This is a genomic window from Flexivirga meconopsidis (genome assembly GCF_026162425.1).
Lineage (GTDB): Bacteria > Actinomycetota > Actinomycetes > Actinomycetales > Dermatophilaceae > Flexivirga > Flexivirga meconopsidis.
This window is the reverse complement of record NZ_JAOBQJ010000002.1, coordinates 850,203-940,030: the sequence shown is the minus strand read 5'-3', so window position 1 is coordinate 940,030 and position 89,828 is coordinate 850,203. Positions and strand designations below refer to the sequence as shown.

The window sequence follows — 89,828 nt, the reverse complement described above, 5'->3', positions numbered from 1 at the left end:
TGCCCAACCACCTCTCATGCTCGAACTGATACGCCGCAAGCTATGTCATATTTCATGGCCTGACCATCCCCGCGGTGCTATCCCCGGGGGTAGCCCTGAGACTGTGCAAACTCTGCCGTATAACCGGGTGGGTGCTCATCACGATCATGACGGCGGGGCTGGTGACCGCGCTCTGGGCGACCGCACAAGGCACCCTCACCAGCCTTTTCAACACCGCCGTGCACAGCGTGACCGGCGGCGGAAACTGACCCGATGCGATCTGGCGGCCGGCTGCCGTCCGACGCCGAACGTGGCTCTGCCGTGGCTGAATTCGCGATGGTCGGGGCGTTGGTGGTCGTCTTCTTCCTGGCTGCCTTCCAGGTCGGCTTCTCGCTCTATGTGCGCAACACCCTGATCGAGAACGCCGCCGAGGGTGCGCGCTACGGGGCTCGGGCGGATGCGACGCCGGCCGCGGGTGCCCAGCGCACCCGCGATCTCATCGGCGCGACGCTCTCCGGCCGCTACGCCGACCATGTCTCGGCGACGGTCGAGACCGAGGGCGGAGCGCGGGTGGTGCGGGTGACCGTGCGCGCACCACTTCCGGTCGTCGGCCCGTTCGGACCGTCCCAGTCGCTGACCGTGTCCGGCCGGGCGTTTCAGGAGTCCCAGTGATACGCAACGCGATTCGGCATACCTGTGACACGATCCGCCGCCGCACCGGTGACGCCGAACGCGGCAGTGCCCTCATCGAGTTCATCGTGATCGGGATACTGCTGACGCTGCCGGTCTTCTACCTGGTCATCACGCTGGCCAGATTGCAGGCGGGCACGTATGCCGTGGCAGCCGCGGCGCGTGAGTCATCACGGATGTTCGTCACCGCCCCGTCGGATGCGGCCGGCGCGACCCGCTCCCGAGCGGCGGCCGCGATGGCCTTCGCCGACCAGGGTTTCGGCGGGCGCGGGGGCGTGCGGATCTCGTGCAGCCGCACCCCCTGCCTCAGCCCGGACGGCACGATCAACTCTGTCGCCGACCTCGACGTCGACCTGCCGCTGATCCCGGACTTCCTGCGTGGCGCGGTGCCGTCGTCGGTGCATCTGCACTCCACTCACGTGGAGTCGGTCGATCGGTATCGCGCGCCATGAGTGGTCGGCTGCACGCGATGGCGAGCAGGCTCCCGCGCCGCGAGGACGACCACGGCCGGGTGGTGCTGCTCATTGCCGGGTTGTTCGCGGTGCTCGGCATGCTCATCGTCGGCGGCATCAACGTCACCGCACTGCAGCTGGCTCGCGTGCACGTGCTCGACGCGGCGGACGCAGCGGCTGCCGATGCCGCCGACACGATCGACGAGGGTGCCGTCTACCGCGGCGGACTCGGCGGCGCACTGGAACTGTCCGATGCCGGCGTGCAGCGCACCGCGGCCGGCAGTCTTGCCCGGCAGCAGTTGCCCGACCACGTGCTCGGCTGGCAGGTGGCCGGCGGCACCGGTGCGGCCGACAGTCGCACCGCGGCAGTGCGGGTGACCGCCGTCGTACGACCGCCGATCCTCGGTGGGCTGCTGTCCGGTGTGTTCGGCGACGTGCACGTGAGCGTGCAGTCCCGGGCGCGCGCCGACGTGGGCTGAGGCGGCGCCGTTCGGCATCCCGGACCCGACGCCGTACCCTGTGAGGTTGTGGCTACCGACTTCCCCGCAGAGATCAAGGCGTTGCGCACGACGATGGACTCCGTCCGCGACGTGACCGACCTGGACTCGCTGCGCACCCAGATCGCCGACCTCGAGCAGCAATCGGCTGCACCGGGCCTCTGGGACGACCCGGAGTCGGCTCAGCAGATCACCAGCCAGCTGTCGCGCGCGAATGCCGAGCTGGAGCGGGTGGAGACGATGGACAGCCGCATCGACGACCTTGAGGTGCTGGTCGAGATGGGCCAGGAGGAGAACGACGCCGACACGCTCGCCGAGGCCGAGAAGGAGCTCGCGGCGGTGCAGCAGGCGGTCGGCGAGCTCGAGGTGCGCACGCTGCTGTCCGGGGAGTACGACCAGCGGGAGGCGGTCATCACGATCCGCGCCGGCGCCGGTGGCGTCGACGCCGCCGACTTCGCCGAGATGCTGCTGCGGATGTACCTGCGCTGGGCCGAGCGGCACGGTTACCCGACCAAGGTCATGGACACCTCGTATGCCGAGGAGGCCGGCCTGAAGTCGGCCACCTTCGAGGTCAACGTGCCCTACGCCTACGGCAACCTGTCGGTCGAGGCCGGCACCCACCGCCTCGTGCGGATCAGCCCGTTCGACAACCAGGGCCGCCGGCAGACCAGCTTCGCCGCGGTCGAGGTGATCCCGCTGATCGAGCAGACTGACTCGATCGAGATCCCGGAGAACGAGCTGAAGATCGACGTCTTCCGCAGCTCCGGCCCCGGTGGGCAGTCGGTCAACACCACCGACTCGGCAGTGCGTATGACGCACATCCCGACCGGCACCGTGGTGTCGATGCAGAACGAGAAGAGCCAGATCCAGAACCGCGCCGCCGCCCTCCGGGTCATGCAGTCCCGGCTGCTCCTGCTCAAGCGCGAGGAAGAGGCCAAGCAGCGCAAGGAGCTGGCGGGCGACTCGACCGCCAGCTGGGGCGACCAGATGCGCTCCTACGTGCTGCACCCCTACCAAATGGTCAAGGACCTGCGCACCGAGCACGAGGTCGGCAACACCTCCGGTGTCTTCGACGGGGACATCGACGCGTTCATCGAGGCCGGCATTCGCTGGAAGCGCAACCAGGAACGCGCCGCCTGATCAGTGCGGTAGCTCAGGCTCCGGGGCAGCTGGGCGCCTTCTTCAGGTCCGCCGCGGCGGCCTCGTAATTCTTCAACGGCTGCTTGGCCGCGCTGACCCGGTTGAACCACTCGCCGTAGTAGGCGTTCGGGTCGTGCTTCTTCTGTGTGGTGTGCGTCATCTGAGTCTGGTGCGCCCTCCACTGGGAGTTGAGCACGGACCCGGTCGAGGCGACCTTGGCGAGCGCGGTCGCGCGTTCGCTGCACTGTTGCATCGCGGTGCGTTCCGCCGCCGGGATCGATGCGGTCCCGTCGCAGCCGCCGGCCTTGTCGTAGGCGGCCTTGTCCGCGTCGAAGGTCTTGATGTGACCGGGCCCAGCGGCCTTGGTGTCGGCCCAGATCTTCTTCGCCTTCGGCTCCGGGACCTTGCCGGCGTCGTAGTCGATCTGGGTGTAAACGTGACCTGACCAGTCCTGGTAGACCGCTTCGGCAGCCGTGGACAGAGCGCTGCCGGCTTTGACCTTGGCGCGGCATCCCTCCAGGGCGGCGGACGTCGCCGGGTTGCTACCGCTCGGGCTCGCTGCGCCCTGAGGGCTCGTCGAGGCGCTCGCGCCGTCCGTCCCCGGCCCGGCCGTGCGCGTTGCGGGGCGGTCGGACGCGGCCCGCGACGAGCCGTCGCGGTTGACCGCGAACGCCCAACCACCGATGCCGGCCGCCAGCAGCAGGGCGATGATCGCCGCGACCACCCAGCCGCCCTTGGCGCTCCCGCCCGAGCTCTCTGGCGCTCGGTGCCGACCTCTAGTCCTGTCCGTCACTGGGTTCCTCCCTCAATCTTTTGCCGGACCCACATTAGTCATGTGTCCAATTCCGTGCATCGAAATGGGGGCCGTCGGTTGCCTGCTCGGCGCGCCTGCAGGCCGGCGGAGATCCTGCGGCATACGGTGTTGGCGGCCACTCCCTGACCCGAAAAGGCTTCGCCGCGCACATGATTCGTCTCGAACACGTCACCAAGAGGTATGACGGGGGCGGCGCACCCGCGCTGGACGACGTGACCTGTGAGATCACCCGCGGCGAGTTCGTCTTCGTCGTCGGCGCCTCCGGCTCGGGCAAATCCACCTTGATGCGGTTGATCACTCGCGAGATCTCGCCGTCGCAGGGGTCGGTGCTGGTGGCCGGTCGCGACCTGGTGGCGTTGCCGGACCGGCAGGTCCCGGCGCTGCGCCGGGAGATCGGCGTGGTGTTCCAGGACTTCCGCCTGCTGGAGGGCAAGACGGTCTACCAGAACGTCGCCTTCGTGCTGCGCGTGCTCGGCACCAAACGGCACCGGATCAAGCAGTTGGTCCCAGAGACCCTCGACCTGGTCGGTCTGGACGGCAAGGCGGGCCGGCTGCCGCACGAGTTGTCCGGCGGCGAGCAGCAGCGCGTCGCCATCGCTCGTGCTGTGGTCAAGAAGCCGCCCATCCTGCTCGCCGACGAGCCGACCGGAAACCTCGACCCGGAAACCAGCGCGGAGATCGTCACGGTGCTCGACCGCATCAACAAGACCGGCACGACCGTCGCGATGGCGACCCACGATCAGGGCATCGTGGACGACTTCCGCAAGCGGGTGCTCGAACTCGCCGACGGGGTGCTCGTGCGGGACGAGGCGAGCGGCGGCTACCTGCGCGACGCGGACCGCTACGACGACCTGGAGGACGAAGCCTGATGCGGGTGACATTCCTGCTCGGCGAGGTCGCCAACGGCATCCGCCGCAACGCCTCGATGATCATCTCGGTCGTCCTGGTCTCGATGGTCTCGCTGTTCTTCCTCGGCGCCGGCCTGCTCGCCCAGCGTGAGGTCAGCGTCGCAAAAGGCTTCTGGTACGACAAGATTCAGGTGTCCATCTACTTCTGCACGAGCCAGTCGACCGGCACGCCGTCATGCACTGGCGGTGAGGCGACCAAGGCGCAGCAGGACCAGGTCAAGAGCCAACTCGAAGGCATGAAGCCGCTCGTCGAGCGCATCTACTTCGAGTCCTCCGGCCAGGCTTACGACCGTTTCAAGCAGCAGTTCAGGAACAGCCCCTACCTGTCCGACGTGTCGGCCGATTCGCTGCCTGCGTCATACCGGGTGAAGCTGTCGGACCCGGACAAATACTCCGACGTGGTGGATGCCTTCCGCGGGCAACCAGGGGTCGAAGCGGTCAGCGACCAAAGCCGGGTGCTCGGCACGTTCTTCAAACTGCTCAATGTCGTCAGCGTGGGCGCGGTCGGGCTCGCAGTCGTCATGGTGATCTGCGCAATTCTGTTGATCACCACCACTATTCGACAGGTTGCGTTCTCCCGACGTCGGCAGGTGAGCATCATGCGACTGGTCGGTGCCTCGTCGACGGTGATCTATCTGCCGTTCGTGATCGAGATCCTCATTGCGACGCTGCTCGGCGCTGTGCTCGCCATCGCGTTGCTCTGGGCACTGGTGCACTACGGCGTCGAGGGGCTGTTCAACACCCGCGGAGCCGGTGGCGATCTGGTCAGCATGATCGGCACGCAGGACGTGTGGGACTTCGCTCCCTGGTTGGTCGTCGGTGCGGTCCTGATCGCCCTGGTGACGGCGTGGTTCACCCTTCGACGGTTCCTTCGGGTGTAGGAGATTCGTATGTCGTTCGCACGAGCCAAGATCCGGCGCCGCGCCGTCAGCGTGGCAGCGGGTGCCACGATGGCCGCCGTCCTCGCGACGACCGTGCAGGGGGCGGAGGCGAGCCCGGACGATCAGAAGCGCGACGTCGACAAGAAGATCACCAAGACCCAGCAGAACCTCGACGACACCTCAGCCAAGCTGGTCAAGGCCAACAACGCGCTGAACGCCACGAACGCGAAGGTGAAGACCGCACAGACCACGTTGACCAACGCGAACACCCGAGTGACGAACGCGCAGAACCATCTGGCCGACATGCGCTCGCAGTTGGCGATCGCCAAGGCCGACGAGACCAAGAACCAGAAGACGCTCACCGCCAACGCCAAACAGCAGGCGGACTCCAAGGTGCTGGTCGGCGGAATCGCCCGGCAGAGTTACATGTCCGGCGGGCTCGGCAACTGGCAGCTCACGCTGAACATCCTGTCCAACCGGGGCGACGCGACGTCGCAACTGTCGATCGCGGACGTGGTCATGCGGCAGCAGAGCGGCGTGCTGACCAAGCTGTCCAGCGAGGAAGCCGCCGGCACGGCGGCGGACGACCGGCTCAGCGCAACCCGGCGGCGCATCTCCGACCTGACCGTGAAGGCGACCAACGCCGAGACCGCCGCCAAGACCGCGCAGACCAATGCGACCAACGCGCGAAACGCCCTGCTCGCTCTCCAGAAGACCCAGAAGACGCAGCGCGACGACCTGAGTAAGCAGAAGACCACCGAACTTGCCGACCTGAAGTCGCAGAAGGCGGAGTCGACTCGGCTGGCCGGCATCATTCGGGCCCGCAACATCGCGGCGGCGAAGGCCGCCAAGCGACCTGCGAAAACTGCGACGCAACCGGCGAAACCGCCTGTGCAGGCTGCCAAGCCGGCCAACGACGCACCCAAGGCAGTGGCGGCCGCTCCCAAGGATCCCGGCACGTCGGCAGGAGGGGGCGTGCTCGCCGCGCCCATGTCGCTCGGTTCGGCCGCCTCCGGCTTCGGGTGGCGGGTGAACCCGGTGCTCGGCGTGCGGCTGTTGCACGAGGGTGACGACTTCCCCTACGCCTGCGGCACCCCGGTGCGCGCGGCGGGCGCGGGCACCGTCGTACGGGCCACCTACGACAGCGTCGGCGGCAACAACGTGTTGATCGACCACGGCTTCCAGAACGGCACCAACCTGGCCAGCTACTACGCCCACTTCCAGTCACCGGCGGTGGTCAGCGCCGGGCAGAAGGTGACGCGCGGACAGCTCATCGGCTACTCGGGTACGACGGGACGATCGACCGGCTGTCACCTGCACTTCGGGGTGATGGCCAACGGAGTCTTCGTCAACCCGGGTCCCTGGATCAGCTGAGTTCGCCTGGCCCGCGCGGCAATCCGGTCTAAGCGCCGTTCCGGGGCGACTCGCGCAACGGCGCGACAGGGGAGTGCGCTCCGACCGGGCTGACGTGGATTGTCGCGGCGGTTAGTCGAGCGATCGTTGCGGTCAGACGTTGTTCGACGCGGTGGGCGATGGTGTGTGCGGTGGCGAGGGTGACGGCGTCGTCGATCGTCGCGTCGGCTTCGGCGTACAGGCTGTGGCCGATCCAGCGCAATCGAACCGAGCCAACGCCCACCACGCCTTCGGTGTCAGCGATAACTCGCCGCGCTGATCCGACCAGGCCGGGGTCGACCGCATCCATGAGCCGGGAGCCGACCTGCTTGACCGCAGACCGCAGCACTCCGAGGATCGCGACGGCGATCAGCAGCCCGATGACCGGATCCGTCCACGACCAGCCGACTGCGACCCCGGCTGCCCCCACGACTACTGCGAGGGAGGTGAATCCGTCCGTGCGCGCGTGCAAACCGTCGGCGACCAGCGCAGCAGACCCGATCTGGCGTCCGACGCCGATGCGGTAGCGAGCCACCAACTCATTGCCGGCGAAACCGATCAGCCCCGCGGCTGCGACCGCCCAGAGGTGCGACACCGTCTGCGGATGAAGTAGCCGCTGGATGGCTTCCCAACCGGCCAGCAGGCTCGACAGGGAGATCATCGCGACGACGAAGAGGCCGGCCAGGTCCTCGGCACGGCCGTACCCGTAGGTGTAGCGATCGTTCGCGGGCCGTTTGGCCAACCAGAACGCGATCAGCAGCGGTATGGCAGTAGCCGCGTCGGCGGCGTTGTGCATGGTGTCGCCCAACAGCGCGACCGAGCCGGTGAAGAAGACCACGACCGCTTGCAGCGCCGCGGTGATCACCAACGCGGCGAGGCTGATCCACAGGGCGCGGCGGCCGCGGGCGTCGGCTTCCAGTGCTTCATCCACCTGCTCCGCGGCGTCGTGCGAGTGGCCGCCGAACACGTCGGATACCGCGTGTCGAAGCCGACCCCACAGCCCATGGCCGTGACTGTGCGAATGCTCGTGATCTCGCCCGTGGTCGTCGTGCGGATGGTCGTGCCGGCTCATGACACGCCGGTGAGGCGGTGGTGCGCAGGAACGTCATCCAGTAGGTGCTCCACATGGCCGACGGTGTCGATCACCAACTGGCGCACGTGGCCGTTCTCCACTCGGTACAACACCGACGTGCCCTGCTTGCGGGTGGTGACCAGCCTGGCCATCCGCATCTTGGCGAGGTGCTGTGAGACCGCGGGCGCCGGCTTGCTCAGTGTCGACGCCAGCTGCGAGACCGACTTCTCCTCATCCAGCAGAAGTCCGGCCAGCTGCAGTCGCGTCGGATCGGCGAGGACGCGCAACACCTCGACCGCCAACGTGACCACATCGTCGCCCCACACCGGAGGATGCGTATTTGCGTGCATGCGCAGATAGTAGCGCTGTAATCCGGTTGTCCCGCGTCCGTAGACTGGTGGGATGGCCAAGAACGCGAAGAAGTCGGCGAAGAATGAGCCGGCCAAGAAGGTCGTCGCGACCAACCGCAAGGCGCGTCACGACTACCTGATCGAGGACACCGTCGAGGCGGGCCTGGTGCTGACCGGCACCGAGGTCAAGAGCCTGCGGATGGGTCGAGCGTCCCTGGTCGACGGGTTCGCCTCCGACCGGGGCGGCGAACTCTGGCTGGAGAATGTCCACATCCCGGAGTACCTCAACGGCACCTGGACCAACCACTCCGCCCGGCGACGCCGCAAGTTGCTGATGCACCGGCACGAGATCGAAAAGCTGCTCGGCAAGTCCCGCGAGTCCGGGCACACCTTGATCCCGCTGTCGATGTACTTCAGCGACGGCGGGCGGGTGAAGGTCGAGATCGCGTTGGCCAAAGGTAAGCGGCAGTACGACAAGAGGCAGGCGCTGCGGGAGCGCCAGGATCAGCGCGAGGCCGAGCGCTCGATGTCGTTGCGTCGAGCCCACTGAGCTGTCGGGTTCGTCACAGCTTGGCGGTTTATGCTCGGGTCATGAGCGGACTTCTCACCCGCCGTCCCGCACTGCGTTGGGTCGCTCCCGGCGCGGCGCTCGCAGTCGTGGCCACCGGTTCCCAGATCGCGGCCCACTGGCCGGCGGACGCTGCCACCAATCTCCCGCCGCGCACCGCCCAGCAACTTCTCGTCGACCTGCAGCGGGCGCAACCGAGCGCGCTGTCCGGCACGGTCAAAGCCACGTCGTCGCTCGGCCTGCCCCAATTGCCCGAGTCGGTGACGAGCGGCACCGGAAACTCATCGCCGCTGGCCCTGCTCGCCGGCAGTCACACCGCCAAGGTTTGGTATGACGGCAAGACCTCCGCGCGCGTGGCATTGCTCGGCGACGGCTCGGAGACCGATCTGGTGAGCAACGGCGGCGGCCTGTGGTTGTGGCAGAGCGCCGACAAGTCGGTGCTGCACGTGCCGGCTCCGTCCGGCGGCACTCAGCGTTCGACCGATCACGACAAGGATCCGCAACTGCCCGCCGAGCTGAGCACACCCGAGGGCGTGGCATCGTGGGCGCTGCGCATGCTCGACCCCTCGACTGCGGTCACCACGAGCAGCAACGAGCGCATCGCCGGACGCGCCGCCTACCAACTCGTGCTCACCCCGAAGACCGCGGGCACCAAGATCGGTTCGGTGCGGATCTCGATCGACGCCGCGAACCAAACTCCGCTGCGGGCGCAGGTTTTCGCCAAAGGTGCGAGCAACCCGGCCATCAACGTCGGCTTCACCTCCATCGACTACGGCAAGCAGCCGGCCAGCAGGTTCGACTTCACCCCGCCCCCCGGTGCCAAGGTCACGCAGGCCACGCCGCACCCGGGGAAGCCGAAGTCCGGTGATGCCTCCGCGGCCACGACCAACGGCTCGGCAACGCCGCCGAAGGTCGTCGGCAAGGACTGGGCCAGCGTGGTCGTCGGCAAGCTGCCCCCGAAACAGACTGTCGCCAAGGACGACTCGTCGTTGCAGCAGGCGCTACGGCTGCTGCCGGAGGCGTCCGGCAGCTGGGGTCGTGGGCATCTGCTCAACACCGCACTCTTCACCGCGGTGATCACCGACGACGGCCGATACGCGGTCGGTGCCGTGCCTGCGTCGTCGTTGTATGCCGCCCTCGGTCGCAGCTGATCCCGCCTCCGCAGTCGCGGACGGGGGATCGGGCGGCGCGCCATACGCTGTCGAGACGCGAGGACTGACAAAGGTTTTCGGCAAGCAGCGCGCGGTGGACGGCATCGACCTGCGGGTGCCCAGCGGCAGCGTCTACGGCTTCCTCGGACCGAACGGCTCCGGCAAGACGACGACGATCCGGATGCTCATGGGTCTGGTCGCACCGACGAGCGGCGACCACGACATCCTCGGACGACCGATGCCCGCGGAGCTCACCAGCGCTCTGCACCGGGTGGGTTCGCTGATCGAAGGCCCGGCGTTCCACCCTTACCTGACCGGGCTCGCCAACCTGCGGCGGCTGGATGCTGCGGACGCCCGGTCCGAGGCGCGCAGCAGTGCCGCACGCATCAACGCCGCCCTGGAACGGGTCGGTCTGGAACCTGCTGCGAACAAACGCTTTCGGGCGTATTCGCTCGGCATGAAGCAACGCCTGGCGATCGCGGCCGCACTGCTCGCGCCGCGTGACCTTCTCGTGCTCGACGAGCCGACCAACGGACTGGACCCGCAGGGCACCCGTGAGGTGCGACATCTGGTGGCTGGGCTCGCCGCGGACGGCATCACCGTGCTGATCTCCAGCCACCTGCTCGCCGAGATCCAGCAGATCTGCACCCACGTCGGGGTGATGAGCGCCGGCAAGTTGGTGGCGCAGGGTGGCATCGACGACTTGCGGGCGAGTCAGACCGCGCAACTGACCGTGCACACCCCGGACCCGACCGATGCCTTACAGGTGCTGCGGCGAGCAGGGGTTGCACGGTTGGCCGCGGACGGCGAGGTCGTCACCGGCGAGCCGGGCCGGCTCGCGCCGGAGCGGTTGGTGGCCGACCTCGTGACGGCCGGTGTGCGGGTGCAGCGCTTCGGCATTGACCGGCCCAGCCTCGAGGACCTCTACGTCTCGCTCACCGGCGAAGGTTTCGAGGTCAGGCAGTAATGCGCGGGCGGCGGTCATGAGGTTCCTGCTGTCGGAGCTGCGGCTGATTGCCGGGCGGCGGCGCAATCAGGCGGGTCTGCTCGTCCTGATCGCCATGCCGGTGCTGTTGGCGGTCGCCGTACGCCTCACCGAGGACAACCCACGTGGTGGCGGACCACCCGGCTTCATCGATCAGATCGTCGGCAACGGCGTCTTCGTCGCGTTCGCGGCGCTGACCTTCGAGATCACCATCTTCTTCCCGCTTGCGATTTCGATGATCAGCGGCGACGCGATCGCGGGGGAGGCGCACTCCGGAACACTGCGCTATCTACTCACGGTCCCTGCCGGCAGAGTGCGCGTGCTGATCGTGAAATACCTTGGCATTGTTGCTGGTTCGGTCGTCGCGGCCCTATCGGTTGCGATCGTCGGCGCTGCGGTCGGCGCGGCGATCTTCGGCACCGGCCCATTGCTGACGTTGTCCGGCACCCAGATCCCGCTCGGCACCGGCCTCGGTCGACTCGCTCTGTCGGCCCTGTATGTCGCACTCGGGCTGTGCGCCCTCGGTGCTGTCGGTCTCTTCCTGTCCACGCTCACCGAGCAGCCCATCGCGGCGACCGTCGCGCTGATGGTCGTGACCTCCGCCATGTGGGTGCTCGACGCCATACCGCAATTGTCGGCTCTGCACCCATGGCTCTTGGTCGACAGGTGGCCGGCGTTCGCCGACCTCATGCGAGACCCTGCGGACTACGCGGCAGTCACCGAGGGCATCCTGGTCGACCTCGGCTACATCGTGGTGTTCCTGCTGGCGGCCTGGGCCCGCTTCGCCGGCAAGGACATCACGAGCTAGCCGACCTCGCGATTGGGTTGTGGAGCGTGCCGACCAGTTGCAGCGCCCCGGCCGGGTCGGCGAGATCGACCATCTGCTGGTTGTTGCGCAGCTGCAGCCGGTTGAGGCAGGACAGCGCGAACTCCTCGGCGAACAGGTCGAACCGGTCGAAGCGTTCCTGCAGGTCGGGCTCGGATCGCTGGTCGTCCCTTGCCACCTCGGCGACCGTCGTCCAGAACTCGTCGGCAGGAAGGGTGCCCTCGGCGTGCAGGATCGCGCTCAGTTGCCGCAGGAAGCAGTCGAAGACATCGGTGAAGATCGACAACAACTGCAAGTCGTCCGGCACGTCGACCCGCACGCGTTCGACCTCCTCGGGCAGAGGCGTGCTGGTCGACATGACTGCGATCTCTTCGGCCAGGTCCTTCATGATCACGCGTTCGACTGCGCCGTCGTTGAGGACGAGGATGACGTTCTCCCCGTGCGGCATGAAAACCAGACCGTAACGGTAGAAGCAGTGCAGTAGCGGCACGAGGTAGGCGTCCAGGTAGCCGCGCAGCCACTGGGCGGGGGCCAGGGCGGATTGCTCGATCAGCGCGCCCGCGATCGAGTCGCCGTTGCGGTCGACGTGCAGCAGGGCCGCCATCGTCGACAACTGCTGTCCGGGCTCCAACTGAGGCACCGGGCTCTCCCGCCAGAGTGCCGCCAGCATCTTGCGGTAGGGCGAGTATCGGTCGGTGGCATCCTCGAACTGCGTTGCGCGGTAACCGATTGCGGCCCGTTCGCGGATGATGCTGACGCCGGTGCGTTTCAGCGAGTCGTCCGCCGCAATCACGTCTGCGAGCCAGTCGTTGATCGCCGGTGTCGCCTTCATGTAGGCCGCTGACAGGCCTCGCATGAACCCCATGTTGATCACCGAGAGCGCGGTCTTCACATAGTGTTTCGACGGGTCGCTGACGTTGAAGAAGGTGCGCACGGACTGCTGCGCGCGATAGGCGTCGTCTCCTTCGCCGAGTAGCACGAGGCGCTGCTGGGCGACTTCCGCAGCGAACGTGACCGACAGCTTGTTCCACCACTGCCATGGGTGCACCGGGATCAGTCGGTAGTCGTTCGGGTCGAGGTCACGCCGGCGCAGCTGATCGTCGAACTGCGTGGTTTGGTCGCCGAGCTCGGCGTGGATGAACTCGTCGTAGGACGTATCACGACTGCAGGTGAAGGTGGCGAGGTCACGCCGGGCGGCGAGCCAGAACAGTTGCACTTGCTGCGCGGACTCCGGTGCGAATGCTCGGTATTCGTGAGAGCCCCAGCCGACGCGGCCGCTGTTGGCGATGAAGCACGGGTGCCCGCTGAGCATGCCCGCCTCGATGTCCTGGAACCCCGCTGCGACGAGCTGCCGGCTGGTCATGGGCGGGACGGACAGCTTGAATGCCACCGCGGACAATGTCGACGCGATCTCCTCCAGGTAGACCGGGAGGATCTGGTCGGTCAGTCCGAGCGCGGTGCGGAAGTCGAGCACGAACTGCATGAGATCGAGTGGACAGCCGGTGTCAGCCGAGTTGCAGATCACCGAGTCGGCGTCGATCTGCCAGTGGTCCAGGGGGAGCCGCTGCGCCGCGAAGGAATAGGTGGTCGCGCCGTCGTCGGCGGTGACCGCCCAACGGCCGTCGTCCAGCTCGACCGGCCGCAGGAGTCGCTCGTGGCTGAACTCGGACAGCGCCTTGGCCAGCAGGAAGCGATTGGCGGCCGCCCAGTCGTGCGGGTTGAGGTGGCCGACTGCGTCGTGGGGCGGGGTGCGGTATGGCGTTGTCATCTCTAGAGATTCGCTGGTTTTGAAGTCTTCTCGGGTGCACACGCTGAGCAGTGCCGTCTTGGCCGGCAGGGTGATCTCGCGCAGCGGCACGAAGCCGACGGCCGCGTTGAGACGGTGCACGGCGGTGTTGGCGATGTCCGGCTCGACGACCACGCGGCGCACGGCATCGTCGGCGAAGATCATCGACAGCACGGCGGTGATCACCGACCGGGTGAAGCCGTGCTTGGGGGTGTCGGTGGGGGCGACCAGGAAGTGCATTCCGACGTCACCGGGTGCTGCGTCATACGCACCGACGAGCTCGACGTGCGCGGGGTCGTAACGTTCCATCAGGAACGCCGGTTGGCCGTCGACCATGCCGAGGAACGCCTCGTGGTGCGGATCGTCGTCGATGCGCCGATATTCGGCGGCGACGTCCGCGATCGAGGCGTCGGACATCATCCAGAACGACGCCTTGGGGTGGGTGACCCAGGCGTGCAGCAGTGCCGCATCGACGTCGGGTTCGACTCGGCGGAGGGTGAATTCGCCGTTGCGGTCGCGGTAGACGGTCGGCGACTGCAAAGTCATGAGGCCACCCCCGCGGGCGCGCCGAACTCCTGGAAGGCGATGGACTTCTCCACCGGGTACACCTCGCGGCCGGTGAGCTCGCGCACGATGCACGAGTTGCGATAGGCGCCCATGCCGAGGTCCGGTGAGGAGACGCTGTGCACGTGCTCCCCGGCGCTCTGCACGAACACCTGGCGACCGTGTTTGTCCACCGTGTAGTCGCGCGCGATGTCGAAGCGGCCGCGACTGTCGAGGCGCAGGCGGTCGTGGATCGGGGCGAGAAAGCTCGGCATCGGGTAGTGGTAGCCGGTGGCGAAGATCAGGCCTTCGGTCTGCAACGGGAAGCGCCGATCCTGCTCGTGGTGATGCAATCCCAAGGTGTACGAGCCAGATTCGGCGTCGTACGAAGCGCTCTCCAGCGTGGTGTTGGTGAGTAGCCGGGTAGGTGGACTCGAGTGCAGACTCTGTGCGTAGAGCTCGTCGAAGATGTCGTTGATCAGGTCGGCGTTGATCCCCTTGGACAGTGCCTTCTGCTCCTTGGTGAGGCGATAGCGGTCGTCTTCGGGCAGCCCGCTGAAGTAGTCGATGTAGTCGGGTGAGGTCATCTCGAGCGTCAGCTTGGTGTATTCAAGCGGGAAGAATCTGGGTGATCGGGTGACCCAATTCAGTTGGTAACCATGAGCTTCCCGGTCGCCGAGCAAGTCCGCGTAGACCTCCGCGGCGCTCTGTCCGCTGCCGATCACGGTGATGCTCCGCTTGGCCTGAAGCGCCTGCTTGTGCGTCAGGTAGTCCGAGTTGTGCAGTGCGTCCCCGGCCAAGTCGGTGGCCGCGCGCGGCAGACGGGGAGTGCTGCCGGTCCCGAGCACCAGCCTGGGTGCGCGGTGCTCCACCAGGTCCCCGGATCCCGACCGGCGAGAAAGGACGCGGTAGGTGGCGTCGCTTTCGTCATACGTCACCGTCTGCACGTCGTGACCGAACCGGATGCTGGTCAAACCGTCGGCGGCCCAGCGGCAGTACTCGTTGTATTCGCGGCGGAGCGGGAAGAACGACTCGCGGATGTAGAAGGGGTAGATCCGCCCGCGCTGTTTCAGGAAGTTGAGGAAGCTGAACGGCGAGGTCGGGTCAGCGAGGGTCACCAGATCGGCGAGGAACGGCACCTGCAGTGTCACCCCAGGCAGCATCATGCCGGGGTGCCAGTCGAATGCCGAGCCGCGCTCGAGGAAGACCCCGTCGAGCTCGTCGAGCGGCTCGGTGAGACAGGCCAGGCCGAGGTTGAAGGGGCCGAGGCCTATGCCGATGAAATCGTGTGTGGTCATTGCGTTCTCGACCCTTCAGGAGGCGAACGACGATTGGGCGGGCAGGTGGGCGGACGCGTAGCCGGCGATGAGTTCGACGACCTCGGCGACGTCGGAGATGGTGGTCCGTGGGTTGAGCAGGGTGAACTTCAAGAAGGTGCGGCCGTCCACGGTCGTGCTTGCGATCATCGCTTCGGCGTTCGCTGAGAGTTGTTCGCGGGCAACGAGGTTCGCGGCGTCCGAGCCGGCGTATCGGAAGACGACGGTGCTGAGATCGGATGGCGCGAGCACCTCGAACCGCGGGTCCGCCGCGATCAGCTGGTAGGCGTCGTCGGCCAGCTCGATCACCCGGTCGAACAGCTCGCCGATCGCTTCGGCGCCCATGACCCGCAGCGTCAACCACAGCTTGAGGGCATCGAAGCGGCGCGTCGTCTGCAGCGACTTGTCCACCTGATTCGGAATGCCGGCGCGCGCCATACGAACCGGGTTGAGGTAGTCCGCGTGGTGCCGGCCAGCGTCCATCCATTCGGCGCGACGGACCAGGATCGCGCTTGCGCTGACCGGTTGGAAGAAGGACTTGTGGAAGTCGACGGTTGCCGAGTGCGCGTGCTCGATGCCGCGCAGCAGGTGACGACGCGTCGGGGAGGCCAGCAGGCCGCCGCCGTATGCCGCATCCACGTGCAACCACACCGGTTCCGGCTGCTCCTGCACGATCTCGGCGATCGAGCGCACCGGGTCGATCACCCCGAAGTCGGTGGTGCCTGCGGTGGCGACGACGGCCATCGGAATCGCGCCCGACGTGCGTGCGGCGGTGATCGCCGCGCGCAGCCCGTCCGCGCGCATCCGGCGGTGCTGGTCGGTCGCGACGGTGACCACGGCATCCGGGTGCAGACCGAGCAGGCGCGCGGCGGTCCGCACGCTGAAGTGGCTGTCGGCAGAAGCGAAGACCCGCAGCCGCGCAAGGGCCTCGACGCGGTCGGCAGACTGCGCGGCGATGGCGTGCTCGCGGGCGAGGTAGAGCGCGTGGAGGTTGGACTGGGTGCCTCCGCTGGTGAAGACTCCGTCGGCGAGCTGCGGATCGAAGCCCAGGCGTTCGCAGGTCCAGCCGATCAGCCGCTGCTCGATCAGCGTCCCGCCGCCGCTTTGGTCCCAGGTGTCGAGCGACGAATTGACAGCGCTGGCAATGGCATCCGCGACAACCGCAGGGGTCACCACCGGACAGTTGAGGTGCGCGAGGTAGCGCGGGTGGTGGAAGTAGACCGCATCGCGCAGGTAGAGGTCGTCGAGTTCGCGCAAGGCGGCCGCGGTGTCGCCGAGCGGCCGCTCGAGATCGACGGCGTCGACATCGCGGCGCAGCGCGCCGTGGTCGGCTCCCGAGAAGGCTGCGGTGCAGTTGCCGAACCGTGCGGACACCATGCCAACGGCACTGATCGCGTCACGTTCGTAGTGGGCCGGGCCCCGTCCATCGAGCAGATGGTCGGCCGGATCCGGGAGCAGGGACATCGCGTCCTCTCGTCGCTGGCAAAGGCAAGGCTAACCTAACAACAAAACGCCTGTCTGATGCAAGATGCCACGCGTCACACCCTCGCGTCGGGCGGTGGAGAACCGCGAAAGGCCCTGGGAACGTTGCGTTCCCAGGGCCTTTCGGGTCGGTCGTCAGTCGGTGGACTTGCGGGTCAACCGCCAGAGAGTGATCGCCGAGTAGATCGCGGCGAGCACGAGCAGCATCACGATCGACAGCGTCCACACGCCGGCGGAGTGCTTCCACAGCGGGTCGTCCTGGGAGACCAGGATCGACCGCACATCCGTGGTCGCCGCCGACGCGGCATACCCCCATCGGGCCGGCGTCAGCCAGGAGAACTGCTCGAGGCCGAGGCGACCGTTGACCGGGAAGAGGCCGCCGCAGAGTGCGAGTTGGGCCATGATCGAGATGACGAGCGCGGGCATAGCCTGCTCCGACGTACGCACCACACTCGACAGCAGCAATCCGAGCGACGCCGCCGCGAACGCGGTCAGCCAGCAGGCGACGATGATCTCCAGAGTCGGTGACCCGAGCAGGATCGCGCTGTCGGGCATCGGCTTTCGCAGACTCACCAGCAACACCATGAGGGCCGACTGCAGGAGCGTGAGCACCCCGAAGATCGTCAGCTTGCCCCACAGGTAGGCCTGGGGTGAGAGCCCAACGGCCTTCTCCCGGTTGTAGATTGCGCGTTCTCCCACGAGTTCGCGGATCGTCGCAGCGGTGCCCATGAAGACTGCGCCGATGATCAGGAAGACCAGCAGTTGCAGCGGCTCGGTGGTGTGGAAGCGCACCTGGCCCGGTCCGACGCCCATCGGCGGTTGCTGCTTCAAGCCGTAGCTGCCGGGGACCAGCATCGCCACGAGCGCGAGCGCGATCGGCAGCACCAGCATGAAGATCGAGTAGCCACGGTCGGCGAGTATGACGCGCACGTGCCGCCGCGCCAGCGTCGACAGCTGGGACGGGATGCTCTGCTGCCGGGGCGGCTTCTCGAGCGGGGGAGCCTCTCGGCGGGGGGCGCTGAGCGGGCCCTCGACCTGCTCGTCCTCCATCGGTGACTCGCGGAAACGCTGCTGCGCGCCGTCGGGGTCGGCCGTGACTGCGTTGAACACGTCTGCGTAGTCCTGCGCGCCGAAGAACCCGAGCAGCTCGCCGGGCGGGCCGAAATAGGCGACCTTGCCGCCGGGTGCGAGCAGCAGCACCTTGTCGCACACATCCAGGTTGGCGACGCTGTGGGTGATGACGCCGACCGTGCGTCCACCGTCGGCGAGCCCGCGCAGGGTCTGCATGACCTGCTTGTCAAGGCCCGGGTCGAGGCCCGAGGTCGGCTCGTCGAGGAAGAGCAGCGACGGCTGGGTCAGCAGCTCCAGGGCCACCGACGTGCGCTTGCGCTGGCCGCCCGAGAGCTTGTCCACCCGGGTGTCGGCGTGCTCGGTCAGCCCGAGCTCGGCCATCACCTCGTCGACCCGCTTGTTGCGCAGCTCGTCGGGCAGGTCGTCGGGGAAGCGCAGCTCCGCGGCGAAGCGGAGCGCCTGCTGCACGGTCAGCTGCCGGTGCACCACGTCGTCCTGCGGGACCACGCCGATGCGGTGCCGCAGGTCCTGGAAGTTGCGGTAGAGGTCTCGGCCGTCGTAGTAGACCTCGCCCTCGGTCGCCGGTTGCGAGCCGATGAGCGCCTTCAGCATGGTCGACTTCCCGGCACCCGACGGGCCGATGATCGCCAGCAGGCTGGAGCCCTCCAGCGCGAAGGACACGTCGTCGAGCAATTTCTTGCCGCTGTCGAGCGTGAAGGTCAGGTGGTTGGCGACGAAGTTGACGTCGCCTTCGTCCACGCTGGCGACCAGCTGCCCTTGCCGAACAGTGAAGCGGGAGTGGCCGATCGCCAGCAGGTCGCCTTCGCCGAGCCGGCCGGTCGCGACTCGCTGACCGTTGATGTACGTGCCGTTCCGGCTGCCGAGATCCTGCACCTCGAAGCCGCCGCCGGACGGCACCAGGCGCGCGTGCTGACGAGAGGCCAGTAGGTCGTCCAGGACGATCTCGTTCTCGAGTCCACGCCCGATGGTGATCGCGCGTCCCGCCCCGGCACCACCGGGTGCCGGCTCCACCGGCATGACTTGCGGGACCGAGCCGGTGACGGTCGCACGACCGCCCGCGGCGACCGGGGTGCGCTGCTGGATCGGACCGCTCGGCAACGAGTAGCGGTCGAACACCACACCGGTGTTGCTCGGTGACTTCGGCAGCGGAGCAACCCCCTGCTTCTTGCGCGGCAGCGGCTGGCTCATCGAGGACTGCGGTGCGGACGTCGGCGCCGGCTGCGTGCGGTGCACGTGCTGGGTCGGTGCCGGGGCAGCTGGTGCCGGCGTCGAAACCCCCGGCATACGTGCGGCGACGCCGGCCGGTGCGGAGCGCGCACTCACCTGCGGGCCTGCCGCACCGCCGAGCCGCAGCTGACTGCCGGGGCCGAGGGCGACCGGGACGGTGATGCGTTCGCCGTCGACGAAGGTGCCGTTGGAGCTGCCGAGGTCGGTGACGGTCAGCGTCGCTCCGTCCAGGCGCAACTCCGCGTGCCGACGGGACGCGAGGGCGTCGGTGATGACGAGGTCGCAGTCCAGGTCGCGGCCGATGACCGCATTGCTCCCGGACGCGAGTGAGATCGTCCGCCCCTCGCAGGTGATCTCGACGGTGGTCGTTGTGGCCACGGTGACGCGTCCCCCATGTAAGTGTCGACTCGGGCGCGTATGGCGGCGCGTCCCTTCCCGGCTGCACACCTTAGTGCGGACGGAGCCAGGTCGCCTCGTCGTCTCTGAGGGGGCCAACCCCTACTCAGATGTTGAGCAGCCAGCCGTCTCGCACTTCGAAGGTCGCCGCGCCGATGCCGATGCGGTCACCCTCGGACAGATGCGTGCGTTCGACGCGGCGTCCGTTGACATAGGTTCCGTTGCGACTGCCGAGGTCTTCCAGCACCAGGCCCTCGGCGTCCGCGGTGATGCGGACGTGCTGCCGCGATACCAGCATGTCGTCGAGCACGATCGAGTTGTCGCGTCCGCGGCCGATGGTGAGTGCGTCGTCGCCGGGTTCGTCCTGCGGCGTCGGCTCCGGCACCGCGGGCGTGGTCACCGTCGGGGCATACGCGATGTCGGCGTCCTGCCGTGGTGCCGGCTCTGCCTCCCGAACAGGCTCGTATGACGGGGCTCGCTCCTCCGACGGCTGCTGCTGCTGCGGGGAGGGGGGCGCCTGCCTCGCCTCCGGCGACTGCTCTGCCGGCTGCGGCCGGTAGGGCTCCGGCGGGGCCGGCTGCTCGGCCGGAGCAGCGGGGGCGGCGCCGTGCGATGCCTGCCAGTCGCCGACGACCTCCTGGGCGGTCGGCGCTGCGCCGGCCGAGACCCACGGCTGCTGCGGTGCGGCCGGTTCGGGTGCGGCAGCGGGGGCGGGCCGCTCGGGTGCGTCCTGCGCCGGGGCGTCCTGCTTGGCTGCCTCCGGAGCCGGAGCCGGAGCCGGAGCCGGAGCCGGAGCCGGAGCCGGAGCCGGAGCCGGAGCCGGAGCGGTCGCGGCCGGCGCCGACGCGAACGCCGCCGGACCGTCCCACGCGGGCGCTCCCGATGCCGGTTGCGGCGGACCCCACTGGATCTGGGCCGGTGCGGCCGGAGCCGAGTAGCCGTAGTGCGGGGTCTGGCCAGAACCCTGTTGGCCATAACCCTGTTGGCCGTACGCCTGCTGGTCGTAACCCTGTTGCCCGTTGTCCTGCGGCGGCTGCTGGGCCCACGGCTGGTCGGCCGGTGGACGGCCGTATTCGCCGCCCTGGCTGCCGTATTGCGGTTCGCCGAAGCCCGGGGCGGGGGCGCTTCCGTCATACCCACCGGGCTGCGAGGGGTGGGGCTGTTGTCCCCACTGCTGCTGCGAGGGGTCGTGCGGGTTGCTCATCGATGCCTCCGGGACGAGTCTGCGTGGGCTCCGGCAAGGGTAGCTCTCAAGTGAAAACGAGCACATCTTGCACGAAATCGGAAGTCGAGCCCGGACTCAGATGTTGAACCAGAGGTAAACCGGCCCATGCGGGCACTAGCGTGGGAGGGCCGGTTTCGGACGACCTAGGGGTCGTCACCCGACGGAGGTAGGTGCAGATGTCTGAATTCAAGCAAACACAAGGCAACTCGGCGGCGATGCCGGCTCACGGTCACGTGCCGACCGGTCGGCACCGGGTGGTCATCATCGGCTCCGGCTTCGGTGGGTTGTTCTCCGCCCGGGCCTTCGAGCACGCCGACGTCGACGTGACCTTGATCTCGTCGACCACCTACCACCTGTTCCAGCCGCTGCTCTACCAGGTGGCGACCGGCATCCTCTCCGAAGGACTGATCGCGCCCTCCACCCGGGAGGTGCTGGCCAAGCAGAAGAATGTCGAGGTCGCCTACGGCAAGGTTGTCGACATCGACCTGCAGAGTCAGACGGTCACGGCGAGCGCGCTCGGCACCGACACCATTTACGACTACGACTCGCTGATCGTGGCCGCCGGATCGGGCCAGTCCTACTTCGGCCACCCGGAGTTCGCGGTCTACGCACCCGGCATGAAGAGCATCGACGACGCGCTGGAGCTGCGCGGCCGGATCTTCGGCGCGTTCGAACTTGCAGAGATCGCAGCGGCTTCCGGGCGCCACCAGGACCTCGAGCGGCTGATGACCTTCGTCGTGGTCGGTGCCGGCGCGACCGGTGTCGAGATGGCCGGGCAGATCGCGGAGTTGTCCAAGCGCACGCTGCCGCACGACTTCCGCAACATCGCCTCCGAGGACGCGCGCATCATCCTGATCGACGCCGCCGACGCAGTGCTGCCCGCGTTCGGTGACCACCTCGGAGCCAAGGCGCGCAAGAAGCTGGAGTCGATGGGTGTCGAGGTGTGGCTCGACACCAAGGTGACCAACGTCGACGCCGACGGCATCGAGGTCGAGACCGCGGCCGGCAAACAGGAGCGCATTCCGGCGCTCACCAAGGTTTGGGCGGCGGGTGTGCAGGCGAGCGAGCTCGGCAAGACGCTCGGCGAGCAGTCGGGCGCGGAGCTCGACCGCGCCGGCCGCATCAAGGTGCAGCCCGACCTGAGCCTGCCCGGCTACCCCAACGTGTATGTCGTGGGCGACATGATCTCGCTGGACAACCTGCCGGGTGTCGCGCAGGTCGCTATCCAGGGCGGCAAGTTCGCTGCCAAGCAGATCCTGCACCGGCTGAAGGGTGAGGCCACCGACGCCCGGTTCAAGTACTTCGACAAGGGCTCGATGGCCACCATCTCGCGGTTCAGCGCGGTGGCGAGCGTGGGCAAGCTGCGTTTCTCCGGCTTCATCGCCTGGTTCATGTGGCTGGCCGTGCACCTGTTCTACATCATCGGCTTCAAGAGCCAGCTCGGCACGTTCTTCCACTGGGCGGTGTCGTTCCTCGGCCGGGCGCGCGGCGAGCGCACCTCGACAGAGCAGCAGATCTTTGCTCGAAACGCGTTGGACGAGAGCGGTTTCCAGGCCAAGGTCCCGCTCGGTAGTGGCCGAGCTCTCCCGGAGCGCACCCCGGACCCCAAGCGCGACGCCGGCTGATCGCGCGCCGGTCGCCATACCTCCCGACGGGGAGCATCAACGAGGTATGACGACCGGCACGCGGCGGGTCAGCCCTCGTGGCCCTCGAGCGCGACCAGGACGCCGGCGGTCGCGAAGTACTTGTTGGAGCCGAGGTCACGCACGGTCTTGATGCCGAGCAGATCCTTCAATGCCTCCGTGTGACGCGGGGTCAGTCCGGCGAGGGCGTCGACCGGCGCGTCGAGGATGTCCTTCAGCTCCTTGTCTTCGTAGGCCTTGTCGAGCTTCTTGGCGAGGTTCACCGAAACTGCCATGAGCATGCCTCCTGATGGGGAGTGGAAAGCGCGGCCGGGCGGTCCGGCGGTGCCAGGTCGATCGTGCTCCAGGGGGTTGCCGCGAACAAGGGCCCCGGGTGAACTCCCAGGAGTTGTTCAGCCGGCATGCCGCGTAGGGTGCGGGCATGCGGCCTGACTACCCGATCGCCACGCACCGGCTGGACAACGGCCTGCGAGTCGTCGTCTCACCGGATCACTCCGTGCCCACGGTGGCGGTCAACCTCTGGGTCGGTGTGGGGTCGCGGCACGAGCAGTCCGGACGCACCGGGTTCGCGCACCTGTTCGAGCACCTGATGTTCCAAGGCTCGCAGAACGTCGCCGAGGGCGAGCACTTCGCGGCGCTCATGGCGCAGGGGGCGCAACTCAACGCCACGACCTGGGTCGACCGGACCAACTACTTCGAGCAGGTGCCCACCGGCGCGCTCGAGCTCGCGCTCTGGTTGGAGGCCGATCGCCACGGCCGACTGCTGCCCGCGGTGACCCAGGCCAACCTCGACAACCAGCGGGACGTGGTCAAGGAGGAGAAGCGGCAGCGCTACGACAACATGCCCTACGGCAACGCGTTCACCGAGCTGACCGAGCTGGTCTTCCCCGACGGCCACCCCTACCACCACTCGACGATCGGTTCGATGGACGACCTCGACGCGGCGACTCTCGACGACGTGCATGCGTTCTACCGGCAGCACTACCGACCGGACAACACCGTGCTGACCCTGGTCGGCGACATCCAGCCGGACGACGGATTCGCCCTGGCCGCAAAGTATTTCGGCGAGCTGACCAACCCGGACCATGCGCCGGCGCCGCCGCTCGACCCGCCGCTGCCGCCGCTGGAGAGCCCCGGCCGATTGGAGCGGGTCGCCGACGTACCGGCAAACCGGGTGTATCTCGGTTTCCGGTTGCCGGCAGGCAACACCGACGAGTTCATCGCCGCCGAGGTGACCTTCGACGTCCTGGCGGGCTTGGCGACCTCCCGTCTCTACCGCCGCATGGTGCGCGGTGAGCAGGTCGTCACGCACGTGTCGCGCAATGCCGGCGGCCGGGTCGACGGCACCTCGATGGGTGCGCTGGTCTTCGACGTGGCCGACGGGGTGCCGGTCGAGCAGGCCGAGAAGATCGCCGCCGAGGAGCTCTCCCGGCTGGCCGCCGAGCCGCCGACCGACGCCGAACTCGAGGCGGCCCGCGCCGACGTCGAGCGCTGGTGGCTGCAGAGCCTTGCCCAGCAAGACGAGCGTGCCGACGTGATCAGCGCCGGGATGCTGCTGTATGACGACCCGAATCAGCTCAACACCTACCTGGACCGGGTTGCGGAGGTCTCGGCCGAGGATGTGCGACGCATCGCCGGCGCCTACGTCCGGCCCGAGACCGCCGCGACGGTCGTCTATCGCAAGGAGCAGAACTGATGGTGCAGCCCCGCCCGGTCGTCGCCGCAGCGGAACCATGGACCTTCCCGACCGGGACCCAGCACACGCTCGACAACGGGATGCGCGTGCTGCTCTACAACCGTCCCGGGCAGCACATCACCTCCACTCGTCTGGTCCTGCCGGTGCCGCTCGCGGTCGAACCCCGGCAGCTGGAAGGAGTCGCCACCCTCGTTTCGCGCACGATGGACGAGGGCACCGCGAGCCATTCGGCAGACGAACTCGCCGAACTCTTCGAACGTGACGGCATCGCCCTCGCTGCCGGCTATGGCGCGAGGGGTATGACGGTCGAACTCGAAGCAATGGCAAGCCGATCCGCGCGCGGCTGGGAGCTGCTGACCGAGTGCCTGCGCGAGCCGGTCTTTCCGCAGGAAGAGGTCGAGCGCCACCTGAAGCAGCGGCTCGCGGAGTACGAACAGGAGCAGGCTTCGCCAGGAGCCCGGGCGGCGCTGGAGTGGGCGGAGGCCTTCTACTCGCCCGACTCGCGCGCCTCGCGGTCCGCCGCGGGCACACCGGAGACGGTGCGGGCCATCAGCCGTGACGACGTTGCCGGTTTCCATGCCGACTGGGTGCGGCCGAACGGCGCGACCATCGTCGTCGCGGGAGAGCTGGACGAGGCCGCAACCGTCGCCGCACTGAACGCGACGCTCGGCTCCTGGCAGGTGAACGGCGAAGCGCCTCAGTCTGATTCGCCCGCCGCGATCGTCGCCGGCGGTGGCCCGCGCATTCGCTTCGTCGATCGACCGGGCGCGGTGCAGACCGAGGTCTACGTCGGTTCGTTCGGGCCCGACCGGCGCGACAAGCACGGCTGGGCGCCCTATCCGGCACTCGGTTTCGCCGTGGGCGGCTCGCCGGGGGCGCGGCTGGACGCGGTGCTGCGCGAGGAGAAGGGCTACACCTACGGGTTTCGCGCAGGCTTCCGCCCGCGTGCGGTCGGTGGGGTCTTCGTGGCCTCCGGCTCGGTGCGCAGCGACGTCACCGTCGAGGCGACCGAGCTGACCTTGTCGATCCTGGACGAGGTGTCGGGCAAGCCGCTCACCGCGGAGGAGACGCGGTCGGCGGTCGACTACATCGGCAAGACCGCCCCGGCGCGTTACGCCACCGCGGACGCCGTGGCGGACGAGGCGGCCGCGCTCGAACTCGACGGGCTGTCAACGGAGTTCGTCTCGTCATACCTTGCTCAGCTGGCGACTCTGACCCCCGACGACCTGAACGCCGCGTGGGGCGCCTACGCAGGTGAGCCGCGCACGGTCGTCCTCGTCGGGGACGCCGAAGCCCACGCGGAGGGCGTGCGCGGACTGGGCCGCGGCGAGGTCACCGTCGTCGGGTGACTCACCCGGCACGGTGACGGCGCGACCGTGACGACCGGGCGGTCAGCGGACCGACCAGTCGTGGGCCGGACAGCCGCTGCTCGAAGCGCCGCGCCTCCCGGCTGAGCGGCTGGGCGAAGTATTCACCGAGGATCACGCCGGCGCCGAGCGCGATGGCGATGACTGCCGCATTGACCAGCTCGATGAGGCCGCGCGCGGAATTCTCCGACAGGATCGCCAGGCCCCGGTAGATCGCCAGACCGGGCAGCAGCGGCACCACCCCGGAGACCACGATCGCGAGGGTCGGCACCCGCACCCGGCCGGCAATGGCATAGCTGATCAGACCGACGAGGACCGCGGCCAGTGCGGACGGCCAGGCCACGCCGAGGCCGCCGAGGAAGCCGAGCGCGAAGGTGGTGCTCGCGAGGCCGCCGACCAGGGCGATCGGCAACAGCGACCGCAACGGCGCGTAGGAGGCGAACGCGAAGGCGGCGGCCGTCACCGCCCCACCGATCGTCATCATCGGGGTCGCCGAGTAGATCGAGCTGCCCGGCGTCACGCGCGGCATCTCCAGCCCGACCGCATTCGCCAGGGTGAGGCCGCCGCTGACGCCGGCAATGGCGCCCGCCGTGGCAAGCGTCGCCTCGAGCAACCGCGCCATCGAGGTCAGCGGGAAACCGGTGAGGGCGTCCTGGACGGCGCCCATGAAGCTGACCCCGGCGAGCAGCAGGATGATGCCGGCGCTGATGATCCGACTCGGTTCGTCGCTGAGGTCGGTGGACGAGACCAGCACCGCCAGCACGGTGGCGAGCAGACCGCCGGCGACCTGCTGGTAGAAGACCGGCAAGCGGCGACGGGCGAGCGCGCGGGTGCTGACGTCGATGAGGATCGCACCGACGAACGCGGTGAGGACGACGATCGGGGTGGCGCCGAGCATGAGGCCGACGCCGCCTCCCATGACTCCCCAGCCGAGCGTGGCCGCCCGCCGGGATCGGGTGTGCCCCGAGGAGACGATGCGGGCCAACTCGGCGCGCGCGCCGTCCCGGTCGATCCGCCCGGCCACCAGATCGCGGACCAGTTGGTCGACGAGAGTGAGGTCCTCGTAGTCGATCTCCCGCTGCACGACGTTGCGCATCTGGAGGATCGGCGGCTGCTCGGGCGACTCCTGGTGAGTCAGTTGCAGTTCGGTGAACGTCACGCTCGAACTCACGCCGCGTAAGCCGCACGCCAGCGCGACGTTCTGCATCTGGATGCTGACATCGGCCGCACCGGCGCCGGAGGAGAGCAGTAGTTCGCCGACGCGTAGGCCGAGATCCAGCGTCAGATAGGTGTCCTCATTGGTCATCGCAGGCAAGTGTGACCGGTTCCATGCCGCGAGCAAAAATCGCCCGGTATGACGCGGGTTCCGGACCGCTTCGACGGCCTATGGAGGTGTCGCGCGGGCCGTCTCGGTTTGACGCTGGAGGTCGTACTTGAAAACGTCGTGTGGCCCATTTTCGACGTACTAGCGCCAAGGAGCACCCCCGGAGTGCAGACTCTCGAACCACTCGAGGAACCTCAGGACTACGCCGTCAGCGACGTCGTCGTGACCGAACCCGGCGTCATCCGACGGGCGATCGGTGCGGCTGCCGTCGGCAACGTCACCGAGTGGTACGACTTCGGCGTCTACGCCTACTTCGAGCCGACGATCAAGGAGGTCTTCTTCGACGGCCTCAGCGACGCGGCGGGCACGATCGCGACCTTCGGTCTCTTCGCGGTGGCGTTCCTGGTGCGTCCCTTCGGCGGCATGTTCTTCGGGCCGCTGGCCGACCGGATCGGCCGCAACAAGGTGCTGGCGATCACGATGGTGCTGATGGCGCTCGGCACGTTCGCGATCGGATGCATCCCGAGCGAGAGCTCGATCGGGATCTTCGCGCCGTTGCTGTTGTTGGTCGCGCGGCTCGTGCAGGGCTTCTCCACCGGTGGTGAGTACGGCAACGCGATGACGTTCATCGCCGAGTACGCGCCCGACCGCAAGCGCGGCTTCTGGGGCAGCTGGCTGGAGTTCGGCACGTTCACCGGCTACCTGTTCGGCGCGATCATGGTGACGGTCGCGGACGCCGTCCTCACCCACGACCAGCTGGTGTCGTGGGGCTGGCGGATCCCGTTCTTCATCGGCCTGCCGTTGGGGCTGGTCGGCGTCTACCTGCGCACCAAGCTCGCGGACACCCCGGCATACCTCGCGCTGGAGAAGGAGTCCGAGCAGCGGGAGAAGGAGAACAAGACCGGCGGAGAGCTGCGCAAGATCCTGCAGCTGTGGCCGTTCATGCTGGTCTGCATGGGCCTGGTGCTGGTCTGGAACGTCACCAACTACATGCTCACGTCATACATGCCGACCTACGTGACCGACACCTTGCCGGATGACGGCGCGGTCTCCTCGTCGACGTCGCAGGTGATCCAGATCGTGGTGATGGCGTTGGCATTGCTCACGATTCCGTTCCTCGGCATGCTCTCGGACAAGGTCGGCCGCAAGCCGGTCTGCTGGGTTGGCGCGATCGGACTGGTCGTGCTCGGCCTGCCGATGATCGCGCTGGTGCGCTCGCAGACGACCGTCGGTGTCTTCGCCGGACTGCTGATCATGGCGCTGCTGCTGATCTGCTTCTCCTCGACCATGCCGTCGACACTGCCCACGCTCTTCCCGACGCAGGTGCGCGGTGGCGCCCTGTCGATCGCCTTCAACGTGTCGATCTCACTGTTCGCCGGTACGACGTCGGTCGTCGTCGGTGCACTCGTCAGCGCGACGGGAGATCTCAACTGGCCGGGCTACTACCTGGTCGCCGCCGGTCTGATCGGCATCGTCTCGGTGGCCTTCCTCGCCGAGCCCAACGGTCGCAAGATGTGGGGCTCGCCGCCCGCGGCCGCGACCAAGGAAGAGGCCAAGGAGATCGTCCGCGCCCTGCGCAAGCGGTTGCCGAAGCGGCCCGGCAAGGGTCCAAAGGACGGCCCCGCCACGGCGTAGGGCGTACGCGTCCACCGGTAGGACTGCGAAGAAATGTTTGCAAACACCTCTTTGCAGTCCTAACCTGCGGGTATGACGAACCGCTCGCCCGATGCGAACCCGCCGACCCGGAGCGCCCGTGTCGAGCCTGATCTCGGGCAGCTCAAGGCGCTCGCCCACCCGGTGCGGTTGCGCATGCTCGGCATGCTGCGCATCGACGGGCCGGCGACCGCGTCGCAGCTCGCGCAGCGCCTCGGCGTCAACTCCGGTGCGACCAGCTACCACCTGCGGCAACTCGCCGAGGCCGGCCTGATCACCGACGACGACTCGCGGGGCAGCAAGCGCGACCGTTGGTGGAAGGCGGCACACCGGACCACCAACACCGAACCGTCGGCGGTGGACGATCCGGAGGAGCGGGCGGTGCTGGGCAGCTACCACGCGCTCGTCGCACGGTCTGCCTCCCAGGACATCGAGCGGGCCGCAGCCGAGGTCGAGGAGTTGCCGCGCCAGTGGCAGGACCTGGTCGAGGCGAGTGACTGGAACGCGCGGCTCACGCCGGATCAGGTCCGCCGGATCAAGGACGCGGTGCACCAGGTCCTCGCCGAAGGCACCGCGCAGGATGCTGAGACCGACGACGCAGCGCTGGTGACCTTCCAGTTTCACGCCTTCCCGCGGCCGGGCACCTTGGTGCACCCTGACGACGACGAATCATGAGCAGCCGCAAGCCGTTCGTCGGACTGGCAGTCGCCGAGACCTTCTCGGTCTCGGGCACCCGGCTCGCGCAGATCGCGGTGCCGTGGCTCGTGCTGACCACGACCGGCTCAGTGGCTTGGACCGGCATCGTCGGCTTCGCGGAGATGCTGCCGTATGTCGCGGCCAAGGCGCTCGGTGGTCCGGTCGTCGATCGCGTCGGCGCCAAACGCGTTGCGGTCACTGCAGACTCGTGCAGCGTGCCGATCGTGGCGCTGGTGCCGGTGCTGCACTGGCTGGGCTGGCTGCACCTGGCGGTTCTGGTGCCGATCGCCGTGCTCATGGGTCTGGTGCGCGGGCCGTCGGACGGTGCCAAACAGGCGCTGGTGCCCGCGGTCGCGAACGCGGCCGGGTTGCCGTTGGAGCGAGTGACCGGGATCTCCGGAGCGATCGAGCGGCTCGGCGGCACCGTCGGTGCGGCAGCCGCGGGAGCGGTCGTGGCGTTCGTCGGTGCACCACAGGCGTTGCTCATCAACGCGTTCACCTTCGCCGTCGCCGCGACCTGCATCGGCCTGCTTGTGCCGCAATCGGACCCGTCCGCTGACGGTCGGGACGCCCGGTCGTCATACCTCGTCGACCTGCGCGCTGGGTGGCAGTTTCTGCGCGGTGATTCGGTGCTCGTCGGCATCACCATCATGGTGTCGCTGACCAACCTGCTGGACCAGGCGTGGAGCGCTCTCCTGCTGCCGGTCTGGGCCCACGACACCGGGCGCGGTGCTGGAGTCGTCGGCCTGGTGCTCGCCGCGCTCTCCGGACCTTCGATCCTCGGCTCGCTGACGGCAGCGGCGCTGGGGGAACGGCTGCCGCGGCTGCCGGTCTACCTCGCCGGATTTCTCGTGGTGGGTCTGCCGCGCTTCGCGCTGTTCGCGTTCGACCTGCCCGTGTGGGTGATGACCGTCGTCCTGACGGTCGGCGGATTCCTTTCCGGCTTCTGCAATCCCGTGCTCGGTGCGGTGATCTTCGAGCGGATCCCGGCGCCTCTCGTGGGTCGGGTGAGCGCGCTCAGCACCTCGTTGTGCTGGTCGCTGATCCCTTTCGGCGGATTGCTCGGCGGGGTGCTGGTGAGTGCCGTCGGGCTCCGGGCGGCGGTGCTCACGACCGGCGTCGCCTACTTCGCGGTGTCGCTGATGCCGTTGTGGCGCAGGAGCTTTCGCGAGTTCGGTCGCCAGAGCCAGCACGCTCGCCCGGTGCCGCGGGTAAAGGTCAGCCGAGCTCGGCGAATGCGTCGCCCAGCACCTGCAGCCCCTCGACCAGCAGCTCGTCGCTGATCACCAGCGGCGGCAGGAGGCGGATGACGTTGCCGAACGTGCCGCAGGTCAGGATGATCACGCCCTGCTCGTGGCAGCGCTTGGCGACGGCTGCCGTCAGCTCGGCGTCCGGATCCTTGGTGCCCGGCTGCACGATCTCGATCGCCAGCATGCCGCCGCGGCCCCGAATGTCACCGATGGCAGGGGTTTTCGCCTGCAGCTCGCGCAGCTTGGCGGTCGCGACCCGCTCGATCTCGGCAGCGCGGCCAAGCAGACCGTCCTGCTCCATCGTGTCGATCGCACCGAGCGCTGCGGCGCAGGCGACCGGGTTGCCGCCATACGTGCCACCGAGTCCGCCCGGGTGCACGGCGTCCATCAGCTCGGCGCGACCGGTCACCGCGGCGAGCGGCAGGCCACCGGCGATGCCCTTGGCGGTGGTGACCAGGTCGGGCACCACGCCCTCGTGATCGACCGCGAACCACTCGCCGGTGCGTGCGAAGCCACTCTGCACCTCGTCGGCGATGAAGACGATGCCATTGGCCTTGCACCAATCGGCAATAGCGGCAAGGAAACCCGGCGCCGGCACGATGAAGCCGCCCTCGCCCTGGATCGGCTCCATGATGAACGCCGCGATCTGGTCGGCACCGACGGCCTTCTCCGCCATGGTGATGGCACGCTGCGCGGCCTGCTCGCCCGTCATGCCCTCCGGGTCACGGAACGGGTATGACGTGGGCACCCGGTAGATGTCGGACGCGAACGGCCCGAAGCCCTTCTTGTAGGGCATCGCCTTCGCGGTCAGCGCCATCGTGAGGTTGGTGCGGCCGTGGTAGGCGTGGTCGACCGCGACGACCGCCTGCCGGCCGGTGGCGTAGCGCGCGATCTTGACGGCGTTCTCGACCGCCTCGGCACCGGAGTTGAACAACGCCGACTTCTTGGCGTGGTCGCCCGGCGTCAGTTCGGCGAGCTTCTCGGCGACCGCGACGTACTCCTCGTAGGGGCTGATCATGAAGCAGGTGTGGGTGAAGTCGGCGACCTGGTCGCTCACCTGGTCGACCACGCGCGGTGCGGAGTTGCCGACCGTCGTCACCGCGATGCCGGAGCCGAGGTCGATCAGCGTGTTGCCGTCGACGTCCTCGACCACACCGCCACCGGCGCGGGCGACATAGACCGGCAGCGTGGAGGAGACGCCACCGGCGACCACCGACGAGCGGCGCGCGGCGAGCTCCTGCGACTTCGGGCCCGGCAGCGCCGTCTTCAGCTCACGGCGCTGGGGGATCTCGGTGGACGTGACCGTCATGGCTGGCTCCTTCGAAACATGCGGTGGGACGCCGCGGCGGGGCGCTTCCGACCCCGCGCTGGGACGCTCCGGCCAGTGTGCCACGCAGGTGTTTCGAAATCGAAGTCGTCCCGGGAATGGGGTGCGGGGAGGGTTTCGGGGGATCGCGTGCATAACTCGAAACGGTTGCGGGTTGCGTCGGGTTGGTGTGCATAAGTCGAAACGGTTGCGGTTTGTGCGCGGGGTGCGGCGGGTTGGTGTGCATAAGTCGAAACGGTTGCGGTTTGTGCGCGGGGTGCGGCGGGTTGGTGTGCATAAGTCGAAACGGTTGCGGTTTGTGCGCGGGGTGCGGCGGGTTGGCGTGCATAAGTCGAAACGGTTGCGGTTTGTGCGCGGGTTGCGGCGGGTTGGTGTGCATAACTCGAAACGGTTGCGCCTTGTGCACGCCGCCGCGCCGCCGCCGCGCCGCCGCCCCCCCGGCCGCCCGGGCCTGCGCGCGCCTCAGCCACCCAGCCGCGCGAGCACTTGGTCGTGCAGCAGTCCGTTGCTGGACAGCGCGTTGCCGCTCCAGGGGCCGTCCGCCCCGTCCAGGCCGGTGAACCGGCCGCCGGCTTCGGTGACGATCGGCGCGAGCGCGGCCATGTCGTAGAGCTCGAGCTCCGGCTCCGGCGCGAAGTCGACCGCCCCCTCGGCGACCAGCATGTGCCCCCAGAAGTCGCCGTAGCCGCGCACTCGCCAGCACTCGTCGAGCAACTCCACGAGTGCCGCCCGGCGGCCGAGCTCGCCCCACGTCGACCACCCCGCGATCGAGGCCGAGGCATCCGACAGCTTCGAAACCCCAGAGACCGCAATACGTTTGGCACCCGACAACGACCGGCCGCTCCACGCGCCGGTGCCGATTCCGGCCCACCAACGACGTCCCAAGGCTGGCGCGGCGACCAGACCGACGACCGGCACACCGTCGTCGACCAGGGCGATCAGCGTCGCCCACACCGGCACTCCGCGCACGAAGTTCTTGGTGCCGTCGATCGGGTCGACTACCCACTGGCGCGGGCCGCTGCCCTGCAGGCCCTGTTCCTCGCCGAGCATCGCGTCCCGCGGGCGGCTACGCCGCAGTTGCGATCGAATCGTCTCTTCGACGGCAACGTCGGCATCGGTCACCGGCGTGAGGTCGGGCTTGGCGCTGACCTGCAGGTCTTCGGCCCGGAACCGGTCCATCGTGATCGGCTCCACGGCATCGGCCAGCACGTGGGCGAGGCGCAGGTCATCGTCATACGTCGGCATAACCCAAGAACCTACGGCCCCGAGGCACTAAACCAGCGGCCAGCCCTTCTTGGCGAGTCGGGCGCGCACCCGGTCCAGATCGTCCTCGCTCGGCGCGACTCCGGCCACCTGCTGGATCAGCGCCTGCGCGTCTTCCTCTGAGATCGGCGTCTTGTCGGCACCGTCGACGCCGGCGCCACCGGCCTTCTCCCCGGCGATGAGTTCGCGGGCGACCTGCTTGACCTCGTCCTTGGTCAGCCGGCGTTGCAGCAGCGCAAGGATCGGCGGGAAGTCGGTCGGTGGGACGCCGTCCGGGTAACCCGCACGCAACCATCCGAGGATGCGCTGGAAGACCGGTGGCCAGCCGGAGCCGCTCGGGTCGTCCTCTTGCTCGTCCGGGATCGACAGGGGCCAGCCGACCGCGGCCAGCCGCGACGCGATCTCGTTGATCTCCTCGTCGCTCGGCGGTGCGTCCTTGATCTGCTGCACCGCACTCGCGACGTGCTCCCGGGCGATCGCGCCGTCCGGGTTATCGGCGATGACCTGCGCGCAGACCGCCTGCACCTCTTCCGGGCTCAGCGACCGCTGCAGCAGCGCCAGCAACGGCGGAAAGTCTTTGGGCGGAATGCCTTCCGGGTAGCCCTTGCGCAGCCAGTCGACGACCGAGATGAGTGGGTTGACCGTCATCAGAAGAGCTGGATGCCGAGGTAGTGGTCGATGCTCTTCTGGGTGATGTAGAGCACGCCGATCACGATCGCCGCGGCCACGACCGCGAAGACCGCGTACGCGGCGTACAGCGCGGCGGGCTTGCCCGCGGTCACCGTGCCGTCGGCGTGCTCACCGCCGGAGCCGATGTCCCACAGGCGGATGCCGAGCGAGAAGAGCAACGGCAGTCCGGCGCCGAAGAGCAGGCCGGCCACGATCACCTTGCCGGTGCCGTCGGCGATGGTCGCCCAGTCGATGTCCATGCTTCCTCTTTCCGTATGACGGGGCGCCCTTTCAGGCGACCGGCACCTTCGGCTTGGTGGACTTGTCCGCCGGCACCACGCTGTTGGAGTCCTCGTCCCACTCGGCGTTGACGTTGTCGGCGTTGACCTTCTGCTGCTGGGCGCGGTGGTAGATGTAGCCGGCGAGCGCCACCAGCAGCAGGAAGATGACCACCGCGCCGGCGGCGCCGCCGACGAGGTGGCCGATGAAGTAGGTGACCGCGCCGCCGATGGCCGCGCACGGCAGCGTGATGACCCAGCCCGCCGCCATTCGCCCGGCGACCGCCCAACGGACCTTCGCACCCGGCTTGCCGACGCCGCTGCCCATGATCGAGCCGGTGGCCACGTGGGTGGTCGACAGCGCCATACCGAGGTTGCTGGAGGTGAGGATGATCGCCGCCGACGAGGCTTCGGCCGCCATACCCTGCGGCGCCTCGATCTCGACCAGGCCCTTGCCGAGGGTGCGGATGACGCGCCAGCCGCCGATGTAGGTGCCGAGTGCAATCGCGCCGGCGCACAGCACGATGATCCAGACCGGCAGGCCGTTCTGCTCGATCTCGGCGTCGCTCAGCGTGCCGTGGGCGATCAGCGCGAGGGCGATCACGCCCATCGTCTTCTGGGCGTCACCGGTGCCGTGCGCGAGCGATACGAGCGACGCAGTCGCGACCTGGCCCCAGCGAAAACCGTGGTCCTTCTTCTTCTTTCGGACGTTCTTGGTGACCGCGTAGACCAGGAACGTGCCGACCGCCGCGACGCCGCCGGCGATGATCGGGGAGAGCAGTGCGGGGATGATCACCTTGACCACGAGGCCGTCCCAGTTGATGCCGCTCGATCCGATCGCGGCCAGTCCGGCGCCGATGAGGCCGCCGAAGAGTGCGTGCGAGGAGCTGCTCGGCAGGCCGAACAACCAGGTCAGCAGGTTCCACAGGATGCCGCCGATGAGCCCGGCAAAGATGATGAACATCGCCTTCTCGGCGTCGAGTCCGTCGATCAGGCTGCCGGACTTGTTCTGAATCTTCAGCACCGACGTGGTGACGGTAACCGCGACTTCGACCGAGAGAAAGCCGCCGATCAGGTTGAGCACGGCCGACAGGGCCACCGCGACCTTGGGCTTCAGGGCCCCGGTCGCGATCGAGGTCGCCATCGCGTTGCCGGTGTCATGGAAGCCGTTGGTGAAGTCGAACCCCACCGCCGTGACGATCAGCAGGATGAGGATGAAGAGTTCAGCACTCACAACTATTGAGTATGACGGGGGTCCCTCGGCGTGGTGCAAGTTGGGAACATATGACTCCGTGGTAGTTCACCGATTGTTCAGGTGCGGCGAGACCTGCGTCACCCGCGGGTGGCGACCTCGCGGATCCTGCGCAGTCCGAGCGCGATCGTGTGAGCGTCCACCGGGGTCGTGCCGATCGGCGGCAGCCCGGCGATGAGACGGGCGAGCAGCCCCGCCATCCGGTCGGCGTCGATGGCCGCAGGCGGGTCCTTGGTCCAGCACGCGGCGAGCACCACGTAACTCAGCTCGTTGAGAGCGGTCTCCAGCTCGCCCCAGTCGACCAGCTGGTCCGGCAGGTCGGTCTGCGCGATCTGCAGGATGCGCGAGCTCTGGAGCTGCTCGAAGGCGAGGTCCCGGCGCGCCTCGTAACCGGCAGGCGAGGAGGACGCACCGTCCGCGATGGCGAGGAGCAGGCGCTCCAGCGAGCGCAGGGTCCGCCGAAACTGCCGTCGTACCAATGCAATCGGAGCGCGATGCCCGGTGACCCAGATGACGGCCACCGAGACACCCGCGCCGACCAGCGTCTCCAGCATGCGCTCGCCGACGACGTCGCCGATCGGCTTGTAGGGATTGGCGGCGGTGCTGATCATCAGCGCCATCGGTGTCACGAAGATCACCGCGAGCGCGTAGTTGCGCACCGCGAGGAGCTGGATGCAGAAGACCAGCACCAACGCGATCACCACGATCGCCGCGCCGCGCGGGTGCAGCGCGTGGATGAGGAAGAACGCGCCGATCCCGACGACCGTGCCGGCCAGCCGGTGCAGGGCCCGGTGGGTGAGCGACAGCCGATCGGCGGTCACCGACATGACCAGCGCCGTCGTCATCACCGCCCAGTACGGATGGCCGATGTGCAACCCGTAGGAGATCGCGCAGGTGATCAGCACCGCGGCGCCGATGCGACGGGACGCCAGCCACGGCAGCGACGACCGCGACATGCCCCACCGCAACAGGTAGGTCAGGTCGGGCCGGCCCAGGTAGCGACGCTGCTCGACGCCGCTGACCACGACCTCGCTGCCGGGCAGATGCACCTTGGCCACCTGCTGGATGATCGCCAGGTGCAGCTGACGCAGGTGGGCGTTCATCCGACGCCACTTCGCCAACCGAGGCTGCCGCCCGACGGCGTCCTCGAGGATCATCGATGCGACGAAAACCGCTGCGAACGCTTGGTCCCGCAGCCGCGCCAGGTCCTTGCGCGGGGTGACCCGCCGGTCCGCGTCGACGTATGCCGCAGCCGCCTCCTCGGCTGCATCCAGCGCCTCCTGCTCGGCCTGCCGGGGCCGGGCCAGCTGCAACAGCAGCGAGGCGATCGACGCGCTCACGCAACCGATCGCCGCGACCGCGATGATCTTGCCGGCGCCCAGCCCCGCGGTCGGCAGGTAGGACGCGATCGCAGGCCCGATGATCAAGAACATCGCACCGGGCGGCTCGGCCACGAGCGTGTTGTAGACCAGCACCGTGGTGGTCGCGATCGCGGTCAGCACCAGAGTGAGCAGCAGTGGGTCGCTGCCGACTGCGGCCCCGAGCGCGACGCAGACGACATACGTCGCGTCCATGCAGGCGAGGATCGCGAGGCGGGAGCGGATCGGGCGGGCCGGGGCGACGATGCCGAGGAACGCGCCGGTGAGGCCGACCAGCCCCAGGCTGGGGCCGAGCAGGAAGCTGATCAGCACCACCGCGACCGCGGTGATCGCGGTCGCGTGCAGGGCGAATTTCCACCGGCCCGGTGCGGGTTTGACCTCGGCGAAGGCGAGCAGCTGACGACCGACCGCGTCTGTGACACCGGACGCCATCGGGTCAGCTGTCCTCGGTCTCGTCGGCCGTGTCCGTCGCGCCGGACTTGGAGCGCAGCAGCCGGCGCAGCGACGCCAGGCGGGTGGCGCCGGAGGGCCCGGCGTGCCCGTCCTCGACCCACTGGTCGAGCGCGCAGTCGGGCTCGAGGTGGGTGCAGCCGCGCGGGCAGTTCTGCGTGCCGGCCGCAAGATCGGGGAAGTTGGCGACGATCCGGGCGAGGTCCACGTGCGCAAGGCCGAACGACCGGACCCCGGGGGTGTCGATCACCCAGCCGCCGTCGGGCAGCGGCAGCGCGATCGCCGAGGAGGAGGTATGCCGCCCACGCCCGGTCACCGCGTTGACGTGGCCGGTGGCGCGGTCGACGCCCGGCACCAGCGCGTTGACCAGCGTCGACTTGCCGACGCCGGAGTGCCCGACGAGCACGGTCATCCGGTCATCGAGCCGGTCGCGCAACTCGGCGAGACCGGTCACGTCGTCGGTCGATGCCGAGGTGATTACGTGCGGCACGTCCAATCCCGAGTAATTGGAAAGGAATTCGTCAGCCGGTGCCAGGTCGGCCTTGGTCAGGACCAGCAGGGGTTCGACACCTGCGTCGTATGCCGCGACCAGGCACCGGTCGATCATGCCCGTGCGTGGGGGAGGGTCGGCGAGCGCGGTCACGATCGCGAGCTGGTCGGCGTTGGCGACGATCACCCGCTCGTAGGGATCGGTGTCGTCGGCGGTGCGGCGCAGCACGCTGCTGCGCGGCTCGACCCGCACGATCCGGGCCAACGTGCCGGGGTCGCCGGTGGTGTCGCCGACCAGTGCGACCCGGTCACCGACCACTGTGCTGGTGCGCCCGAGCTCACGGGCGCGCATCGCGATGACCTCGTGATCGTCGACCAGACAGGTCCAGCGGCCACGGTCGACCGTGGTCACCAGCCCGATGCGGGCGTCCTCGTGCTTCGGGCGCTCCTTGGTGCGGGGACGGCTGCCGCGCCGGCTGGGCCGCACGCGGACGTCGCTCTCGTCATACGACCGTCTGCCGCGGGGCACGCCTCAGGCCCCGACCAGCTGCGTCCAGCGCGACTGGAAGTCGGGCATCGTCTTGGCGACAGTGCCGGCGTCGTGCACCACCAGATCGGGCACGCGCAGCCCGAGCACAGCAGCCGCCATCACCATGCGGTGGTCGCCGTAGGTCTGGAAAAGACTGCCGTGCAACGGTTTCGGGCGTATGACGAGGCCATCGTCCAGCTCGCCGACGTCACCGCCGAGCCGGTTGAGCTCGGTCGACAGGGCGGCCAGCCGGTCGGTCTCGTGACCGCGGATGTGCGCCACGCCCCGCAGGTATGACGGGGCATCCGCAAACGCCGCGACCGCCGCGACGACCGGGGTCAACTCACTCGCGTCGTGCAGGTCGAGGTCGACCGCCTGCAGGCTGCCGGTGCCGCGCACGGTCAGGCCGTCGCGGCCGAGCTGCATCTCGGCGCCGAACTGCTGCAGGATCTCCCGGATGTGGTCGCCGGCCTGGGTGGTGGCGTGCGGCCAGCCGGGCACGGTGACGCTCCCGCCGGCGACCGCCGCAGCCGCGAGGAACGCCGCCGCGTTGGACAGGTCGGGCTCGACCTCCAGGTCGAGGGCGTTGATCTCGGACGGCTCCACCCGCCACCGGTTGGGCTCGGAGTCGTCGACGAGCACGCCGGCGTCGCGCAGCACCTCGACAGTCATCGCGATGTGCGGCAGGGAGGGGAGTGGTTTGCCCTCGTGGATCACCGTGATGCCGTCGTCGTATCGGGCTCCGGCCAGCAGGAGCGCACTGACGAACTGCGACGATCCGGACGCATCGATGCGCACGGTGCCGCCGCTGATTTGCCCGTTGCCGGTGAGCTGGAAGGGCAGCGCGTCGCCGCTCACGTCGACGCCGAGGCTGCGCAGCGCCTCGAGCACCGGACCCATCGGCCGTCGGCGGGCGGCTTGGTCACCGTCGAATTCGACTGTGCCGTCGGCCAACGCGGCGACCGGCGGCAGGAATCGCATCACCGTCCCGGCCAGCCCGCAGTCGATTGCGGCAGGGCCGTGCAGCTGGGCGGGTTGGATGATCCACTCGGTGTCGTCGTCGGTGGTCTCGATCTGCGTGCCGAGTGCCTGCAGCGCCTCGCACATCAGCGTGCTGTCCCGCGAGCGGAGGGGCCGCACCAGCCTGGAGGACTCCTTGGCGAGGGCGGCGAGCACCAGATAGCGGTTGGTGAGCGACTTGCTGCCCGGCACCGTGACGACCGCGTCGAGCGGCTGCCGGGCGAGCGGAGCAAGCCAGTCGCCCGCAGCGACGGTGGCGGTGGAGGTCGGATGCGCAGGATCAGCACTCATGTTGCGCTACAGGCTACCGATTCTCCGGCGCGGCGCGGTGGGCGTGTGTGCGGGCTGAGCGGCCGGGGCCGGGGGCGTGGGGCGTGCCGGGGGCGTGCATAAGTCGAAACGGTTGCGGGGTGTGCACGCTCTGGCGGGCTGGGGGCGTGCATAAGTCGAAACGGTTTCGGGGTGTGCACGCGCCCCGGCATACGCTGGCACCCATGTGTGGCCGGTATGCCGCGAGCTTCGCACCAGACGACCTCGTCGACGACTTCGAGATCGACGTCGACCGCACCGACGAACGCACCCGGTCGGTGCTGGTCAACCCGCAGGACCCGCCCGCGGGCACGCCGGACTGGAACATGGCGCCGACCAAGCAGGCGCCGGTCGTCCTCACGCGGACTCCCCGCGACCAGCCCGACGCGGACCCGCAGCGGCAGCTGCGGCTGCTCACCTGGGGACTGGTGCCGAGCTGGGCCAAGGACACCAAGGTGGGGTTGCGGATGATCAACGCCCGCGCCGAGACGCTGCTCGACAAGGGTGCCTACGCCAAGGCAGCGCTCGCGCGGCGCTGCCTGGTGCCGGCCGACGGCTGGTACGAATGGCAGGCCAGCCCGACCGCCACCGACAGCAAGGGCAAGCCGCGCAAGCAGCCGTTCTACATCCACCGCGCCGACGACGAACCCATAGCGTTTGCAGGCGTTTACGAGTTCTGGCGGGACAAGAGCCTCGCCGACGACGACGCCAACGCCTGGCTGGTCAGCTACGCGATCGTGACGACCGCGGCCGAGCCCGGGCTCGACCGCATCCACGACCGGCAGCCGCTCGTGCTCGACAAGGACCGCTGGTCGCACTGGCTCGACCCGGCCACCACCGACCCCGATGCGGTCCGCGCGCTGCTGGAGCCCGAGCCCGCCGGCCGGTTCGAGGCGTGGCCGGTCGGCAAGGCCGTCGGCTCCGGCCGCAACAACGGCGCCGACTTGATCGCGCCGGCCCCCGCCGACCAGCTCGACGGTGTCGTCGACCCGATGACCGGCGAGGTCCTGCAGCCATGAGCACCCCCAAGCCGCGCACGATCGACACCCCGCACGGCCCCGCCCGGGCGTATGTCGAGCGTCCCCCACGGGCAACACCGGCCCGCGGCAGCGTGGTCGTCAGTCACGGCGCCGGCGGCGGCATCGACGCCGCCGACCTCGTCGCCCTGCGCGCACTGGTCGACGACGGCTGGACCTACGTGCGGGTCGAGCAGCCGTGGCGGGTCGCAGGCAGGAAGGTCGCGACACCACCGAAAACCCTTGATGCTGCGTGGATTCCGATTATCGCCGCGCTGCGCGAGGGCCGTTGGGCCATCCCCGGTCCGCTCGTGACCGGCGGTCGTTCGGCCGGGGCGCGGGTCGCCTGCCGCACCGCCGCAGAGGTCGGCGCCGACGCCGTGCTGGCGCTGTCCTTCCCGCTGCACCCGCCCGGCAAGCCCGACAAGTCGCGGGCGTTCGAGGCGCAGGAAGTGCTGCAGGCGGGGCTGCCGCTGTGCGTCATACAAGGAAGGCGGGACCCGTTCGGCGACCCGGGTGAGGTGCGCGCCGCGCTCGGGCCGGCGCCGACCATCGCGCCGGTCACCGGAGACCACTCCCTGGCTCGCGGCGCCGACGAGGTGCTCGCCGCCGCCCGCGACTGGCTCGCCACCATCTCGTAAGCGGGGGTGCGCCCCGCGTCACGGTCGCTTACGGGACGCGCGGGTCTCCGGCGTACGTTTGACCACATGACGCTGACCATCGGATACAAAGCATCCGCAGAGCAGTTCGCCCCCAAGGAGCTCGTCGACCTGGCCGTCGAGGCCGAACGCGTCGGACTGGACAGCGCGTTCGCCTCCGACCACTTCCAGCCGTGGCGGCACGAGGGCGGCCACGCGCCGCACGCACTCACCTGGATGGCCGCGGCCGGCGCCCGCACCGAGCGGATCAAGCTCGGCACCTCGGTGCTGACGCCGACCTTCCGCTACAACCCGGCGGTGCTCGCCCAGACCTTCGCCACCATGGGCTGCCTCTACCCGGGCCGCGTCATCGCCGGCTTCGGCACCGGCGAGGCGCTCAACGAGATCGCGGTCGGGCAACAGGACTGGCCGGAGTTCAAGGAGCGGTTCGCCCGGCTGCGCGAGTCGGTGCGGCTCATGCGGCAGCTTTGGACCAAGGGCCGCGTCAGCTTCGACGGCGACTACTACCGCACGGTCGACGCGACCATCTACGACCGTCCCGAGCAGCCGATCCCGGTCTACATCGCAGCCGGCGGCCCGACCGTCGCCAAGTACGCCGGCCGGATGGGCGACGGGATGATCGTCACCTCCGGCAAGGGCATGGAGCTGTATGCCGACAAGCTCGTCCCCGCGATGCGCGAGGGGGAGGAGCTGGGCAAGCGGGCGCCGGGCTCGGTCGAGCAGTTGCTCGAGGTGAAGATCTCCTACGACCGCGACCCCGACCGCGCGCTGGAGAACACCCGCTTCTGGGCGCCGCTCGCGCTCACCCCCGAGCAGAAGCACAGCATCGACGACCCGGTGGAGATGGAGCGGGCGGCCGACGCGCTGCCGATCGAGCAGATCGCCTCACGGTGGATTGTCGCGTCCGACGCGCAGACCGTCGTCGACGGCGTCCGCCCGTATGTCGATCTCGGCTTCACCCACCTGGTGGTGCACGGACCCGGGCAGGACCAGCGCCGTTTCCTGGAGCAATTCAGCCAGGATGTCGTGCCCGCGCTGCGCGAGGAGTTCTGACCGGGTGTGAGGGCCGGGTGACAGCGGGCCGTCAGGCGACGCTGGTGCGGCGGGCTTCCTCGGCCAGCTCCGCATCGGCGACGACCGGCGCCACCGTGGTGACCGTGGCCTTGTCGCGCGCGGCACGGCGCTCGGTCCACAGCGTGCTGCCGAGCAGGGTGGCCACGAACACGATCGACACCGCGTAGATGGCGGCAACGGCGTAGATCACGAAGGTCACGATCGAAGAAATTATCGCCGGCTCGCACGGTCGTCAAGGCAGGTTCCCAGGAACGTGTGCAGGGTCACGTGGTCGCTGGCGGCGGGTTTGCAAAAGCGGTCGATTATTTGCAAATTAACCGGATGTTCGCCGCCTTTGGCACACCTACTATTCATCTGCCGTGGGCTCACCCGCGGGCCGGCGGGGCGCCCGGTGGAATCTCGCGGGAATGCCGAGCGGGTGCCGCGACGTTGAGGGCAGTGTCACGACCAATGGACGATCGCTTCCAGGAGTCAAGCTTGCTGCACGCCCCGATGACGCTGTCCGAGCCGAGCGGCTCGGGTGCCGGACCGTTGACTGCCACCGCCGACCCGCAACGCGCGGCGGGACTAGGGTTGACCCCAATGACCACTCAATCCGGTGAGACCCAGGACCGGCCCGCCGAGGACCCCAACCTCGACGTGTCCGCCGAGTCCGAGGCCGAGCGCGCCACTCGCTTCGAGCGTGACGCGATGCCCTACCTGGACCAGCTCTACAGCGCCGCGCTGCGCACCACCCGCAATCCGGCCGACGCCGAGGACCTGGTGCAGGAGACGTTCGCCAAGGCCTTCGCGGCGTTCCACCAGTACAAGCCCGGCACCAACCTCAAGGCCTGGCTCTACCGCATCCTGACCAACACCTACATCAACAGCTACCGCAAGCGGCAGCGTCAGCCGCAGCAGTCCGACGCGGCCGAGATCGAGGACTACCAGCTGGCGCGGGCCGAGGCCCACACCTCGCGCGGGTTGCGGTCGGCTGAGACCGAGGCGCTGGACCACCTGCCCGACAGCGACGTCAAGCGCGCGCTGCAGGAGGTGCCCGAAGACTTCCGGTTGGCCGTCTACCTGGCCGACGTCGAAGGATTCTCCTACAAGGAGATCGCCGAAATCATGGATACGCCGATCGGCACGGTGATGTCGCGACTGCACCGCGGTCGCCGACAGCTACGCGAACTGCTCACCGATTACGCCGTCGAGCGCGGATTTATCAAGGAAGGGGCGTCTTCCTGATGGGCGCCGAATGCAGCGATTACGTTTCGCGGATTTTCCAGTACCTCGACGGTGAGTTGGACGACGAAGGTCGCACTCGGCTCAAGGAGCACCTCGACGGGTGCCCGCCGTGCCTGGATGAGTACGAGCTCGATGCGTTGCTGAAGGCGCTCGTGCGTCGTTCGTGCGCATGCGAGCAAGCGCCCGACGCACTGCGCGCGCAGATCCTCACCCGGATCACCAGCGTGCAGGTGACGACCGTCCGGGTCCGCGAAGCCTGACGCCATACCTAGACGAGAAGGGGAGGCACACCGCACGGTGTGCCTCCCCTTCTCGTCTGTATGACGCTGTTGCTTCGGGGCGCTCAGGCGTTGGGCTTCTTGCCGTGGTTGGCGGCCTTGCCCTTGCGGGAGCGACGCTTGCGGGCGCGCTTGCTCATGACTTCTCCTCGGGATGTGCTGCGGCAGATCGAAAAGCCGCCCGAAGGCGGCGAACCGCACCATCATCGCACACCGACCGCACCGTAAAGAATTGGTCAACTCCTTGCCTGTGAGCGCTTACGCGGTAGGAAGTTGCGTCCGGCCGTGAGACGATTGCCGTGCCGAGGTTCTCGGCCGTTTACGTGGGTAACCGGTCTGCCTTCCGGTTTCCCCTCCTGGGTGCGCGGAAAGGATGATTTGTCTGATGGACGCTGCGACTCTGCAGGCACTGCTGCTCGCCGGGCTGGCCGGCAGCCAGACTGTCAATCCCGACACGGTCGGTTGGAATCCGACGTAGTCCGAACTGCCTGACGGTGCCATCCTGGCAACCGTGAAAGCCCTGCCGGACACCGACGACGTAGCGCGAGCGTGAGCAAGAACACCGCGGCCTGGCGCGTGGTCGGCGGTCTTGCCGGCACCCTCGTCATCCTGGTGGGCGGCTACGTTGCGGTCGCTCACGGACGCTACTTCGACCCGGTGCCGGCCCTGCTGCTCGCGCTGCTGGCGTTCTTGTTGCAGGCGACCAACCTGCGCGCGGTCGAGGCGAACGTCTCGCTCACTTCGATCCTGCTCGGTGCGGCGATCGCGCTCAGCGGACCGCTCGGCGCGGCGGTCGTCGGGCTCGCCGCGCCCTGGGGGATGTTGCGGTCGACGCCGTTGCTCCCGACGCTGTTCAACGCGCTGACCAATGCCTTGATCGGCGTTGTCGGTGGTTTTGCGTTCCTTGCAGCGCGGGGCGTGATCCAGCCGAGCCGCGCGCTGTCTCCGCTCGGTCTCCTGCAGCATGAGTTGTTGCCGCTGACCGTGGCCACCATCGTCATGCTGATCTGCAACGTGCTGTGCGTCGGGCTCGTCATCTCGGTCACCGGCGGACCATCGACCCTGCTGACCGCACGTCGCGTCGTACAGCAGGTGTGGCGCACCTACCTGGGGTATGGCGTGGTCTCCTTCCTCGCCGTCGTGCTCTGGGATGCCGCTGAACTCGGGCCGGCGTCGATGGTGGTCATCCTGGTCCCGTTGGTCTTCGCCCAGTGGTCCTACCTGCAGCAGCGCGCGGAGGCGATCTCACACGAGCGGACGGTGGCGAGTCTGGTTGCGGCGGTCGACGCGCGCGAACCCGCGCGGCGCGGCCGCAACCAGCAGGTTGCGGCGGTGTGCGAGTTGATCGGCGACCGGCTGCGGCTGACCCCGAGCCAGTTCGAGGCGCTGCACTTCGCCGCGCTGCTGCACGACGTCGGGATGATCTCGCCGGCACCGGACCGGCGTGAGGGCCGCCCGCAACCGCTGCCGGACGACCTCGACCGCATCCGTCGGCACCCCGATCGCAGCGTCGAGATGCTGGCCTCCATCGCCTTCCTGGCCGACTCAATCTCGGCGATCCAGGCCCACCACGAGCGGTGGGACGGTCGGGGCTACCCCGGCGGGGTGCGCGGTCCCGCCATACCGCTGTTGGCTCGGATCCTCGCGGTCGCCGACACGGTGTGCGCCCTGGTGTCCGCCGACCCGGCAGGCGGGGTCGACGCGGCCGTGGAGCAGGTGCGCGCGCGGGCCGGCTCCCAGTTCGACCCCGAATGCGTGGCCGCACTGGGTCAGGTGACCGCCGACGTGCGGCGGGCGCTCTGCGGGGAGGGCGGCCGCCGGCCCGCGGCCAGGACGCCGCTCGTGTGGGATCACGATCTGCCGTCGGCCTCCGACCTGTTGGCGTCCCGCGCGCCGGCGCACGGATGAGTGCCATGGCTCGATTCGATGCTCGACCCGGCCCGTCCACGATGCTGCTTGCTCTCGGGATGGTGCTGTGCGTCGCGGCGGCCGTGCTGCAGGACGTCCTGACGACCGGTCGCGCCTGGGTGGTCCTGGTCAGTTTCGTGATCGCGATCGCGCTTGCTTCGTTGCTCCACCTGACGAGCGGAGGCGGTGAGGCGTGGTCGCCGGTGGCCTCGTCGGTCGTGTTGGCGTTGGCGCTGACCGGGCCGCAGCCGACCGGTGCGCTGGTGCCGGACACCTGGATGCAAGTGCTCGGCACGGCCGTCGTCGGGCTCGCCGCAGGTGCGGTGCTCATCCGGCTGACCGGTGACGCCTGGCCGCATCCGTCGGCGTTCGCCGGGCAGTTGGTCGCGCTCGGGGTTGCGTTGCTCTGTTATCGCGAATTGCCGCTCTACAGCGGCGAATCGGCGTTGCATCGCTATGACGAATGGGCCGGCGAGCGGTGGAGGTCGGCCGCCGCGATGGCGCTTGCCGGTGTGCTCGCAGGAGTGGTGCTGTTGGTGAGCACGATGTACCGGCGTCGCGAGGGGCAGCCGATCCGGCAGGTCCTGCAGCGGGTCGACCCGATGGAGGCCGCGCTGATCGGCGCCGTGGTGTCCACTTCCGTTGCGATCGGCCTCGGTATGGCGCCGCTGGGCGTGCTCGCCATACCCCTGATGTCCGCACCGCTGATCCTGCTGCGTTTCGCCCTGGGGCAGCGAGTGGCGGTGACCGAGACGCGGCGGCAGACGATTGCCGCGCTGTCCAGACTGACCGACGTCGCCGGCTACACGGCGGCCGGTCACTCGGAGCGGGTGGCGTCGTTGTGTCTGCGCATCGGGCGGGCGCTGCAGTTCAGCGACCAGGAGCTCAGCGACCTGGAGGATGCGGCACGCCTGCACGACATCGGACAGGTTTCACTCCGGTCGCGGATCCCGGGCGGAGCCACGGTGGACATCGCGCCGGCCGATCAGCGCGGCATCGCCGATCAGGGGGCCAACATCGTGCGCCGCACGGAGGTGCTGGACTCGGTCGCCGACATCATCGAGGCGCAGGTCGTGCAGTTCCGCCAGGTGCAGGAGTATGGCGAGCCGGTCCCGGTCAGCAGTCGAATCATCAAGGTTTGCAACGCGTTCGAGGATCTGACCGGCGGAGACCCCGGGCTGCGCGATGCCGCGATCGAACGCATGACCCTCGGCATCGGCTACGAGTACGACCCCAATGTGCTCGACCTGCTGATCCGGGTGACCGGTCGCGATCGACTTGTCACGTAGAGCCGCACTTGTCACGTAAACGTGGACTTGTCACGTAGAGGTGGACTCGTCACGTAAAGATGGACTTGTCACGTGCTCTAGCACGTGACAAGTCCACCTTTGACTGTACGAGTTCGCCCTCAGACGGGGTCGGCGCCTGCGTGCGGGCGGTGTTTGCCCGCGCCACCCTCGCCCGGCGCACCGTCCAGCGGGTCCGGGTCGTATGCCGCAACCCGCGGGTCGTCGGCGTCGGCGAAGTAGTCCACGACCACCGTCTCGTCCTTGCCCTCCGGCACCTTGAGCGCACGCAGGATCAGCGTCAGCACGACCGCGACGATGACGTTGAGGATCACCGCGGTGAACGCGATGTAGCCGAGCTCGCCGATCACCGGGATGTCTGCGGTCGATCCGCCGAAGTGCTTGGTGGCGGGGGAGGCGACGTCATACGCCTGCTTGGTGCCGTAGATCATCGCGACTGCCCAGCCGGCAAGCAGCGCCCAGCGGTCCAGCCACCGGGTGTAGAGGCCGATCACGATCGCCGGGAAGGTCTGCAGGATCCAGATGCCGCCGAGCAGCTGCAGGTTGATGGCGTTCTGCTTGTCCATCGTGAGCACGAAGATCAGCGCGAACACCTTGACCACCAACGACGTCAGCTTGGAGATGCGCGCCTCCTCGGCGACCGTCGCGCCCGGCCGCAGCCACTCCTTGTAGATGTTGCGGGTGAAGGTGTTGGCCGCGGCGATCGACATGATCGCGGCCGGCACCAGCGCGCCGATCGCGATCGCGGCGAAGGCTATGCCGGCGAACCAACTTGGGAACTGATCCTCGAACAACTGCGGCACCACGAGCTGGGCGTTCGGCTTGCCGTTGAGCCCGATCGGCTTGGTGCCCGCGGCGATCGCGACCCAGCCGAGGAGGGCGAGCAGCGCCAGCACAAAGCTGTATGCCGGCAGGATCGACGCGTTCTTGCGGATCGTGTCGCGACTGCGCGAGGAGAGCACCGCGGTGATCGAGTGCGGGTACATGAACAACGCCATCGCGGAGCCGAAAGCCAGTGTCACGTAAGCCCATTGGGCCTTCGGGCCGACGGTGTCGGAGAATGGCGCGGCGCCCGGCTTGGGTGGTGTCTGTGCCTTGTCGTGCGCGGCGTTGAAGATCACATCCCAGCCGCCGACCTTCTGCGGCAGGTAGATCACCGCGACGATGATCACCAGGTAGATCAGGATGTCCTTGACGAAGGCGATGATTGCCGGCGCCCGCAGACCGCTGGTGTAGGTGTAGGCCGCGAGCACCACGAACGCGATGAAGAGCGGTGCGTCGTTGGCGAGCCAGTTGCCCGTGCCGCCGACGCCCGCGACCTCGAGCACGGCCTGGATGCCGACCAGCTGCAGCGCGATGTAGGGCAGGGTCGCGACAAAGCCGGTGATCGAGATCGCCAGCGAGAGCCCGCGGGAGCCGTAGCGCCCACGGACGAAGTCGCCGGCGGTGACGTAGCCGTGCCGGTGACTGACCGACCACAGCCGCGACATGAAGAAGAAGATCATCGGGTAGACGATGATCGTGTAGGGCACCGCGAAGAAGCCGCTGACCGCTCCGGCGCCGAACATCGCGGCCGGCACGGCGACGAACGTGTATGCCGTGTAGAGGTCACCGCCCAGCAGGAACCAGGTGATCCAGGTGCCGAACGACCGGCCGCCAAGGCCCCACTCGTCGAGCGAGTCCAGCGATGCCGCGCGGCGCCAGCGCGAGGCGAGGAAGCCCAGCACGGTGACCAGTAGGAAGATCGCGATCAGGACGATGAGCGCAGGCAGGTCGACCCCGTTGCCGGGGCGCGACGGGTCGGCGGCGGCGGGCAGGAGCGCGAGCTGCGTCATACTCACTCACCGTCCCTGTGGGCGGCGTGCTTGCCGACAGGTTCGAAGGGCACATGCGGCCGGGCCTTCTTGACCAGCGCGTAGGCGATCGAGGTGCAGATCGCACAGAAGAAGACCAGCGCCATCTGGTACCAGATGAAGAACGGGAAAGAGCCGAGCTTCGGGTCGGTCTTGGCGTACCAGCCGACCGGCACCAGGGCCAGCATCGGCAGCAGCAAGACGACCCCGGCGACGACCTGCAGGCGCCGATCGGCCGGTGGCGCCTGGTGGGGATTCGGGTGTTGCGACATCGTCCAACTACCTCCGGGTGACGGATGTGAAGCAGCCGTGAAACGTTACCGCTGTGGCGGGTGTTACTGCCGGGTTTTACCGAGGACTGGTCCGCAGCGGGGGCACTTGTCCACCAAACGCGGACTTGTCACGTGTTAGAGCACGTGACAAGTCGCCCGTTGGTGGACCAGTGCCCGGTTGGTGGACAAGTCGGCAGTCACTGGACAAGTCGCCGTCACGTGGACAAGTCGGCACTCACTGGACAAGTCGGCACTCACTGACAAGTGCGACCTGAACGTGACGAGTCAGGCCGGCATCTGCGCCCACGAACGTCGCTGCCGGATCGCTTCGCGGATGCGCCGGCTGAGGCGCTCGGGGTCGGCCAGATCGGACCAGATCACGCGTATGACGAGCCACCCCTGCTCACGCAGGGCATCCTCGCGCGCCTTCTCGTCGACGACCGCGGTGCTGCCGTCCTTGCGATACTTCACCGCGCCGTCGAACTCGATCAGGATGCCGACGTCGGGCAGTGCGAAGTCGGGGAAGAACTGGCCGATGCGCGTCGGGATGCCGGGCTGGCTGACGAACCGAAGCCCCATTCCGAGCAATACCAGTCGAGTCCGCGTCTCGCCGGGCGACTCGGCGGCCGGGTCGGTCAGCTCGAGCATCCGACGTGCGTGATTGATGCCGGGCCGTTTCGGGTTGGCGTCGACAATGCGCCGCAGCTCGGCGAACCCGACGAGTTGCTGGTGCAGCGCCGCGTCACACGCGACGAGCCCGGACTCGGTGCCGTGCCAGACGGCGGTGGACACCACAGCGAAGGCCGGGTCGAGCGCGGGCACCCCGTCATACATCGCCCATGAGCTGGGGCCGAAACTGCGGTGCACGCGCACTCCCGACCAGCCGTGCGAGCGGCCGGCGCCGACTCGCACCACGTGGGTCGTCCGGTCGACCGGCCACACCGGCAGCCGGTGTATGGCGAGGGCGGTCTGCTGACCGGCGACCACCGATGGCGGGTCGGTCATCAACGACCGCACGCAGGCGCGCGCCTCGAGCAGACGACGCTCGTCGAGGCCGGCGGCGTCGAGGAGGCTGCCCTCGACGTAAGCGCCCCGCTGGACCCGGCGCAACGACCCCTCGCGCACGAGGCGGGCGGTGTCACGGCTGCTGATCCCGATCGCGCGCAGGTCGCGTGCGGTGATGATGCCGCCCAGGGTCGTGAGGCGGGCCCGGAGTGCGGTGCGGGCGACGATGCCGAGCCAGTGGTCCTGGGCGGCGAGTGAGATCTTGCGCGATGCGGTGGACATGCCGATCGAGTGTGCTCCGATCGGGCGAGCCGGCTCGGCCGTGGCGTGCTGGGGTGTGGACAACCGCGAGTCGGGGCGACTCGTCATACAAAAAGTGGACTTGTCACGTGCTCTAGCACGTGACAAGTCCACTTTGGACGTGACAAGTCAGCCGTTACCGGACCAGTTGCCGGACGGTCACCGACCCAGTTACCGGACCCGTTGCCGACCCGGCCGGCGGCCGGCGCCGCGTCAGGCCTTCTTGGTCTCCCAGAAGATGTTGGAGATCTCCTCGATCTTGGCGAGCAGGTCGTCGGCGGTCTTGACGTCCCACGACGCCTTGGTGCCGCCGGCACCGGCCAGCTTGGTGGCCTCGTTGATCAGCGTGTGCAGCTGCGGGTAGCTCTCGAAGTGCGGCGGCTTGAAGTAGTCGGTCCACAGCACCCAGAGGTGCTCCTTGACCAGCTGCGAGCGCTGCTCCTTGATCACCGTGGCGCGCATCTTGAAGTCGAGGTCGTCCGGCTTCTCGTTGACCTTCTGGACGATGGCCTTGATCGACTCGGCCTCGATGCGGGCCTGGGCGGGGTCGTACACGCCGCACGGCAGGTCGCAGTGAGCGCTGACCTCGATGGTGCGGGCGAAGATTCGGCGAAGCATGTGCGGTCCTTCCGTCGGTTAGCTCGGACGTATGGCGGAGCCTGCCGCTTCAAGCGCGGTTGAAGTCAACCGACACCCTCGAAACGCGGGCGGCCCGCGCACGATTCGAACCTACTCGCGGGGAGGGTAGCGATTGAACCCGACTGCGCCACATGCGAATCCGTCGCATTTAACGACGTCGGCGCGGCCGCGGCAGGCGGGCCAGCACAACCCCCAACACATCCTCCCGCGGTATGGCGCCAACCAGCCACGAATCGATGCCTTCGCGGGGGTTGTCGCGCTCGGCCCACCAGCCGGAGCCGTCCGCCCGGGTGATCCGTTTGACCGCGATCGGCCGCGGCCCGGCCGGACCGTCCGGCAGCCGGATCACGTGCGCACGTCCCGGGCGAGGGCCTGCGCCATACAGCACGAGGAGGCGGTCGCCGCCTGTATAGGTCGGCTCCATCGACCGCCCGCGCACGACGGCGAGACCGAGCCTCACTCGGCCTGAGCGCCCGCCGACTGCCCGGCGGCCTCGCCGCCGTCGGGCCCGGCGGCCCCGCCCTGCGGCACAGCGGATTCGTTCTGTTCGGCGAGGATCCGGCGCAGGAAGCTCTTGGTGCGTTCGTGCTGCGGATTGGCGATGATCTCGCGGGCCGGCCCCGACTCCACCTCGACGCCGCCGTCCATGAAGACGACCCGGTCGGCCACGTCGCGGGCGAAGGCGATCTCGTGGGTGACCACGATCATCGTCATGCCGTCGTCGGCGAGTTCGCGCATCACGTCGAGCACTTCGCCGACGAGTTCGGGGTCGAGCGCCGACGTCGGCTCGTCGAAGAGCATCAGCTTCGGCTTCATCGCCAGCGCTCGCGCGATCGCCACCCGCTGCTGCTGTCCGCCGGACAGTTGGCTCGGGTAGTGGTGGCTGCGTTCGCCGAGCCCGACGCGCTCGAGCAGCGCCATACCCTCGGCTCGGGCGGTGGCCTTGTCGACACCCCGCACCTGCACCGGGGCCTCCATCACGTTGGCGATGGCGGTCTTGTGCGGGAAGAGGTTGAAGCGCTGGAAGACCATGCCGATCTCCCTGCGCTGCTTGGCGATGCGCTTGTCGTGCAACCGGAGCAGGCGGCCGTTCTTCTCCTCCAGGCCGAGCAGCTCGTCGTCGACCCAGATGCGGCCGCCGTCGATCGTCTCGAGCTGGTTGATGCACCGCAGGAAGGTGGTCTTGCCCGAGCCGGACGGCCCGAGCAGGCAGACGACCTCGCCGGGGGCGACGTCGAGGTCGATGCCCTTGAGCACCTCGACTCCGTGGAAATGCTTGGAAACGTTGAGCGCTCGCACCAACGGGCGAGGGTCACGGGTGTCGGTCACTTGCCACCACCTCCGAGTTGAGCCAGCTGCCGCAATCGTCCGGGTGCGCCCTGCCGTGAGTTGCTCGACTGGCTGCCGAAGCCGCGTCCGAAGTAGCGCTCCAGGTAGGTCTGTCCGATCATCAGCACCGAGCAGACGACGAGATACCAGATCAGTGCGGCCATCAGCGCCGGCATGACCAGGTAGGTGGAGTTGGCGACCGCGTTGGCCTGGAAGAACAGCTCGGTCGAGACCGGCACCGCCGACAGCAGCGAGGTGTCCTTGACCATCGCGATCGTCTCGTTGCCGGTCGGCGGCACGATGACCCGCATTGCCTGCGGCAGGATGATGCGGCGCATCGCCTTGCCCCGGCTCATGCCGAGCGCGGACGCCGCCTCCTCCTGGCCGGTGTCCACCGACAGCAGGCCGGCGCGGGCGATCTCGGCCATGTAGGCGGCTTCGGACAGCCCCAGGCCGATGATGCCGACGATGATGCCGCTGCTGATCGACTTCACGTCCAGCGTGTAGAACGTCGCGCCGTCGTCCAGGCCGATGAAGTGGCCGAGCTCCTTGCTGAACGGCACGCCGAAGTCCAGTGTCGGGTAGAGGTAGAGCACGCCGACGCCGAGCACCACCAGCAGCACGTAGCGCGGCACCGCCCGGAAGAACCAGATGTAGACGAACGACACGAAGCGCAGCACCGGGTTGGTGGACAACCGCATGATCGCCAGCAGGATGCCGAGCACGATGCCGACCACCATCGAGGCGACCGTGCAGATGATCGTGCCCTTGACCAGACCCTCCAGGACCGGGCGGTACTCCATCACCCGCCATACGAAGCTCCAGTCCCACTTGGAGTTGGTGACGAACGAGTTGATGAGCATCGCGGCGAGGATCGCGATGACGACGACGCCGACCCACTGCCACGGGTGACGCACTGGACGGGCATCGATCGCGCCGGGGCGCTCGGCCGAATCTTCCCGTCCCTCAGGGGTTTTGGTCATGTCACTCATCCCGCCACCGCCGGGTTGACCGCGAACATGTCCACTGCTCCGCTCTGTTGCGCCCACTTGGCGAGGATCTTGTCGTAGCTGCCGTCGGACACCATCGCCGCGAACGATTGGGCGAAGGCGTTGCCGAGATCAGTCGCGTCCTTCGGCATCACCAGGCCGTATGGCGCAGCTCCCGTGATCTTGCCGACGGCCTGCAGCTTGTCGCCGGTCTGCTTCACGGCATACAGCGCGACGGGGGAGTCGGCCGCCATCGCGTCGACCTTCCCGGCGAGCAGGTCGGTGGTGACCTTGGACTGCAGGTCCTCGATCACCGGCTTGATCGGCTTGCTCTTGCACTGGTCCTTGTTGATCGCGGCAACCTCGTCGGCCTGGGTGGTGCCGGTCTGCACGCCGACGGTCAGGCCGCACGGGTTGGTCGGGTCGATCTTCTTCGGGTTGCCCTTCTTGGTGACCCATTGGGTGCCGGCCGAGAAGTAGCTGACCATCGTGACCTGCTTGAGCCGGTCGGGCGTGATCGTGAACGACGACGTTGCCAGGTCGTACTTGCCGCCCGCGACGCCCGGGATGATGCTGTCGAACTTCGCGTTCTGGAATTTCAGCTTCAGCCCGAGTTTCTGCGCGGCGGCGGCGAGCAGGTCGATGTCCATGCCCTGCACGGTCTGCCCGTCGCGGGCGAGGAATTCGTTCGGTTGGTATGACGCGTCGGTGCCGACGGTGAGCGTGCCCTTGGCCTTGATGTTGCCCGGCACCAGCTTGGCCAGTTGCTCGGACACCGAGCCGGACGGGCCGGTCTGGTCGGCGCCCCCACCCAGGCCGAGGGACGTGGTCCCGATGCCGCAACCGCTGAGCGCGATCGCGAGCCCCACCGCGCCGGCAGCGGTCAGCTGCGCGCGCTTTGCAAACATGACGATGAGTTGCCTTCCTGCACCCGGAGCACCCGGGGAGCCACCCGAGTGTGCCGCACATCGTCCCACCCGTGGTGCAGGTCACGCCGCGGACCTGGGAGAAGTCGTGACCGAGCTGTCACCCGCGCAAGCGGGTGGTGAGCGCACTGGAGAAGACGCCGTGCGGGTCCAGCCGGTCCAGCGACGCCCAAGCGCTGTCCCACTGCGGGAAAGCCGCCGGGATCGGTCCGCGCATCGCGGCGTCGTCGGTCCAGGCGCCGGCCGCGGTCGTGGCCCAGCGCTTCGACCATTCGGGCCGCACCACGGCATACGAGGCGTAGTTGTTGCGGATGAACTGCTCGGTCTCGGCGTAGAACTCGAACTCGTGCGGCGTGCCGGGCATGGTGAGAATGTCCAGCCAGACCACCGTGTCGAGGTCGGGGCGGTCGTCGACCGGACGGGCCGGTGACAGTTCCGCGACGCGGGCGCCCGGGGTCGCGACGTCGGCGGGGTCGTCGATCCCGGTGATCCGGATCTCGACGCAACTGTTGACCGGGAACTCCCGTCGTGCCTGGTATGCCGACAGCCGCGCCTTGAATGCCTCGGTGAACTCGTGCACCACCCGCTGCACGTCCGCGCGGCGGCAGACGACGGCCTGGCTTCCGGCGCTGACTCGCAGCGTCGTCGGCTTGACGAAGTTGATCGCGTTCTTGGCCGGGCCCCACAGGTCGCGCGCGAGGGTCGCCGTGAGTCCGGTTGCGGTGGCTGCGAGCACGGCATTGCCGAAAGCCGGTGCCACCCATGACATTCCGGCGATCAGTTGGCCGGCGAGTTGGGGCACGGGGTTGGGCAGGTTGTCGGCGAAGGCGAAGTTGTAGGGCCCGGTCGTCGGGCGCGACCAGAACGGCCTGGTCGGCGCCGGCGTCCAGACCTGCACCCAAGGGTGGTCGGTGAAGGTGTACCAGATGACACCCACCCGGCCGGCCTGGTCGAGCAGCGAGGTCAATGACCGGGAGGTGACGTTCGACGGGTCGGCGAAGAGCTCACTGGTGCGGATGTCGGTGTAGGACTGGCAGCGCAGGTTGTAGTCCGGGACGGTCTGCAGCAGCACCTCGGTCACGAAGGCGCGGCCGAGATGGGTGAGCAGCGCCCCGGCTTCGGGGTCGGAGCGGGAGATCGTCTGCTCGGCATACTGCCCGGTTGTGTCGCGCCAGGCGATGACGCGAAATTCCAGCACCTGATTGCTCATCGTGCCGAAGGACCGTCCCGGTCCGTGCGCCTCGTCCTTGGCGGGTATGGCGCTGCCGTGGCCGCCGACCGCGAGGACACCCCCGACGGAGACGTCCCCTGGGGCCGGGGCCGCAAGCAGCGATCGACCCTGGCGGTGCAGGAAGTCGAACAGGGTGTCCATTCGGGCGCCCGCCTGGACGCGCACGTTGTCGCCTTCCATCTGCATCGCGGTGAGCCGCCGGGTGGTGTCGATCAGAAGCGTCTGCTGGTCGGTCGCGTCGTCGGCGACGGTGAGCGGTGACCAGCTGTGCCGGAACCCGCGGGGTCGCAGACGCCAGCCCGCCGTACGAGCCCAGTTGACGATGTCGAGCAATGCCGCGCTGCTGGCCGGTGCGCACGTCCAGAGCGGCGCCGTGGTCACCACACCGTCCCAGTTGCGGAAGACCTCGCGGTAGAGCGAGGTCCCGGGCGGGAATCCGCTCGGCAGGTCGGCCGCAGTTGCGGCCTCGATGCCGACCACGGTTGCGAGACCGGCCGCTGCGCCGCCGAGCAGCGTGCGACGGGGAATGGGAACCGATTTCGGCATGACGGACCTCCGGAAAGAACGGGCGAGCAAGCCCGCATTTTGACGCATGACTGGTCCTGACTGCGCCAATTTGCCGTAAGTAATGCGTAAAGATTCGGGTGGAGTTGGACGTCCGACTTATAGCTGTCGCCTGATTCATCTCATAGCGCGGCTACTTACCTTGACGTATGTCTACTTCAGCCGTAAGGATCGGCCCCGTCCGGTCGGGTTGAGCGCCTTTGATGTGCACCCGTCTCTTGTCGACAATGGGGAGATCGACCTCGGCAAAACCAGGGCAATTGTGTGTGAAATCTCATTGTCATCGGTTGATGACGACCGCTCGAGAAGAAAGCTGAACATCAGATGAATGTCTTCCTTCGCAGCACGTTGGCCGCGACCACCGCGGCGGCCGTGATGGTGCCGGCAGGGGTCGCCATGGCGGCACCGGCCCACGCGACCACAGCGCCGGTCGCCACCGCCTCCTACCTGCCCTCCGCGGTGTCGACGACGACCACCCCGCCGAAGCCGATGAGCATGGACAACCCGATGCCGCCGGAGTCGGAGCTGGACGAGTGGATCAAGATGATGCCCGGGATCCTCGAGCCGCAGGCGCCCATGGGCCCGATGCCGATCCCGATCTGCGGCCAGAGCCCGACCTACCTGGGCAAGTGGCTGTTCATCGTCTTCGGCGGTCACTACGAGGACAGCGTCGAGTGGGCCAATGCCCAGGGCAAGCTCTTCAGCGACATCGTCACCTTCAAGATCGACCCGGTCACGGCGGTCTTCAAACTGGGCGAGGCGCTGCTCCAGCTGCCGGTCTACGCCGCCAAGGTCGGCTGGGCACACATCCCGCCGACGATCGCCTACGTCCTCAACGGCTGCAAGGTGTAACTCCTTTGCAGCAGCTGCAGATGGCGCCCGGTCGGTCTCGACCGGGCGCCAGGTCGTGTGCTCAGCGCTTGCGCAGCTCCTCGTCATACGCCAGGCAGTCGGCGTATGACGGCAGCAGTCCGTCGGCCTGTGCCTGCGCCAGGGACGGCGCTGCGGTGTCCTTCGGGGACAGCACCGGCTCGATGCCGTCGGGGAAGCGCAGCCCGATCTGCGGGTCGAGCGGGTTGATGCCGTGCTCGCGCTCCGGGTTGTAGGCGGCCGAGCACAGATAGACGGCGGTGGAGTTGTCCGCACGGGCGGCCAGGCAGTGGCCGAGTCCTTCGGACAGGTAGACCGCACGTCGGGTCTCGGTGTCGAGCTCGACGCTGGTCCACTGCCCGAAGGTGGGGGAGCCGACCCGGATGTCGATGATGTAGTCGACGAACGAACCGCCCACAGCCGTCACGTATTTCGCCTGGCTGGGCGGCACGTCGGCGTAGTGGATGCCGCGCACTGCGCCCTTGCTGGAGACGGAGATGTTGGTCTGCACGACGTCGAGCCGGTGACCGAGGTGCTCGGCGAGCTTGTCGCCGCGGAAGCCCTCCATGAAGACTCCGCGGTCGTCGGGGAACTGGCGCGGCGTGACGACATACGCCCCGGCGATCTCCAGCGGTGCGATCTCCATCAGCGGGGTTCCTCCAGCAGGCGTTGCAGGTAGACGCCGTAGCCGCTCTTGGCGAGCGGTGCGGCGAGGGCGGCGAGTTGGTCGTCGGTGAGCCAGCCGTTGCGCCAGGCGATTTCCTCGACGCAGCCGATCTTGTAGCCCTGCCGCTCCTCGATGACCTGCACGAACTGCGCTGCTCCCATCAATCCCTCGAACGTCCCGGTGTCGAACCACGCGGTCCCACGCGGCAGGACTGTCACCGACAGGTCGCCGCGCCGCAGATAGGCGTCGTTGACCCCGGTGATCTCCAACTCGCCGCGCGCGCTCGGGGTGAGCGCGCTCGCGATCTTGACCACGTCGTTGTCGTAGAAGTAGAGCCCGGGCACGGCATACGACGATTTGGGTGAGGCGGGCTTCTCCTCGATGGAGAGGACTGTGCCGTCGCCGTCGAACTCCACCACGCCGTATGCCGTGGGGTTGGCCACGTGGTAGGCGAAGACGTGGCCGCCGGTGAGGTCCTCGTTGCCGCGCAGGGCGGTGCCGAGGCCGGTGCCGTAGAAAATGTTGTCGCCGAGCACCAGCGCGACACTGTCGTCGCCGATGAAGTCGGCTCCGATGACGAATGCCTGCGCGAGACCGTCGGGGGAGGGCTGCACCGCGAACTGCAGGTTGACGCCCCATTCGCTGCCGTCGCCGAGCAGCCGGCGGAATTGGTCGGCGTCGTGCGGGGTGGTGATGATCAGCACGTCCCGGATGCCGGCCATGAGCAGCGTCGACAGCGGGTAGTAGATCATCGGCTTGTCGTAGATCGGCATGAGCTGCTTGCTGATGCCGCGGGTGATCGGGTGCAGACGTGTGCCCGAGCCCCCGGCGAGAATGATCCCCTTCACGGCGACGACCATAGCCGCATCCCGAACGGCGTACGGATGCCGACCGGGGTTGCCGGTACAGTCTCCGCGTGCGAGTACTGGTTACCGGGGGCGCCGGTTTCATCGGCAGCAATTTTGTTCATCTTACGGACACCTCGCGGCCCGACGTGGAGGTGACGGTTCTCGACGCATTCACCTACGCCGGCGACCGCGCATCGTTGGACGGCGTCGACGTCGAAATCGTCTCGGGCGACATCTCCGACGCAGCACTGGTCGACCAACTGGTCGCCGGCAGCGATCTCGTCGTGCATTTCGCCGCCGAATCCCACAACGACAACTCGCTGGCCCGGCCCTTCCCTTTCGTGCAGACGAATCTGATCGGGACCTACACGCTGCTCGAGGCGGTGCGCAAGCACGACGTGCGCTACCACCACATCTCCACCGACGAGGTGTATGGCGACTTGGAGCTCGACGATCCCGGGCGTTTCACGGAGGCCACGCCATACAACCCGAGCAGCCCCTACTCGTCGACCAAGGCCGGCAGCGACCTGCTCGTGCGGGCGTGGGTGCGGTCGTTCGGCGTGCGCGCCACGATCAGCAACTGCTCCAACAACTACGGCCCCCGGCAGCACGTGGAGAAGTTCATTCCGCGCCAGATCACCAACATCCTCGACGGCGTGCGGCCGAAGCTGTATGGCGACGGACTCAACGTGCGCGACTGGATCCACGTCGACGATCACAACCGCGCCGTCTGGACGATCATCGAGCGCGGCGAGATCGGTCAGACCTACCTCATCGGCGCGGATGGCGAAGAGAGCAACAAGCGCGTGGTCGAGCAGATCCTGGTCGCGATGGGCAAGGACGCAAGCGACTACGACCACGTCACCGACCGTGCCGGCCACGACCGGCGCTACGCGATCGACTCCACCAAGCTGCGCACCGAGTTGGGTTGGGAGCCGGGCTTTTCCGACTTCGCAGCGGGCCTGACGGACACGATCGACTGGTATCGCGCTAACGAGTCGTGGTGGCGTCCGCAGAAGGCTGCGGCCGAGGCGAAGTATGCCGATCAGGCCGTGATCGGCAGTGGTCGCTGATGCGCTGGCTGGTCACCGGTGGCCGCGGCATGTTCGGCACCGACCTGACGCTGCTGCTGCAGGAGCGCGGTGAGCAGGTGGTGCCGGTGGGCTCCGCCGAGTGCGACATCCGCTCGCTCGACGCGGTGCGGGAGACGATGCGCGACTTCGACGTGGTGGTCAACGCGGCGGCCTGGACGGCGGTCGATGACGCCGAGACACACGAGGCCGAGGCCTTCGCCATCAACGCGACCGCCGCCCGCAACGTCGCGCTCGTCGCCCGCGAGACGGGCACTCGGATGGTGCAGATCTCCACCGACTACGTCTTCGACGGCACCGCCACCGAGCCCTACGAGCCGGACCATCCGCAAAATCCCCAGTCCGCCTACGGCCGCACCAAGGCAGCAGGGGAGTGGGCCGTGCGCGCGACGAACCCGGACGCGCTGATCGTGCGGACCGCGTGGCTGTATGGCGAGCACGGCCCCAACTTCGTCAAGACCATGCTGCGCCTCGCGGGTGAACGCGAGACGCTCAAGGTGGTCGACGACCAGAAGGGCCAGCCCACCTGGACCCGCGATCTGGCCGCCTACGTGCTCGATGTCGTCGACACTGGTGCACCGGGCGGCTACTACCACGGCACCGCGGCCGGCCAGACCACCTGGCACGGCTTCACGCGCGAGATCTTTGTGCTCGCTGGGATGGATCCGGACCGCGTGCAGCCGTGTACCACGGCTGACTTTCCGCGTCCTGCCCCGCGGCCCGGATACAGCGTGCTTGCGCACGACGACCGGCAACGCCGCAGTTGGGACGAAGGGCTCCGCGCGATGGGCGTCACGGCGAATGCGGGCCGGCCATGAGTGACAGACCTCGCGTCGCGGTCATCGGCACCCGTGGTTACCCGAGCTATTACGGCGGATTCGAGACTCTGGTGCGCCAACTCGTGCCCCATCTGACGTACAACGGCTGGGACATCGACGTTTACAGCCGGCCAGGTCACGTCGCGGACGAGCCGCTTCCGGACGGCGTCACCCAGCGCTTCACCAAGGGCGTCGAGTCGAAGTCGGCGAGTACGCTTTCCTTCGGCATGACTGCGACCGCCGACGCCGCCTGGCGCAAGCCCGACGTCGCGCTGGTGATGAATGTCGCCAACGGCTATTACCTGCCGATGTTGAAAGCGCGTGGCATCCCCGTGGTCCTGAACGTCGACGGCATCGAATGGCACCGCGAGAAGTGGAGCCCGACCGCAAAGCGAGTTTTCCGCACAGGCGCGAGGCTGAGCGCGAAGTTCGCCGACACCCTGATCGCGGACTCGGTCGAGATCGGCCGGTATTGGAAGCAGGAATTCGGTCGTGAGACAACCTTCATCCCCTATGGAGGGACTGTGCCGGACTCGTCGAACGAGCGACTGGTCAAGGAGCGTCTCGACCTCGCTCCCGGTAGTTACGTGCTGGCCGTCGCTCGCTTCGTTCCGGAGAATTCGATGCATGAGTTCTTCGAGGCCGTGCGCTTCCTCGATCCCTCGACTCCGGTCGTCGTGGTGGGCAATGCCCCGGCAGGCGATCCGATCCAGTCGGCGGCTGATGCACTGGCGGCCGAACGAACTAACGTGCAACTGCTCGGCCACCTGAAGGACGACGAACTGCTGCACGCCTTGTGGTCGAACGCCGGCGTCTACTTCCACGGTCACAGCGTGGGCGGCACCAACCCCGCTCTGGTTCAAGCAATGGCCTGCGGAGCGCCCACGGTTGCACGTCGGACCGCGTACAACGATGAGGTCCTCGGGGGAAATGGCCGACTAGTGGAGCCGTCTGCGCCCGCAATCGCGGCAGAACTTGAGAACGTCCTCGGTGACGAAAGAGTGCGAAAGCATCTCTCGAATGCTGCGCTCCAGAGGGCACAAGCCGGATATGGTTGGAATTCAGTTCTGGCCGATTACACCGACGCGCTGTTGTGCGCGACTGGACGGTGGGAGTCATGAGTGCCCGTGCTGAGCCAAGCGTCGGTTGTGTGATGGTCACGCATAATGGCGCCCGGCATTTGACCGAGCAGCTGGACTCGATGCACGAACAGACCGTCTCGCTGGACGAGTTAGTCGTCATTGACGACGGCTCTGTAGACGCGACGACCGACGTAGTCCGGGACCACCCGATCACGCGTGAAGTCGTAACCCATGTCGTCCCGGCACCACCAAGGACCGAGTCCATGCCGCTGTACGACCGTATCGCGGCGAATTTCTCGCTTGGAGTTAGTTTGTGTGGCTCCGAACTGATCGTCCTCGCGGATCAAGATGATGTCTGGTACCCGCGCCGTGTGGCGGCGCACGTCGACTGGTTTCGGACACATCCGCAGAGCGCAATGGTCGCGAGTAATGCCGACCTGATTGATGCTGAATCAGCTCCGCTGGGACGCACCATGCGCGATGACTTCCCGGTCCCAGCCGAGTGGTCACACTGGAGCCCACAGCACCGGATGCGTTATACACTCGCCAAACCGGTCGCGACTGGCGCAGCGTCGGCGATTGTTCCGCGACGTTTGGTTGGTCACGGCTCGGTGCCTCGGGGCTGGCTGCACGACCGTTGGTACTCGCTCGACGCAGTTGCCAACAATCTCCTTGATATTGACCCAGTGGCACAGATTGCTTACCGCGTACACAGCGACCAGGTTCTCGGAGTTGCGGGATCTTCGGCGTCGCGCACTGCCAGGGGTCGGCTGCAGCGGCGTGCCAGCCAACCGACACTGGCAGCCCGGAAACTCTGGCAGCTGAGCCGTCTAGCGCTCGCCACGGACTCGCGAAGCCGTTCAGCATTTATGTTCCCCCGGTCGGTTCCGGCGATTCTAGGGCGGGAACCGAAACCATGAGGACATCGGTGAACAATTGGTCATCTGCGGGCCCACAAGGCTCTGCGTACACGCCGCTCATAGACGGGATCGCTTGGTCTGTGCCTCCTGGGACGAGCGCGTATACCCGGCCTGTGCAACTCGTTGAGCAACTAGAACAGCTCGGGGTCATTGCCCCCGAGACGCAGTTTGTGCACGCGGGCAAGGCCCCATCTGCAGACTCCCTCCACCGGAGAGCACGATGGTCATTCTTGCCGACCCGGCCATCCGGCTCGGATGCATGGGCGGTGTTGTCTCCGGTCTTCTTCGGCTCTCGAAAGGTCGTCTGGACTGACTTCTACGACGACTGGTCGATCGCGCCCGACATTAACCCTGTCTACCGTCAAATAGCCCGCGTTACCTACCAGTCTGTTAGCCGTGGACATCGGAACAGCGCGATCATGACCGTAAATACGTCATATATGGCGAGTCGGCTGAGGCTGCCCCCTGCGAGTGTCGTCCCTAACGGTGTCGACCCTGCACTGGCGAACGTCGCGCGCTCGGGGGACGCTTCTCGTCGCGTCATTCTCCTCGGTCGTTTTATGGAGGGTCGTACGGATTGGGCGCTCATGGACCGAATTGTGAGATTTGGGGGCTTCGATGAGGTGGTTATTGGAGCACCCGGCGACTCGATTCGTATGTCACAACTCATCGCCTCATGGAGAACCACTGGGTCGGTCCCTTCGGTACTTGTCTATCCATGGTTGGACTCGACAGCTCTCGGCGCATTGATCGGGGAAAACACCGCTTGTCTGATTCCGCACGTTGTTGATGACTACACCCGCAGTCAAGATCTCATGAAGTGCTATCAAATGGCAGCGCTCGGTGTCCCAGTCATCATTCCTCCCGAGTTGTGGCCGGAACGTTTGGTGGTTCCAAATACGCTGCCAATCGAGCGGGCCGCTGCCGTTGGCTCGTCGCGACTGCTGACTGATCAGGAACGAGCCGACGTCGTTCGGAAGCACTCATGGCGAGCGCGAGCAGAACAGATCGCCAGCACTATCCACCAAGGCGGTCGTGAGGCGTCGTGAGGATTGTCTACTTCGCGGTGCACGACACCGACTACCCGCGGAACAACCTCATCCGTAGCGAGTTCGTCCGACAAGGCCACGAGGTTGTCGTGATCGAGCGAAATTTGCGCGAAGGGATTGCCCGGGGATCGGTACATCTACTTCACCGTGCGGTGCGTGAAGCGGGATGGCGGCGAGCGGATGTTGTCATCCTGTCGGAGTTAGCCCTCCAATACGCGCTTCATGCTCGACTCCTGGCATTAATGCTCCGCGCGCGGTTGGTCGTAGATGCCTTTGTCGGTATGCACGAGACCAACGTCGGAGACTGGGGCGAGGTGCCAGTCACGTCAGTGCGCGCGCGTCTCTACGCCGCTTTCGACAAGATAGCGGTGCGGGTGGCGGATCTCACGTTAACGGATACGGAGGTGAGGGCTCGCCGCTGGAAAGAACACGGAGCCCGTGACGTCAGCGTGGTGCCAGTCGGAGCGCCCGACTGGGCGTCTCCGACGCGTGCGCCAGAAACTGGGCCCCTGCAGGTGCTCTACTACGGAAACTACATCCCGTTACATGGACTAGATTACGTCGCGTCTGCAATGACGTTTCTGACGGATAGGACGATCGAATGGACATTTATCGGGAACGGATCCGAGCGGCCGTTGATTGAGTCACAACTACGGCGTGCCGCCGACGGCATGCCCACGAGGTTCCTGGACCATGTTTCAACATACGAGTTAGCGCGACATATCAAGGAGTCGCACGTTGTGCTCGGAGTATTTGGATTGTCAGAAAAGGCAGGGAGTGTAATTGCCAACAAAGTTTGGCAAGGCCTTGCGGGGGGCCGCGTCGTGATAACCCGATCCTCCGATGCGCTACGAGAACTTACCTTCGTTTCAGTGGATCAGCTAATACAGGTCGATCCGGAGTGCGCGACGGACCTGGCCGCTCAACTTGACCGCCTCAGTAGGGCGCACTCGACAGGGGAACTCGATACTTTTACCGAGACCTCGGAATGGCTCGAGACCTACGTTAACTCGAGAGCGTCTGCCGTGGTCCAATCCCTCGCGGAAAGAATGTTAGAACGTGGCGAGGGTAGGACTCTCCGATGAGGGCGATTGGAGAGCGCGTCCGTACGGGAAAGAAACGCCTCGACCTGGAGATTAAGCAGCGTCAGGGGCGTCGATACGTCGCTTCGCACGCGCCGTTGACTTGGTTCCCATTCTCTGAACTCGCTGACACGAGCTGGAGTCTCGTTTGCCTCCGGCCGGAGCCTGCGGCCCGCACCCATGTGTCCTTGCTGTTGCCGGCACTCGGTCCAGACGCCCTATATGCAGGTGTCCGGACCGCCTTGGCTACCGCAGCGCAGGTGGCACTCATTAGGGATCTACCGATCCGCGTGATCAGCTACGGCTCGATTCCGACTGCATCCGACAAGTCGTGGCTGACTAGGTTCCTGGCCGAGGAGTTCGGGTATAGCAGGGCGCCAGTAGAACTTCTATCCGGCTGGAGCCTGCGCGATATGGAGGTGTCGACCAGGGAGATATGGATAGGTACCTACTGGACTACCGCACATGCCCTTCAAGTTGCCGCTAACCTTGGTGTGGTTCGTGCCGATCAAGTTCTTTACTTGGTTCAAGATTATGAGCCTGATTTCTTCCCTGGATCGACAGAATCAGCCTTGGCTCAATCGACGTACCATGCTGGATTCAAGTGTATCATTAATTCGACCCCCGTTCAGCGGGCGTTACGTACGCACGAAGGAATCGATGTTCCCGACCATCTGGTCTTCAGGCCCGAACTCGATCTCGGTAGGCTCCGCCGCACGTCCGATCGGCGACCGCAACGCGCGCCCCGTCGAGTCGGCTTCTATGGGCGTCCCAGCAAGCCACGCAATTCCTTCGCGCTCGGGATCGCGGCGCTGCGCCACACGGCCGGCCTGGCCGAGTCCGCGGGAATCGATCTTCAGTTTGTGTCAATGGGCGAGCCTCATGCGCCGATACGTCTAGCTGAAGATGCCGAACTTTCGGCCGTTGGCAAGCTCTCCTGGGAGTCGTACTTCGACGCTCTGAGCGAGATCCCGGTCCTTCTGTCGCTCCAGCAGAGTCCGCATCCTTCTCACCCACCGTTGGAGGCGGTCGCGTCCGGTGGTTTCGCGGTGACGAATGATGTTGACCAGACAAGATTTGGGCTGAGTTCACGACTTCGTGCAGTGCGAAATGATCCGATTGAACTCGGCGAGGCCATATTTGAGGCTGTGATAGATACCTCGGCCTACGTAAACGATGGCGTCGACATGGGTTTTATGCAAGGGCTTGGTGGAGAATTCAGTGAATCGATCGCTGCAGCGGCGGGCGAATTAGGGCTGTCATGACACAATTGCGAACACCGCACACAATGGCCTCTGGCAGGGTGAACCCGGGGCCGGAGCCAGGCGTTGGTCGCGAAGGTTCGAACATTGGGAGCGGCGCTAAATTTCAGATCCCATTGATCTCCTTGGCTCTTCTCCTCATCGGTGCCTGCGCGTATCTTGCCGATCAGCCTGCGGGTGTTACCATCTCCGCGATTGCTGTCTGCTGGTTCACAGTACATTTAGAGATTCCGGCCCGCTGGGTCTGCGGGTTTAGTCTCGCTGCCGGGATGTCCCTCCTGCTCGTATTCGGGACTGTGAACGTGCCTCGAGGCGTGGCGCAGTATGCCACGGCGGCGGCGATGCTGGGGTGGGGGATCGCATACCTTCGTTCTCGGCCGGTCGCTAGTCCCACATTTGACGCACGGTCGTACATTGTACTCGGTTCAATTCTCGTAATGGCATTCGTGAGCGGTGCCGCGACTCAGGATTCGTCGCTCTTTCGATATTCAATCCGTTTTATCTTGCCGATGCTGATTGCCTTCTATTTGGCGCGACGGCTTACCGTATCCGAATGCCGCGCATTTGTGACGACGGTTCTTGTATTTACTTGCAGCCAGCTATTAATAGGTGCCATGGAAATGGGGGGGTTGCGAATTGCGCCCTACCCATCTTACACCCGGTCAGACGTCACCTTCGGAAATAACATCACCGGGGGTGACCATAGGGCGGAGGCGTTCTTGAGTCACCCGATACCATTTTCAATGCTCATCGTCTTTGCGCTCTTTTTGGCCTGGACGCCATTTGGCCCTAAGAATAAAGTTCTCAGGTTGCTATTCTCGGTGGCGTGCCTCGGTGGCCTCGTCATCTCCGGTTCTCGAACCGGTTTCGTCGCAGTGGCGTCGGTCGTTCTGATTTCTGCGATCGGTCCTCGAATTAGCAGCCGGGCGCGAGGTGCGGCAATAGCCGCCGGCGTGATAGCCGTTGGGGTTCTCGCATACTCAACGACGGTCCAGGAATATATGAGTGAAGCTATCGCCAAGTTGGGTAACAGTGGCTCATATACTCATAGGTCGAACTCAATTAGCTCAATACCGCAAATTCTAGACCTACGGAGCGGCTGGGACCTACTGTTCGGAACTGGCATTGGAAGCGAGAAGCGGCCGCCATACGTCGATATTCTCAATGTTGCCAGGTTCACCAGCGTCGATAACCAGTTTACATCAACCCTCGTATGGGGAGGTGTGGTTGCCCTTCTTGCCCTGGCGGTCGCGGTTGGAGTAGCGATTATTTGGGGGTCATCTGTTGGTCGCGGAATACTAGTTGTGCTGGTAGTTTACATGTTTTCGTTCGATTTGCTTCTGTGGGCGGGTGAAAGTGTAATGCTTGCGTTCGGTTTGGGCCTGGCCGTCAACGGATTCCTTGCGCCCGGCAAAGGCGGGTTTCTAGCGCCCAGCAAACTTCACCTTGGCCCGCAAGACTGAGAGAGGTAGGCTGACAATTCGTGTGCGGCCTGGGGGCTGTGCTAGCTAGATTGTGTGTCTCGACCCGTCGAATGAGCGTGAATAATGTCTGGCGCGCGGACGTCGGAGTGACCGGAACTGAATTAATAGACCGCATGTCTCGGCCAGTATTTCGCCCGCAATGGCGCCTTTCGGGCCAAAGGCGACTGCTCCGGGCGCGATAGTTGCAACTCCGACGATCGCCGAAGGGACTATCGCCCAGGTGATGTCGTTGGCGCGGTCCCGGGCTATCAATGCGAGTCCTTGGCTAGTGGAGAGGACAATCGTGAACAGCAAAATTCCTCCCATTGGGGAAAGCGTGTAGGGAATATCAATCTTCCCGGAGAAGAGGTAATGGCTGACAGGCGGTGCAAATACCGTGAAGCCAAGCCCGGCGACGACCGCGGTGAGTGCACCGATCTGCTGCGCCTTGCGAATCCGGTGCTCTTTAGCCCCGGGGGGTGCACTCCCGATCCAGCTTTGCAATCTGAGCGGAATCGCGCTGAGCACCGTAACTCCTGTTCGCATTAGCCTTTCGCTCGCAGCGAAGAGACCAAGTGCAGGCGGCGCCACAAGTCCAACTATGAACACGGGCAACGTCGTGTAAACGACGCTGACTGCGCGTCCGCTGCCGATGACGGCCTGTGCTTTGGCGATGCGCGGGGCGGCGCGCCAGTCGGCGCGGGTTGGTGCGGAGTAGTCATCGATCAGACGCGCGGCCGCGAGTTGTGCGAATGGAACAGTCGCGAGCATGAGGATGCTGTAGACGACCACCGGGCCGCCGGCAGCGACAAGTATGGCCGAGAATGTGGTGACCATGATTCTCGGCAAGGATTCGGACCAGAGGACGTTGAGAGGGCGATTGATGCCGATGAAATACCAGGAGGGCGTCATCCCCTGGGCCGTGAGTGCAAAGGTGAAGATCGCGCTCGCTATCTTCAACTCCGGGACTACGAAGTAGCAAACGGTACCCGCTAGGCAAGCCGCCGGTAGGACGATTATTAGCCGGGACGGTATTGAGAGTCGGTAGTAGGCGGCGCGTTCCTGTGGTGGCAGTCCGGCCACTCGCTGGGGGCCGACGACACCCCAGCCCATTTCAGCCGCAGTCGATATCGCCAAGCCCAGGGACATCGCGACGGCCAGTGACGACCAACCTCGTGCGCCATACCGAGCACTCACTGCTGGGATGAAAAGGAGAGGCGAGAGAAAATTCAATCCTGGGATAAGCAGGTACAGCGAAAGTTGTTTGGCGTGCTGCAATGCCCGCATTTTGCGTTGGTCGCCGGTTCAGACGCTGTGAGTCGCAGACTGCGTTCGTAGCTGAAGGATCTCAGACCGGTTTGCGTCGAGGTAGTCGTAGGTCAGTTTCTCATACTTCTTGAGCACGTCGTCCGAGGGCCACGGAGCATTGGGGTTAAGGTTGCCAATGACGCCGATGCCCTGATCGGCGTCGATCGTGTAGAACTCAAGATCGGGACGCTCGACCTGAATATACGCGCCGATCTTCCAGACGTCGCCGTTCCATGCCTTTCCCTGGACGAAGACGTCCTGAAGCTCCTTCGTCTTCGGATTCATGTCGTCGAGGAGAATTACCCCTCCTGGCGCAGAGTAACGCTCAATGTTCAGGACATCACGCAGCGCCTGCTGGAACCAGTGAAGTCCGTCGACCAATCCCACATCGACGCGTCGGTCGCGGAGAACCGTGCCGGCATCCTCGGCAAAGAAGTCGTCTGACGGCTTGTTGAAGAACTGTTCACCGTCGCGGAGCTTCGTCATCGACTTGTGCTCGTACGGGTCAACGCCGATCTTGCGATCGGCGGTGACTGCGCGGAAACTGTCCCCGTCACGGACACCGATCTCCAAATAGACGGGATTTTCACGCGCTTCGAGCACTTGTTGTGTGTAGGTCTCTTTGCAGTCGGCGGGCTTGAGACGGCGGCGGGCACGGCGCTTCAAACGAGCGATCATCGGGTCCATGGCCAGAAGGGTATCGGCGTCAGACCGCGTGTGCGCAGCAGCCCTTCTGAAGACTCGGAGAGTGTCAGGAGTCGAGCCGGAGCCAGCTCTGCCAGCCGGCGTGCAGCACGAGCCAGGCGATCAGGCCGTAGCCGGCCTGGCCGGGGTGGATGCCGTCGCCGGATGCCAGATCCGCGTGCCACTGGTCATGGCCGAGCAGTGGGCGGAAGCAGTCGACGTAGGTCACGCCGCGGCGTGAGCAGACGTCGGCCTGGGCGTCGACCAGCACCTGGAGGCGGTCGTTGGTCTCCGGGTCGACGGTCGGTGCGGGACCCACGACATACGTCGAGATGGCGGCGCTGGAGGCGTCGTCGAGGATATTGGCCAGGTTGAGCCGGGACCGCGCAGTCGTCATGCCCTGGGCGATGTCGTGCAGGCCGAAGCCGATGACCAGGCGCCGCTCGTTGACCGGGTGCGCCCACCGCAGCTCGCTCTCCTGCTGCCAGCGCCCGAGCACGTCGGTCGAGCTCTGGCCGCGCACCCCGAGGTTGTAGCTCGCTAGGTCGACGCCGGCGTGCGGCGTGCGGGCGACCACGCGGGAAACCCAGCCGAGCGCCTTGGGATCACCGAGGCCCGCGACGAAGGAGTCTCCGACGAAACACAGGCCGACATGCCGATTGCCCTCGGCGACCTGGAAGCTGGCGCTGGGGCTGAAGTCGGGTTCGCTGCCTTCGTGCGGGTAGGTCACGGAGGACATTCTCACTCATCCTCGTCATCGAGCCGGGCAAGCCAGGTCGCGAGTCGCTCAACGGGCACCTCGAAGTCCGGATTGAGGTCGACGAAGGTGCGCAATTGGTCGGCCAGCCAGCCGAGGGTGACCTCCTCGTCGCCGCGCCGGGTGGCGAGCTCCTCAATGCCACGATCAGTGAAGTACATGGGCGTCCTTGCGATGGTCGGGAAACTAGTCGGGCCGCACCCGGTGCAGGATGCGGCCCGACTCACTCGGTGCTGATCAGCGGTCGAAGGCCTGCTTCATCAGCTCGGCGCTCTGCGCCTGGTGCCGCTTCGACGAGCCGGTCGCCGGGGCGGCGGACGCGGGACGCGACACCACCCGCAGCGGGCGGTGCTCGCCGAGGGCCGCGAGCTGCTCGGGCAGGTTGAGCGCCATGAAGGGCCACGCGCCCTGGTTCTTCGGCTCATCCTGCACCCAGACGACCTCGGCGTGCGGATACTTCGCCAGCTCGTCGGCGATCTCCTGCGCAGGGATCGGCGCGAGCTGCTCGACCCGCACGATCGCGGTCTGGGCGTCGCCGCGCTTCTCGCGCTCGGCCTCCAGGTCGTAGACGACCCGCGACGAGGCGAGCAGCACGCGGGTGACGTCCTCCGGCTTCGGCGACTGGTGGTCGGCCATCACCGGACGGAACTTGCCCTGCGTGAAGTCCTCCGGGTTGGACGTCGCGGCCTTGAGGCGCAGCAACTGCTTCGGGGTGAAGACGATCAGCGGCTTGCGCGGACGGGCCGCCGCCTGCCGGCGCAGCAGGTGGAAGTAGCTGGCCGGGGTCGACGGGTAGGCGATCGTCATGTTGTCCTCGGCGAAGAGCTGCAGGAAGCGCTCGATGCGCGCCGACGAGTGGTCGGCACCCTGCCCCTCGTAGCCGTGGGGGAGCAGCAGCACGACCGACGACCGCTGGGTCCACTTCTGCTCCGAGGAGCTGATGAACTCGTCGATGATCGTCTGCGCGCCGTCGGCGAAGTCACCGAACTGCGCCTCCCAGAGCACGAGCGCGTCCGGCCGCTCCACGGAGTAGCCGTACTCGAAGCCCATCGCGGCATACTCACTGAGCAGCGAGTCGTAGACCCAGAACCACGCCTGGTCCGGCGAGAGGTAGCGCAGCGGCGTCCACTCGTTGCCGTTCTTGTGGTCGATCAGCACCGAGTGCCGCTGCACGAACGTGCCTCGGCGGCTGTCCTGACCGGCCAGGCGCACCGGGGTGCCCTCCATCAGCAGCGAGCCGAAGGCGAGCAACTCGCCCATCGCCCAGTCGATGCCACCCTGCTGCACCATCTCCGCACGCCGCTCCATGAGCTTGGCGAGCTTCGGGTGCACGGTGAAGCCCTCGGGCGGGTTGACCCAGGTCTGGCCGATCGTGTGCAACTCGTCGCCGCTGATCGCGGTGTCGAGGCCGCTGCCGTCGGCGCGCTCGTCGTCCTGCTCCTGCGCCGACGGACGCTCCAGGCCGCCGTGGCCCTCGGCGTCGGTGCCGGCCGAGCTGTCGGACGCGGGAGCGCTCGCCTCCTGCTTGGCGGCCTTGGTCTCGGCGAAGACCCGCTCCAACTGCGCCTGGTAGTCCTTCAGCGCGGCCTCGGCCTCCTCGGTGCTGATGTCGCCACGACCGATCAGGGCTTCGGTGTAGAGCTTGCGGACGCTGCGCTTGGCCTCGATCAGCTTGTACATCATCGGCTGCGTCATCGAGGGGTCGTCGCCCTCGTTGTGACCGCGACGGCGGTAACAGATCATGTCGATGACCACGTCGCGGTTGAACTTCTGCCGGTATTCGTACGCCAGCTCCGCGACCCCGACACATGCCTCCGGGTCGTCACCGTTGACATGGAAGATCGGCGCCTGGATCATCCGGGCCACGTCGGTGCTGTATGTCGAACTGCGGCTCTGCGACGGCGCGGTCGTGAAGCCGACCTGGTTGTTCACCACGATGTGGATCGTGCCGCCGGTGCGGTAGCCGCGCAGCTGCGACAGGTTGAGCGTCTCGGCCACGATGCCCTGACCGGCGAACGCGGCGTCACCGTGCATCAGGATCGGCAGCACGGTGAACGCCGTGCCGGCCAGGTTGATGCGGTCCTGCTTGGCGCGGGCGATGCCCTCCAGCACCGGGTCGACCGCCTCCAGGTGGGAGGGGTTGGCCGCCAGGTAGATGCTGGTGGTGTTGCCCTCGTCGGAGGTGAAGGTGCCCTCGGTGCCGAGGTGATATTTCACGTCCCCGGAGCCCTGCACCGACTTCGGGTCCTGCTTGCCTTCAAACTCGTTGAAGATCTGCCCGTAGGACTTGCCGGCGATGTTGGCCAGCACGTTGAGGCGGCCGCGGTGCGGCATACCGATCGCGACTTCCTCCATGCCGTCGTCGGCGGCCTCGGAGATGATCCGGTCGAGCATCGCGATGACCGACTCGCCACCCTCGAGCGAGAAGCGCTTCTGCCCGACGTACTTGGTCTGCAGGAACGTCTCGAAGGCCTCCGCGGCGTTGAGCCGGCGCAGGATGCGCAACTGCTCGGCGCTGCTCTGCTTCTCGTAGCCGCGCTCCACCTTGCCCTGGACCCAGGCCCGCTGCTCGGGGTCCTGGATGTGCATGTACTCGATGCCGATGGAGCGGCAGTAGGCGTCGCGCAGGATGCCGAGGATCTGCCGCAGCTTCAGGAACGGCTCACCGCCGAACCCGCCGGTCGGGAAGGTGCGGTCCAGGTCCCACAGGGTCAGCCCGTGGTTGGTGACGTCGAGGTCGGGGTGCCGCCGCTGCTTGTACTCCAGCGGGTCGGTGTCGGCCATCAGGTGACCCCGCACCCGGTAGGCATGGATCAGCTCCTGCACGCGCGCGACCTTGTTGATGTCGTCGTCGTGGCTGACGTCGATGTCCTGCACCCAGCGGATCGGCTCGTAGGGGATCTTCAGTGACTGGAAGATCTCGTCGTAGAAGCCGTCCTCGCCGAGCAGGAGCTGGTGGACGACCCGCAGGAACTCACCGGAGACCGCGCCCTGGATGATGCGGTGGTCGTAGGTGGAGGTCAGCGTGATGATCTTGCTGACGGCGTTCTTGTTGAGGGTGTCGCTGCTCGCGCCCTGCCACTCGGCTGGGTATTCCAGCGCGCCGACGCCGATGATCGCACCCTGGCCGCTCATCAGCCGCGGCACCGAGTGCACGGTGCCGATGCCGCCCGGGTTGGTCAGGCTGATCGTCGTGCCGGCGTAGTCCTCGATCGCCAGCTTGTTGTTCCGCGCCTTGCGGACCATGTCCTCGTAGGCGGTCCAGAACTGCGCGAAGTCCATCTCCTCGGCGCCCTTGATGCTGGGCACGACCAGCGTGCGCGAACCGTCGGGCTTGGCCAGGTCGATCGCCAGGCCGAAGCCGACGTGCCCCGGCTTGATCAGCGTCGGCTTGCCCTTCTCGTCCTCGCCGAGGGCGTAGTTCATCTCGGGGATGAGCGCCAGCGCCTTGAGGATCGCGTAGCCGATCAGGTGGGTGAAGCTGACCTTGCCGCCGCGGCTGCGGGACAGGTGGTTGTTGATGACGATGCGGTTGTCGATCAGCAGCTTGGCCGGCACCGCACGCACGCTGGTCGCGGTCGGCACCTCCAGGCTGGCCTCCATGTTGGACACGATGCGCGCGGCGACTCCCCGCAGCGGCACGGTCTGGTCCTCAGCCGGCTCGACCTCCGGCACGGAGGGCTTGCCGGCATCCCGCGAGATCGGCCGGGTGTATGACGCCTCGGCCTCCTTCGGGTCAAGCGGCGCGGCGTGCCGCGGCTTGTGTTCCTCCGGCTGCTGGCCGACCTGCTCGGCTGCTGGTGCCTGCGGAGTGCCGCCCTTCGGCTGGCTCGCGTCGGCGGCCGGCGCCGCCTGCTGCGCGGCCGGCCCCTGCTTGGGGGCGCCCGAGGTTTGCGCCGGCGTGGTGGTTGCGCCATTGCTATTGCCGTTGGCGGCCGGGGACGCGTGCCCGTTGCCGGCCGCGGCCTGCGGCGTCGACGGCTTGTAGTCCTCGAAGAAGCTCCACCACGCCTTGTCGACGGAGTTCTTGTCCTGGCGGTACTGCTCGTAGAGCTCGTCCACCAACCATTCATTGGGTCCAAATGTCGCAAGTGGGTCCGGCGACTGGGATGACACGCGAATGCGCCTCTTTCATAAGGTCAACAAGCGGGATGTGAGCCGGTGGGCACGGTGCTTTCCGGCACTTCCCAGAGTAACGCGCAGGCGCCCGGCCGCGCGCACCTGGTCGGGCGTTGTGCTATAAGCGCGGTTGAGCCCCGTTGAGCGGCGTCGTACTGGCCGCGACAAGGCTGCCGACGAAGTCCGAAACGTCGGCCCGGAGGGTCGCGAACGGGATGCCCCACCACTGTTCGGCCACCTCGGTCACGGCGTCCACATCGAGACCTACTTCCTCGACGATCGACCACAGGTCGGCTGCGGTATCACGCAACGCGAGGGGCACCTGGCTTCCACCGGGCGTCAGGGGCAGCACGAAGACTGCGTCGGGAGACTCGGCTTGGCCGTCCTCGGTTGACGGCGCCGACCGATCCGCGGCCCATCGGGCTCGCGGATGTTCCCGTTCGATCGGCGCGACGGGGGCCTGTGTTGCTGGACCGGCGTCGCCTGGGAGTGAGACATCGACGGTGACCGATCCGCTGGCGGCCGGCGCCGCCGAGGGTGTGTGCTGCAGCGGAGTGATCCGAAGCGCGGCCGCCGGCCCGGACGCGTGGACGTCTCGGTAAGCGCGCAGGACGTTCATCGCCGCTCGTGGCGCCAGCGTTGCCGCTCGGCGTAGTCGCCGCAGGTAGGCGCGGAGCAGTTGTCGAGTGCCTTCGTTCGCGTCCGGATGGTCAGCGACGAGTTCGGCTCGTTTTGGGATGAGGGCTCGCACGAGCACGTGTAACCGCTTCCATCCGCGCGCCTGGGTTAGCAGCAGCATCCAGCTCTCGGTCCGACTGGGTCCGGCTTGCAGTTGCCAGAGCGCGAATTCCGCCGTGGGTGTGGCGCGCCGCTGCCGAGGAACCCCGAGTGATCGGAAGAAGTCGGCAGTGACTTCGACGGCGCCGGTATCGTCAACGAGCGAAAGTAGATCGGCACGCTCATCGCCGGAGAGTTCGTCGCGGAAGCTGATCCTCGCGGTGTCGACCTCGGTGGCGTTGCGCGCAAGCTCCGGGGACCGCAAACCGTGCAGCAGAAGAATGAGCCATTGGGCCAATCGACTCGGTGAGCTGACTTCGACCTCGGCGATGCTGTGGAGTTCCCGGTCGCACCAGAGGGTCTCGAAGACGTCGCCCGGGTCGGCGAAGAACCCTGGGAATCGGACGTGCACGTCGATGTCACACGGCCAGTCCGGGTGCAACAAGGTGGAGGAGTGCGTGACGAATTCCCGAGCGGCGGTTGACGTAGGCCGTTGACGCCACCCGCGCCGGCAGAGCGCGCCCACCAGGGCGTCATGGTCCTCCGGCCGGCACAGCACATCGACGTCACCAGACACTCGGCTTCGATCACGAAGTCCTTGCTGGGTAGCGATCGGGCCCTTGATGAACAGCACTCGGATGCCGACTTCGTCGGCAACGGCCTGGCACAGCGCGTGCGCTAGGCGCACGGCGTTCGACAAGGGCACTCGGACCTGGTCAGTCACGGGTCAGTGGGCCCCGTCCCGCTTGAACACGACGGCGATCGTTCGCAGCAGGATGGAGACATCGCCGATGACCGACCAGTTCTCGACGTAGTAGAGGTCCTTCTGCACGCTCTCCGCCCACGTGAGGTTGGAGCGACCACCGACCTGCCAGGGGCCGGTCACTCCGGGTTTGACGTTGAGGCGGCGGTGGACGTGCGACTCGTAACGGCGCACCTCGTCGGGCAATGGTGGCCGCGGGCCGACCAGCGACATATGGCCCATCAGCACGTCGAAGAGTTGCGGAAGTTCGTCGAGAGAGTAGCCACGGATGAACTTGCCGACAGGCGTGATGCGCGGGTCGTCGCGCATCTTGAACAGCACACCATCCGGGTCGTCGCTCGTCAGGGTGGTCCGCAGTTGTTCTGCGTTGACCACCATCGAGCGGAATTTGGACATCTTGAACAAGCGCCCGTTGACGCCGACCCGGGTCTGACGGAAGAGCACTGGCCCACGGTCCTGGAAGTACACGCACGCCGCGATCAGGGCGAATACCGGTGACAGCACCAGGATGGCGGCTCCGCTGAGCGCCACGTCCATACACCGTTTGACGACGAACTTGGTGCCCGAATAACTGGGTGACTCGACGTTCATCAGTGGCAGGCCCTCGACCGGCCGACGGTGGATGCGGGGCCCGGCAACATCGGTCATGGAGCTGGCCAATGCGAGTTTGGTCGGGGTGCCTTCGAGCTTCCAGCCGATCGCGCGGAGTTCGCGCGCGGTAATGGCGGCCTGGCCGGCGATGATCAAGACATCGACGTCGTGGATGGCCGTCGAGATGTCCTTCACCGAACCGCGGTTTGGCACCGAGGTTTCGTCGGCGAGTTCGAATACATCCTTCGGGTCTGATGCAACGGCGACAGCCGTTGTGACGTACCCGGCCGAGGGGTTGCGGCGGATCGCCTCGGCTGCGTGGCGTACCTCGGCAGGAGAGCCCAGGATCAGTGAGCGCTCGGCGTAATCTCCGTTGGCTCGACGCCGGATGATCCACTGCCGCACGAGGGAGCGCTCTACGAGGAGCAGGACCAGGCCGAGGGGAAAGGCGATCGCCAAATATCCGCGCGCGACGTCGATTTTGGCGAGGAGCGCAATGATCGCCAGCGCTCCGAAGACCCCGAAGGTTGCCTTGCCGATCCGCCGGTATTCCTCGGTGCCGATCCCGAAGAGCTCGGGTTTGTACGCCTGATTGAGTTGCAGGCTGAGCATCCAACTCGCGCAGAGCAGCACGGACACCATCGAGTAATCGACTGAACTGAACCCTTTGACCGCAGCACTCAGGGGACTGCCGAACCGGACCACTAACGCGACCGCGATCGCGAGCACGATCATCGCGAAGTCGAGCAGAGCTGTCGCCTTCTGGAGTTCGCGCCGCCATACGGTTGCCGGCTTGATGCGGTCGGCGGGAAGCGAGTCGCGCGAGGTCGTGAGAGCCACGCGTGCCTCCCTCCCGCGAAGCGCCGCATGACGTGACGCACCAACCCCTTATCGGGCGGAAACGATAGCAGCCTGGGAACTTCCGGGACGGCTGTCTTGACACTGTGAACATCGCGATATAGCGTGTTAATACGCGATATGTCGCGATCAAGATGAACCAACCGAGGGGTCGGGATGACCGAGAAGTGGCAGATCAGTGAACCGCGGACATTGGACGTCGGCGGCGAGGGCGAGCGGGTCGGGGCGCTGACCATCGGTCTGGTCGGCGGACACGTCGACGTGGTGACCCACGACGATTCGCCGACGGCCCGGGTTGAGATCCACGAGGTGGTCGGTCCGCCGCTCGAAGTCAGCTGGGACGGCTGCAAGGTCAAGGTGGCGCACGTGAAGGCCGAGGGTCAGAGCATCTGGGAGGCGCTCAAGAGCCTCGGTGGCGGGATGGGCCGGCAGGCGCGCGCTCGCGTGTCGGTGTCGATCCCGCAGGATGCGAAGGCCAGTGTCAGCACGGTCAGCGCCGATGCGGTGGTCAGCGGCATACACGCACCGACCAAGCTCAACACGGTCAGTGGTGACATCACCGCCGACGATCTGGTCGGCGACATTGACGTCAATGGGGTGTCCGGTGTCTTCGAAGGCCACGAACTGCGCGGCACGCTCAAGGTCAACACCGTCTCCGGGAGTATGACGGTGCACCGCAGCACGCTGGACCCCGTCAAACTCAACGGCGTCTCGGGCGACATCACCCTCGACCTGACCGAAGCCCGCACCAACATCGACTCCAACTCGGTCTCCGGCGACGTCACCGTGCGGCTTCCGGCGACCGGCGGTTACCGGGTGCGGGTGTCGACCATGAGCGGCGCCGCAATCGTCGACGGGGTCGCCCTCGGCGGCAAGCCGGGCAAGCGCGGGGGCGAGGCCCGCGAGGGTGACGAGTCGCTGCGGCTGAAGGCCTCGTCGGTGTCGGGGGACGTCGTTGTCCTTCGGTCCGCAGCGACTGCCGGCCCGGAGCTGGCCAAGGACGGGTCGGCATGAGCCCGGTCTTCGCGCATGGCCAACTGCGGCTCTACCTGCTCGCGCTGCTCGCCGAAGGGCCGCGTCACGGCTACGAGATCATGCGCGACCTGGAGCAGCGCTTCAACGGCCTCTACACGCCGAGCGCCGGCACCGTCTATCCGCGATTGGCCAAGCTGGAGGAGGACGGGCTGGTCCGGCGCAGCGACGACGGGCGCAAGGCGACCTACACGCTCACCGATGCCGGACGGGGCGAAATCGACTCTCGCCAGGGCGATCTCGGCGATCTCGAGCAGGACCTGGACCGGTCGGTGGCCCAGCTTGCCGAGGAAGTGCGCTCGCGAGTGAAGGGTGATGCCGCCGACCTGCGGGCCGAACTCAAGGCGGCGGCGCAAGAGGCACGTCGCACCGCCACCCCGATCTCGGGCTGGGGTGACTGGTCCGGTGCCACCGGATCCGGCGATGCTGACTTCGAGCGGGCGATCAACAAGCTGCGCCAGAGCGCGCGCAAGGCCTATCGCGCGAAGCAGGCCACCGACGACCTGAAGGCCGACATCCTCCAGGTCATCCGGGACGCGCAGCGGCTGATCGACGAGCTCGGCCGCCGCTGAATGTGAGCATCCGCGCCGGCGTGCCACCATGGGCGCCGATATGTGGGTGCAATGGATCCTCGTCCTGGCCGGTGTGGCGCTGACCGTCGGCACGGCGTTGTTCGTCGCCGCCGAGTTCAGCCTCGTCGCGCTCGACCGGCCCTCCGTCCAGCGGGCGTACGACGCAGGCGACTCCCGGGCCGGGGTGGTCCTCGGGTCGTTGCGGCGGTTGTCGACACAGCTGTCGGCCGCGCAGGTCGGCATCACGCTCACCACGCTGGTGCTGGGTTACCTCGTCGAGCCCTCGCTCGGCGCGATCCTGGAGTCGCCCCTGCAGTCGGCCGGCCTGTCCGAAGACGGCTCGGCCGCGGTCAGCACGCTCGCGGCCCTGGTGATCGCGACGCTCTTTTCGATGGTCTTCGGCGAGCTGATCCCGCAGTTCCTCGGCATCTCCGCCCCGCTGCCGGTCGCCAAGATCGTCGCCGGGCCGGTGCGCATCTTCTCCGTCGTGGTCAAGCCGCTGATCCTGGTGCTGAACGGCTCGGCGAACGCGGTGGTCCGCGCATTCGGCATCGAGCCCCAGGAGGAGCTCTCGGCCGCGCGCACCCCGCAGGAGTTGTCCTCGATGGTGCGTCGGTCCGCCGAGGCCGGCACGCTCGAGGAGGGGACCGCCCGCCTGCTCACCCGGTCGCTGCACTTCGGCGAACGCACCGCCGCCGACGTGATGAGTCCGCGGGTGCGCTCGGTCTACGTCGAGCGCGACGCGACCGCGGCCGACGTGGTGGAGCTGGCGCGCAACACCGGCCACTCGCGTTTTCCGGTGATCGACGACGACTGGGACGACGTCGTCGGAGTGGTCCACGTCAAGAAGGCGATCGCCGTGCCGCCGGACCGCCGGCCTGAGGTGCCGGTCACCGCACTCATGATCAAGCCGGTCTTCGTGCCGGAGACGATCAAGCTCGACCCGTTGCTGATCTTGTTGCGGGCCAGCGGTTTTCAGCTCGCCATCGTCGTCGACGAGTATGGCGGCACCTCCGGCGTCGTCACCCTCGAGGACGTGATCGAAGAGATCGTCGGTGAGGTCAGCGACGAACACGACCCGGTCGCCGACCCCAGTCGCCTGCTGCCCGACGGATCCTGGACGGTGCCCGGCATGTGGCGCCCGGACGAGGTGCGCGACCGCATCGGTGCGAGCGTGCCGGAGGGCAACTACTACGAGACACTCGGCGGCTTCGTGATGGCCGCGGTCGGACGGGTGCCGCGCGTCGGCGACGAGGTCGACCTCGACGGGTGGCGGTTGCGCGTGGTGTCGATGGACGGCCGGCGGGTCGACCGGGTGCGGATCCTGCCCGTCATACCTGCCGATGAGCGAGCGGAGGCGGCGCGATGAGTCTCTGGCTGGCACTGCTCTTCCTGCTCGGCAACGCGTTCTTCGTCGGCGCGGAGTTCTCCGTGATGGCGGCGCGGCGCTCGCAGCTGGAGCCGCTCGCCGCCGCCGGCTCGCGGCGCGCGCGGCTGAGTCTTGAAGCGCTGGAGAACGTTTCATCGCTGCTCGCCTGCGCACAGCTCGGCATCACGGTGTGCTCGGTGCTGCTCGGTGCGGTGGCCGAACAGGCGCTGGAGCACCTGCTCGAGCCGGTGCTGGAGGTGGTCGGCCTGCCGCACGGCGCGGTCACCGCGGTCGCGTTGCTGCTGGCGCTGCTGATCGTCGCCTATCTGCACGTGGTGGTCGGCGAGATGGTGCCGAAGAACCTCGCGATCGCCGGGCCCGACCGCGCCGCGCTGCTGCTGGCGCCCGCGCTGCTGTGGATCACCAAGGTGCTGCGACCGCTGATCCGCGCCGTCGAGGCCATCGCGAAGTTCGCCGTACGACGCCTCGGCGTCGAGCCGAAAGACGAAGCCACGTCGACGTTTTCGGCCGAAGAAGTCGAGCTCATCGTCGCCGAGTCCCAGCGTGAGGGGCTGCTGCACGAGGAGCAGTCCGCCCGGGTGCAGGGCGCACTGGAGTTCTCCGATCGCGTCGCGGCCGACGTCGCCGTACCCCTCGACGAGCTCGTCACCCTCCGTGTCGGCGCGACGCCCGAGGACGTCGAACGGCTGGTCGCCAAGCGCGGTTTCTCCCGTTTCCCGGTGCTGGACCGCACCGGTGTCATCGCCGGTTACGTGCACCTCAAGGACGTGCTCTACGCGACCGACGAGGCCTACACCGAGCCAGTGCCGCCGCGGCGGATCCGGCGCCTCGCGACCGTCGCCCCCGACGACGAGGTCGAGGACGTGCTGCTCACCATGCAGCGCAGCGGCGCCCACCTGGCTCGCGTGGTCGACGCCGCCGGAGCGGTCCTCGGCGTGGTCTTCCTCGAGGACGTGCTCGAGGAGCTCGTCGGTGAGGTCACCGACGCGACTCAGCGCCGACCCTGGGCAGACAGCGGACAGTGACCGTCCGCATCTGTGTCTAGCGTCGCCGCCATGCGCTACTGGCTCCTGGTCGTGTCCCGAGACCACGCCCGCCGCGGTGTCGCCGGCGGGTTCGTGATGGCAAACCACGGCAAACGTGCCCCGCTCGCCCGTATGACGGCAGGCGACCGCATCCTCATCTACTCGCCAACCACGGCGTATCCGGGCGGCGACCCGCTGCGTGCGGTCACCTTCATCGGCACAGTGACCGGCGAGCAACCGGAGCCGAGCGACGTCATCCCCGGCGGTTTCCGGCGCGCCGCCGAACTGCGCGAGATCGACCCGATCCCGCTGGCCGACATCCGCGACCACATTCCGACGGCGCGGCTGCGGTTCGGCTTCCTCGAGCTCGACCCCGTCGACGCCGAGGCCGTCCTGGGCAGGGCGGTCACGGCACGGCAAGCGCGGCAGCCACCTCTTCCATCACCAGGTCGGCATTGATCTGCGCGCCCGCCATGGCTCCGGCCGCGGCCGACGCGCCGACCTGTGCGGTCAGGTCGGTGACATTGCCCGCGGCCCAGACGCCCGGCACCTCGGTGCGACCGGTCGGGTCGACCGGCAGGTGCACGCCCATGCCCGACGGGTGCTCCACCAAAGAGACGCCGATGCCGGCCAGGAAGTCGCCGCGAGCGACCATCCGGGTCGCGACCACGATCACCCGCCGATCGACGATCGACCCGTCGACCAGCCGCACCCCGGCGATCTCGTCGTTCTCGACGACGACCTGCGCGACCGGGCCGTCGACGATGCGGACGCCGCGCGCACCCAGCTGTGCCTCCTGCTCGGCAGCGAGCTCGACGTCGCCGCGGAAGAGCAGCACGTCACCGCTCAGCTGCGAGAAGAGCAGCGCCTGATGCACCGACATCGGCCCGGTCGCCAGCACCCCAATTGGCCGGTCGCGCACCTCCCAGCCGTGGCAGTAGGGACAGTGCACGACGTCCTTGCCCCACCGCTCCCGCAGGCCAGGTATGGCGGGTAGCTCGTCCACCAGCCCGGTCGTCACCAGCAGGCGACGCGCCCGCACCCGGCGGCTGTCGTGGAGAGCGACCTCGAAATCACCTGCGATTCCTGACAATTCGGCCGCCTCGCCGTCGACGACCGTGCCGCCATACGACCGCACCTCGGCGACGCCGCGCCGCAGCAACTCCAGCGGCGGCACACCGTCGTGGCCGAGCAGCCCGTGCACCCCATCGGCCGGCGCGTTGCGCGGCACGCCCGCGTCGATCACCGCCACCGAGCGCTTCGAGCGCGCCAACATCAGGGCGCCGTTCAGACCGGCGGCCCCACCACCGATCACGATCACGTCATAGCCCGCTGCAAGTTCGTCGCTCATGCCGACGAGACTTCACCACCTCATCAGTCTCGGCAAATTGCTTTGCGGTTATGGCAAAATGGATCGCATGGAAGAACTCGACGAAACGCTCGCCGCGGTCGGTCCCCGGCTGCGCGCGCTGCGCCGTCGCCGCGACCTGACGCTGACCGAGCTCGCGGCATCAACCGGCGTCGCGATCAGCACGCTCTCCCGGCTGGAGTCGGGGGAGCGGCGGCCGACGCTCGAGCTGCTGCTCCCGCTCGCTCAGGTGTATGGCGTGACGCTCGACGAACTCGTCGACGCCCCACCGACCGGCGACCCGCGCATCCACCTGCGCCCGATGCAGGCCCACGGCATGACGATGGTGCCGCTGACGAGGCGGCCGGGCGGCATACAGGCTTACAAGTTCGTGCTGCCCGGCGTCGCGCAACCGCAGCAGCCGGAGCTGAAGACCCACGAGGGCTATGACTGGGTCTATGTGCTGAACGGCAACCTGCGGCTCGTGCTCGCCGAGCACGACCTGGTGCTGGGTGCCGGTGAGGCGGCCGAGTTCGACACCCGCACGCCGCACTGGTTCGGTGCCGCGGATGACAAGCCGGTGGAGATCCTCAGCCTCTTCGGCAAGCAGGGTGAGCGGGCCCACCTGCGCGCCCGGCCGGCGGGCGACTGAGCCGCCTGGTCAGGGCAGCATCCAGCCCAGCACGCTGGTCGACTGCAGGTAGACCAGGGCGCACATCACGACCAGGAAGCCGAGCGCCCACGGCAGCACCCGGCGCAGCAGCTCACCCTCCTTGCCCTCCAATCCGACTGCGGCAGCGGCGATTGCGAGGTTTTGCGGCGACACCATCTTGCCGAGGACACCGCCGGAGCTGTTGGCCGAGGCGAGCAGCTCGGGGGAGATGCCGGTGCCTTTCGCCGCTGACACCTGCAGCGTGCCAAAGAGCGCGTTGGAGGAGGTGTCCGAGCCGGTGACCGCCACCCCGAACCAGCCGAGGATCGGCGACAGCAGCGCCATCACGCCACCGCTGCCGGCGATCCACATGCCGATCGTGATCGTCTGGCCGGACAGGTTCATCACATAGGCGAGCGCTAGCACCGCGGCGACCGTCAGGATCGCCCACTTCAGCTGGTCGAGGGTGGCGCCGTAGGCACGCACCGTCTGCGAGGCCCGCACGCTCAGCGCGAGCGCCGTGAGCACGCCCGCGATCAGCAGCAGCGTGCCCGCAGCAGGCAGCCAGCCAAACGCGAAAACCGTTGCGGACGGCGACTTTCCGGCCGGGTTGCGGATGTCGAGCCCGGGCCAGTCGAAGGTGGTCGCGCCGTGCGCGAGCCATGACTTGACCGGCTCGACCTGGGCGAGCGAGAACACCACGATGATGATCAGGTATGGCGCATAGGCCTTCGCCACGTCGGCGCGACCGTCCTGCCCGGCAAACGCTCCGGCCGGGCCGCCGCCACCACCCGATCGCGCCTCCGGCACCCCGGCGAGCGCCACGTCTCCCGCGCCGACGATCTGGGCCGGCTGCCAGACCCGCAGCAACAGCACGATCGCGAGTGCGCCCCCGAGCGCGGCGACGATGTCGGTGAGGGCGACGAAAAGGTAGTTGGAACAAGCAAATTGGAGGATCGCGAAGACAAACCCGCCGACGACCGCCGCGGGCCAGGCCTGCCGCACCCCGCGCCGGCCGTCGACCATGTAGACCAGCGCCAGCGGCACGACGAGCGCGAGGATCGGGGTCTGCCGGCCGATCGTGGCGGCGAGGGTGTCCTCGGACAGGTTGGTCACCTTGGCCAGCGTGGTGATCGGCACGGCGATCGCCCCGAACGCCACCGGTGCGGTGTTTGCCACCAGCGCGACGGCGGCCGCCTTCATCTTGCCGAAACCGAGCGCCACCAGCATCACTGAGGTGATCGCCACCGGCGTGCCGAAGCCGGCGAGGGCCTCGAGCAGCGCGCCGAAGCAGAAGGCGATGATGACTGCCTGTACCCGCTGGTCCTGCGACACCGCACCGAACGACCGGCGCAGCACGTCGAAATGCCCTGTGCTTACCGTCATTTGGTAGATCCAGATCGCGTTGACGACGATCCACATGATGGGGAAGAGCCCGAACGCCGCGCCCTCGGCGGTCGCCGAGAGCGTCTGCCCGATCGGCATCTTGTATGCCGCGACGGCCACCACGATGGCGACCACCAGACCGGCCAGCGCGGCCCAGTGCGCGCGAGTCTTCCAGATGCCGAGCAGCGCGAAGACCGTCAGCAGCGGCAGGCCGGCGACCAGCGACGACCAGCCGAGCGAGCTCAGGATCGGGTCGTAGGTCTGCTCGAAGGGCTTGGCGGCAAGGGCACCGAAAGAGACCATCGTCACATCGTGCCCGAGCGGCGGGGCTCGTATGGCGTTCGCGCACGCTGAGATTCGCGCCCCGCAAGGGGGTGGGGCCCCGCACCGCGAGGCCCCACCGGTGGATCAGTTGATCCGGTTGACGTAGACGCCCCGGCCGTGGGTGGCGGCATACAGCCGCTTGCCCGAGTCGTCGAGGGTCAGCCCGTAGACGGCGACCTGCGGCATGCCCGGCGTCGCCAGCCAGGACGTGCCGCCGGCCGGCCGGGTGAGCACGCCGAAGTCGGTGCCAATGTAGATCGCACCGGTCCGCCAGTCGCGCTGCACCCCGGTCACCGGCTGGTCGCCGAGGTCGGACGAGATGTCCTTGCTGGTGACCGTCTTGGTCGCCGGGTTGTAGGTGACGTCGTAGACGTGACCGCCCGCGGCATACTCCGAGTAGCCGCTGTAACTGACGATCGCGTGATACGGATTGGCCGGGTCGAGCGAGATGCCGGAGATGAAGCGGGTGGGCAGCGCGTCTCCGGTCGCGGTCTTGTCGAGCCGGGTGTAGCTGACCGAATTCGCGTCTGCCGCATTGGCATTCGTGCTGATGAACAGCCGCCCACGCCGAGTCGCCGCCCACATGATGTTGGTCTTGCGCTGGGCGTGCACGACGCTCACCACGTAGTTGCCGGCACCGGCGTTGTCCGCGCCGTATGCCGAACCGGACAGATCGCCCTTCGCCCCGCCGAGCGCCACGAAGTCACCGCAGGTGATCGTGAAGTCGCCGGTCAGCTCGTTGCAGTGCTTGTCCAGGTCGGCCTGTTTGCCGCCGTTGTCGGTGGTGCGGAAGACGTGCTGCAGACCGGCATACACCGTCCCCGGCGCCGTCTTGTCGGCCTCCACCGGGATGTAGAACGACGACGCCTCACCGCTTGCCAGCAGCGGGTCGGCGATCCAGTCCCAGCCGGTCGCGCTGGACCCGTGGAAGTTCACGTCCATCTGCGGGTTGTAGTAGGTGTGGAAGCGGATGTTGGTGTCCGCCGGGTTGATCGCGGAGTTGCCGCCGTCGCCGCCGACCGTCTCGGCCCAGCCGCCGGGGTAGTCCGACTCCCACGTGCCGTTGTCCTGAGTGCCGCCCTGGACGATGCCGCCCTGCGTCGAAATCGACTGGTACTGAAGGGTTTGCAGCCCCTGGTTGACCTGCCGGTTGCTCGTCGGGATCGCACTCAGCCAGCGCTTGCAGTTGGCCAGGTCGGTGGCGCCGAGCCCGCGCGTGTTGCAGTCGGCCGACTTGTCGACGAACGGCCCGCTCTCGACGGTGACACCGCCGTCGTTGGTGGCCACCCAGCTGTTCGGGTTGTTCGGGAAGAACGCAAACCCGTGCTGATCAGGGTGCAGGCCGTTGTTGGATGCGTCGTTGGTCATGTCGGTGAAGGACACGCCCGCGTTCGTTGAGCGGATGATCGCCCGGCCGTTGCTCGGCTGGTGGGCGGTGAAGATCTCGTCGTAATTCATCGAACCCGACAGCGCCACGGTGTTCGGCTCGCCCTTCGGGGTGGTGACCGCCATGTCGTAGCTGCACTGGCCCTGGCAGAAGTTGTAGCTGTCGTAGCCGGTGCTGCTCTTGTCCGGCGAACTCAGCTCGGTCCACGCCGGCGTCGCCGCCTGCGCGTCGTCGGTGCGCAGCAGCCCCGCGACCGAACTCTTGTAACGGGTCGCGTCACCCAGGTAGATGCGCGTCTTGCCGCCGACGCTCGTGGCGTCGAACTCGATCCGGCTGCTGGGCGAGGTGGTGAGCGAGCCGGGGGTGCTGATCGTGTAGATCCTGCTGTATGCCGCGTCACCCGCCCCGCGCCGGTAGAGGCCGTAGTCGCTCACACTGGCGTAGGTGACTTTCGGGTCGTTCGGGTCGAACTCGACCTTGGTGACACCGCCCCGGAAGAAGTCGTTGCCGTTTGCCGAGGTCGGGTCGACCGCGTCCTGCTGCTCCTTGATGACCTGCTTCCAGGTCGCGCCGCCGTCGGTGGTCTCGAAGAGCCCGACCGGGGGAGCACCGGGCGGGGTATATCGCCCGCCGTTGACCGACGACGCACCGTGTCGGCCGATCTGCGTGCCGACCAGCAGATGCCGGCTGTTGGTCGGGTCGACCGCGACGGTCGCCACGCTGCGGTCCTGGCCGTACTGGTGGAAGCCCTTGACCTCCGACCAGCTCGACCCGCCGTCGGTCGACTTGAACAGGCCGACACCCGCCTCGCTGTCGGACGAGCCGTTGGGTTCGCCGGTGCCGGCATACAGCACCCCACCGGAGAGGGTGAGGGTGCCGATCGCCTGGCTCGGCAGACTGTCGCTGACCGAGTGCCAGTTGGGCGTGGCCGCGGTGATGTCGTCGGTCTTCCAGACGCCGCCGCCGGCCGAGCCGATGTAGGCGGTCGTGCCGTTCGGGTCGATGACCACCGACGTGGTGCGGCCGCTGACCTGGCTCGGTTTACCGGTGTAGGTGACCGGGTCCGGAACGGTGCCGGTGGTGTTGGGCAGCAGCGTCCAGACACCGAGCCCCGGAGGGCCGCCCTTGCCGTTCCTCGCGATCGCCTGGAACTGCGCACGGCTGGCGCTGCTTTGCGCCGCCGCGATGGTGGTGCGCGGGAAGGCCTGGTTCTCGTAGGTCTCCTGGTTGGGACCGCTCACGACCTCGCCGCTGCCGCCGTCCTTCTTCTCCATGATCACCGAGAGCGCCTGGGAGTGCCGGTTGATGCCCTTGTTCTCCTTGGCGAACTCGTGCAGGCTCTCGCCGCCGCTGTCGTGCTCGCCGCCGAGCGCCTCTTTCACCTTTTCGGGCCCGCCGGCGGCGACGACGGTGACACCGCCTGCGGCGAGCAGTGCGAACGCGGCGCCGCCAGCGATCAGCGCGGTGCGCTTCGGCCGGCGGGGAGGGGGCTGCGACGACGCGTGCTCGGGATTCGGGGACTCGGTCATGGGGACCTCCAGGGACATCCGAAATGCTGCTTGGGGGTGGGCAGCGACCGAAGCGTAGGACCGCGATAGGTCCGGTGGGGCGGTTACCGGCTTGCTTACCGTCCAACTGCGACCGGGTCGCGCCGCCAGGGCGTTGAACTGGGAATTTGCTGGCAGCGCAACGGGACTCAGCTGGATGTCGCCTGGGCGTGCCGGGGGCTACTGCCCGGGATGCAAGAAGGTCAGCCGCAAAGCGGCTGACCTTGTGGTGCCCCCGGGAGGATTCGAACCTCCGCTCCCGCCTCCGGAGGGCGGTGCTCTATCCCCTGAGCTACGGGGGCGTGCGGCGAACCGCGCTGGGCAACATTATCAGCCGTCCGCCGCTGCTCCGAATCGGCGAGCTCTCAGCAGACCACCCGCCGGACGAGCCGGTAGGACCGAACACGCCCCGCCGTATCGTGTCGCCCGTGACTTCCAGCCCCGACCTGCAGCAGGCGACCGCGGCCGACGTGTGGCCGGCCGGTCTCACCCGCGACTCCGAGGGCGCCCTTGCGCTGCGCGGCCGAGCCTTGACGGAGCTGGCCGCGGCATACGGCACCCCGGCATACCTGATCGACGTCGAGGACCTGCTGGCCCGTGCGCGCAGCTTCCGGGACGAGTTCGCCGCCGCGTTCGGCGCCATCGGCACACAATGCGACGTGTTCTACGCCGGCAAGGCGTTCCTCGCGACCCCGCTCGCGCGGCTGCTCGACTCCGAGGGCCTGAACCTCGACGTCTGCACCGGCGGCGAGCTCGCGGTCGCGGCGAAGGCCGGCTTCCCGGGCGCCCGCATCGGGATGCACGGTAACAACAAGTCGGTCGCCGAGATCGACGCCGCGCTCGACTACGGCGTCGGCCGGATCATCGTCGACTCCTTCGACGAGATCGAGCGGGTTGCGGCCTCCGCCGAGCAGCGCGGCATTCGGGCCAAGGTGATGCTGCGGGTCAAAACCGGTGTCGAGGCGCACACCCACGAGTTCATCGCGACCGCGCACGAGGACCAGAAGTTCGGCTTCTCGCTCGATGGAGGGGAAGTGGCCGAGGCGGCCGCGCGGGTGCTCGCACGCTCGAATGCCTTGGAATTGCTTGGTTTCCACTCCCACATCGGATCGCAGATCTTCGAGTCGGACGGCTTCGCGGTCGCCGCGCAGCGGCTGATCACCCTGCAGCTGCAGGTCGCGCGCGAGCAGGGCGTCACGCTGCCGGAGCTCGACCTCGGCGGCGGTTTCGGCATCGCCTACCTGCCGACCGACACGCCGCTGACCGAGGCGCAGATGGCCGGCCAACTCGCCACCATCGTGCGCGATGCCTGCGCCGAGGCGGGTATGCCGGTGCCGCGCGTCTCGATCGAGCCCGGTCGGGCGATCATCGGTCCTGCCGGCATCACTCTCTACGAGGTCGGCACGGTCAAGCCGGTGCAGGCGACCGACACGCTCGTGCGGACCTACGTGTCCGTCGACGGCGGCATGAGCGACAACCCGCGGCCCGCGCTCTACCAGGCCGATTACGCCGCGGCGCTTGCCAATCGGGGTGGCGACAGCGCGGACATGCTGACCCGAGTGGTGGGCAAGCATTGTGAGTCCGGTGACATCGTCGTCCGAGAGGCACAGCTGCCCGCGGACACCGCTGCCGGTGACCTGCTCGCGGTCGCGGCGACCGGTGCCTACTGTCGGTCGCTGGCAAGCCAGTACAACCACGTGCCCCGGCCGCCGGTGCTCGCCCTGACTGGCGGCGAGGTGCGCACCTGGCTGCGTCGCGAGACGATCGACGACCTGTTGGCCCTGGAGGGGGAGTAGTTAACGTCATGGCAGAGCCCTTGAAAGTGGCCTTGCTCGGCTGCGGCGTGGTCGGCAGCGCGGTTGCCCGACGGCTCGTCGACGACGCCGCCGACCTGGCAGCCCGGGTCGGCGCGCCGCTCGAACTCATCGGCGTCGCGGTGCGCGACCCAGCCAAACCACGGCCCGCGTCCGGGGTGTCGGCAGACCTGTTGACCACGGATGCCGAGGGTCTGGTGACCAAGGCAGACCTCGTGGTCGAGCTGATGGGTGGCATCGAGCCGGCTCGCGCACTGCTGCTGCGCGCCATCGAGCACGGCGCCAGCGTGGTCACCGCCAACAAGGCGCTGCTCGGTGCCGACGGGCCACAGCTCTACGAGGCCGCGGATGCCCGCGGCGTCGACCTGTCGTTCGAGGCTTCGGTCGCCGGCGCCATAC

General features: G+C 67.5%; 80 protein-coding genes and 1 tRNA gene (1 of these 81 only partly in view). 39 read left to right on the top strand and 42 right to left on the bottom strand.

What is annotated here, in order from left to right:
• Nucleotides 1–300: 300 nt before the first annotated feature.
• From N2M23_RS09755 to prfB, 4 genes are read left to right on the top strand one after another with little or no spacing between them, the layout of a single operon-like run.
• Nucleotides 301–651, top strand: coding sequence for a TadE family protein (locus N2M23_RS09755; protein WP_265445081.1), 351 nt, complete (start codon nucleotides 301–303; stop codon nucleotides 649–651).
• The gene (locus tag N2M23_RS09750; RefSeq protein ID WP_265445079.1) at nucleotides 648–1,121 is read left to right on the top strand and encodes a pilus assembly protein; all 474 of its coding nucleotides are present in this window, start codon (nucleotides 648–650) and stop codon (nucleotides 1,119–1,121) included. Before N2M23_RS09755 ends, N2M23_RS09750 begins: the two co-directional genes overlap by 4 nt.
• A 17-nt stretch (nucleotides 1,122–1,138) precedes the next feature.
• Nucleotides 1,139–1,600 (top strand): hypothetical protein, encoded by a 462-nt coding sequence (locus N2M23_RS09745; RefSeq protein ID WP_265445077.1) that lies wholly within the window; start codon nucleotides 1,139–1,141, stop codon nucleotides 1,598–1,600.
• 48 nt (nucleotides 1,601–1,648) lie between these two features.
• Entirely contained in the window at nucleotides 1,649–2,758 is a 1,110-nt protein-coding gene (gene prfB / locus N2M23_RS09740; RefSeq protein ID WP_265445075.1) for a peptide chain release factor 2, read from the top strand.
• A 13-nt stretch (nucleotides 2,759–2,771) separates the two neighbouring features.
• Here prfB and N2M23_RS09735 read toward each other — a convergent pair whose 3' ends face one another.
• Entirely contained in the window at nucleotides 2,772–3,551 is a 780-nt protein-coding gene (locus tag N2M23_RS09735) for a hypothetical protein (protein WP_265445073.1), read from the bottom strand.
• A 170-nt stretch (nucleotides 3,552–3,721) separates the two neighbouring features.
• Here N2M23_RS09735 and ftsE point away from each other — a divergent pair, with 170 nt between their 5' ends.
• Genes ftsE through N2M23_RS20695 form a run of 3 tightly spaced genes read left to right on the top strand, consistent with a single transcriptional unit; the run spans nucleotide 3,722 to nucleotide 6,735 of the window.
• A complete protein-coding gene (gene ftsE, locus N2M23_RS09730) occupies nucleotides 3,722–4,441 on the top strand; it encodes a cell division ATP-binding protein FtsE (RefSeq protein WP_265445071.1) in 720 nt (239 codons plus the stop codon).
• Complete coding sequence (ftsX, locus tag N2M23_RS09725) at nucleotides 4,441–5,361, top strand: permease-like cell division protein FtsX (protein ID WP_265445069.1); 921 nt, start codon at nucleotides 4,441–4,443, stop codon at nucleotides 5,359–5,361. Before ftsE ends, ftsX begins: the two co-directional genes overlap by 1 nt.
• 9 nt (nucleotides 5,362–5,370) lie before the next feature.
• The gene (locus tag N2M23_RS20695) at nucleotides 5,371–6,735 is read left to right on the top strand and encodes a peptidoglycan DD-metalloendopeptidase family protein (protein WP_279671900.1); all 1,365 of its coding nucleotides are present in this window, start codon (nucleotides 5,371–5,373) and stop codon (nucleotides 6,733–6,735) included.
• Between the two features lie 28 nt (nucleotides 6,736–6,763).
• On the opposite strand, the gene N2M23_RS09715 is transcribed toward N2M23_RS20695, so the two are convergent.
• Both N2M23_RS09715 and N2M23_RS09710 read right to left on the bottom strand, forming a co-directional pair.
• Nucleotides 6,764–7,825, bottom strand: a complete 1,062-nt coding sequence (locus N2M23_RS09715) for a cation diffusion facilitator family transporter (RefSeq protein ID WP_265445067.1) — start codon at nucleotides 7,823–7,825, stop codon at nucleotides 6,764–6,766.
• A complete protein-coding gene (locus N2M23_RS09710; protein ID WP_265445065.1) occupies nucleotides 7,822–8,175 on the bottom strand; it encodes an ArsR/SmtB family transcription factor in 354 nt (117 codons plus the stop codon). The genes N2M23_RS09715 and N2M23_RS09710 overlap by 4 nt, the downstream gene beginning before the upstream one ends.
• A gap of 52 nt (nucleotides 8,176–8,227) precedes the next feature.
• On the opposite strand from N2M23_RS09710, the gene smpB reads away from it, so the two are divergent.
• The 4 genes from smpB to N2M23_RS09690 are packed head-to-tail and all read left to right on the top strand — an operon-like array spanning nucleotide 8,228 to nucleotide 11,687.
• On the top strand, nucleotides 8,228–8,725 hold the full coding sequence (gene smpB / locus N2M23_RS09705; RefSeq protein WP_265445063.1) for an SsrA-binding protein SmpB: 498 nt from the start codon (nucleotides 8,228–8,230) through the stop codon (nucleotides 8,723–8,725).
• Between the two features lie 41 nt (nucleotides 8,726–8,766).
• Nucleotides 8,767–9,894, top strand: coding sequence for a LolA family protein (locus N2M23_RS09700; protein ID WP_265445061.1), 1,128 nt, complete (start codon nucleotides 8,767–8,769; stop codon nucleotides 9,892–9,894).
• A complete protein-coding gene (locus N2M23_RS09695) occupies nucleotides 9,872–10,861 on the top strand; it encodes an ABC transporter ATP-binding protein (RefSeq protein ID WP_265445059.1) in 990 nt (329 codons plus the stop codon). Before N2M23_RS09700 ends, N2M23_RS09695 begins: the two co-directional genes overlap by 23 nt.
• 16 nt (nucleotides 10,862–10,877) lie before the next feature.
• On the top strand, nucleotides 10,878–11,687 hold the full coding sequence (locus tag N2M23_RS09690) for an ABC transporter permease (protein WP_265445057.1): 810 nt from the start codon (nucleotides 10,878–10,880) through the stop codon (nucleotides 11,685–11,687).
• Here the strand turns inward: N2M23_RS09690 and N2M23_RS09685 are convergent.
• From N2M23_RS09685 to N2M23_RS09660, 5 genes are all read right to left on the bottom strand, one after another.
• On the bottom strand, nucleotides 11,677–14,037 hold the full coding sequence (locus N2M23_RS09685; RefSeq protein ID WP_279671898.1) for a GNAT family N-acetyltransferase: 2,361 nt from the start codon (nucleotides 14,035–14,037) through the stop codon (nucleotides 11,677–11,679). The two genes, N2M23_RS09690 and N2M23_RS09685, sit on opposite strands and share 11 nt — an antisense overlap.
• Nucleotides 14,034–15,332 carry a lysine N(6)-hydroxylase/L-ornithine N(5)-oxygenase family protein gene (locus N2M23_RS09675; RefSeq protein WP_265445055.1) on the bottom strand — a complete coding sequence of 433 codons (1,299 nt, stop codon included), beginning with the start codon at nucleotides 15,330–15,332 and terminating at the stop codon, nucleotides 14,034–14,036. Before N2M23_RS09675 ends, N2M23_RS09685 begins: the two co-directional genes overlap by 4 nt.
• Nucleotides 15,333–15,347: 15 nt before the next feature.
• Complete coding sequence (locus N2M23_RS09670; protein WP_279671896.1) at nucleotides 15,348–16,814, bottom strand: pyridoxal phosphate-dependent decarboxylase family protein; 1,467 nt, start codon at nucleotides 16,812–16,814, stop codon at nucleotides 15,348–15,350.
• A gap of 153 nt (nucleotides 16,815–16,967) precedes the next feature.
• The gene (locus N2M23_RS09665; protein WP_265445053.1) at nucleotides 16,968–19,529 is read right to left on the bottom strand and encodes an FHA domain-containing protein; all 2,562 of its coding nucleotides are present in this window, start codon (nucleotides 19,527–19,529) and stop codon (nucleotides 16,968–16,970) included.
• Between the two features lie 124 nt (nucleotides 19,530–19,653).
• Nucleotides 19,654–20,751, bottom strand: coding sequence for an FHA domain-containing protein (locus tag N2M23_RS09660; RefSeq protein WP_265445051.1), 1,098 nt, complete (start codon nucleotides 20,749–20,751; stop codon nucleotides 19,654–19,656).
• Between the two features lie 197 nt (nucleotides 20,752–20,948).
• On the opposite strand from N2M23_RS09660, the gene N2M23_RS09655 reads away from it, so the two are divergent.
• The gene (locus tag N2M23_RS09655; RefSeq protein ID WP_425270210.1) at nucleotides 20,949–22,397 is read left to right on the top strand and encodes an NAD(P)/FAD-dependent oxidoreductase; all 1,449 of its coding nucleotides are present in this window, start codon (nucleotides 20,949–20,951) and stop codon (nucleotides 22,395–22,397) included.
• A 68-nt stretch (nucleotides 22,398–22,465) separates the two neighbouring features.
• On the opposite strand, the gene N2M23_RS09650 is transcribed toward N2M23_RS09655, so the two are convergent.
• Entirely contained in the window at nucleotides 22,466–22,690 is a 225-nt protein-coding gene (locus N2M23_RS09650; protein WP_265445049.1) for a hypothetical protein, read from the bottom strand.
• A gap of 146 nt (nucleotides 22,691–22,836) precedes the next feature.
• Here N2M23_RS09650 and N2M23_RS09645 point away from each other — a divergent pair, with 146 nt between their 5' ends.
• Together N2M23_RS09645 and N2M23_RS09640 are read left to right on the top strand one after the other, a co-directional pair.
• A complete protein-coding gene (locus N2M23_RS09645) occupies nucleotides 22,837–24,111 on the top strand; it encodes a M16 family metallopeptidase (RefSeq protein WP_265445047.1) in 1,275 nt (424 codons plus the stop codon).
• Entirely contained in the window at nucleotides 24,111–25,460 is a 1,350-nt protein-coding gene (locus N2M23_RS09640; protein WP_265445045.1) for a M16 family metallopeptidase, read from the top strand. The genes N2M23_RS09645 and N2M23_RS09640 overlap by 1 nt, the downstream gene beginning before the upstream one ends.
• A gap of 1 nt (nucleotide 25,461) precedes the next feature.
• On the opposite strand, the gene N2M23_RS09635 is transcribed toward N2M23_RS09640, so the two are convergent.
• On the bottom strand, nucleotides 25,462–26,784 hold the full coding sequence (locus N2M23_RS09635) for a threonine/serine exporter family protein (protein ID WP_265445044.1): 1,323 nt from the start codon (nucleotides 26,782–26,784) through the stop codon (nucleotides 25,462–25,464).
• Nucleotides 26,785–26,967: 183 nt separating this feature from the next.
• On the opposite strand from N2M23_RS09635, the gene N2M23_RS09630 reads away from it, so the two are divergent.
• From N2M23_RS09630 to N2M23_RS09620, 3 genes are all read left to right on the top strand, one after another.
• A complete protein-coding gene (locus N2M23_RS09630) occupies nucleotides 26,968–28,437 on the top strand; it encodes an MFS transporter (protein ID WP_265445042.1) in 1,470 nt (489 codons plus the stop codon).
• A gap of 72 nt (nucleotides 28,438–28,509) precedes the next feature.
• Nucleotides 28,510–29,130: a helix-turn-helix domain-containing protein gene (locus N2M23_RS09625; RefSeq protein WP_265445040.1), complete on the top strand. Its 621-nt coding sequence runs from the start codon at nucleotides 28,510–28,512 to the stop codon at nucleotides 29,128–29,130.
• Nucleotides 29,127–30,434, top strand: a complete 1,308-nt coding sequence (locus N2M23_RS09620; RefSeq protein ID WP_265445038.1) for an MFS transporter — start codon at nucleotides 29,127–29,129, stop codon at nucleotides 30,432–30,434. The genes N2M23_RS09625 and N2M23_RS09620 overlap by 4 nt, the downstream gene beginning before the upstream one ends.
• Here N2M23_RS09620 and gabT read toward each other — a convergent pair.
• The 8 genes from gabT to aroA form a co-directional block, all read right to left on the bottom strand.
• A complete protein-coding gene (gabT, locus tag N2M23_RS09615; RefSeq protein ID WP_265445036.1) occupies nucleotides 30,370–31,710 on the bottom strand; it encodes a 4-aminobutyrate--2-oxoglutarate transaminase in 1,341 nt (446 codons plus the stop codon). The two genes, N2M23_RS09620 and gabT, sit on opposite strands and share 65 nt — an antisense overlap.
• Before the next feature lie 480 nt (nucleotides 31,711–32,190).
• Nucleotides 32,191–32,973, bottom strand: a complete 783-nt coding sequence (locus N2M23_RS09610; RefSeq protein ID WP_265445035.1) for an inositol monophosphatase family protein — start codon at nucleotides 32,971–32,973, stop codon at nucleotides 32,191–32,193.
• Between the two features lie 27 nt (nucleotides 32,974–33,000).
• Nucleotides 33,001–33,639, bottom strand: a complete 639-nt coding sequence (locus N2M23_RS09605) for a DUF3349 domain-containing protein (protein ID WP_265445034.1) — start codon at nucleotides 33,637–33,639, stop codon at nucleotides 33,001–33,003.
• On the bottom strand, nucleotides 33,639–33,920 hold the full coding sequence (locus N2M23_RS09600; RefSeq protein ID WP_265445033.1) for a hypothetical protein: 282 nt from the start codon (nucleotides 33,918–33,920) through the stop codon (nucleotides 33,639–33,641). Before N2M23_RS09600 ends, N2M23_RS09605 begins: the two co-directional genes overlap by 1 nt.
• Before the next feature lie 31 nt (nucleotides 33,921–33,951).
• A complete protein-coding gene (locus N2M23_RS09595) occupies nucleotides 33,952–35,172 on the bottom strand; it encodes an inorganic phosphate transporter (RefSeq protein WP_265445032.1) in 1,221 nt (406 codons plus the stop codon).
• A gap of 98 nt (nucleotides 35,173–35,270) precedes the next feature.
• On the bottom strand, nucleotides 35,271–37,001 hold the full coding sequence (locus tag N2M23_RS09590) for an FUSC family protein (RefSeq protein ID WP_265445031.1): 1,731 nt from the start codon (nucleotides 36,999–37,001) through the stop codon (nucleotides 35,271–35,273).
• Nucleotides 37,002–37,005: 4 nt separating this feature from the next.
• On the bottom strand, nucleotides 37,006–38,037 hold the full coding sequence (rsgA, locus tag N2M23_RS09585; RefSeq protein ID WP_265445029.1) for a ribosome small subunit-dependent GTPase A: 1,032 nt from the start codon (nucleotides 38,035–38,037) through the stop codon (nucleotides 37,006–37,008).
• Between the two features lie 3 nt (nucleotides 38,038–38,040).
• Nucleotides 38,041–39,348: a 3-phosphoshikimate 1-carboxyvinyltransferase gene (aroA, locus tag N2M23_RS09580; RefSeq protein ID WP_265445027.1), complete on the bottom strand. Its 1,308-nt coding sequence runs from the start codon at nucleotides 39,346–39,348 to the stop codon at nucleotides 38,041–38,043.
• A 203-nt stretch (nucleotides 39,349–39,551) separates the two neighbouring features.
• Between aroA and N2M23_RS09575 the strand changes: the two genes are divergently transcribed.
• From N2M23_RS09575 to fgd, 3 genes are all read left to right on the top strand, one after another.
• Nucleotides 39,552–40,385, top strand: a complete 834-nt coding sequence (locus N2M23_RS09575; protein ID WP_265445025.1) for an SOS response-associated peptidase — start codon at nucleotides 39,552–39,554, stop codon at nucleotides 40,383–40,385.
• Nucleotides 40,382–41,023 carry an alpha/beta hydrolase family protein gene (locus tag N2M23_RS09570; protein ID WP_265445024.1) on the top strand — a complete coding sequence of 214 codons (642 nt, stop codon included), beginning with the start codon at nucleotides 40,382–40,384 and terminating at the stop codon, nucleotides 41,021–41,023. The genes N2M23_RS09575 and N2M23_RS09570 overlap by 4 nt, the downstream gene beginning before the upstream one ends.
• Before the next feature lie 66 nt (nucleotides 41,024–41,089).
• Nucleotides 41,090–42,094, top strand: coding sequence for a glucose-6-phosphate dehydrogenase (coenzyme-F420) (gene fgd / locus N2M23_RS09565; RefSeq protein ID WP_265445023.1), 1,005 nt, complete (start codon nucleotides 41,090–41,092; stop codon nucleotides 42,092–42,094).
• Nucleotides 42,095–42,125: 31 nt separating this feature from the next.
• Here fgd and N2M23_RS09560 read toward each other — a convergent pair whose 3' ends face one another.
• Nucleotides 42,126–42,314 (bottom strand): hypothetical protein, encoded by a 189-nt coding sequence (locus tag N2M23_RS09560; protein ID WP_265445022.1) that lies wholly within the window; start codon nucleotides 42,312–42,314, stop codon nucleotides 42,126–42,128.
• A 383-nt stretch (nucleotides 42,315–42,697) separates the two neighbouring features.
• On the opposite strand from N2M23_RS09560, the gene N2M23_RS09555 reads away from it, so the two are divergent.
• Together N2M23_RS09555 and rsrA are read left to right on the top strand one after the other, a co-directional pair.
• Nucleotides 42,698–43,342, top strand: coding sequence for a sigma-70 family RNA polymerase sigma factor (locus N2M23_RS09555; protein ID WP_265445020.1), 645 nt, complete (start codon nucleotides 42,698–42,700; stop codon nucleotides 43,340–43,342).
• Complete coding sequence (rsrA, locus tag N2M23_RS09550) at nucleotides 43,342–43,602, top strand: mycothiol system anti-sigma-R factor (protein ID WP_265445019.1); 261 nt, start codon at nucleotides 43,342–43,344, stop codon at nucleotides 43,600–43,602. The genes N2M23_RS09555 and rsrA overlap by 1 nt, the downstream gene beginning before the upstream one ends.
• 83 nt (nucleotides 43,603–43,685) lie before the next feature.
• Here rsrA and N2M23_RS21130 read toward each other — a convergent pair whose 3' ends face one another.
• Nucleotides 43,686–43,760 carry a 50S ribosomal protein bL37 gene (locus N2M23_RS21130; RefSeq protein WP_370670776.1) on the bottom strand — a complete coding sequence of 25 codons (75 nt, stop codon included), beginning with the start codon at nucleotides 43,758–43,760 and terminating at the stop codon, nucleotides 43,686–43,688.
• A 409-nt stretch (nucleotides 43,761–44,169) separates the two neighbouring features.
• Here N2M23_RS21130 and N2M23_RS20970 point away from each other — a divergent pair, with 409 nt between their 5' ends.
• Both N2M23_RS20970 and N2M23_RS09540 read left to right on the top strand, forming a co-directional pair.
• Nucleotides 44,170–45,528: an HD-GYP domain-containing protein gene (locus N2M23_RS20970; RefSeq protein WP_265445018.1), complete on the top strand. Its 1,359-nt coding sequence runs from the start codon at nucleotides 44,170–44,172 to the stop codon at nucleotides 45,526–45,528.
• 5 nt (nucleotides 45,529–45,533) lie between these two features.
• A complete protein-coding gene (locus N2M23_RS09540; RefSeq protein WP_265445016.1) occupies nucleotides 45,534–46,817 on the top strand; it encodes an HD-GYP domain-containing protein in 1,284 nt (427 codons plus the stop codon).
• A 119-nt stretch (nucleotides 46,818–46,936) separates the two neighbouring features.
• Here the strand turns inward: N2M23_RS09540 and mctP are convergent, their stop codons facing one another.
• From mctP to N2M23_RS09495, 9 genes are all read right to left on the bottom strand, one after another.
• Entirely contained in the window at nucleotides 46,937–48,670 is a 1,734-nt protein-coding gene (gene mctP / locus N2M23_RS09535) for a monocarboxylate uptake permease MctP (protein ID WP_265445015.1), read from the bottom strand.
• A 2-nt stretch (nucleotides 48,671–48,672) separates the two neighbouring features.
• Nucleotides 48,673–48,960 carry a DUF3311 domain-containing protein gene (locus N2M23_RS09530; protein ID WP_265445012.1) on the bottom strand — a complete coding sequence of 96 codons (288 nt, stop codon included), beginning with the start codon at nucleotides 48,958–48,960 and terminating at the stop codon, nucleotides 48,673–48,675.
• 285 nt (nucleotides 48,961–49,245) lie between these two features.
• Entirely contained in the window at nucleotides 49,246–50,247 is a 1,002-nt protein-coding gene (locus N2M23_RS09525) for a type IV toxin-antitoxin system AbiEi family antitoxin domain-containing protein (protein ID WP_265445011.1), read from the bottom strand.
• A 231-nt stretch (nucleotides 50,248–50,478) separates the two neighbouring features.
• A complete protein-coding gene (gene sodN / locus N2M23_RS09520; RefSeq protein ID WP_265445010.1) occupies nucleotides 50,479–50,883 on the bottom strand; it encodes a superoxide dismutase, Ni in 405 nt (134 codons plus the stop codon).
• A gap of 169 nt (nucleotides 50,884–51,052) precedes the next feature.
• Nucleotides 51,053–51,364 (bottom strand): S24/S26 family peptidase, encoded by a 312-nt coding sequence (locus N2M23_RS09515; RefSeq protein ID WP_265445008.1) that lies wholly within the window; start codon nucleotides 51,362–51,364, stop codon nucleotides 51,053–51,055.
• Nucleotides 51,361–52,233, bottom strand: coding sequence for an amino acid ABC transporter ATP-binding protein (locus N2M23_RS09510; RefSeq protein WP_341870591.1), 873 nt, complete (start codon nucleotides 52,231–52,233; stop codon nucleotides 51,361–51,363). The genes N2M23_RS09515 and N2M23_RS09510 overlap by 4 nt, the downstream gene beginning before the upstream one ends.
• Nucleotides 52,230–53,216, bottom strand: coding sequence for an amino acid ABC transporter permease (locus N2M23_RS09505; RefSeq protein WP_265445006.1), 987 nt, complete (start codon nucleotides 53,214–53,216; stop codon nucleotides 52,230–52,232). The genes N2M23_RS09510 and N2M23_RS09505 overlap by 4 nt, the downstream gene beginning before the upstream one ends.
• A gap of 5 nt (nucleotides 53,217–53,221) precedes the next feature.
• Entirely contained in the window at nucleotides 53,222–54,130 is a 909-nt protein-coding gene (locus tag N2M23_RS09500) for an ABC transporter substrate-binding protein (protein WP_265445004.1), read from the bottom strand.
• Between the two features lie 118 nt (nucleotides 54,131–54,248).
• On the bottom strand, nucleotides 54,249–55,925 hold the full coding sequence (locus tag N2M23_RS09495; protein ID WP_265445002.1) for a cholesterol oxidase substrate-binding domain-containing protein: 1,677 nt from the start codon (nucleotides 55,923–55,925) through the stop codon (nucleotides 54,249–54,251).
• Nucleotides 55,926–56,267: 342 nt separating this feature from the next.
• Between N2M23_RS09495 and N2M23_RS09490 the strand changes: the two genes are divergently transcribed.
• Nucleotides 56,268–56,795 carry a hypothetical protein gene (locus N2M23_RS09490; protein ID WP_265445000.1) on the top strand — a complete coding sequence of 176 codons (528 nt, stop codon included), beginning with the start codon at nucleotides 56,268–56,270 and terminating at the stop codon, nucleotides 56,793–56,795.
• A 61-nt stretch (nucleotides 56,796–56,856) separates the two neighbouring features.
• On the opposite strand, the gene N2M23_RS09485 is transcribed toward N2M23_RS09490, so the two are convergent.
• Nucleotides 56,857–57,459 (bottom strand): dTDP-4-dehydrorhamnose 3,5-epimerase family protein, encoded by a 603-nt coding sequence (locus N2M23_RS09485; RefSeq protein WP_265444999.1) that lies wholly within the window; start codon nucleotides 57,457–57,459, stop codon nucleotides 56,857–56,859.
• Nucleotides 57,459–58,328: a glucose-1-phosphate thymidylyltransferase RfbA gene (rfbA, locus tag N2M23_RS09480; protein ID WP_265444998.1), complete on the bottom strand. Its 870-nt coding sequence runs from the start codon at nucleotides 58,326–58,328 to the stop codon at nucleotides 57,459–57,461. The genes N2M23_RS09485 and rfbA overlap by 1 nt, the downstream gene beginning before the upstream one ends.
• A gap of 68 nt (nucleotides 58,329–58,396) precedes the next feature.
• Between rfbA and rfbB the strand changes: the two genes are divergently transcribed.
• The 6 genes from rfbB (at nucleotide 58,397) to N2M23_RS09450 (ending at nucleotide 67,095) form a co-directional block, all read left to right on the top strand.
• Nucleotides 58,397–59,401, top strand: a complete 1,005-nt coding sequence (rfbB, locus tag N2M23_RS09475) for a dTDP-glucose 4,6-dehydratase (protein ID WP_265444996.1) — start codon at nucleotides 58,397–58,399, stop codon at nucleotides 59,399–59,401.
• The gene (gene rfbD / locus N2M23_RS09470) at nucleotides 59,401–60,237 is read left to right on the top strand and encodes a dTDP-4-dehydrorhamnose reductase (protein WP_265444995.1); all 837 of its coding nucleotides are present in this window, start codon (nucleotides 59,401–59,403) and stop codon (nucleotides 60,235–60,237) included. The genes rfbB and rfbD overlap by 1 nt, the downstream gene beginning before the upstream one ends.
• The gene (locus N2M23_RS09465; RefSeq protein WP_265444994.1) at nucleotides 60,234–61,358 is read left to right on the top strand and encodes a DUF1972 domain-containing protein; all 1,125 of its coding nucleotides are present in this window, start codon (nucleotides 60,234–60,236) and stop codon (nucleotides 61,356–61,358) included. The genes rfbD and N2M23_RS09465 overlap by 4 nt, the downstream gene beginning before the upstream one ends.
• Nucleotides 61,355–62,239 carry a glycosyltransferase gene (locus N2M23_RS09460; RefSeq protein ID WP_265444993.1) on the top strand — a complete coding sequence of 295 codons (885 nt, stop codon included), beginning with the start codon at nucleotides 61,355–61,357 and terminating at the stop codon, nucleotides 62,237–62,239. Before N2M23_RS09465 ends, N2M23_RS09460 begins: the two co-directional genes overlap by 4 nt.
• 2,130 nt (nucleotides 62,240–64,369) lie before the next feature.
• A complete protein-coding gene (locus tag N2M23_RS09455; RefSeq protein ID WP_341870590.1) occupies nucleotides 64,370–65,635 on the top strand; it encodes a rhamnosyltransferase WsaF family glycosyltransferase in 1,266 nt (421 codons plus the stop codon).
• 434 nt (nucleotides 65,636–66,069) lie between these two features.
• Nucleotides 66,070–67,095 carry an O-antigen ligase family protein gene (locus N2M23_RS09450; protein ID WP_265444991.1) on the top strand — a complete coding sequence of 342 codons (1,026 nt, stop codon included), beginning with the start codon at nucleotides 66,070–66,072 and terminating at the stop codon, nucleotides 67,093–67,095.
• 45 nt (nucleotides 67,096–67,140) lie between these two features.
• On the opposite strand, the gene N2M23_RS09445 is transcribed toward N2M23_RS09450, so the two are convergent.
• The 7 genes from N2M23_RS09445 to N2M23_RS09415 form a co-directional block, all read right to left on the bottom strand.
• Nucleotides 67,141–68,055: a polysaccharide biosynthesis protein gene (locus tag N2M23_RS09445; protein ID WP_265444989.1), complete on the bottom strand. Its 915-nt coding sequence runs from the start codon at nucleotides 68,053–68,055 to the stop codon at nucleotides 67,141–67,143.
• Nucleotides 68,056–68,400: 345 nt separating this feature from the next.
• The gene (locus tag N2M23_RS09440) at nucleotides 68,401–69,090 is read right to left on the bottom strand and encodes a class I SAM-dependent methyltransferase (protein WP_265444988.1); all 690 of its coding nucleotides are present in this window, start codon (nucleotides 69,088–69,090) and stop codon (nucleotides 68,401–68,403) included.
• Between the two features lie 64 nt (nucleotides 69,091–69,154).
• Nucleotides 69,155–69,826, bottom strand: a complete 672-nt coding sequence (locus N2M23_RS09435; protein WP_265444986.1) for a GDSL-type esterase/lipase family protein — start codon at nucleotides 69,824–69,826, stop codon at nucleotides 69,155–69,157.
• A 2-nt stretch (nucleotides 69,827–69,828) separates the two neighbouring features.
• The gene (locus N2M23_RS09430) at nucleotides 69,829–70,005 is read right to left on the bottom strand and encodes a DUF6104 family protein (protein WP_265444984.1); all 177 of its coding nucleotides are present in this window, start codon (nucleotides 70,003–70,005) and stop codon (nucleotides 69,829–69,831) included.
• A gap of 76 nt (nucleotides 70,006–70,081) precedes the next feature.
• A complete protein-coding gene (locus N2M23_RS09425; RefSeq protein ID WP_425270209.1) occupies nucleotides 70,082–73,906 on the bottom strand; it encodes a multifunctional oxoglutarate decarboxylase/oxoglutarate dehydrogenase thiamine pyrophosphate-binding subunit/dihydrolipoyllysine-residue succinyltransferase subunit in 3,825 nt (1,274 codons plus the stop codon).
• 175 nt (nucleotides 73,907–74,081) lie between these two features.
• Nucleotides 74,082–75,464: a nucleotidyltransferase family protein gene (locus N2M23_RS09420; protein ID WP_265444983.1), complete on the bottom strand. Its 1,383-nt coding sequence runs from the start codon at nucleotides 75,462–75,464 to the stop codon at nucleotides 74,082–74,084.
• Between the two features lie 3 nt (nucleotides 75,465–75,467).
• Entirely contained in the window at nucleotides 75,468–76,934 is a 1,467-nt protein-coding gene (locus N2M23_RS09415; RefSeq protein WP_265444981.1) for a sugar transferase, read from the bottom strand.
• A 174-nt stretch (nucleotides 76,935–77,108) separates the two neighbouring features.
• Between N2M23_RS09415 and N2M23_RS09410 the strand changes: the two genes are divergently transcribed.
• The 5 genes from N2M23_RS09410 to N2M23_RS09390 are packed head-to-tail and all read left to right on the top strand — an operon-like array spanning nucleotide 77,109 to nucleotide 81,430.
• Nucleotides 77,109–77,966, top strand: a complete 858-nt coding sequence (locus tag N2M23_RS09410; protein ID WP_265444980.1) for a DUF4097 family beta strand repeat-containing protein — start codon at nucleotides 77,109–77,111, stop codon at nucleotides 77,964–77,966.
• Nucleotides 77,963–78,556, top strand: a complete 594-nt coding sequence (locus tag N2M23_RS09405; protein ID WP_265444978.1) for a PadR family transcriptional regulator — start codon at nucleotides 77,963–77,965, stop codon at nucleotides 78,554–78,556. The genes N2M23_RS09410 and N2M23_RS09405 overlap by 4 nt, the downstream gene beginning before the upstream one ends.
• A gap of 28 nt (nucleotides 78,557–78,584) precedes the next feature.
• Complete coding sequence (locus N2M23_RS09400) at nucleotides 78,585–79,925, top strand: hemolysin family protein (RefSeq protein WP_265444976.1); 1,341 nt, start codon at nucleotides 78,585–78,587, stop codon at nucleotides 79,923–79,925.
• Nucleotides 79,922–80,971: a hemolysin family protein gene (locus tag N2M23_RS09395; protein WP_265444975.1), complete on the top strand. Its 1,050-nt coding sequence runs from the start codon at nucleotides 79,922–79,924 to the stop codon at nucleotides 80,969–80,971. The genes N2M23_RS09400 and N2M23_RS09395 overlap by 4 nt, the downstream gene beginning before the upstream one ends.
• A 30-nt stretch (nucleotides 80,972–81,001) precedes the next feature.
• Nucleotides 81,002–81,430, top strand: a complete 429-nt coding sequence (locus N2M23_RS09390; RefSeq protein WP_265444974.1) for an EVE domain-containing protein — start codon at nucleotides 81,002–81,004, stop codon at nucleotides 81,428–81,430.
• On the opposite strand, the gene N2M23_RS09385 is transcribed toward N2M23_RS09390, so the two are convergent.
• Entirely contained in the window at nucleotides 81,378–82,322 is a 945-nt protein-coding gene (locus N2M23_RS09385; RefSeq protein WP_265444972.1) for an NAD(P)/FAD-dependent oxidoreductase, read from the bottom strand. The two genes, N2M23_RS09390 and N2M23_RS09385, sit on opposite strands and share 53 nt — an antisense overlap.
• Nucleotides 82,323–82,380: 58 nt before the next feature.
• Here N2M23_RS09385 and N2M23_RS09380 point away from each other — a divergent pair, with 58 nt between their 5' ends.
• Nucleotides 82,381–82,971, top strand: coding sequence for a helix-turn-helix domain-containing protein (locus N2M23_RS09380; RefSeq protein WP_265444971.1), 591 nt, complete (start codon nucleotides 82,381–82,383; stop codon nucleotides 82,969–82,971).
• A 9-nt stretch (nucleotides 82,972–82,980) separates the two neighbouring features.
• Here N2M23_RS09380 and N2M23_RS09375 read toward each other — a convergent pair whose 3' ends face one another.
• From N2M23_RS09375 to N2M23_RS09365, 3 genes are all read right to left on the bottom strand, one after another.
• Nucleotides 82,981–84,660, bottom strand: coding sequence for an L-lactate permease (locus N2M23_RS09375; RefSeq protein WP_265444969.1), 1,680 nt, complete (start codon nucleotides 84,658–84,660; stop codon nucleotides 82,981–82,983).
• 105 nt (nucleotides 84,661–84,765) lie between these two features.
• Complete coding sequence (locus tag N2M23_RS09370; protein WP_265444968.1) at nucleotides 84,766–87,597, bottom strand: WD40/YVTN/BNR-like repeat-containing protein; 2,832 nt, start codon at nucleotides 87,595–87,597, stop codon at nucleotides 84,766–84,768.
• 245 nt (nucleotides 87,598–87,842) lie between these two features.
• Nucleotides 87,843–87,917, bottom strand: a tRNA-Arg gene (locus N2M23_RS09365).
• Nucleotides 87,918–88,043: 126 nt separating this feature from the next.
• Here N2M23_RS09365 and lysA point away from each other — a divergent pair.
• Both lysA and N2M23_RS09355 read left to right on the top strand, forming a co-directional pair.
• A complete protein-coding gene (lysA, locus tag N2M23_RS09360) occupies nucleotides 88,044–89,411 on the top strand; it encodes a diaminopimelate decarboxylase (RefSeq protein WP_265444967.1) in 1,368 nt (455 codons plus the stop codon).
• Nucleotides 89,412–89,419: 8 nt separating this feature from the next.
• Nucleotides 89,420–89,828, top strand: the beginning of a protein-coding gene (locus N2M23_RS09355) for a homoserine dehydrogenase (protein ID WP_265444966.1). It continues 881 nt past the right edge of the window; the window shows 409 of its 1,290 coding nt (coding positions 1–409); the start codon lies at nucleotides 89,420–89,422; the stop codon falls past the right edge of the window.

Coding starts and splice junctions, on each gene's coding strand:
- N2M23_RS09715 (WP_265445067.1), bottom strand. CDS start 7,825: ATGAGCCGGCACGACCATCCGCACGACGACCACGGGCGAGATCACGAG.
- N2M23_RS09700 (WP_265445061.1), top strand. CDS start 8,767: ATGAGCGGACTTCTCACCCGCCGTCCCGCACTGCGTTGGGTCGCTCCC.
- smpB (WP_265445063.1), top strand. CDS start 8,228: ATGGCCAAGAACGCGAAGAAGTCGGCGAAGAATGAGCCGGCCAAGAAG.
- N2M23_RS09640 (WP_265445045.1), top strand. CDS start 24,111: ATGGTGCAGCCCCGCCCGGTCGTCGCCGCAGCGGAACCATGGACCTTC.
- N2M23_RS09570 (WP_265445024.1), top strand. CDS start 40,382: ATGAGCACCCCCAAGCCGCGCACGATCGACACCCCGCACGGCCCCGCC.
- N2M23_RS09435 (WP_265444986.1), bottom strand. CDS start 69,826: ATGTCCTCCGTGACCTACCCGCACGAAGGCAGCGAACCCGACTTCAGC.
- N2M23_RS09540 (WP_265445016.1), top strand. CDS start 45,534: ATGGCTCGATTCGATGCTCGACCCGGCCCGTCCACGATGCTGCTTGCT.
- ftsE (WP_265445071.1), top strand. CDS start 3,722: ATGATTCGTCTCGAACACGTCACCAAGAGGTATGACGGGGGCGGCGCA.
- N2M23_RS09460 (WP_265444993.1), top strand. CDS start 61,355: ATGAGTGCCCGTGCTGAGCCAAGCGTCGGTTGTGTGATGGTCACGCAT.
- N2M23_RS09590 (WP_265445031.1), bottom strand. CDS start 37,001: ATGGCGTCCGGTGTCACAGACGCGGTCGGTCGTCAGCTGCTCGCCTTC.
- N2M23_RS09500 (WP_265445004.1), bottom strand. CDS start 54,130: ATGTTTGCAAAGCGCGCGCAGCTGACCGCTGCCGGCGCGGTGGGGCTC.
- rsrA (WP_265445019.1), top strand. CDS start 43,342: ATGGGCGCCGAATGCAGCGATTACGTTTCGCGGATTTTCCAGTACCTC.
- N2M23_RS09465 (WP_265444994.1), top strand. CDS start 60,234: ATGAGTGACAGACCTCGCGTCGCGGTCATCGGCACCCGTGGTTACCCG.
- N2M23_RS09575 (WP_265445025.1), top strand. CDS start 39,552: ATGTGTGGCCGGTATGCCGCGAGCTTCGCACCAGACGACCTCGTCGAC.
- N2M23_RS09670 (WP_279671896.1), bottom strand. CDS start 16,814: ATGTCCCTGCTCCCGGATCCGGCCGACCATCTGCTCGATGGACGGGGC.
- aroA (WP_265445027.1), bottom strand. CDS start 39,348: ATGAGTGCTGATCCTGCGCATCCGACCTCCACCGCCACCGTCGCTGCG.
- N2M23_RS20695 (WP_279671900.1), top strand. CDS start 5,371: ATGTCGTTCGCACGAGCCAAGATCCGGCGCCGCGCCGTCAGCGTGGCA.
- ftsX (WP_265445069.1), top strand. CDS start 4,441: ATGCGGGTGACATTCCTGCTCGGCGAGGTCGCCAACGGCATCCGCCGC.
- N2M23_RS09695 (WP_265445059.1), top strand. CDS start 9,872: ATGCCGCCCTCGGTCGCAGCTGATCCCGCCTCCGCAGTCGCGGACGGG.
- N2M23_RS09490 (WP_265445000.1), top strand. CDS start 56,268: ATGAATGTCTTCCTTCGCAGCACGTTGGCCGCGACCACCGCGGCGGCC.
- N2M23_RS09605 (WP_265445034.1), bottom strand. CDS start 33,639: ATGACGGTCAACCCACTCATCTCGGTCGTCGACTGGCTGCGCAAGGGC.
- N2M23_RS09655 (WP_425270210.1), top strand. CDS start 20,949: ATGTCTGAATTCAAGCAAACACAAGGCAACTCGGCGGCGATGCCGGCT.
- N2M23_RS09685 (WP_279671898.1), bottom strand. CDS start 14,037: ATGACTTTGCAGTCGCCGACCGTCTACCGCGACCGCAACGGCGAATTC.
- N2M23_RS09525 (WP_265445011.1), bottom strand. CDS start 50,247: ATGTCCACCGCATCGCGCAAGATCTCACTCGCCGCCCAGGACCACTGG.
- N2M23_RS09675 (WP_265445055.1), bottom strand. CDS start 15,332: ATGACCACACACGATTTCATCGGCATAGGCCTCGGCCCCTTCAACCTC.
- N2M23_RS09555 (WP_265445020.1), top strand. CDS start 42,698: ATGACCACTCAATCCGGTGAGACCCAGGACCGGCCCGCCGAGGACCCC.
- fgd (WP_265445023.1), top strand. CDS start 41,090: ATGACGCTGACCATCGGATACAAAGCATCCGCAGAGCAGTTCGCCCCC.
- N2M23_RS09395 (WP_265444975.1), top strand. CDS start 79,922: ATGAGTCTCTGGCTGGCACTGCTCTTCCTGCTCGGCAACGCGTTCTTC.
- N2M23_RS09610 (WP_265445035.1), bottom strand. CDS start 32,973: ATGCCGACGTATGACGATGACCTGCGCCTCGCCCACGTGCTGGCCGAT.
- N2M23_RS09375 (WP_265444969.1), bottom strand. CDS start 84,660: ATGGTCTCTTTCGGTGCCCTTGCCGCCAAGCCCTTCGAGCAGACCTAC.
- N2M23_RS09400 (WP_265444976.1), top strand. CDS start 78,585: ATGGGCGCCGATATGTGGGTGCAATGGATCCTCGTCCTGGCCGGTGTG.
- mctP (WP_265445015.1), bottom strand. CDS start 48,670: ATGACGCAGCTCGCGCTCCTGCCCGCCGCCGCCGACCCGTCGCGCCCC.
- N2M23_RS09620 (WP_265445038.1), top strand. CDS start 29,127: ATGAGCAGCCGCAAGCCGTTCGTCGGACTGGCAGTCGCCGAGACCTTC.
- N2M23_RS09650 (WP_265445049.1), bottom strand. CDS start 22,690: ATGGCAGTTTCGGTGAACCTCGCCAAGAAGCTCGACAAGGCCTACGAA.
- sodN (WP_265445010.1), bottom strand. CDS start 50,883: ATGCTTCGCCGAATCTTCGCCCGCACCATCGAGGTCAGCGCTCACTGC.
- N2M23_RS09505 (WP_265445006.1), bottom strand. CDS start 53,216: ATGACCAAAACCCCTGAGGGACGGGAAGATTCGGCCGAGCGCCCCGGC.
- N2M23_RS09485 (WP_265444999.1), bottom strand. CDS start 57,459: ATGGAGATCGCACCGCTGGAGATCGCCGGGGCGTATGTCGTCACGCCG.
- rfbD (WP_265444995.1), top strand. CDS start 59,401: ATGCGCTGGCTGGTCACCGGTGGCCGCGGCATGTTCGGCACCGACCTG.
- N2M23_RS09380 (WP_265444971.1), top strand. CDS start 82,381: ATGGATCGCATGGAAGAACTCGACGAAACGCTCGCCGCGGTCGGTCCC.
- N2M23_RS09450 (WP_265444991.1), top strand. CDS start 66,070: ATGGCATTCGTGAGCGGTGCCGCGACTCAGGATTCGTCGCTCTTTCGA.
- N2M23_RS09440 (WP_265444988.1), bottom strand. CDS start 69,090: ATGGACCCGATGATCGCTCGTTTGAAGCGCCGTGCCCGCCGCCGTCTC.
- N2M23_RS09370 (WP_265444968.1), bottom strand. CDS start 87,597: ATGACCGAGTCCCCGAATCCCGAGCACGCGTCGTCGCAGCCCCCTCCC.
- N2M23_RS09390 (WP_265444974.1), top strand. CDS start 81,002: ATGCGCTACTGGCTCCTGGTCGTGTCCCGAGACCACGCCCGCCGCGGT.
- N2M23_RS09660 (WP_265445051.1), bottom strand. CDS start 20,751: ATGAGCAACCCGCACGACCCCTCGCAGCAGCAGTGGGGACAACAGCCC.
- N2M23_RS09635 (WP_265445044.1), bottom strand. CDS start 26,784: ATGACCAATGAGGACACCTATCTGACGCTGGATCTCGGCCTACGCGTC.
- N2M23_RS09385 (WP_265444972.1), bottom strand. CDS start 82,322: ATGAGCGACGAACTTGCAGCGGGCTATGACGTGATCGTGATCGGTGGT.
- N2M23_RS09745 (WP_265445077.1), top strand. CDS start 1,139: ATGGCGAGCAGGCTCCCGCGCCGCGAGGACGACCACGGCCGGGTGGTG.
- N2M23_RS09410 (WP_265444980.1), top strand. CDS start 77,109: ATGACCGAGAAGTGGCAGATCAGTGAACCGCGGACATTGGACGTCGGC.
- N2M23_RS09625 (WP_265445040.1), top strand. CDS start 28,510: ATGACGAACCGCTCGCCCGATGCGAACCCGCCGACCCGGAGCGCCCGT.
- N2M23_RS09405 (WP_265444978.1), top strand. CDS start 77,963: ATGAGCCCGGTCTTCGCGCATGGCCAACTGCGGCTCTACCTGCTCGCG.
- N2M23_RS09690 (WP_265445057.1), top strand. CDS start 10,878: ATGAGGTTCCTGCTGTCGGAGCTGCGGCTGATTGCCGGGCGGCGGCGC.
- N2M23_RS09600 (WP_265445033.1), bottom strand. CDS start 33,920: ATGGACATCGACTGGGCGACCATCGCCGACGGCACCGGCAAGGTGATC.
- N2M23_RS09710 (WP_265445065.1), bottom strand. CDS start 8,175: ATGCACGCAAATACGCATCCTCCGGTGTGGGGCGACGATGTGGTCACG.
- N2M23_RS09455 (WP_341870590.1), top strand. CDS start 64,370: ATGAGGGCGATTGGAGAGCGCGTCCGTACGGGAAAGAAACGCCTCGAC.
- N2M23_RS09430 (WP_265444984.1), bottom strand. CDS start 70,005: ATGTACTTCACTGATCGTGGCATTGAGGAGCTCGCCACCCGGCGCGGC.
- N2M23_RS09530 (WP_265445012.1), bottom strand. CDS start 48,960: ATGTCGCAACACCCGAATCCCCACCAGGCGCCACCGGCCGATCGGCGC.
- gabT (WP_265445036.1), bottom strand. CDS start 31,710: ATGACGGTCACGTCCACCGAGATCCCCCAGCGCCGTGAGCTGAAGACG.
- N2M23_RS09495 (WP_265445002.1), bottom strand. CDS start 55,925: ATGCCGAAATCGGTTCCCATTCCCCGTCGCACGCTGCTCGGCGGCGCA.
- N2M23_RS09645 (WP_265445047.1), top strand. CDS start 22,837: ATGCGGCCTGACTACCCGATCGCCACGCACCGGCTGGACAACGGCCTG.